Source organism: Alteromonas sp. ASW11-130 (assembly GCF_026183735.1).
Lineage (GTDB): Bacteria > Pseudomonadota > Gammaproteobacteria > Enterobacterales > Alteromonadaceae > Alteromonas.
This window is the reverse complement of the sequence record NZ_JAPFRE010000038.1, coordinates 1-84,852: the sequence shown is the minus strand read 5'-3', so window position 1 is coordinate 84,852 and position 84,852 is coordinate 1. Positions and strand designations below refer to the sequence as shown.

Annotated in this window: 61 protein-coding genes, 1 tRNA gene and 1 pseudogene; 30 read left to right on the top strand and 33 right to left on the bottom strand. The window is 44.2% G+C overall.

What is annotated here, in order from left to right:
* Nucleotides 1-339 precede the first annotated feature (339 nt).
* Together OPS28_RS13655 and OPS28_RS13650 are read left to right on the top strand one after the other, a co-directional pair.
* On the top strand, nucleotides 340-891 hold the full coding sequence (locus tag OPS28_RS13655; RefSeq protein ID WP_265610021.1) for a hypothetical protein: 552 nt from the start codon (nucleotides 340-342) through the stop codon (nucleotides 889-891).
* A gap of 579 nt (nucleotides 892-1,470) precedes the next feature.
* Nucleotides 1,471-7,701, top strand: coding sequence for a putative Ig domain-containing protein (locus OPS28_RS13650; RefSeq protein ID WP_265610020.1), 6,231 nt, complete (start codon nucleotides 1,471-1,473; stop codon nucleotides 7,699-7,701).
* Nucleotides 7,702-8,108: 407 nt separating this feature from the next.
* Here OPS28_RS13650 and OPS28_RS13645 read toward each other — a convergent pair whose 3' ends face one another.
* Entirely contained in the window at nucleotides 8,109-9,392 is a 1,284-nt protein-coding gene (locus OPS28_RS13645; RefSeq protein ID WP_265610019.1) for an APC family permease, read from the bottom strand.
* A gap of 328 nt (nucleotides 9,393-9,720) precedes the next feature.
* Nucleotides 9,721-9,894: pseudogene (locus OPS28_RS13640) on the bottom strand (IS3 family transposase); the annotation flags it as partial.
* Between the two features lie 204 nt (nucleotides 9,895-10,098).
* Here OPS28_RS13640 and OPS28_RS13635 point away from each other — a divergent pair.
* Nucleotides 10,099-11,565: an amidohydrolase family protein gene (locus tag OPS28_RS13635; protein WP_265610018.1), complete on the top strand. Its 1,467-nt coding sequence runs from the start codon at nucleotides 10,099-10,101 to the stop codon at nucleotides 11,563-11,565.
* Between the two features lie 89 nt (nucleotides 11,566-11,654).
* Here OPS28_RS13635 and OPS28_RS13630 read toward each other — a convergent pair whose 3' ends face one another.
* From OPS28_RS13630 to arcB, 6 genes are all read right to left on the bottom strand, one after another.
* Nucleotides 11,655-12,329 carry a 2OG-Fe(II) oxygenase gene (locus tag OPS28_RS13630; protein ID WP_265610017.1) on the bottom strand — a complete coding sequence of 225 codons (675 nt, stop codon included), beginning with the start codon at nucleotides 12,327-12,329 and terminating at the stop codon, nucleotides 11,655-11,657.
* 390 nt (nucleotides 12,330-12,719) lie between these two features.
* Nucleotides 12,720-14,258 carry an AbgT family transporter gene (locus OPS28_RS13625; RefSeq protein WP_265610016.1) on the bottom strand — a complete coding sequence of 513 codons (1,539 nt, stop codon included), beginning with the start codon at nucleotides 14,256-14,258 and terminating at the stop codon, nucleotides 12,720-12,722.
* 239 nt (nucleotides 14,259-14,497) lie between these two features.
* Entirely contained in the window at nucleotides 14,498-21,844 is a 7,347-nt protein-coding gene (locus OPS28_RS13620) for a S8 family serine peptidase (RefSeq protein ID WP_265610015.1), read from the bottom strand.
* Nucleotides 21,845-22,036: 192 nt separating this feature from the next.
* Nucleotides 22,037-22,441: a hypothetical protein gene (locus tag OPS28_RS13615; RefSeq protein ID WP_265610014.1), complete on the bottom strand. Its 405-nt coding sequence runs from the start codon at nucleotides 22,439-22,441 to the stop codon at nucleotides 22,037-22,039.
* 49 nt (nucleotides 22,442-22,490) lie between these two features.
* A complete protein-coding gene (locus tag OPS28_RS13610) occupies nucleotides 22,491-23,408 on the bottom strand; it encodes a zinc metalloprotease (protein WP_265610013.1) in 918 nt (305 codons plus the stop codon).
* A 782-nt stretch (nucleotides 23,409-24,190) separates the two neighbouring features.
* A complete protein-coding gene (arcB, locus tag OPS28_RS13605; protein ID WP_265610012.1) occupies nucleotides 24,191-26,545 on the bottom strand; it encodes an aerobic respiration two-component sensor histidine kinase ArcB in 2,355 nt (784 codons plus the stop codon).
* A gap of 599 nt (nucleotides 26,546-27,144) precedes the next feature.
* Here arcB and gltB point away from each other — a divergent pair.
* The 6 genes from gltB to galE all read left to right on the top strand — a co-directional run bounded on the left by gltB (nucleotide 27,145) and on the right by galE (nucleotide 37,002).
* Nucleotides 27,145-31,611: a glutamate synthase large subunit gene (gene gltB / locus OPS28_RS13600; protein WP_265610011.1), complete on the top strand. Its 4,467-nt coding sequence runs from the start codon at nucleotides 27,145-27,147 to the stop codon at nucleotides 31,609-31,611.
* 11 nt (nucleotides 31,612-31,622) lie between these two features.
* The gene (locus tag OPS28_RS13595) at nucleotides 31,623-33,038 is read left to right on the top strand and encodes an FAD-dependent oxidoreductase (RefSeq protein ID WP_265610010.1); all 1,416 of its coding nucleotides are present in this window, start codon (nucleotides 31,623-31,625) and stop codon (nucleotides 33,036-33,038) included.
* Between the two features lie 105 nt (nucleotides 33,039-33,143).
* The gene (locus OPS28_RS13590; RefSeq protein ID WP_265610009.1) at nucleotides 33,144-33,536 is read left to right on the top strand and encodes a hypothetical protein; all 393 of its coding nucleotides are present in this window, start codon (nucleotides 33,144-33,146) and stop codon (nucleotides 33,534-33,536) included.
* 540 nt (nucleotides 33,537-34,076) lie between these two features.
* Nucleotides 34,077-35,597, top strand: coding sequence for a peptide MFS transporter (locus OPS28_RS13585; RefSeq protein WP_265610008.1), 1,521 nt, complete (start codon nucleotides 34,077-34,079; stop codon nucleotides 35,595-35,597).
* 83 nt (nucleotides 35,598-35,680) lie between these two features.
* Complete coding sequence (locus OPS28_RS13580) at nucleotides 35,681-35,986, top strand: DUF6170 family protein (RefSeq protein WP_265610007.1); 306 nt, start codon at nucleotides 35,681-35,683, stop codon at nucleotides 35,984-35,986.
* Nucleotides 35,983-37,002, top strand: a complete 1,020-nt coding sequence (gene galE / locus OPS28_RS13575; RefSeq protein ID WP_265610006.1) for a UDP-glucose 4-epimerase GalE — start codon at nucleotides 35,983-35,985, stop codon at nucleotides 37,000-37,002. Before OPS28_RS13580 ends, galE begins: the two co-directional genes overlap by 4 nt.
* A gap of 280 nt (nucleotides 37,003-37,282) precedes the next feature.
* Here the strand turns inward: galE and OPS28_RS13570 are convergent, their stop codons facing one another.
* From OPS28_RS13570 to ccmA, 11 genes are all read right to left on the bottom strand, one after another.
* Nucleotides 37,283-39,616 (bottom strand): PKD domain-containing protein, encoded by a 2,334-nt coding sequence (locus OPS28_RS13570; protein WP_265610005.1) that lies wholly within the window; start codon nucleotides 39,614-39,616, stop codon nucleotides 37,283-37,285.
* Nucleotides 39,617-39,945: 329 nt separating this feature from the next.
* Entirely contained in the window at nucleotides 39,946-40,764 is an 819-nt protein-coding gene (locus OPS28_RS13565; RefSeq protein ID WP_265610004.1) for an MlaA family lipoprotein, read from the bottom strand.
* Nucleotides 40,761-42,002 carry a c-type cytochrome biogenesis protein CcmI gene (gene ccmI, locus OPS28_RS13560; protein WP_265610003.1) on the bottom strand — a complete coding sequence of 414 codons (1,242 nt, stop codon included), beginning with the start codon at nucleotides 42,000-42,002 and terminating at the stop codon, nucleotides 40,761-40,763. Before ccmI ends, OPS28_RS13565 begins: the two co-directional genes overlap by 4 nt.
* Nucleotides 41,999-42,457, bottom strand: a complete 459-nt coding sequence (locus tag OPS28_RS13555; protein ID WP_442863999.1) for a cytochrome c-type biogenesis protein — start codon at nucleotides 42,455-42,457, stop codon at nucleotides 41,999-42,001. The genes ccmI and OPS28_RS13555 overlap by 4 nt, the downstream gene beginning before the upstream one ends.
* Nucleotides 42,447-43,049 (bottom strand): redoxin family protein, encoded by a 603-nt coding sequence (locus OPS28_RS13550; RefSeq protein WP_265610002.1) that lies wholly within the window; start codon nucleotides 43,047-43,049, stop codon nucleotides 42,447-42,449. The genes OPS28_RS13555 and OPS28_RS13550 overlap by 11 nt, the downstream gene beginning before the upstream one ends.
* A complete protein-coding gene (locus OPS28_RS13545) occupies nucleotides 43,046-45,049 on the bottom strand; it encodes a heme lyase CcmF/NrfE family subunit (RefSeq protein WP_265610001.1) in 2,004 nt (667 codons plus the stop codon). Before OPS28_RS13545 ends, OPS28_RS13550 begins: the two co-directional genes overlap by 4 nt.
* Nucleotides 45,046-45,516, bottom strand: coding sequence for a cytochrome c maturation protein CcmE (gene ccmE / locus OPS28_RS13540; RefSeq protein ID WP_265610000.1), 471 nt, complete (start codon nucleotides 45,514-45,516; stop codon nucleotides 45,046-45,048). The genes OPS28_RS13545 and ccmE overlap by 4 nt, the downstream gene beginning before the upstream one ends.
* 12 nt (nucleotides 45,517-45,528) lie before the next feature.
* Entirely contained in the window at nucleotides 45,529-45,756 is a 228-nt protein-coding gene (ccmD, locus tag OPS28_RS13535) for a heme exporter protein CcmD (protein ID WP_265609999.1), read from the bottom strand.
* Nucleotides 45,746-46,516: a heme ABC transporter permease gene (locus tag OPS28_RS13530; protein ID WP_265609998.1), complete on the bottom strand. Its 771-nt coding sequence runs from the start codon at nucleotides 46,514-46,516 to the stop codon at nucleotides 45,746-45,748. Before OPS28_RS13530 ends, ccmD begins: the two co-directional genes overlap by 11 nt.
* A complete protein-coding gene (gene ccmB, locus OPS28_RS13525; RefSeq protein ID WP_265609997.1) occupies nucleotides 46,516-47,184 on the bottom strand; it encodes a heme exporter protein CcmB in 669 nt (222 codons plus the stop codon). The genes OPS28_RS13530 and ccmB overlap by 1 nt, the downstream gene beginning before the upstream one ends.
* Nucleotides 47,181-47,852, bottom strand: a complete 672-nt coding sequence (gene ccmA, locus OPS28_RS13520; RefSeq protein WP_265609996.1) for a cytochrome c biogenesis heme-transporting ATPase CcmA — start codon at nucleotides 47,850-47,852, stop codon at nucleotides 47,181-47,183. The genes ccmB and ccmA overlap by 4 nt, the downstream gene beginning before the upstream one ends.
* Nucleotides 47,853-47,973: 121 nt before the next feature.
* Here ccmA and fliK point away from each other — a divergent pair, with 121 nt between their 5' ends.
* Both fliK and OPS28_RS13510 read left to right on the top strand, forming a co-directional pair.
* Entirely contained in the window at nucleotides 47,974-49,923 is a 1,950-nt protein-coding gene (gene fliK / locus OPS28_RS13515) for a flagellar hook-length control protein FliK (RefSeq protein WP_265609995.1), read from the top strand.
* Nucleotides 49,920-50,231 (top strand): EscU/YscU/HrcU family type III secretion system export apparatus switch protein, encoded by a 312-nt coding sequence (locus tag OPS28_RS13510; RefSeq protein ID WP_265609994.1) that lies wholly within the window; start codon nucleotides 49,920-49,922, stop codon nucleotides 50,229-50,231. The genes fliK and OPS28_RS13510 overlap by 4 nt, the downstream gene beginning before the upstream one ends.
* A 99-nt stretch (nucleotides 50,232-50,330) precedes the next feature.
* Here OPS28_RS13510 and recA read toward each other — a convergent pair whose 3' ends face one another.
* Nucleotides 50,331-51,368, bottom strand: coding sequence for a recombinase RecA (recA, locus tag OPS28_RS13505; RefSeq protein ID WP_265609993.1), 1,038 nt, complete (start codon nucleotides 51,366-51,368; stop codon nucleotides 50,331-50,333).
* Between the two features lie 144 nt (nucleotides 51,369-51,512).
* Nucleotides 51,513-52,034 carry a CinA family protein gene (locus tag OPS28_RS13500; protein ID WP_265609992.1) on the bottom strand — a complete coding sequence of 174 codons (522 nt, stop codon included), beginning with the start codon at nucleotides 52,032-52,034 and terminating at the stop codon, nucleotides 51,513-51,515.
* Nucleotides 52,035-52,164: 130 nt separating this feature from the next.
* Here OPS28_RS13500 and mutS point away from each other — a divergent pair, with 130 nt between their 5' ends.
* The 9 genes from mutS (at nucleotide 52,165) to OPS28_RS13455 (ending at nucleotide 64,895) form a co-directional block, all read left to right on the top strand.
* Complete coding sequence (mutS, locus tag OPS28_RS13495) at nucleotides 52,165-54,711, top strand: DNA mismatch repair protein MutS (RefSeq protein ID WP_265610024.1); 2,547 nt, start codon at nucleotides 52,165-52,167, stop codon at nucleotides 54,709-54,711.
* A 147-nt stretch (nucleotides 54,712-54,858) separates the two neighbouring features.
* Nucleotides 54,859-56,490 carry a CTP synthase gene (locus OPS28_RS13490; RefSeq protein WP_265609991.1) on the top strand — a complete coding sequence of 544 codons (1,632 nt, stop codon included), beginning with the start codon at nucleotides 54,859-54,861 and terminating at the stop codon, nucleotides 56,488-56,490.
* Between the two features lie 65 nt (nucleotides 56,491-56,555).
* A complete protein-coding gene (gene eno, locus OPS28_RS13485; RefSeq protein ID WP_265609990.1) occupies nucleotides 56,556-57,848 on the top strand; it encodes a phosphopyruvate hydratase in 1,293 nt (430 codons plus the stop codon).
* A gap of 115 nt (nucleotides 57,849-57,963) precedes the next feature.
* Nucleotides 57,964-58,638 carry a hypothetical protein gene (locus tag OPS28_RS13480; RefSeq protein ID WP_265609989.1) on the top strand — a complete coding sequence of 225 codons (675 nt, stop codon included), beginning with the start codon at nucleotides 57,964-57,966 and terminating at the stop codon, nucleotides 58,636-58,638.
* A 273-nt stretch (nucleotides 58,639-58,911) separates the two neighbouring features.
* Nucleotides 58,912-60,480, top strand: coding sequence for a 2-isopropylmalate synthase (gene leuA / locus OPS28_RS13475; protein ID WP_265609988.1), 1,569 nt, complete (start codon nucleotides 58,912-58,914; stop codon nucleotides 60,478-60,480).
* On the top strand, nucleotides 60,481-61,605 hold the full coding sequence (gene leuB, locus OPS28_RS13470) for a 3-isopropylmalate dehydrogenase (RefSeq protein ID WP_265609987.1): 1,125 nt from the start codon (nucleotides 60,481-60,483) through the stop codon (nucleotides 61,603-61,605).
* Nucleotides 61,583-62,977, top strand: coding sequence for a 3-isopropylmalate dehydratase large subunit (leuC, locus tag OPS28_RS13465; protein WP_265609986.1), 1,395 nt, complete (start codon nucleotides 61,583-61,585; stop codon nucleotides 62,975-62,977). The genes leuB and leuC overlap by 23 nt, the downstream gene beginning before the upstream one ends.
* 3 nt (nucleotides 62,978-62,980) lie before the next feature.
* Entirely contained in the window at nucleotides 62,981-63,589 is a 609-nt protein-coding gene (gene leuD / locus OPS28_RS13460) for a 3-isopropylmalate dehydratase small subunit (RefSeq protein WP_265609985.1), read from the top strand.
* A gap of 124 nt (nucleotides 63,590-63,713) precedes the next feature.
* The gene (locus OPS28_RS13455) at nucleotides 63,714-64,895 is read left to right on the top strand and encodes an HD-GYP domain-containing protein (RefSeq protein WP_265609984.1); all 1,182 of its coding nucleotides are present in this window, start codon (nucleotides 63,714-63,716) and stop codon (nucleotides 64,893-64,895) included.
* Between the two features lie 434 nt (nucleotides 64,896-65,329).
* Here the strand turns inward: OPS28_RS13455 and OPS28_RS13450 are convergent, their stop codons facing one another.
* Both OPS28_RS13450 and OPS28_RS13445 read right to left on the bottom strand, forming a co-directional pair.
* A complete protein-coding gene (locus OPS28_RS13450) occupies nucleotides 65,330-66,418 on the bottom strand; it encodes a general secretion pathway protein GspB (RefSeq protein WP_265609983.1) in 1,089 nt (362 codons plus the stop codon).
* Nucleotides 66,411-67,322 carry an ExeA family protein gene (locus tag OPS28_RS13445; RefSeq protein WP_265609982.1) on the bottom strand — a complete coding sequence of 304 codons (912 nt, stop codon included), beginning with the start codon at nucleotides 67,320-67,322 and terminating at the stop codon, nucleotides 66,411-66,413. The genes OPS28_RS13450 and OPS28_RS13445 overlap by 8 nt, the downstream gene beginning before the upstream one ends.
* Nucleotides 67,323-67,713: 391 nt before the next feature.
* Between OPS28_RS13445 and OPS28_RS13440 the strand changes: the two genes are divergently transcribed.
* The 4 genes from OPS28_RS13440 to hemW are packed head-to-tail and all read left to right on the top strand — an operon-like array spanning nucleotide 67,714 to nucleotide 71,799.
* Complete coding sequence (locus OPS28_RS13440; RefSeq protein WP_265609981.1) at nucleotides 67,714-68,820, top strand: CCA tRNA nucleotidyltransferase; 1,107 nt, start codon at nucleotides 67,714-67,716, stop codon at nucleotides 68,818-68,820.
* Nucleotides 68,821-68,865: 45 nt separating this feature from the next.
* Complete coding sequence (srmB, locus tag OPS28_RS13435; protein WP_265609980.1) at nucleotides 68,866-70,065, top strand: ATP-dependent RNA helicase SrmB; 1,200 nt, start codon at nucleotides 68,866-68,868, stop codon at nucleotides 70,063-70,065.
* Nucleotides 70,065-70,667 carry an RdgB/HAM1 family non-canonical purine NTP pyrophosphatase gene (rdgB, locus tag OPS28_RS13430; protein ID WP_265610023.1) on the top strand — a complete coding sequence of 201 codons (603 nt, stop codon included), beginning with the start codon at nucleotides 70,065-70,067 and terminating at the stop codon, nucleotides 70,665-70,667. The genes srmB and rdgB overlap by 1 nt, the downstream gene beginning before the upstream one ends.
* Complete coding sequence (gene hemW / locus OPS28_RS13425) at nucleotides 70,660-71,799, top strand: radical SAM family heme chaperone HemW (protein ID WP_265609979.1); 1,140 nt, start codon at nucleotides 70,660-70,662, stop codon at nucleotides 71,797-71,799. The genes rdgB and hemW overlap by 8 nt, the downstream gene beginning before the upstream one ends.
* Before the next feature lie 133 nt (nucleotides 71,800-71,932).
* Here hemW and OPS28_RS13420 read toward each other — a convergent pair whose 3' ends face one another.
* The 10 genes from OPS28_RS13420 to OPS28_RS13375 form a co-directional block, all read right to left on the bottom strand.
* The gene (locus OPS28_RS13420; protein ID WP_265609978.1) at nucleotides 71,933-72,736 is read right to left on the bottom strand and encodes a YggN family protein; all 804 of its coding nucleotides are present in this window, start codon (nucleotides 72,734-72,736) and stop codon (nucleotides 71,933-71,935) included.
* Between the two features lie 114 nt (nucleotides 72,737-72,850).
* Complete coding sequence (locus tag OPS28_RS13415; protein WP_265610022.1) at nucleotides 72,851-73,300, bottom strand: PAS domain-containing protein; 450 nt, start codon at nucleotides 73,298-73,300, stop codon at nucleotides 72,851-72,853.
* Between the two features lie 41 nt (nucleotides 73,301-73,341).
* Nucleotides 73,342-74,334: a response regulator gene (locus OPS28_RS13410; protein ID WP_265609977.1), complete on the bottom strand. Its 993-nt coding sequence runs from the start codon at nucleotides 74,332-74,334 to the stop codon at nucleotides 73,342-73,344.
* A 147-nt stretch (nucleotides 74,335-74,481) separates the two neighbouring features.
* A complete protein-coding gene (locus tag OPS28_RS13405; protein ID WP_265609976.1) occupies nucleotides 74,482-75,213 on the bottom strand; it encodes an LrgB family protein in 732 nt (243 codons plus the stop codon).
* A complete protein-coding gene (locus OPS28_RS13400; protein WP_265609975.1) occupies nucleotides 75,210-75,542 on the bottom strand; it encodes a CidA/LrgA family protein in 333 nt (110 codons plus the stop codon). The genes OPS28_RS13405 and OPS28_RS13400 overlap by 4 nt, the downstream gene beginning before the upstream one ends.
* A gap of 121 nt (nucleotides 75,543-75,663) precedes the next feature.
* Nucleotides 75,664-76,449, bottom strand: coding sequence for a LytR/AlgR family response regulator transcription factor (locus tag OPS28_RS13395; RefSeq protein ID WP_265609974.1), 786 nt, complete (start codon nucleotides 76,447-76,449; stop codon nucleotides 75,664-75,666).
* A gap of 55 nt (nucleotides 76,450-76,504) precedes the next feature.
* Nucleotides 76,505-76,828, bottom strand: coding sequence for a DUF3718 domain-containing protein (locus tag OPS28_RS13390; protein WP_265609973.1), 324 nt, complete (start codon nucleotides 76,826-76,828; stop codon nucleotides 76,505-76,507).
* Between the two features lie 444 nt (nucleotides 76,829-77,272).
* Nucleotides 77,273-77,602: a hypothetical protein gene (locus OPS28_RS13385; RefSeq protein WP_265609972.1), complete on the bottom strand. Its 330-nt coding sequence runs from the start codon at nucleotides 77,600-77,602 to the stop codon at nucleotides 77,273-77,275.
* A gap of 104 nt (nucleotides 77,603-77,706) precedes the next feature.
* Nucleotides 77,707-78,816 (bottom strand): MbnH family di-heme enzyme, encoded by a 1,110-nt coding sequence (locus tag OPS28_RS13380; protein WP_265609971.1) that lies wholly within the window; start codon nucleotides 78,814-78,816, stop codon nucleotides 77,707-77,709.
* On the bottom strand, nucleotides 78,798-79,529 hold the full coding sequence (locus tag OPS28_RS13375; RefSeq protein ID WP_265609970.1) for an MbnP family copper-binding protein: 732 nt from the start codon (nucleotides 79,527-79,529) through the stop codon (nucleotides 78,798-78,800). The genes OPS28_RS13380 and OPS28_RS13375 overlap by 19 nt, the downstream gene beginning before the upstream one ends.
* A 136-nt stretch (nucleotides 79,530-79,665) precedes the next feature.
* Between OPS28_RS13375 and OPS28_RS13370 the strand changes: the two genes are divergently transcribed.
* The 6 genes from OPS28_RS13370 to OPS28_RS13350 all read left to right on the top strand — a co-directional run bounded on the left by OPS28_RS13370 (nucleotide 79,666) and on the right by OPS28_RS13350 (nucleotide 84,683).
* Nucleotides 79,666-82,470: a choice-of-anchor B family protein gene (locus OPS28_RS13370; protein ID WP_265609969.1), complete on the top strand. Its 2,805-nt coding sequence runs from the start codon at nucleotides 79,666-79,668 to the stop codon at nucleotides 82,468-82,470.
* A 146-nt stretch (nucleotides 82,471-82,616) separates the two neighbouring features.
* Nucleotides 82,617-82,693, top strand: a tRNA-Ile gene (locus OPS28_RS13365).
* Between the two features lie 529 nt (nucleotides 82,694-83,222).
* The gene (locus OPS28_RS13360) at nucleotides 83,223-83,696 is read left to right on the top strand and encodes a 4'-phosphopantetheinyl transferase family protein (RefSeq protein ID WP_265609968.1); all 474 of its coding nucleotides are present in this window, start codon (nucleotides 83,223-83,225) and stop codon (nucleotides 83,694-83,696) included.
* 9 nt (nucleotides 83,697-83,705) lie between these two features.
* Nucleotides 83,706-83,963, top strand: a complete 258-nt coding sequence (locus tag OPS28_RS17195; RefSeq protein WP_442864000.1) for a 4'-phosphopantetheinyl transferase superfamily protein — start codon at nucleotides 83,706-83,708, stop codon at nucleotides 83,961-83,963.
* A gap of 277 nt (nucleotides 83,964-84,240) precedes the next feature.
* Nucleotides 84,241-84,504, top strand: a complete 264-nt coding sequence (locus OPS28_RS13355; RefSeq protein ID WP_265609967.1) for a hypothetical protein — start codon at nucleotides 84,241-84,243, stop codon at nucleotides 84,502-84,504.
* A 44-nt stretch (nucleotides 84,505-84,548) separates the two neighbouring features.
* Nucleotides 84,549-84,683 (top strand): hypothetical protein, encoded by a 135-nt coding sequence (locus OPS28_RS13350; protein WP_265609966.1) that lies wholly within the window; start codon nucleotides 84,549-84,551, stop codon nucleotides 84,681-84,683.
* Nucleotides 84,684-84,852: the final 169 nt, after the last annotated feature.

Here is an 84,852-nt window from a genome sequence, read left to right as displayed (position 1 = left end):
GACAGGGCATTCATGGCGTTTAACCTTCACTTTTTTTTGGCGAAAGATCTGATCACCAAACGTCATGAATGTTCCCTCCTTTTTTATCTCACTGATTTACCGTAATTATTTGTGGGGATACCTCAGGGTCAGAGTCAGTTATCAAAATGACTCTGACCCCTTTTCCCTTTTCCCTTTTCCTCTTTCCACCATTTCAATCGAAATTAATTGTTGCCCTATCCATTCATTTTAGTAGACTAAAGTCTAACATCAGATAAGGATATCAGCCTGCTTGCATACAGGCCGACAATAAAGTGCAGACTGTAGTCTCTGCCGATAACAAACTGATGAGGTTTCTCTATGCAAACTATTATGATCGAAGATCCGTTTATTTCACGCGCCGCCTTATTCAGTGCCAGAAACTTTGCTCTCGCAGGTTGTTTTTCTCCCTACTCGGGTCATGCGTTTATCAACCACCCTAAAGCCGTAGCAACGAAGCTCGCGCAATTTTCTCATAGTAAAAATCTATTAGCCTGCGCGTGGTTACATGCACAGATGGCGTTTCAATTAACTGACGCACTCGAGCTTGAAGAAAAGTTCGGCCGGGACATCACGCGATTAATTACGCAACTGACCCAACTTCGAGTACCTTTTTCTGCAGATAATGAGGTGTTAATGCGTTTAAATTTAGCGGGTGTTCGGCGCGCTAGTGCGGAAATTCAGACACTGGTGCTAATAGAACTTTTGGTTTTAGGAGAAACGGTTAGTGTATTCCGACCGAGCCAGCTGAAACATTTTTCGGATTGGTTAACCCGCTCATTGGATGAGTTTTCGATGGCGGATCCTGAGTTATTCCGACAAGCCCAAATGCTAACCAGGGAATTCTCTACAAAAGGATTAAGAGTTCATTAGAGGGGCCAATGAGAAATTTATATAGAAACCTCATATCAGTTTTTCGATATAGAGCCAGAGTGTTTTACTACTAGACTAAAAATATACACTCTTAATCATAATTCTACAAAGCAGTAAATTAAATGTAACCTCTAATGGATTTCTCGCACGCTATCCACTTTCAAAAATGATTTTATTCCCCTCATTATAGACGCATAAATTAACTATCTTCCTCAAATAACGAAGCACTGTAATAGTGCACTTAATGCGATACGTGTTAACTAGATGTCAGCGCATTTTGAGAAATCTTCTGAAACTAACTTAAGCAATAATAAGGGCAGAAGAAAGCGCAAAGGGCCGGTCCCGAAGAAATTGCACGAAACCAAGCTGCGTCGAGCCGTCTAGCGCAAAAGTTGTGGCCCGATTTCATTGATAGCGTTAGCTTTGAGACATCCCATTTTATCATCCAATTGATACATGATTACGGGTGAGAATGAATCGAAAAATAGATCACTAAAATTGCATTAAGCATTATTAATGTTAGATCCAGTTTCGTGATCGATACTGTATATTTGATACCGAAAATTGAATGGGAATAATATGGGATTAAAACTTTTCCATGTAGCTAATTTATTCGCCCTCGCTTTTACCAGTCACTATGCTCTCTCTCACTCCTTTGAGGAACCCACTGTTTCAGAGCGTTCTTTAGTGGTAATAGACAGCGCCAGTCCAGAGTCTACCAAACTTTATGAACAAGCAGAGGCCCAAGGACACCATGTGATGGTGATTGACGCGAATTCCTCCGGTATCAGCCAGCTTCGCGAGTATTTAGCGTCACAACCGTATAAGATTAATGAGTTGCATTTAATCTCACACGGTGCAGATGGTCGCGTATTTTTAGGAACTGACACCCTTGACGCAAACAAACATTCCCTCTCTCAAGTCCAACAATTGGCTCCTTTTTTTACTGAAGGTGCAGACCTCAAAATATATGGTTGCGATGTAGCAAAAACAGAAATAGGAAAGAACTTCGTCACTAAACTAGCAGAGACGCTACAAGTAGATGTCGCCGCCTCTTCTGATTTAACCGGTGGCGATCAATTTTCTGCAAACTGGCAGCTTGAATTTACCGTGGGCAATATTGAGCAAGGTTTATTTGCCTCGCTTAAAGAACTATCTGACTATAACGGTTATTTGTCCCACTTTAGAGGCGGCGGTATCAAGTGGATTCCGGTTGATGCAGATAACGACGGCCAGGTCGATGATGTTCGTTTGTTCATGAATACTGCATGGCGGGTAGGCGCGTCAACTTTAAGTGGCCGAGCATCGTTAACCAGTACTCCAGCTTTTCCTATTACTGAAATTGAGAGTCAAGCAGTATTGCAAACGATAAACGATTCGGATCCAAACAGTACTTACGATTTATTTACTCAAGTATTTGAAATGTATGATGTAGATCCCTCGGTGACCTACAAAGTTAATTACGCCGGGGCCGCGCGTATAGCCGGACTGCAAAATAACTCAGAGGGTAATTGGAATATTCAAACACTGGTTTTCACCGGTGCTGGTAATAAACAGCCAGGGCTAGATCTACCTATTATTTTTGAGGTGCCACAACAGAATGGAGATGGCTCCACCTTAACCAATTGGACTTATCAAACTAATGTTGTTGATCCCAATGGGGACGAAATTAATTACCGTCTTGCCAACCTTGAAGAACTAGGGGGTGGAACCTCAACTAACGCACCAGGCGTGAGTATTGATAGCCAAGGTGTTATTACCTGGAGTGGATCTGGTACCCGAACTCCTGGGTTGTACTCAGCCGGATTTGTCGCCGAAGATTTAAACTCTTCAGGGGCGGTGAAGTCCAAGTCGCACTTCGATGTCATTCTCTATCTGATAAATGGTCCAGCTACTGAGAAGTTTGAATTTTCCAACGAAATTCCCGAGACCACCAAAACGGCAATTGTTTCGCCTGACACCCCTTTCATATTTTCTATTGATGAAGTTGATGGTTCAACAATTACAAGCACCAATTTGGGGAATGTAAGAGACGAAAATGGAAACCTTGCGCTTACTGTTTTAAATGCCACACAATATCAATTTGACTCACAAGCTCTAACGTCTGGCACCTATCCCATCACTTTTCAGATCGAAGAAAACGGAAAAGTTAAGGCGTACCAAACTATAAACTTCGTGGTTCCGGATCCATTAGGACCGCAACTCACTTACTACCCAGGTGACGGCGCTTATTCGCTGGATGGTGTAAAAGTGTTTGTTGATGTGGGTCAGGATGCTTTATTAAGTGACGCTGATTCGGTTGACCTGCAAGGAGGAAAGTTACGCATTGATTCTACGCGTATAGACGGCGTGGATGAAATTCTTTCGATCGAAAACACGGGTACAGGTCCAGGCCAAATTAGTTATAACAGCGGCACCGGTGCTGTTTCTTACGAAGGCATCCAATTTGCAGCTGTAAGCGCCTCACAAACCGGTGTGGGAGAAGCGCTGGTCATAGATTTTACCGCCCCTACCAGTATTGATGCAGCCCAGGCCCTGGTGCGAAACTTAACATACGAAAATACTGCGGTCTCTCCTACTGATGGAACGCGAACCTTATCATTGGTGATAAGTGACAACGACTTACGTAGCAATCTTTTTAATACTACGGCAACGGTGGGTTCTATCGCGAACGACGCACCGGTAGCTAATGGAACGCTTTCTAATCAAACCTTTTTGGAGAATGAGCCCTTCAACTTCGCCATTCCGGCAAATTTCTTTACTGACGCCGATGGCGATCCAATCACCTACTCGGCAAGCGGAATGCCAGCAGGCGTGACCTTTAACCCTGCCGACCAAACCTTTAGCGGCCCCACCAGCGTAGTGGGCCAACATACCATATTGGTCAGTGCAGAAGATGATAAAGGGGGGACAGCCACCGCTCAATTTACACTTTTTATTAATGCTAATACGGCCCCAAATATCGACAATACTATACCGAACACCAGTATTAATGAAGATGAAGTGATGTCGGCAATAGATCTGAATAATGTATTCAGTGATCCCGAAGGGCGGCCACTGACAGTCTCAGTCACAGGTTTACCCGCAGGCGTCAGCTTTAACAGTTCCAGTTTATTGATTACAGGTACACCCATAACGCCAGGAAATTACCCTGTGACCCTTACTGCTACCGATACCTCTGGTGAAAGTGCGTCAACTGGATTTACATTGACAGTGGTGAACACCAATGATGCCCCCGTAGCGAACGTAGCCATGGTAGATCAGGTGGTTGATATTGTAACCAGTCCAGATACGTACCAGTTCGCTGCGAATACGTTCACCGACGAAGACATTACTCAGGGACAGCCCGATTCACTCACTTACACTGCTGAATTAGCAGACGGTTCTCCCCTGCCAGATTTTATTTCACTTAATTCAGCTACGCGCACCTTTACTTACTTACAGGACTGGTATGATCGAGGCACATATACTATTCGTGTAATTGCCACCGATACTGCCGGCGAGAATGACTCGCAGGTGTATTCGCTTACTGTGACAGGCACTAATACCGATCCTTTTCGTCATCATTATGATGGTTTAGATGTTGCTGAAGGAGGCGCTGTATTCTTTACCCATGATGCTTTGCATTATCAGGATGCTGAACAAATTGCGAGTGACATAGTATTTACCATTACGCAATTACCCTCCGTAGGTGCAATCTATAAAAATAATCTATTACTCGGCGTGGGCGATACGTTTACGCAGCAAGAAGTGGACGATATGAATGTTGTAGAATATCGACATAATGGCTCCGAGACCTTCAGTGATTCTTTCGTATTTTCGGTAAACGATAGCTTTGGCGGTATAATTCCAGCCGTTAATGATTTCGCTATACGCGTAGCGCCGGTCAACGATGCTCCTCTCATCGACCAGGGTATCGCAGACCAAAACGCTGTTGAAAACGTTGCGTTTACTTTTACGGTTCCCAGTGACGCTTTCACAGATATAGAAGGTGATGCCTTAAGCTTCTCGGTTGCCTCTGCATTACCGCCGTGGCTAACCTTTAACGGAGCAACTTTCTCTGGCACACCGAGCAATAGCGATGTGGGCGGCGTTAGCGTGACCGTTCGCGCTACCGATACCGGCGGCGCCACCGCTGATGAGTCGTTTGCGTTATTTATACTACGAGACTCCGACGGCGACGGTGATCCCGACGACCGCGACCCGGATACAGATGGGGATGGTTTCGAAAACTCGCAGGATGTATTTCCTCTTGACCCAAATGAGTGGTTGGATACTGACTTAGATGGTATCGGCAACAACGCAGACCCAGACGATGATAATGACAACATTCCGGATATATCTGACGCTTTCCCACTGGATCCACTTGAATCGGTCGACACTGATGCTGACGGCATAGGAAACAATGCGGATGAAGATGATGATGGGGATGGAATGCCCGATGGTTATGAAATCGAACAAGGGTTTGATCCTCTTAATCCCACTGACGGAGCAGCTGATGCAGACGGAGACGGATTATCCAATAGTGAAGAGTACCTTGCTGGTAGCGACCCCTTTACAGATGAACGAGGTCCCGTTTTCGAAGGTGTGACAGCCGTCGTTTTAGACGCTACGGGTACCTTTACACGGGTAACACCTACCCTAATCGAACAAAATACGACTATTTCAGTTTCCAGTGCTTTGGATGACCAATGCTGTGAAATAGCGCTTACAGATCTCGAAGAAGAAGGGCGCCTTTTACGCCCTGGCAGACATACCTTTACCTGGCAAGCGACCGATGCAACCGGTAGTACCTCAGAGATTAAGCAAATTGTCGATATTTGGCCTACTGCCTCGCTTAGCCGCGATGTTAGAGCGAAAGAAGGAACTGAAGTTGAAATATCGCTTATTCTGAACGGTGATTTACCCCAGTACCCTGCTTCCTACGACATAAATGTGGAGGGTTCAGCAGATGACACAGACTATGATTTATCCTCTCAACGTTTCACCGTTACCGAGGGCACTATTGCTACCATTGTTGTAAATATCAGTGATGATGGCAGCGGCGAAGCAGATGAGACGCTCGTTTTACGCTTGGACGATCGCCATAATCTGGGCGTAAAACCCACTCATACACTAACGATTACTGAGGGTAATATTGCGCCCGATTTACAATTATCTGCGGTTGTTGATGGGAAGGCTTCCGCGATAGTCACACCAAAAGATGGAATACTTATTGTAGAACTAGATATTAAAGATCCGGGCGATAATCATACTATCGTGTGGGAAAGTGCTGACGATATCCCCTTTACCGAATTAGAAGGTGGAAGAAAAATAGGTGTGGAGGCTTTAAATTTACCCATAGGCCCTGTCGATTTAACTGTGACGGTAACCGATGACGGTTCTCCCTCGTTAGAAAATGTAGCAAATATTATTGTGCCGGTAGTCAGTGAACGTCCAACGCTTAGCGATACAGAGGACGCCGATGGTGATGGTATCAGTGATGCGCAGGAAGGCTTAGTTGATACTGATGATGATGGCGTTCCAGATTACCTAGATAACAACGAGGTCCCCTATTTATTGCCTGAACGGGGGATTGTAAGAGACGCGTATATTGTTGAAGGCGATGTGGGGTTAAAGATGAAATTAGGGCGAGTATCATCTTACAGTTCTTTCACCGGGGCGCAAGTTACTGAAAAGGATTTTGATAAGCTAGGCATCGAGGCCGATACAATTGAAAATGTAGGCGGATATTTCGACTTTATTGCGGAAGATTTACCGGATGATATAAATACTATAAATGTTGTTCTCCCACAGCGAGCTGCCATTCCGCCCGAAGCGGTATATAGGAAATATATACCCAATGCAGGCTGGCAAAATTTTATTGAAAATGGCAATAATATTTTATGGTCAGCACCGGGCGAACCCGGTTATTGCCCTGAGCCCGGCGCGCAGGAATATTCCACTGGACTAACTGAAGGCTATTGGTGCGTACAACTAACGATCGAAGATGGCGGACCTAACGATGCCGATGGCGAACAAAATGGAATTGTGCGCGATCCTGGAGGCGTGGGTAAACCACAAATATTTGAAAGTAAAGTGGTGGTAAAATCTGAGTCGGGCGGAAGCGTGAGCCTACTCTCTTTCTTGGGTGTAATGTTAATGCTGATGTTACGCAATGGAAGATGGTTAATTGCTGTAGCTACCTTATTTGCATCAAGCGGCCTCTATGCTGACGAAAAATATCAAGTATACGTCTCCGGGGGATACGGAAATTCAAACTTTTATTTTGACGAGAACGATATTCGAGAGCAAATTTCAACGTTATCAGACACGGCCGTTCTTCAAACTATCCGAGAAGATAGCAGTTCTTATTGGTACGATCTGGGCTATCAATTTTCACCTCATTGGTCGCTCGAGGTCGGCGGTATTGAATTAGGAGAAACGGAAATTGCGTTTACTGACACCCTTACCGAATTTGAAGTGGATGGTTACCTTGATGGGCTTAATTTCACTTTCCCTAGTGCGGCCTCAGGACACGGTATCGCTATTACGTATGGTAGAAAAATTAACGAAAAATTAAATTGGAAAATTCGGCTGGGGCATCTTTGGTACGAGGCTGATTATGACTATAGCTTCATTCTTAATGGTCAAGACGTTGCTTCCCAGAGAAGAGTGTCGTCGGAAAACGACTTCTATTTTGGGGGAAACATACAATGGCAAATTACTGAACAAATTTCAGTGGGTTTCTCTGCCCGTCGCTACGAAATCGCTGATAATTTCGTTCGCTTAATAGGCGTCAATGTACACTATCGGTTCATAGAAAAGTAACGCGCTTAAAATAAATCAAAAACATTGGGTTGAGAAAAGAGAGTAACCTAGGCGGACGCTATACATATTGGTTATACCTTGCAAAGCTCTGTCGGGTAAGGATGAGGTTAAGATTGTAATATTAATCTCATCCTCGCTTTTGCGATCTAATCTTGGGCGGCTTCAACCTTCAACTGCGTAAAGGGGTATTCAACCGCTACGCGAATACAGTGAATATACCAATGTCTTACATACTTTTGGAGGATTTTATTTTAGCTGTAGCCGCCACAATTGCAGGCTTCATAATACGGCCCTTCCAGCAATACTGAATGCTTTGTCAGCAAGAGAACTTTGCGATGGTTGAAACGCCATTTGCGGAAACGATAACTGGTTTTATAAACTACCTCTTCATACGCATAGCACGCCGCTTAATACGATGAGGAAACACTACCGTTTTTCCTTCCTGCAATAAAATAGAGAACAGTTCCTATTAAAACAAAGCCAAGAAGTGTCTGCCATTGCATTGCATTGGTGTGTGTCGTCGCCCAAATACTGAGTAGTATGGCAATTGGCCCAGCTAGAATGATCGGTACGTTGAGCGCAGGCTTACCGGCTTGAAGCCGTAGCACCGGCAGTGCCAAAATCGAAGCGATATAAGCCAACAGGCGCGCCAATGTACTCACTGCGGCAAGCGCTAGAAAATCATCCCATAACGAAAACATAATTGCTCCCCCCCCGAAAAAAACAATTGAATTAGCAGGCGTGCCCCATTTCGACACCTTACCAAACCACAACGGTAGCAGCCCATCTTCAGCTAACGCTGGGGGCATACGACTCGCTGAAGTATGACCTGCAGTCAGATTGGCAAGCACACTCATGACGATGGTCGCGGCAATTAACCATGCGCCAATATCGCCGCCATACTCCCCTGCTAAAGCAGTTAAGGGTGCCGAAGGACCTGTACCGGCAATCACGCTATGACTATAAGCCCACTGTAATCCAAAATAGAGCAGCGTCACTAGCGCAAGTCCCAGCATTAGTGCTCGTGGCATCGAGTGCTTTGGGTTCTTCGTTTCGCCCGCCGGAATAGTGGCATTTTCAAACCCAACAAAGGCGTAAAGCGCTGCCAAAGCAATACCTTCCACCGCGGTAAATTGCGGTAATGTTACTTCTCCCGAATCCAGCGCCGCGCCGATGCCTACCAACATGAGCACAACTAGCGGTAAAAGCTTAAACAGGGTCATAGCGCCTAGTACGGCCACCACCCGTTTTATGCCAACTACATTAATAATGGTCAGTCCCCCAAGTACGCTGGCAATCAAGACGACCTTAGCCGTACCCTCACCTACCGCGGGCCACAGGGCTGCCGCATAGGCTACCAGCACCAGCACATTCGCCCCTTGGCTGATCAGCCGCGCGGCAAAGAAAGTCCACCCCACCACAAACCCTGGGTAGGCACCAAATGCATCGCCCACAAAGCGTTGTGGTCCACCTGAACGTTCAGTTAACTTGGTCAATTCAGCAAAGCAAATGACAATCGTCATTACTAACAGTCCACCAATGAGCAATAGCCATGGCGCAAAAGTGCCGACAGCCGTATGAAGCGCTTCGGGGAGTCCAAAAATACCTGCACCAATTAGTCCGTTCACGACAATAAAAAGAACCCCCAGTGTTCCCATGTCACGGCGATATTTAAAGCTTTCGGTGGTCATTCAGCCTTCCTAAAGTGAGTATCTGAATAGTTAAATTCATAATTGCAGTGTAAGAGAATGGAACTTGGTAGCATTTTATTGAGTCAGGTTCAACTTCATCTGGTACTTTGCGTGCTAGGGTGCGACTAAAATTGGACGTCTGTACCATGCCATTTGCGGTCAAAAAGTTCCTCCGCAAAATCACTACGAAGCATAGTTATTGCGGCGGGCGCCGCAACCTCCCTAACAGGCTGATTAATTAAAACAGCACTTTTGCGCCGTAGAATAAACTTTAACACTACAGGAAAAAAGCTTTAATCCGGCTTCTCTTTTTGAACATTCCACCTGTCTATATCAATACTACTTTGCACAACGCAACGCTTTGGTAAGACCCCAACAATCTAGACCCCTTTAGCTGCTGATAGTACTGCCTTTCATATTTTACTGGAGACAATCCTCCATTTGTATCATGGTTTCTTCTAGGATTATAGAAGCCTTCAATGTAGTCGAAGAGCTCTGCGCGTGAATCGCCCCTGACTTCCCCGGCACCTCGTCGTTAGATACACTCACTAAACTTTATTGATGACCAGTTATCTTTCCCAATAGACTTCCCAGTTTTGTACTAGCTAACAAATATTTACTTACAATGTTTGCTTTTCATCCAATTTTTAACCCTCTACTATCTCGTATATCTTTAGCTATTAGTTTTTTTAACTGGAATGGAAGCATGTTCAAAATTATTGGTTCACTATTACTCTTTGCGCTTAGTTCATTTCATTTTGCCACCGCTAGTGAATTAATTATTGAAAATGTGACCGTCATTTCCTCCCATTTAGATAAACCACAAGAAAACCAATTTGTGCGTGTTGTCGATGGACGTATATCTGCGGTATCCGACAAAGAAATTTCACCTGTTTCTTCAGATGCGTTAAAAATTGATGGAAAAGGGAAATATTTAACTTATGGCTTGATGGATAGTCATGTCCATGTAAATAGTGTTCCTGGAATTGGGTTTATCAAATCTGATAAAGCTAAGCAGTACCCTCAGCTCATATCGGCTTACCTCCACCAACAACCTAAAAGCTTTTTATACTACGGTGTTACTCAGGTACTGAATTTGGGCGCTAACGATGGTGAAAAAATATTTACGAAAGGTGAAATTCATCCTGAATACTTTAGCTGTAAGCCTATACCTATTGTGGGCGGCTATCCTGATTTAGATGCAAAGCACACGCTAACTCATTCCGACTTTTTTATCGTTGAGCCTGGAATTACTAAGTCTATCCCTGCCTCCAAATCTCATAGTGAACAAACACCTGAAAAAGTCGTTGCGAGAATCGCTGAAACAGGAGCGCCTTGTATAAAACTTTATTTTGAAAATGGGTTTAGTGATGCGTCTGACTGGCCTATGTTACTCGATGAGACAGTGGCTAAAATTAGAACTGAAGCGACGAAACATGGCTTACAATTGGTAGCGCATGCGAATGCTATTGATATGTATCACCATGCGTTAGCGAATGATGTTGATATTTTTGCTCATGGCTTATGGAACTGGAATTGGCCGAAAGACAAAGGCGCGCCACCCGTCGCTGACACACTTGATCGATTAATGGCAGGCAACGTTGGTTATATGCCAACCATACACGTTATGCAGGCACTGAAAGATATGTTTGCAGATAAATTAGTATCAGATAAAGAGCGGAAACTCGTACTACCCAAATCGCTTTTAACATGGTTTGAAACGGATGAGGGCCAATGGTTTAGAAATGAGCTTAAAGGCGATTTTCCGCCCGATATGCAAGAAGCGCAAATTTATGAGATGTTTAATTACGGGTTTAAGCGCGCTTTGCAGTCGACCAAGTACCTGGCGGACCATGATTATCCGATGATACTCGCTTCTGACTTTCCTTCTAGCCCGTCATTTGCTGCCGCTCCTGGTCTTTCTACCTATCATGAACTGCTTAACATGCATGATGCGGGAGTGTCATTAAAGGCGATTTTGGATGCAGCAACCGTTAATGGTCCCATACAATTTGAAATCGCGACAGATTACGGCACAGTCGAACGAGGTAAAATCGCCAATATGCTGTTGCTTAATTCAGATCCCTTAATAAACATTCAGGCTTGGCAGGATATCGAAACCATTATTATCAGAGGAAATGTTGTCTCTCGGGATTCCCTGACGGTCAGGTAGGGCCTACTGAGGGTCGATGACATATTTGCCAGTGATTTTACTCCGACCCTTTTTACTTTTTACTCTTTTACTTTTTTACTTTTTATTTTTTACCGTGGTGGGTCTACTCTGTCTGCAACCGAAGCGTTTACCCTGAACCATCCTGCGACTGAGTAGCGATCACGGTGTGCCGGTAAAACTTCATGGGGGAATTCTTCGCTCAAGAAAATTGCCAGTGTACCCATTAATGGAACGACACGAATACCTTCTTGGTCGGTATTATCTTGATACAACACCAACTCTCCGCCGTCGGTGTTAGACCAATTAGAGTTGAGGTAAGTTACCAACGATATAATTCGATTGGTATTGCCTTTGAACGAATCTAGATGACGTTTGTAAAACGCTCCCGGCGGGTAAAGAGCGAAATGGCTCTCGAACGAAAACAGACCAAGAAACAACCGTTGATTGAGATAATTTTTTAGCTCATTTGCCCACTCAAGCCACAGTCTCCCTGCATCTGTGCTGCCTGTGATCCAGCAAATTGCATCTGTTCTGACAAAACTGTTATTAATACGCGCGTCACCCCGCCCGATACCTGCTCCTTGATACTTCGCATTATTCAAACGTAATTGCTGGTGAAGCAAAGCGTCAGCTATATGAGGAGGTAAGGCACCGGGACGAATACTGAACCCCTGCGTTTCTATATCCTTAGCAACCTGCTCAAACAATAGTAAGTTGTCGGATGGCGCAGTAAGGCTAGGAAAATCTGAGAGGACGTGTGCCAAGATATTTTTCCAAAAACAAATTAAGCATAATTTTGCTTTCAGAGGGAATCTTAGATCTACTCGGAAAACGGTGTATTCTATCTAAGTCCCTATAAAAAGCGAATAGTTTTTACGCAGCATTTATAATTTAATGACGCTTATTACGCCGTGAAAAATGTGCGAATTGCTATCCCTTAATACGAGAGAAAATTCTGTTAAAGGCTTATTTTTTTGACAATCTAAATACGTAACAAGCTGGCATGAAGCGACTATTTGCACAGAGAATTGTCGATGAACAATAACCACATTATCACTTGTTTCTAAGAGAGCTTTTATGGCGATAATACAGAAGGGTTATCGCATTATGAGTAGGTAAAAAAATGCCCGATTTTAAATCGGGCATTAGGTCATTTATGGCATGCTGTATTCATAGGATGCCTGGATACCCAGCGGTATACCTAAGGTCCAGTAAAGCATCAGGAAGATAGTCCATACCACCAGGAAGCTCACCGAGAACGGCAGCATAATAGAAGTAAGGGTGCCGATGCCTGTGTTGGTAACATACCGTTGGCAAAATACCACTACTAGGGGGAAATATGGCATCAATGGGGTAATGATGTTGGTACTGGAATCACCAATGCGGTAAGCGGCTTGCGCTAAATCAGGTGAAATACCTAATTGCATCAACATAGGGATAAAAATGGGGGCTAGTAGTGCCCACTTCGCTGACGCAGAACCTACAAACAAATTGATCAAGCCTGTCAGCAAAATAATTCCTGTAATAGTGATACCGGCTGGAAGTTGCATTGCCTGAAGAAAATCAGCACCTTTTACCGCTAAAAGAATTCCCAGGTTGGATTGTCCAAACGCATAAATAAACTGCGCAATACAGAACATGATAACCAGATAGTATCCCATACCTTGCATTGCTTTGGTCATGCCTTCAACAAATTGCTTTGAATTTCTTATTGAGCCAATAATCAGGCCATAGACCAAGCCGGGAATAAGGAATAAAAGAAAGATAAGCGGCACGATAGACTTCATCAAAGGAGCAGAGAAAGAAGTTAACGTGCCATCGTCACCACGCCAGGGTGATGTATCAAAAGAGGCACTTACTGCAAGTAAAATAATACCTAATACAACGGCAACTAAAGACCAGCGTAGTGCTGTACGTTCATCTTCTTTCAAGGGCTCCATGCTCGGTAAATCGGACATATCGCCGTCAACGGGATTATTTTTCAGCTTGGGCTCCACCAACTTGTCAGTAATAAACCAGCCCAGTAATGTAACGATAATCGCGGACGCAGCTGTAAAATAGTAATTGTTCAGCGGGTTGAGAATCACGCTCGGATCCAGTAGTTGCGCACCAGCTTGAGAGATACCTTGAAGCATAGGATCTAAAGCAGAGGGGACAAAGTTAGCCGAAAAGCCGCCCGATACACCCGCAAATGCCGCTGCAATACCTGCCAAGGGATGGCGCCCTGCCGCATAAAAAATTACCCCACCTAATGGAATAACCAACACGTACCCGGCGTCAACAGCAGAATGGCTCACAATGCCGATAAGAATGATCATCGGTGTCAATAACCATTTCGCAGTGACCGACAGTAAGGCGCGCAGGCCCGCATTAATAAAACCTGAATATTCAGCAATACCAATGCCGAGCATGGCCACCAGCACCACACCTACCGGATGAAAATGCGCAAAGTTAGTCACCATAGATGACATAAATTGTGTTAATGCATCACCGGAAAACTGGTTGCTGATGTACAATGGCTCGCCGTTACGCGGATCGACCACGTTAAAATCCACACCAGACAGCGCCCAAGACAGCGCCCACACAGTAGCTAACAGGATGATAAATAGCACCGCGGGGTCAGGTAGTTTATTTCCCCAAATTTCAACTTTATTAAGAATTCGCTGAACCAGCGACGAATTAGTTTGTTCCATAGAGAATGCTCATTATTATTTATAATTTTTTTAACACACTTCCAATCGGTTAAATCACGTTAAAGCTCACGTGTTTATGTATGCGTTAGTTAGAAACACGATGGAAAGGACTTTTTTCAGCAGCTAAATTACTCGAAATCAAACCAAATATACAGAACAATGTTTACTTTAAATTAACACGACGGTTAGCTTAGAGCCGTGCCCCCTATGAATCAATATTCAAAGGGGGGAGGCGTATCTTAAGTTCTACAGCTTCGATTTAACAACGCAGTTTTTCTATTTAATAGGGCTACAAGCATCAGTAGATACCACATATAACCTGCAGACCCGCCCCCTCCACTTGAAGAACCATTACCTGTGGGATTTTGATTATTAACGGGCGGATTATCTTCCGGCTGCTGGGTAACGGGATCGTCCTGCGTATTATCAGGAACATCTAGCAGCGAAACGCTTAACGTCGCTGTATGGCTGTAATACCCATCACTCACTGTCACCTTAAACTGCATCGATGAGTCGCTTGGCACGTCAGGGGCAGACAGTGTAATTACCGATGACGTTTGGCCACCAATCGATACATCTGGACCATCTAGCTGTTCCCAAGTAAAGCTTAACTCCTCGCCGTCTGGATCGTAGCTTCTACTCGCATCTAACTCGAAGCTAGTACCTTCATCAACGGCCTCCGGACCGGCTAAAACTGCGTTGGGTGAGGTACTCGCTACCGCCGCGACATACACGGGATCTTCAATTTGTCCGTTTTGTAACCCATCAGCATCATTCGGCCCGCCATCTTCGATTCGTAGCATCAAACATTCTGCCCCCACGGACAATCCGTCTACATATTGATATGAACCAATAGTCGGACAATTACCTTCATCATCCAGATTTGTCGACAATATTTCATTACGAGAATCTTCAACAAAATTGTACCAGCCTAATTCGGTGCTGAATTTACGCACCTCCATACTTGATGTAATTGGCTTATCCAGAGGAATGACAATTTGTGCAGATTCACCATTCTCCGCTAAACCGGAAACTTTGAAGTTAACTGGCTGTAATGCCGCACTCGCGTCAGTAGAACCATACGGTGGGATTGATGAATCGGCGTCAAAGGATAAATCCTCAATCTGGATTCCCCCGTTGGCCGCATTTATTCCATAGCTATTGAGAACCAAACTACCTAAAGACAAGCGTAGTCCGGGAGCGGCTACTATATCTCGCATTCCTGAAGCGGTAGGAAGCCGGTTGGGAACGTTGTTGATATCCAAATAATTTGGTATGCCATCTAAGTCATCGTCATACGCGCCCTCGTCGACATCTGAAATGCCGTCATTGTCGCTATCTGTATCACCGAGTAGCGGCAACGAAGCAATCACTGATAACTCAATAGTAGAAGTGACGGCATATTTTTCACTCGTATTTGTTTCGACAATACTAAACTCAGCTTTGAGGTTTTCTTGAAGATCAGAGGGGTCTAGGACAAACTTGGCAGAAGACGTGGTTACATCACCTTGACTCACTTCAGTATTGACGGAATGACTGTACACTTCAATTTGATCACTGCTATTTACATCTTTCCACGTAACTTCGAGTGTTACGTTTCCAGCTGATTTATCAATAACTGTTACAGCTCTACCATTCTGATAAGCCTGCAACTGTATCTGAGGAGGTCGATTATCTTCTATTATTTCTATCGTCATTTGGGATAAAGAGCTATCAATTCCTGCATTATTACCCCAGGAAAGGTAAAGCTTCATTTGGTCACCGGCAGACATCGTTTCAGGGATCCAAATTTTCGACTTAATAAGTTGTCCTTCTTCTATCGATTCATAGTAGTAACCACTATCTCCGTATATGCCAAACGAAAGCTCTACTGGATAAAAGGGAGGCGCCCCAGAAAGAGGAAATTCTACCTCAAGAAAGCTACCCGGCTCAGCATACATTTTTTTCGCCACTTGAATCGAAGGGTATATATAAACATTTACTGGTTGAGTAGCGATATTGCCGCTTGCATCTTCTGACGATACATCGACAGTGTGGAAGCCTGTTCTCAGCACTGATCCTGACGCGAAAAACAGTTCTCTTGCACCGTCAACATGATCATATGCGTATCCAGCTAAATCATCTGAGATATCCTTTGTAGAATGTACGGTGTAAAAAGAGTACTCGTTGCTTATGTCTATTTCAGGTGGCGTCGTGTCAACAACCCGGAATGTTTGCGTAGCGCTACTAGTATTGCCCACGAAATCCGTAGCTTCCCATGTAGCAATATATTCACCTAAAGCATATGTGCCGCTTACATCGGAACGAATGCTTACGTTAGGATCAACATCAAAGACTTCAGGCTGAGGCAATGTTACTCTTGTTAAAGTACCTGTTGCTTCAATTTCTATCGGTGACAATTCACCAAAAACAGGCGCTATACCTTCGCCTACCGATCCATCCAACGGCGCATCGTCTTCGCTATCTATAATACCGTCTGAATCAGTATCAGCAACTAAGCGATTTGTGCCTCGTACATATTCCCAATAATTATTTAGTCCATCACCATCTTCGTCACTTAATGAATCAGCGGCATAGCTATAATCCAGACCATTAGCTATTTCAAATTCGTCTGGAATTCCGTCCTGATCAGAATCATTAACTACTGCACCTGGTACTGAAATATGAAGCTGATAAATTGCCCCTGAGTCTATATAACTATCGGAATACCGCTCTACCGAAACATAGTAGGTATCTGCTGAGGCCAATGTATATTCTAGGTACGAGTCAAGATTACTTTCACTTCCTCTTTGGCCATCTTCGATATTGGAATCATCATTCATGGCTATTTGCTGTAAATTGCTATCGTACAGCCTGATGATAGTATCAAAGGTTGCATTATCGACATCTATAATAATTTCCTGGTTTGATTCATTGGAACTAAAGGAATAGTAATCGTAAGCATTACTACCAATGCCAACCACGCTTACATAAGGAGTTGATTCAGAGGTATTTTCTCGTCTATTGCCCACATTTGGAGAATATAGCTGAGTAAAGTTAGTATTTAAATTCCGTGCAGTTTCAAAGCTACTATTATCTTCAGTATGATCAATATTACTGAAATTAGCAGGTGTACCTAATTGGAATTCCAAATAATTATTCAGACCATCGTTATCGAAATCTTCTCGCGAATCGTATTCGAGTAAATTAAGCCCAAAGCGGTGCTCATATCCATCGGAAATACCATCAGAATCTGTATCAACAGTGAGAGGATCTGACTGTTCTAATATTTCAATGTTATCTTCTAGCCCATCCTCATCTGTATCCTTCATAGCAGGATTCGTAAGATAAGTATTCACTTCATCAGCATCCGACAACCCGTCATCATCGGTGTCTATAAGCAACGGCGAAGAACCTGCAAAATATTCTTCTAGGTTAGTCAGATGATCGTTATCAGCATCTAAATTAGCATCCGACAAGTCTTCAGGGTCGAGTCCATATTGAAGCTCCCACCAGTCGGACATGCCGTCTAAGTCAGTGTCTTGTACTCTTTGAATGCCTAGTGACTCAAAGCCATACGGAATAGATATGGAATCTAGCAACTCCCATGAGTTATTCTCTAGCCGATAGACTGTACCCTCCTCGTCCAACAACCAAAGATTTCCGAACTGATCTGCCGACAACCCTGTTTGAGCGCCAGATAAACTTAATGGCAGCTCAGATACATACGTGGCTGAAGCGTCGGTAATAGATATTTCGAACAAACTCATCGGCTGACCTAAAGCAGGAATGATATAGAGCTTTGAGTTTGTGTAAGCGATATTATCAACATAACCTAAACCGTGAGATCCTATTAATCTGCTTTCACCAGTTTCGATATCGACTTGATAGAGATCGGTATGATCAATGAGATATAAATTTCCTTCATCATCAAACGTCATCCCCTTTTCGCTTACATGGACGTTAAGATAACCAACAAATGATGCGGCGCCAGTATTAGGATCAATCTTGTACAATCCTTGATTCGAATTTTCAGCAGCATAAATACCGCCATCAGGGTGGATGGCTATTGCTTTGAAATCATACTCTACTCCCAACGACCCAATTACAGAATATGTGCCGACTGTTAAGTTGAATTGATATAAAGAACCATAATCATCTATTGAATACCCAATTATATCGATAGGATGTGAAGCTGGGTCAGTAGGATCGGTTCCGCCCAAAAACTCTTCTAAATTTGAGTATTCATCGCGATCATAATCGTCTTCAGCATCATTAATTAACGGATTTAAACCAAAGTCGATTTCCCAACCATCAGCCATCCCATCAGATTCGGTATCTTCCATAATTGGGTCAGTAGAGTAAATGTTGATTTCATTCGAATCTGATAAACCATCACCATCCGTATCACTGTTACTGGGGTTGGTGCCTAACTCAATTTCTTCCAGATTAGTGAGCGTATCATTATCACTATCCAAGGTATTGTGTGATTCGAATAATGACGGATTAAATCCGTATTCAGCTTCCGCTCCATCATTCATCCCATCAGCATCAGTGTCGCTCATGAGCGGATCGGATAAGTAAGCGTTAACTTCCTCTCCATCACTTAACCCATCATTGTCTGAATCGTCATTGAGTAAATCGGTAGCATAGAGGTTAACTTCATCACCATCGGCTAAGCCATCCGAATCTGTGTCGTTCGAAATAGGGTTCGAACGGTAAACGTTTAGTTCATCACCATCGGTTAGCCCATCAGAATCTGAATCCATTTCCAGAGGGTTGGTGTCTGCAATGAACTCTTCAAGGTTCGTCAAACCATCTCTGTCGTTGTCATTGGCTGCATCAGTCGGATTACCGGGATCTAAGCCAAAATGTTGCTCCCAAAAATCAGACATACCATCGCCATCTGCATCTATTAAAGCGCTCTCTAAGGACACATGCAACGTGTAATCTTTCCCCGCCACCACTGGGGACCGACTCCAAGTAGAAACGCGGATAATATAAACGCCAGCGGTGTCGAATTCATAAGTAAAGAAAGAATCCAAGCCACTTTCACTGCCACTTCCGCCGTAATCAGGATCGGCGTCGTCGGAATATACTACTTGAGCGCCGTCTTCTTGATACAGTGTTAGATCCGAATCCATTGCAGTTTGCGAGTTATGTTCAAAGCCATAATCGATGTCAAAAATCGCTTTTGAAGGGGCATTGGTAACAGTAAATTTGTAGTAGTCATAGCTATCGTCACCACGGCCAAGAATAGTAACATGGGGGATGGTTTCGGATGTATTTGAATATTCATCCCCTATGTCTGCTGAGTAGTTAACACTGAAGTAACCATCCACTGACTGTGCATTATCAACCGTATCGTTAGGCTCTGTATCTATCACTTCGGGTGTAAACGGATTCGTGCCGTCCAAATACTCCTGATAATTTGAACGCTGGTCGTAGTCAGGGTCATTATTTGCATCATTAAATAGAGGATCAAGGTTAAAGCGTACTTCATAACCATCGGGGATTTGATCGCTATCTGTATCGTGCATATTTGGATTAGTTGAATAATGTATGAGCTCATCATAGTCAGATAAATCATCGTCGTCTGAATCTACATTGTTTGGATCAGTCGCGTACACGTTGACTTCTTCTGCGTCATTCAACCCATCAGAATCAGTGTCTGACATCAAAGGATTGGAACCAGTTAAAAATTCATTCAGGTTACTCAGTCCATCCGAATCAGCATCTTCGTGTTGCTCTCCACTGTTGCTTAACGGATCAAATCCAAATTGAATTTCGAAACCATCCCCCAAGCCATCACTATCACTATCATCACTCGTAGGATCGGTACCGTAGCTATAGACCTCTCGACCGTCATTAAGACCATCTGAATCAGAGTCCCTTTTTAAAGGGTCAGTACTGTAAGTATTTACTTCTTCACCATCAGATAAGCCATCTTGATCAGAGTCAGCACTTGTGGGATTCGTTGAATAGCTGTTTACCTCCTCGCTATCGGTTAAGCCATCATTATCGGTATCGCTTTGGTCTGGGGAGGTGTGGTAGGTAAACTCTTCTAAGTTAGTTAAGCCATCGTTATCATTATCATCATTGGCATCGTTCGGGTCGTTGCTATTTAGCGCGTATTTCTCTTCCCACCAATCAGGCATACCATCTTCATCAGTATCAATACCGAAAAGGTCTAGTTTTGCTTGCTTGCCAGTAACTGTTTTACCGCTAAGAGAACTTAAATCTGCACTATTTGCGTATAACAATTCAATCAGTTCGGATGAACTAAGGTGAGGCCTATCCGCCGCCATTAATGCCAAGGTACCTGCAACATGGGGCGCAGCCATGGACGTACCGCTAAGTTGATCATAACCGTTATGTGGAATTGTACTTAAAATATTAACGCCTGGCGCACCAATATCTACTGTTGTTTCTCCATAATTACTAAAGTCAGCAAGCTCCCCAAACCTGTCTATGGCCGCTACAGAAACAATATTTTCTGTGCCATAACTTGAGGGGTAAGAAGGATATAAATCGTTATCGGATGCGTCATTGCCGGCCGCAGCTACAAAAATGATTCCTGCATCTCGATGCAATGCTATGGCTGCTTCCAAGGCTGGGGAAGCTCCGCCCCCTCCCCAGGAGTTATTACTGAGTATTATATTGATCCCATGATTGACTTTCAGATCGTACAAATAATCCAGGCATTCAATTGCGTCCGACGTGCTACCTGATCCGCCAGCACTTAAAAATTTACAGGCGATAATACTGGTTCGCCAATTAACACCTACAACGCCTATTCCATTATTTCCTTCTGCGCCGATGGTACCCGCCACATGTGTGCCATGATAATGATCATCCATAGGGTCAGAATCATCGTTGACCGTATCGATACCATAAATGTCGTCAATATACCCATTGTTGTCATCATCAATACCGTTACCCGCCACTTCATTGGGATTAATCCACATATTATTGACAAGGTCTTCATGGGTATAATCAACCCCCGTATCAATTACTGCAACAACGACCTCGCTCTCCCCCCTTAATCGGTCCCATGCTTCGAATGCATTCACATCAATATCCGCTACACCGCCGCTCTGACCGGTATTGTGTAATCCCCACAGTTCTGCATATTGAGGGTCGTTTGGCGTGGTTTGGGTATAATAAATCATGTCGCGTTCAACAGATTTTACGAATTTGCTAGCTTTAAGTGTGATCTGGGTATCTACTACTGATGACCCTTCTTGTAACTTGAGCAAATATATACCAGCAGACTCGGATATCTTTGAAATTGATTCGAACGCAACACCTTTTATAACGCTATCGATTTGCTCAGTAGTGACATCTTTAGAAAACGTTAATAGAACCTGATCCCGCACATACTCAATTGACGCTTTTTTAGCATCATTTTTTACTATTGTACTGGATTTAGCAGACTTAGAAGGATTAGCTTTGGGGGATAAATTTAAATTTAAATCATCCGATTTGTTATTTGCTAATGATTTGGAGACACCGCCACTCAGACCATCATTTTCATTCCATAGGATAAATAAACATATTGATATACAAAGGCCTATAACAGACCCTTTAAGTAAGTTCCTTTTCATTACTACTCCAACAACTGACAGCTATTACGACGACGCACATAGCAATACAAATGACTGATTTATATTTTACTTTGCGCGTATATTTTTTCAACACATTAATGCATTACGCACACTGACTTTAAATTTTAATTCCTGAAGAGGTCTAATGGCATAGATGAACCCTCTCCGTTTGCCAGGTATGGCTTTAGCGAATTAAGCAGAGGTAGGTACTTGCCAATCAACAATTATTTTATGACTTTGGTCCGAGCATAGCCACACTCGCGCTGTTACGTCGGCTTTAATTTGTTGAGGAGAATCTTCAAGCAAGCTCCAATTATGAGGAGTTAAAGCCTTACCATTCATATAGTAATGGCGTTCAAGCTCATTTATATCTTTGTAAGACAATGCTACGTTTTCGGTGGTTCCAGCAAAGGTTTTTATCGTAAACTTAGTCTTATTCTTACCGCGTAAATACGTCGTTACTTTACCGGTCAACGAGGTCAAATTATTACGCTCGCAAGGGACAAACTCGGGTACTCTAAGGCGTTCCTGTGCTGATATAACCGAAGACATACCTAGAAAAATCGCTAAGAGTAAGCTAATAATGGAGCTAATCATAGTATGCATACTGGTGTGTGGAGCGGCTACACCCCACATCTCATTTTAATCATAGATTACGATAAACAAAACTCTGTTCATCAGCTCTAACAGACTGCCCAAGGGTAAATTCATCCATACACGAATCATCGGTATAGTCCATAAAATTGAAAATAGGATCTAACCCATCCGCATTTTTACCTTTGGTACAGGAGTCCCGTCCTACTGGGCATCCATATGCAGGACTCTTTTCAGCTGGGGTATCGGCCACATAGTCACCACTGCCGTTACAACCGCCCTGAAATGTATGGTATAAACCCAGCCAGTGGCCGACTTCATGCGTGCCCGTATCTCCCTCGTTATAAGGAGCGGCGCTACCACCAGGAAACGACTCGTTAAGCATCACGACGCCATCGTCCAACGGGTCAGATGAGTAACTGCTCGGAAATGTTGCCCATCCTAATAACCCATCGCCTATGTTTGCTGCATAGATATTAAGATCTGACGCATCACCTTGTCTAAGCGCAGCTTTCATTTCACGCTCAGCTGCACTGTTATAACCCACGTTGTACCAGGCGTTATTCGCCACGTAATTCGTGTAAACTAGATTGAATTTAAACGGTGTATTGCGATAGGCATCGTTAAGAACCGATATTTGAGCGTTGATTTCGCCAGTGGATAACGCACCACTTCCATTAGTATCGGTTATTACATGCATGTAAACGTCTATGGTGACTGAACCATTTGGTCGAGGTTGATATTCATTGCCGCCGCCAGGTTTACCTTTTTTGCTCATGCGTAAGCTTTTAAAATGTTCTTCCCGCAACAAGGCTTCTTTTGCAGAGGGATGCGGCGTAGCGCAACGCAATATTTTTGCATTTGCGTTTGCGTTTTCTAAAGCTTTTTCGTTCACCGCATTTGCGGTGTTGGGCATAACTATCACCCCAACAGCTATGGGGGCGCATAGTTTAAGTGTACGCAGGTTCATATATTTTCCTTTCATTTTTACACGAACAGTAAAATACGAACCTTTCTTTTAAATTATCAATACTACATATAATCAACCACTTAAAGATTTTACTATGCGCGATTTTCGAGTTGAGAGTTATAAGTTGTATCGCATTTGAATACAAATTGAGCATAGATGTGAAATATAAATAGCGCAAAAAAAATAACTGAAATGTATTAAAAACGGTTACCAACTTAACGTTTTCTCTTTTAAAAGGTTTGCACTTTTTTGCTTACAATTCCAAACCTTTTTAAAAAAGAAAAGATAGGTGAAATGGGTTTGGGGATAATTTTATAGCTGTTCAAAAACGGTATGTGTGCACTGTTTTGGGGTCACGCATGGTTTCATACAGATTGTTTACCAGACCACAACAGAACATCGATCAACATGTAAACGAGAGGTGATTTGCGTAAGAACAAAGCGTTACGATGATAACGGGTCTGTGGTACGTATTATAGCTCGTTTTATCTTTACACGCCTAGCGGCTTGAAACCGTATAATTTCATTTCAAAAATCAGCGACAGCTATGCGATAGTAACGTGTAAGTAAATGGGGAGCGTTCTATACAGGTGAAGGCGCGTAGCTAACAGCTGTGAAGAGGGTTTGCTAAGTGCTTCGTTGATGCACGAACACAATTTGTTTCGTTCCGCGAAAGCTTATTAATGTCATTTATTTATTTTTAGGGTAATGAACGAGAGCAGTTTCCGAATTGCCCTCGTTCAGTACAAGCTTTACAGCTTTTTGCACAATGGTTTTACACTCTAATCATCCACCATCTGCTCATTTAACCATTCGTTGAGTGACTTCATATCGTGGGGTACAGCCATTTGTAACTCTTCCACCCAGTCATGCACGTTCTGCCACCAGGCCGGATGGTCGCCTTGCTGAATCTGGTTGGCAATGCGTTGTACGCGAGCCAAGCCGACAGAGCCAGCGGCGCCCTTAATTTTGTGCGCTTGCGCGCAAACCTCATCTTTTTCATCCGCACTTAAATTAGACTGCAATATGTCCATGTATTCAGGCATCTTGTCCTGAAATACTTTTACACTCGCGCGGATCATGTCCTCGCCGATGGTATCGACCAGCATTTGCAGTAAATCCATGTCGAGAATATTATTTAATGATTTCGCTGATTCGCGCTTGGACTCGTTACTATCACTGACTCTCAGTGTCATAGGGTCAGCGAATAAAGAATTGAATACTTCTATCACCCGACTTTTCTTTATTGGCTTTGCAATGATGTCATCCATACCATTTTGTAAATACTCTTCGCGCTTTTTGATTACATTCGCTGTGAGCGCAACGATCGGAGTTTGCATCACCAGATCTTCTTCATGAAGCGTACTGGCTACATCAAAGCCACTCATATCAGGTAGTTGGATATCCAGTAATATAAGGTCATATTGGCTTTTTCTGACCTTGTCGATTGCCTCGCCTCCGGTCATCGCAACATCTACCCGTTGACCTAATTTCTCCAGTAACGCTTTAGCTACCATTACGTTTAATTCAATATCTTCAACCAATAGAATGTTGAGGTCGGTCACTTGTAGCTTGGCTACTTGCATTGGCCGTTTCGAAATGTGTAACGGCAATTCGATTTCAAAACGTGTGCCTTTACCTACTTCGCTGGTCACTTTAATCTCTCCCTTCATCAGCTCAACCATTTGTTTACAAATAGCCAAACCAATTCCGGTACCTGTCGCAGATTGGTGATCAGGATGATCCACCTGGTAATACATAGCAAAAATTTTATCCAATTCCTCTTCGGGAATACCCACCCCTGTGTCTTCGATTACATAAGTCACTAGCGAAATATCGTTGACTGGTTTGGTGGCAGAAACCGTTAAATTTACCTGGCCTTTCTGGGTGAATTTCACAGCATTAAATAAAATGTTCCATAAGATTTGACGTAAACGTGTTCCATCTACCTCCACCAGTTGGGGCAACGGTTCATTAATCGTGGTGATCAGATTGAGCGACTTATCTGCCGCCAGTAATCGAATAATGCTACTAAGCTCTTCGGTAAAGTCCTTAAGTGACACTGTTTTGAGGCTTAACTCCAACTTGTCTCGATCCAACTTATCCAAATCTATGATGTCATTGAAGATATTACCTAAGGTAATAGCGCTGGCATAAATGGTACTAACCCAACTAAATTGTTCTTCATTTAAGTCGGTATCTCGTAACATCCGGCTTAGGCCGACAATCCCATTTAAAGGAGTACGTAACTCATGACTAATAGTGGCGATAAATCGCGTCTTATCCGTACTCGCTTTAGCAGCGGCATTTTCGGCAATTTTGCGTTCTGTCATATCGCGACCAAATGCCAACAACCCTAAACGTTTTCCATCGGCATCGAAAAAGGGAACTTTACGCATTTCAAAATAACGTCGTCGGCCGTCAGCAAAGCGTAGCCACAGTTCTTCGGTAATACTGGCATTGGTTTCTAAAACCTCGTGATCGCTTGTCACCACTTGACGGGCCAAGTCTTCCTCATAGACGTCATGGGGTGTCAGACCAAGCAACTCTTTTTCAGATTTGCCCGTCATCATTTCTGCCACACGATTACACCCCGCAAAACGCCCTTCTTCGTTACGGTAGTAAATCAAATCTGGCGAGGCATCAATGATTGAACGCAGTAAGGTGGACAAACGACGAGCCTGCTCTTCCTGTTCAGACTTATCTTGAATTTCCTTTTCTAAATCTTTAAACACTGCTTCACGCTCTTCTTGTGCTGAGCGCCGTTGTTCAATTTCATAGTTTAGCTGGCGAATATTGTTTTGTAGCTCACGGTTAAGAAATACATCTTCTTCACGCAATTTTTCCAGCTGCGCGACCACCTCTTTCAGATTGGTACGAGAGCTTTCCAATTGCTTAACCAGCTCACTAAAGAAAAACAAAACCCAAGGCGCGGAAAGCATGGTTAGAATCACCGCGCTGATAAAATCATCGGGGTCTACTTCGCTGCCTAGACCCACTCGGATCATATATGAGCCACCCAGAGTGACAACCAGCGTCAGTAAGACAAAAACAAAACTAAGTTTCAGCGTACCAAAGCGCTGCACAAACTGAGCAAAGCGAATTGCCCACGAATCTTTTGGTGAATCTTGATGCATCTAAAATCTATTAAGAAAACTCAGGTGGGCCTATCCTAGCAGGTGTTGAACGATTTCGTCTAAGATTGAAAGCATTTATCGAAATTAGAAACTTTCGAAGTATCCATCAAACGACCTGATGTTAAATTATTGTGAATAATTTATACATAATTATTCATAACTCACAAAGCAACAAGCTGGCGAAATTTAGGATATCCATCCTATTTAGAGGCTAAGCAACAACTGTCGGCCTGCAAAGTAAATTGAATTAACTACTTGATAAAAATATAATTATATAAAAATCAAGAAAAATCCACTGCTGCTATCCGTGTTATGGATTGATTTTATTTCCTAAAATAGCTATGTTGTACGGCCGCTGACAAAAAATGAATAATAATGCGGACAGGCGATTCATCCCTAACGATGACAACGACAAACGGCAGCAAGCGTGAGGAAGTAGTGTGTTGTTTTGATAGTGTCAGGACTATCAATAATAAAGAACCGCTTTTCACTTGGAACTACGCATAATAAAAACTGATTGCCGCCACCTTGCACCTCGTACTTTTTAACGATTCTGTGCAGCGTTGTACCCTACCCATGCATGGTTTAAGGAGCAGATAATGAGTTTATATAATCCCAACGACTCACGGGACAATTGTGGTTTCGGGTTAATCGCCCATATTAATGGCGAAGCCAGCCATGAACTGGTAACCACCGCAATTCACGGGCTTGATAGGATGCAACACCGTGGGGGCATCGCTGCTGACGGTAAAACTGGCGATGGTTGTGGCTTATTGTTACAAAAGCCGGATGCTTTTTTTCAGTCTATCGCGCAAGAAAATGGCTGGAAATTGAGTAAAAAATATGGCGTGGGGATGATTTTCCTTAGCCAGAATGCTGAAAAAGCGCAAGTAGCCCGAACCATCCTTAATGAAGAGTTGGAGAAAGAAACTCTTAGCGTTGTAGGGTGGCGAAAAGTGCCCGTTAATCACGATGTTTTAGGCGAATTAGCATTAACAGGCGTGCCGCAGATAGAGCAAGTATTTGTAAATGCTCCTCCAGGCTGGCGCAAGAAAGATTTGGAGCGGCGACTTTTCATGATCAGAAGGCGAGCCGAAAAACGGCTTGAAGCTGACGAAGATTTTTATGTCGCGTGTCTATCTGGTCTGGTGACAGTATACAAAGGCCTGATCATGCCTAAAGACCTGCCTGCATTCTATTCGGACTTAGCTGACGAACGCATGCAAAGCGCAATTTGTATTTTCCATCAACGTTTCTCCACCAACACGCTACCCCGCTGGCCTTTAGCCCAGCCGTTCAGATTTCTTGCCCACAACGGTGAAATCAACACCATCAAAGGCAATCGAGATTGGGCCAAGGCCCGTACAGGAAAATTTGCAACGCCATTGATTCCCGACTTAAAAGACGCCGCTCCGTTTGTAAACACGCACGGCTCTGATTCATCGTCACTGGATAATATGTTGGAGTTATTCCTGGCCGGTGGAATGGATTTATTCCGCGCGATGCGTTTATTGGTCCCCCCTGCGTACCAGAATAACCAAATCATGGACGCTGATTTACGCGCCTTTTATGAATTTAACTCCATGCATATGGAACCATGGGACGGGCCTGCGGGCATCGTCTTAACAAATGGTCGCCACGTTGCCTGTAATCTCGATCGTAATGGCTTGCGTCCTGCTCGCTATGTGGTTACCGATAATGGGTTTATTACGTTAGCCTCTGAGATAGGTATTTGGGATTACTCGCAACAGAATGTAGTCGAGAAAGGCCGTGTTGGCCCAGGCGAAATGTTGGCGGTAGATACTTACACGGGCAAAATCTGGCGATCTAATGAAATAGATGATGATTTAAAAGACCGCCACCCCTACGCAGAATGGTTGCAACAACATATCCGCCACCTAACACCTATTGAACAAATGGATGCCTCGGCAATTGGGCAACGTGTATTTAATGACGAGACGATGGCGGTATACCACAAACTATTTAACTATAGCTACGAAGAGATACAGCAAATTATCAAAGTATTGGCTAAGGACGGCCAGGAAGCTGTTGGTTCGATGGGTGATGACACGCCTATGGCTGTGTTGTCATCAAAACACCGCACGTTGTTTGATTATTTCCGCCAGCAGTTTGCTCAGGTGACCAACCCCCCCATTGATCCATTACGTGAAAACCATGTGATGTCTTTGGCTACCTGCATTGGACGTGAGCAGAATGTCTTCAACGAAACCTCAGGTTACGCCGACAGAGTGCTGTTTAATTCGCCTGTATTGATGTACACGGATTTAAAACAATTAAGAGAATTCAATCCTGAAAATTACTACTCGGAAAGGATCGATTTACAATTTACCGCGCAAGAAGGATTGAAAAAAGCTGTTGAGCGCGTCTGTGACGAAGTTGAATATTTGGTCAAGAAAAAGCGTGCGGCGTTCGTGGTATTGTCTGACCGTCACATTAAGAAAAATACGCTGCCTATCCCTCCCGCAATGGCGGTTGGCGCGGTTCAGCGCCGTTTGGTAGAGAAAGCGCTACGGTGTGATGCCAATATCGTAGTAGAAACGGCCGCTGCTCGCGATCCTCACCATTTTGCGGTGCTGATTGGTTTGGGTGCCACTGCTATTTATCCCTTCCTTGCTTATGAAACCATTGAGCAGTTATGTGAAAAAGGCGAATTAGATATACCTGTCATGCAGGCCACGCTGAATTATCGTCAGGGTATCAACAAAGGTCTCTACAAGATCATGTCGAAGATGGGTATCAGCACTGTCGCCAGTTATCGTAGTGCGAAATTGTTCGAAGCAGTTGGCATTAACCATGATGTAATGGATGTATGCTTTTCAGGTATCCCTTCGCGAATTCAGGGCGCGGGATTTGAAGATTTTGAACAGGATCAAGTCAACCTTGCTCGAATTGCCTGGCTAAAACGCAAAACCATTTCACATGGGGGACTGTTAAAGTACGTTCATGACGGTGAATATCACGCTTACAATCCAGATGTTGTAACCTCGTTACAAAAAGCAGTCGTAAGCGGTAACTATGATGATTACAAGGTATTCTCACAGCTGGTCAATGAACGCCCTCCTGCACATCTTAGGGATTTGCTGGAAATAGGTTCCGCCAATGACCCTATCGACATCAGTGAGGTCGAACCCGCTGAAAACCTATTCCCTCGCTTTGATACCGCGGCCATGTCGATTGGCGCGTTAAGCCCCGAAGCCCACGAGGCATTGGCTATTGCGATGAATCGGTTGGGCGGGCAGTCAAACTCGGGTGAAGGTGGCGAACACCCCTCACGCTTTGGTACCGAGAAGAACTCCAAAATTAAGCAGGTTGCATCTGGGCGTTTTGGTGTAACACCACATTATTTAATTAATGCAAATGTTATTCAGATTAAAGTGGCACAAGGCGCGAAGCCAGGTGAAGGTGGACAACTTCCCGGTGATAAAGTTAATAAGTATATCGCGCAGCTTCGTTTTTCTGTGCCCGGTGTAACATTAATCTCCCCCCCTCCTCACCATGACATCTATTCCATTGAAGATTTGGCGCAGCTGATTTTTGACTTAAAGCAGGTGAACCCCACCGCGTTAATTTCGGTAAAGTTAGTCTCAGAACCAGGTGTAGGAACTATCGCTACAGGTGTAGCTAAAGCTTATGCTGACCTTATTACAATCTCTGGGTACGACGGCGGTACCGGCGCAAGCCCCCTTACATCGGTCAAATATGCGGGCAGCCCTTTTGAACTGGGCCTCGCTGAGTCACAACAAGCGCTTATAGAAAACGGCCTTCGCCACAAAGTACGGGTGCAAACTGATGGCGGGCTCAAAACCGGATTAGATGTAATCAAGGCCGCTATGTTAGGCGCAGAAAGTTTTGGGTTTGGCACAGGGCCCATGGTGGCATTAGGCTGCAAATATCTGCGTATTTGCCATCTAAATAATTGTGCAACTGGCGTAGCGACACAAGATCAGAAGCTTCGCGATGAATATTTTATTGGCTTACCCGAAATGGTAATGAACTACTTCAAATTTGTCGCCCAAGAAGTAAGAGAAATAATGGCTGAGTTAGGCATTCGTCGTTTTGATGAATTGGTGGGCCGAACAGAGTTGCTCAAGAGTAAACAAGGCATTACCGCTAAGCAAAATAAACTCGATTTGGCGCCGTTACTTGTTACCCCTAAAGCGGGCGAACATACGCGTTTTTTCTCAGCTCAAACGACTAACCAACCTATGGATAAGGGAGAGTTAAACGCCAAGCTAATTGACGATGCGCGTAATGCGGTTGAAACCTCATCAGGCATGCAACTAACCTATCCTATTCGCAATACCGATCGTTCTGTAGGTGCCATGCTTTCGGGGTTTATAGCGCGCCACCACGGTAATGTTGGTATGGAAGATGCCCCCGTCTGTGTGCAATTTACGGGTACCGCTGGGCAAAGTTTCGGCGTATGGAATGCTGGCGGTCTCCATATGCGCCTCGAGGGTGATGCCAATGATTACGTAGGTAAAGGTATGACGGGCGGTAAACTGGTTATCTGCCCCCCCGCCAACGTCAAGTTCGACCCACATAACAGTGCAATAATGGGTAATACCTGTTTGTACGGGGCGACAGGGGGGAAACTTTTTGCAGCGGGTCGCGCTGGCGAACGCTTCGGGGTGCGCAACTCAGGGGCTATAGCGGTAGTCGAAGGTATGGGTGATAACGGCTGTGAATACATGACAGGTGGTATCGTCGCTGTACTTGGCAGTATAGGGGTGAACTTTGGTGCTGGCATGACCGGCGGCTTTGCCTATATATATGATGATAATGATGATTTAGATAATCGAGTCAATTATGCGCTTGTAGAAGTGTTATCAATTGAAGACAAAGTTATTTTGGCAGAACATCTGCGCGGTTTGATTAATCAACATTACGAAGAAACCGGTAGTGAATTTGCGTTATCTCTGCTTACCCATTTTGCGCAATCATTGAAAAAATTTAAGCTGGTAAAACCGAAAACCAGTGACGTGAAAAACCTGCTAGGCCACATTAGTCGCTCTAGTGCAGAACTAAGAGTTGAGGCGCAGTAACAGGAGGACTTATGGCTAAAAATGTTTATCAATTTGTGGACGTAGAACGAATCGATCCACCTAAAAAGCCAATTACGATTAGAAAGTCAGAATTTGGGGAGATCTATCAACCGCTTAGCCAGTCTCAAACTGAAGGTCAGGCGGACCGTTGCCTGGATTGTGGTAACCCTTATTGTGAATGGAAGTGTCCGGTGCACAATTATATTCCCCAATGGTTGCACCTGGCCAATGAGGGCCGAATTCTAGAAGCAGCAGAGCTGTCCCACAAAACGAATAGTCTTCCTGAGGTATGCGGCCGGGTTTGTCCCCAAGATAGGCTTTGCGAAGGTGCGTGCACCCTCAATGACGATTTTGGTGCCGTAACCATCGGAAGTATTGAAAAATATATTACCGATACCGCATTTAAAATGGGTTGGCGGCCTGATATGTCAGCCGTGGAATGGACCGATAAAAAGGTTGCGATTGTGGGGGCGGGTCCCGCTGGCCTGGCCTGCGCCGACATTTTGGTGCGTAATGGTGTTAAACCTGTTGTGTTTGACCGCTATGAAGAAATCGGCGGTCTACTTACGTTTGGTATCCCATCGTTCAAGCTTGAAAAAGAGGTAATCCAACTCCGTCGCGAAATATTCACGGAGATGGGAGTGGAATTTAGACTCAATACAGAAATTGGAAAAGATGTCCCCTTCCAAACTTTGATAGACCAATACGATGCCGTATTTCTGGGAATGGGAACCTATACTTCCATGCAGGGTGGATTTGCAAATGAAAATGCCAAAGGTGTGGTTGATGCCTTGCCCTTTTTAATCGCGAATACTAATCGCGTAATGGGTTTGGAAAAAGATTCGGCAGACTTCATTGATATGAAAGACAAAAACGTCGTTGTGCTAGGCGGCGGTGATACGACCATGGATTGTGTTCGCACCTCGATTCGACAAGGAGCAAAACGTGTTATCTGTGCTTATCGTCGTGATGAGGAGAGTATGCCGGGCTCCCGAAGAGAAGTGGTTAATGCGAAAGAAGAAGGGGTCGAATTTATGTTTAACCTGCAACCACTTGATATTGACACTAACGAACAAGGCGAAACGATAGGCGTCAGGCTAGTAAAAACAACTATGGGCCCCCCGGATGTGCAGGGTCGGCGCCGTCCTATCGAAGTAGCAAATTCGGAACATGTACTTAAAGCTGACGCAGTTATCATCGCCTTCGGCTTTCAGCCAAGTCCAGCAGGCTGGTTCGGAGATTACGGGATTATTCTAGATGAAAAGGGGCGCGTACGAGCACCTGCAAACGGAAAGTTTGCCTATCAAACCTCCAACCCGCAAATATTTGCGGGTGGCGACATGGTCAGAGGAAGTGACCTTGTAGTTACCGCTATTGACGAAGGGCGCAAAGCGGCAGACGGTATTTTAGAGTACCTGAACGTTTAGAATACCCACCCCTTGGTTTACATACCTAAAGGGGCGCTTCCTCAATTGCGCCTCTTCTCGCCAGGCATTATAGTAAAGAGAACAGTAGTATGTAGGTCTGCCAATATGAGTAAATTCTTTCGCCACAGCGTGGTAGCACTTGGTATAGTGTTTTCCCAAGCCGGTTATGCTGCCGACGATAGCGCTACGCAACCAGAAATACAAACCTGTCCCAGCTCATTTTTTTCAATTCACTTGCCGGCAAGTGCGAAACAATGTCAGCTGTTTGACGGAGATACTCCTGCGTCAATGATATTTTTCTCACCTGAGAATAAAGATGCATTGATAAAACATTTCCAATCCACCGTTCCCTCATTGAAAATTACCTCGACTTTCAATGGCTATACATTGTTGACCGGTGAACACGATACCCTACGCATTATTGTATCAACTGATGGCAAAGGCTCTCAGGTAGACGTTTTAGTCATTCCAAACAGTGAACTAGCAAAAAACCTTTAGCGTTTACTGCTTCCCAGGTCACTTATTGCGTTCCTATTCAACTATACAAGACCACATAAATACATAAGTAGCATTCAATAACGCGTGGTTGTGGGTACCAAATCGCAATAGCGTTTACTTACATGGGGGAAATTTTTCGCTTTGTGACTAACCGATTTGGAAAATTCCTTAAGACTGATTAAACCCCAGTGGGAACCATGTGAACGCAGTAAAAGCGTCGCTCGAACCGGAAAATAGGAATGCCTGGGCGCTATATTGCCTTGATCTGAAAGACTATGGCATTGTTTTTACCAATCATTCTTTCTATAACCCCCAAATATCGCGAACTGATATGACATAAATATTCATTAATAAAGTTAACGTGTTTGCTTGTAACAGCCCATATCCTCTAGTATAACGGGCTATCTTTGATAAAAGACGGCCCTTAACATCACGTTCGTCGGTGCTTTTCATACAGTAAAAGTGAATAAGCGAACAATTGTTGAGGGGACCGAAAACCAAATCACAACAATAATATTTCTACGGAACATGATGTAAACAATGAAAAATTCTAACGACACTAGCTTCTTTGGGCACCCTGGGGGGCTCCAAACGTTATTCTTTACCGAGATGTGGGAACGAATGAGTTACTACGGCATGCGTGCTCTTCTCGTGCTTTTCATGACGGCCAGTTTGCAAGAAGAAGGGCTGGCATTTACCGTGGCCACGGCTACTGCAATCTACGGATTATATACCGGGGCGGTATATTTTATGGGTTTACCTGGCGGCTGGATTGCTGACAGATTAATCGGTGGACAAAAAGCGGTATGGTATGGCGGCATCATTATAATGACCGGTCATATTGTTTTAGCAATTCCTTCTGAAAGCTCCTTTTTTATCGGCCTTATTTTAGTTGTACTTGGTACCGGTTTACTTAAACCCAATATTGGCGCCATCGTCGGACAGTTATACTCAGAAAGCGATACCCGCAGAGATAGTGGCTATACCATTTATTACATGGGTATCAATATCGGCTCCGTAATTGGTTATCTCGTGTGTGGCTGGTTACAGGTTAACCAAGGTTACCATTGGGCATTTGGTGCCGCAGCAGTCGGTATGGCTATTGGTTTAATTCAATACAAAATGACTCAGCACAAGCTTGAGGGAGAATCCAGTGAACCCACTGTTTCGATTTCTCCAACCGCCAGAAAATTAAGCTGGGCTGGTATCATTATTTTTCTCGCTGCATTGGCAATTACCACCTATCTTGTTTTTCAAGGTATGGTCACAATCAATCCTGTCACACTTGCTGAACAAGTAGCGGTTGTATTTACTGTAACGTTTCTGCTTTACTTTGGTGGTATTTTCTTTTTTGGCGAACTTAATTACGTCGAAAAAAGACGGATGGGAGCACTGTTTTTAATTTGTGTGGCCTCAGCTTGCTTCTGGGCTGGTTTCGAACAGGCTGGCTCCTCGTTAAACTTATTCGGTCGAGATTATACAGACAGAATGCTGGGCGACTTTGAAATTCCAGCGCCTTGGTTCCAGTCGGCGAATTCTTTTTTCATTATTCTACTTTCGCCTTTCTTTGCTGCGCTATGGATCAACTTAGGCAAACGTATGATCGACCCATCATACGGTGCTAAATGTGCAATCGGCTTAATCATTATGGCAACGGGTTTCATTGTCATGTTCTTTGCGGCCCAGTTAGCCGCCAGCGGTTTAAAGGTAGCTCCTTACTGGTTGGTAATGACCTATTTCTTGCACACCGTTGGTGAACTATGTTTAAGTCCAGTCGCGCTAAGTGCAGTCAGTAAACTTTCGCCCAAGCGATTTGCTGGTCAGATGATGGGTGTATTTGTTTTAACCTATTCAATTGGTAACGTGATTGCAGGTTTGTTAGCAGGTAACTTCAACCCAGAACGATTGGACCAAATGCCCAACCTATTTATTCAAATAAGTTTATTTAGCATTGCCATTGGTATCGTCGTACTGCTGCTAACACTAAAAACGCGGAAGTGGGAAAAGCTAGCTCAAAAAGATCATCTGGCAGAACCGCATCCTGTTGCTCAACAAGGCTAAGTTCTTTCGATCCAATTAGTTAGCTAAATCATATAAACCGCTGAGCATGAAGATGTCTCAGCGGTTTTTTTTAAGAGATATACATGGCATTTTACTTTACGACAAAGCATATCCCCGCCCTTCAAGGGTTGTCGCTATCAGAGCGTATGGCGAGACTCGAAGTAGCGGCAAAATCATTAACTGTTCCCGAAAAAACGCTGTTAAATGTTCTGAAATTGCTGGTCATCTGTCCGGCTTTTGCGTTGGTTTTGAGAACAGCACAGGATTGGACATCCTTGCTATGGGCAGCGGCAATTATTTTACTTTATCCTCTGTTGGTAAAGCCTATACAATATTCGTTAAGTGCAAAATACTTAATCACTAACCCCAGCACAAAGGAGTCACAATGAAGTCTGTACTAGTCACGGGGGGAGCAGGATATATTGGTAGCCATACTACCCTTCAATTATTAGAGCAGGACTACCCCGTTATTGTTTTAGATAATCTAGCCAATTCAAGTATAGAATCCCTGCGGCGGGTAGAGGAAATCACTGGTAAGTCACTGAAGTTTATTGAAGGCGACATCCGCGATGAAAAAAAATTGGAATCAGTTTTTGCTCAAAATGATATTGGTTCGGTTATTCATTTCGCTGGGTTGAAAGCCGTAGGTGAATCCGTAGAAAAGCCCATGCAGTACTATGAAAATAATGTCTATGGCACCCTTACGCTATGTAAAGCGATGCAGCGACATAACGTTAAGAACATGGTATTCAGTTCTTCTGCTACCGTCTACGGTGATCCTGTGTCACTGCCGTTAAGAGAGAATATGTCTACTGGTCACCCTACCAATCCTTATGGCATGTCCAAGCTAATGGTTGAGCACATCCTAACCGACCTGTACCACTCTGACAACGCGTGGAACATAGTCCTACTGCGCTATTTTAATCCAGTTGGTGCGCATCCCTCTGGACGTATCGGCGAAGATCCAAACGGTATTCCGAATAACCTGATGCCTTATATTTCACAGGTAGCCACGGGTAAATTAGAACAACTCAGTGTGTTCGGGGACGATTACGACACCAAAGATGGCACTGGTGTAAGAGACTACATCCACGTTGAAGATCTCGCGAATGGCCATTTAAAGGCTCTGGATCGTTTGGCTTTAAATATGGGATTAGATATTTACAACCTAGGCACAGGGCAAGGCTATTCAGTACTCGAAATGATTAAAGCCTTTGAAAAAGCGTCAGGAAAACAGATCCCTTATACCATAGCACCAAGAAGAAACGGTGATGTGGCCTCTTGTTACGCTGATCCAACTCTTGCCGCCAAAGAGCTTAATTGGCACGCTGAAAAAGATCTTGAAGCGATGTGTCAGGATATTTGGCGTTGGCAGTCTGACAACCCAAATGGATTTCAAAAATAAACCAGTTGGTTGATGGGCCCCTTGCTATTATTAGCGGGCTCGCGCTTTTTTTTTACCTACCAAATACTAATGCGTAATAAAATGTCCCGCCTTATCGAGCGGACTTTTAAGAGACTTTAAGAAGCCCATAACGGGAAGTTGATGCGGCTGATTGCGCGAAGTTAGGGTAATTTAAGATACAAAAGTCGCCCGAAGGAAAAAAAACCGATGCCAGTTAAGCATCGGTTTTGTCGAACGGTGGGCTGGCTAGCCGCCAACGCTAGCGTTTTGCTATTGCTGACTACTCAATTGACACAGGTGGAGCGTCAGATTTGGTTAATGTGGCCAATGAGTTCGTTTCAATATCAGGCTCTAATGGAGAACGATTTAACCAGTTAAAATAACGTTTATTGGTTACCATAATCTCATTGCCTTCCTCAGCAATTTTACGCCAGGTACGCACTTCATAAATTTTGCACCCTGTAGCCGGATCTTCAGCACGACAAGAAGGGTCTGTCGCTAAATTATCCAAGGTGAAGGTCGAAAATTTAAGTGAGCCATCGCTTTCAATATTCCAGGTGCCATACAAATGCGTGACTTCGGTAGACTTATTATTAGTCTCGACTAATTTTCCATCTTCGTTCCCATCTGTTGTGTAATAAACGTCAGCGTGGCCATTCTCCTTTAATTCAACAAAAAACGAATCTAACGGGCGACTACTAACCGCTCTAAAGTTACCGATATAATACCCCGGCGCATTTTCTGTCGTCCACGCACTTTCTGTGGCATTTAACACTGCGGCACCAGTTGCAATTGAGATTGGTTCTGATGCGCCTGCTTTCTTAACAGTCGCACTGGTCACTTGATGGGTCTTTCTTTGACTAACAACGTTATAAGTGATCGTATCTTCTGGAGAGTAGAAGTTCACATCGTTATCGTAGTAACTTAACCCTGAGATCGATAACGTATCGCCGTTTTTGCTCCAAGTAATATCCGCGCCGGTAAATATTGCGCTTCCGCTGCCATCTGCGTTCAGTTTAATCTCTTCATATTGAGTCGCCTTCCCGTACGCATTGGTATTTTCAAGAATATACTGCGAACTGAATTTTTCTCTGGGCAAGGGTACGTAAACGGTCTCACTTAACTTAGGCATAGTGGTTGTTTCTAAAGAGGCATTCAACAGGTTTACCTCAGAGCCTGTAACTGTAGGGGCACTTTCCCCAACGATTTGTTCACTTTCGGTGAAAGCAATAAAGTGAGCTCTACCTTCTACTGGTTGGTCAATTAAAATTAACTGCATTTTTGAAAGACCACTTAAGGTTTTCGTACCGGTATCGGCATCTGTGGTTACCAAGTGGCCCTCGTCATCAAACGCTATGTTGATAGCTGCGTTATTGACACCTTGCACTGGTGCAACTCCCCACTCAAGATTGTACTTATCAATTTTGCCTGTGCCATCGTCATTTAATATCAGACTATGGGTTAGGCCATTCATAGGAAATAACGAAAAGTTAAGGCCATCTTTAGGGTTAAAGTACAGCGTGAGAGGTACTGTAAGGCTTCCTAACGTGTTGTAGTATGCGCTGTTGAAAAACAACTCTGACTTGGCTGTTTTAAACTCTTCTGTATAAAACACATTTTCCAAATAAGTGGTAACCGCGTCTGAAGATTCGACTAACTCAAGGGTATTGTCGATATTCGCGGGCAGCGCTAATGTACCAGAAGTATCGCCATCGGCAACAGCAACCAGCACCGCAGACGCCCAGTTTTGCAAAGCGATGGTACCTAAAGAAGACATGCCTGTTTCTACAGCTGACATAGAGTGCACACTCGTTGCCCCGTTGTGCTGTTTTATCAGACCATACTTTGCAGTAGTTATGCTGGATAGGTTAACAGAAAAATTCTCATCACTAGTTAAAGTCTCATCACCTTCTTTGTTACCTTGGGCCTGCTCTATCAGGTCATTAACCTTACCCACAAGGGAAAGCATAGCCACGTGGGAACTGGCACCTTCACCCGAGCCCTTTATACTTAAATATCGTTCGCGCTCCGCCCCTTCTACTGTAATTGACGCCAAATACGTTGTTGAACTAAGCATTTCAACGTCAGCAGGGAATTCTTCACCGTTAAGTAGTACAGTGATTTCGGCAATATCAGCGCTGTCCAGCACTTTTCCTTGCAGACTAAGCGTAGCTTCGCTGGTTGGAGGGGGTGGCGTTCCCTTCGCGTAAACAATAACCGTCACATTACCCGAGGCTTTAGCACCGTCGTCATCAGTAACTGTAAGCTTTAGCGTCACCTCTTCGGTGTTATTTACATCGGGCGTTGTAAAAGTTACAGAGTCAGTATCTTCACCTGACAACGCAATAGTATGTGAACTGGTAACTTCCCAAAGGTATGCGTCAATTTGGCCATCGCTATCATTGGCAGTAGCTGTAATAGTAATTTCAGAGTTTCCAGCCACGATAAACTCAGATTCGACCGAGACGGTTGGGGCCACATTGGCTGGAGGGTTTCCACCGCCGCCGCCGCCATTGCCTCCTCCGGCTCCACCGCCGTCGCCACCGCCACCACCGCCGCACGCGGTCAAGAAGGATGACACCATAAGAATTGTAATGAGTTTGGCGTACTTCATGATATGTCCTTGCAACTTTAAGTATTATAATGACGCTGACATATCCCAAAAGCGGGTAAATCCAGCGTGTCAATAGGTCCATTAATCGGAGAACGTTCTGAGTTCACTTCTCGATTTCTATATCAAAATGGAAGACCTTTCTATCTATAAACACAGATATAGGTATATTTTTTTATATCAGTTAAATATTAAATTTATTTAACAATAAGAGGACCTGACTAAATTAAGCTATTTTTGTGCCAAGCGGTCGAAATTCATTTCGGCCGCTGACCTAGAATCTTTTTTAGACGGGTAATTAGAAAGTTACAATTATTAAATTTATTTCAGAATTAGAGCTCTGCGTCAATTTCATAATCTTCCAACAAAGATTCAAACTCTTCAAAGTCTTCCAAGTCCTCTTCGTCGAGATTATTTTCACCGCTTTTGCCGTCGGTGACCTTAAATTGCAAATTTTCGAAGTACGCATTTTTCACAAAGGCATAATCATCAACCGCCTGCCTTAATTGCTCTTCCTGTGGAATAAGAGACGCTCTCGCTTCAATCGCTTTTATTAAGAACCGAGCTATTGCCAGATTAGTATCCAAAATCGTGAGCGGATAGTACATTCCATCAACAATTGTTCCCGTCAAACTTCTTACATCGCTAGGACCTCTTGCCGGTATCATCAGATAGGGCCCCGTATCCAGCCCCCAGACACCAAGTACTTCACCAAAGTTTTCTTCCTGTCGCTTAACACCCATTTTTTCAGCGACATCAATGGTACCCAACAATCCCACTGTAGAATTAAGGATGAAACGTAATAAGCTATCCATTCCCGGGGCGAATTTCCCCTGAAGCATGTTATTAAAAAAGTTTCCGGGCTCTTCTAAGTTTTCTGCGGCATTGGAAAGACCGGTTCTGGCAAATTGGGGCATTACTTCTACATAGCCAACCGTAACTGGCCTGAGAACATATGCGTCCAACACCTCCCAGTTAAATTCCCAAATTTCTCTATTCACCGATTCGAAGGGATCTTTTGGGTCTGTATATTCTTGTGCCGCTTCATTTCCTTCCGCATTTCTGTTTTCGTTAGGTGCTGTCGCGCAACCAGACACACCGGATATAACTAAAAAAAGTAATGCTAAAAAAGACTTACCTTGAGGATTCACTGCAATTCCTTGTCGATTATAATTGAATGATTAACTACTGAACCCTTGGCGACGTGGGTTGTTACTTGGCCTTCAAGTTCTCCCGCTTTAGGCATGACATCTTCGTCTGTCGAAATACGTGCGACCAACTTTACGTTCTGCAAATGGCTTAACGTATAATCAGGCATCATAGCATTATCGTTAGTGAGGGCCAGTTGTCGAGGGAAATTTTGTAACGGTACTTTAATAACGGCAGCGGGTATCCTGTTATTGGAATCCGCATCTTGTGCGAAAACAATTAAATAGCCGTCAGCGGGGAGTTTTTCTTTCATATTCGAAGCAATATCAACTGTAATTTCAAAGCCCGTGTTAGTAGTGCTTTGCGGTTGATTACCGTTCGTTCGGTTTTTCTCCAACTCTCCGATACGCATAGATAGTTCATTATATATGTTACTTTCTGGCGACAATTTCGCTTTGACCTTTTCAAAATAACGTTTTGCTACGGACAAATCGCCAAGTTGTGCTGAAGCGACGGATAGTAGTAAAGCAAAATTGTCATTCTCAGGAAATTTTTCAATTAGTTGAAATAATATTCGTTGTGCTTTGCGAAGACTTACCGTTTCACCTGTGGCTGTTAACATCTGCGCTAATGTTACGCTTACCATTACATTCTCAGGCGCTATGCGACTGGCCTTTTCGAGGGAATCAATCGCTTGTTGTTGTTGGCCCGCTGCCATCCACAATCGACCTAAATATACCCAACCCTGGACGTCTGTAGGATCGATGCGAAGCCTTTGTCTGATGGCTAGCGTTAATGATGTCACATCACGGGGGGTAAAATCGCTGGCTGAGCCATCAGCTAATTTCTCACTCAAGCTAGGCAAAGCATTGATAGCATCAGTAGCAACCTTAACCTGAGACAACTGGTTGGCTGAAAGGTAAACCATACCACCAATCACCAGCGCAACGCTTGCGCCAATGCTTAATACTCCAAAGCTAGAAGACGATGTAGGGGGGTGTTGCTTTGTTTCGTCCACCAATGCAATTTTCAGTTCTTTTACAGCCTGTTCTTTATCTTCCTCAGAGATTAGCCCCTGCTCTACTTCCCCTTCAATTTCCGCCAAACGCTGTTTTACAATTTTTGTATTGACCGATTCAGTGCCTTTCACAACACTCGATCTCCACCATGGCAAGCTGATGAAAAAAATTAATAAAGCCACCAGCAACACACTCACTAGTGTAAAAGTCAGCCAGCTCATAATTTATCCTGTTCCAATATACGTTCCGCTTGGGCTAATTTCTCAGTACTATCGTTGATGCTTCGTTGTTTCTTTTGAAAAAACACGACCAGCAGTGCGATAATTGCAAAAGCAGCGGGGAGTAACCATAACCAAATAGTGCCGATAGTAACGGGAGGTTGGTAGTAAATAAAATCGCCATAACGCGCTTTCATAAAGGAAATAACTTCTTCCTCCGATTTACCCTCCTGCAACAGGCGGAAAACTTTTCGCCGCATGTCTTGTGCAATCATCGCATCTGAATCAGCAATGTTCTGGTTTTGGCACATTGGGCAGCGAAGCTCAGCTGTTAGTTTCAGAAACAGCTCTCTTTGCGAAGGGTCATCAAATTCGTACCTGTCTTTCGCAGCATACGCTTCAATGCAAGGTAGCAAAGTAAAGAGAATAAAAATCGCCGTAAGAAACCTATTGCTCACTTCCAAACCTCCTGTTGGGCTCTTGGAGTAACGTGCGATAAACTGGCGCAATTTTATTCTTCCAGACTCTTTCATTAATATCGCCAATATGATGCATACGCACCGTTCCACTTTTATCAATTAAAAAGTGTTCGGGCGCGCCGGTCACGCCGAGATCTAACGCCGTTTCTCTGGCTATATCAAAAATATTAAATTCATAGGGATTTCCATATTTGCCTAACATGGTTTTTACTTCCTGCTGAATCTGTGGAAGCGATTTTTCACCAAAATCAGGATCAAGGTCTTGGTCATAATACAATCCCACAAAACGAACGTTTTCAGACTGCTTTAGATGGGTTAAATAAGGAAGTTCAACTGCACAGGTAATGCACCATACCCCCCACACATTTAAAATAGTGACCTGATTTTTAAAGACTTCTGGCGTGTAGGTCACGTTACCATCTAATAAATCTGGCAGTGAAAACTCGGGCACCGGCCTATTACGAATTTGAGAGTCCAATGATCGGGGATCGGTAAATAAACCTTTATACAAAAAAACAATAAGTAAACAAAACCCTATGAGAGGAAGCGAAAGTAACATTACTTTTTTCAAGAGCCTTCTCCTACTGCTGAGTGACGTAGCTTATTGACCAACCTCTTCGTTGCGGCAACTTTAGCCACTCTGTAACGTTTATCAGTAATTGATACAAAACCACCAATAGCCATAATGAAAGCTCCAGCCCATATCCAGGCAACGAAGGGCTTTATATAAATTCTTACCGCCCAGGCATCGCCTTCTAACGGCTCACCCAATGCGATAAACACGTCGCCCGCTAAACTAGAATGAATAGCGGCTTCGGTCATCGGCATTTGATTTTTAAAGTAATGACGCTTTTCAGGCGCAAGGTGCACGACTTTTTCATCGGACAAAAAGACATCAAACGATCCCGCTTGTGCTTCATAGTTAGGACCAGTTATTGTTTTTACATTATTAAAACGAAAACTATACTTACCTAGTTCTACCTTATCCCCAGGCAACATTCGTATGTCTTTTTCCATGTCATAGTTGGATACCAGCGTAATGCCAATCAAAGCAACTGCAAATCCCAAGTGACCCAGCACCATTCCCCAATGACTGCGGGGTAACTTTATCAGCCTCGTGATTAAGGAGTGTTTATCATCCATGGATGAAGTACGTTGGAGGACTTCCTGTACACTGGTAATAAAGATCCAAAACGATAATACCAAACCAAATGCGGCAAAGTATGAGGGCGAATTATAGGCAACAGCATTAATTAGTACGGCCGCGGTGATACTTAAACCGATAGCAAACAGCATTTGGTTTCGAAGCGCATTCACTGGCTGCCGCTTCCAACGACTGATCGGCCCTAAGCCCAAAAACGCTACAAAAGGAACTATTAGCAGGGTAAACATTTGATTGAAAAAAGGTGCGCCGACCGATATGGAACCTAAGCCCATTTCTTTATGTACTAACGGTAAAAGGGTTCCCAGAAACACGACTAACGTTGCAGCTAAAAGAAAAATGTTGTTGCCCATCAGCAGCGTTTCTTTGGAAAACCATTCATACCGTCCTTGACTACTTAGCTGCGTAGATCGCAAAGCAAAAAGTACTAACGCCAGGCCGGACAAAATAATTAAGATGGTTAGAATGAACAACCCTCTCGCTGGATCGCTGGCAAATGAATGGACTGAAACAATCACTCCCGAGCGGACTAAAAACGTTCCGAGTAAACTTAAAGAAAAAGCGGCAATGGCCAATAACACAGTCCAGGATTTGAATACTTTGCGCTTTTCAGTTACCGCTAACGAATGCATTAATGCAGTACCGACTAACCATGGCATAAATGAGGCATTCTCTACCGGGTCCCAGAACCACCAGCCGCCCCAGCCTAATTCGTAATAAGCCCACCAACTGCCTAACGCCATACCGACAGTAAGAAAACACCAGGCGGAAATGACCCACGGGCGCGCCCAACGGGCCCAGGTTGAGTCCAGCTGACCCGAAATGAGTGCCGATACAGCGAATGCAAAAGCGACAGCAAACCCAACATATCCCATATATAGCATCGGCGGATGAATTATCATGCCGAAATCCTGTAGCAATGGATTAAGATCTTCACCATCAACAGGAAAGAAAGGCAGTAAACTATCGAAAGGGTTAGATGTCAGCAATATAAACAGATAGAAGCCGATACTAACCCACCCCAACACTGCGAGCACTCTGGCCACCATGGCAGGTGGAATACCTTTACTAAAGATAGAAACGGCTAATGTCCACGAAGCAAGCATTAATACCCAAAGTAGGAATGACCCTTCATGACCGCCCCAGACAGCAGTATATTTGTAATATATTGGTAACGCTGCACTCGAGTGGTTTGCGACATATGCCACGCTAAAGTCATCTGTTACAAATGAATAGGTTAATGCGATGTATGATAAAAACGTAAACAGAAACATTGCCGAGGCCAATGGGCGCGCCGTAGCTATCAACGCATCATGCTGTTTAAATGTTCCCCATAAGGGATAAATCGCCAGTAAAATAGATGATACTAACGCCAGTACCAGTGCGAAGTTACCTAACTCTGGGATCACAGGCTACCAGCTCCCTGTCCAGGCTTAACATGCTTAATACCTTTCATCTTCTCAGCCAATTCAGGCGGCATGTATTCTTCGTCGTGTTTTGCCAACACTTCTTCTGCCTCAATGATCGTATTGTCGATAAGTACACCTGTAGCGACTATCCCCTGCCCTTCTCTGAAAAGATCGGGCAAAATGCCATTATATTTGACTGTCACTTTAGGACCGGTGTCAACCAGATCAAACGAGACCATCAGCGAAGTGGCATCCCTTACCACAGAGCCAGGTACAACCAATCCACCTATGCGGAGTCGTTGGCCTATCTGAGGAGGCTGACCCGATTTCCCTTCTATCACTTCAGACGGGGTGTAAAATAAATCAATGCTATCGGTCAAAGCGTACAGCATCAAACCTATAGCACCTGCAATTAAGCCGCCTACGGCAGCCACCACTATTAAACGAGATTTTCTTCTTGGATTCATCTTTAACGTCTCTTATGAATCAGATTTCATATTTGAATATGCAGGCTTTTTCTGCCTTGCCAGTTTGATACGCTGGCGTCGCTGCTGCTCTTTTAGAACCTTCTGTAACAATACTTTGCTCTCTACCTTCGTTTGCAGCGCCAACACTCCCATGCTTAAAAAGGTGACCCCGAACGATAACCATACATACAGCGCATACCCCCCCATATTGAGAAAGGCATTGAGGGATTCAAACTGCATCGTTGTGCTCCAAATTTGCGTCTAATTTACTGCAAGCTAGTTGTTGTACCCACGGCCGATGTAGCTCACGGCGAACAATTTCATTTTGCAACCTAACTACCGTAACAGCACCGATGAACAAAGCAAAACCCAGTAAATTGATTAACAATGGCCACAGCATCTCTGGTGCAATTGAGGGTTTGTCGAATTTACTGATAGTGGCGCCCTGATGCAGCGTATTCCACCACTCGACTGAGTAATGAATAATGGGAATATTTACTACCCCAACCAGCGCCATCACGCCCGCGGCTTTTCCAGCTTGCTGCTTATCGTCAAACGCGCTGTAAAGCGCCATCACGCCAAAATAAAGAAATAACAAAATTAATTCTGAGGTCAAGCGAGCATCCCATACCCACCAGGCTCCCCACATAGGTTTTCCCCATGCAGCCCCAGTGAATAAGGCAATAAAAGTCATGAGCGCGCCCACTGGGGCCAGAGCAATCATCGACATGAAAGCTGTACGCCATTGCCAGACAATCCCCACAAGTGCAGCGACTGCCATCGCTACGTAAGTACTCATGGATAGAATAGCGGCAGGTACGTGAATATAAATAATCCGAAAAGAATCACCTTGTTGATAATCTGAAGGAGCAAAAGCTAATCCCCAGACCGTCCCAATAAGCAAACATATTATTGCCCCTGTCCAAAACCAGGGCGATAAGCTACTGCAAAGCTGATAGGCCTTTTCTGTTTTAGCGTAAGGATGTAACCATTTCCACATTAGTTCTGACTAACCTTTAAAGCATACGACACGGCGAAAGGTGATAACGCAAGCGCCAGCAACATGATAGCGGCTATGATAGCAATTTGTGGCCCATAAGGTAATTGCATAGCCGCAGATTCCACTGCTGAGGTGGCAAAAATAAGTAAGGGAATAAAGACTGGAATCAATAGTAGTGCTAGCAGCAGACTACCCCGTTGCAATCCGGTGGTTAATCCTACAGCAATAGCCCCAATTAATGAAATAATTGGCGTTCCCAGCAACAGCGTAACGATCAGCGCCAGATACATCGATAGCGTTAAATTTAGAAATAGTGCTAATAAAGGCGATAGCATTAGCAAAGGCATAAAACTGATCAGCCAATGGGTGACAATTTTGCATAACGCAATCTGATAAAGTGGTAAACCACTTAGTTGCATTTGTTCTAAAGAGCCATCAGCAAAATCGTCTCGAAACAACCGTTCCATTCCCAGCAAAGAAGACAATATTGCCGCAATCCAGATCACGCCCGGCCCGATACGCTGTAACGTATCGGGACCAGGCCCAATTCCTAATGGAAATAACGTAACCACAATTAATAGAAACATGAGGGGTTGCATCAACTCAGACTTTTGCCGAAATGCCAGTTTCAAATCTCGTTTGATAATGCCGTTATATAATTCGCTCACAACTGATAATCCAATTGTTCTGTACGGTAGGGGCCTGCGCGTCCAGATAGTGATTGATGGGAAGTAATTATCACTGCACCGTTATTACTAACGTGATTAGCAAGTGCTACTTCCATCATGGCTATACCGTCCGTGTCGAGTGAAGTAAAAGGCTCGTCTAATATCCAATAGGTAGCAGGTTTGAGCGATAGCCTGGCGAGTGCAACTCGTCGTTGTTGACCTGCTGATAAGTATTTTATGGGAACTGCTTCCAATCCAACTAAATTCATCATTTCGAGAGTATTATGAATTGTTTTACCGGTAACATTCAGACCGTGCTGGGCGCACCAATAAGTAAGATTTTCTTCAGCACTTAGTAAACCGTTTAAGCCCGCTTTGTGACCAATGAACAGTATATTTTTTGCAAAAGCAGGGTCTGTCGTATACATACCATCACACTTCACGTTTCCGCGATCTGGCGTAGATAATCCGACAAGAATTCTTATTAACGAGCTTTTCCCGGCACCATTTGGACCTGTCAAATGAACCAATTCTCCAGGCTGTAACCGGATGCTGAGGTTTTGAAATAAACATCTGTCCTGTTTGTAACAGGTTAAATTATTTCCGACCAGACCTGACAACCTTTGCTCCGTACCATGAGAATGAAAATTCGGCAGGCATTCTACCATATCAGAAGGTAATACCAATCTACATTGGCACTGTTGCGCCTAATTCGTGATCAGTTCAGAATTTTATGATTAACTGAATTACACTACATATGAGATGTTTATAAATTAGGTAAGCGCGTAAATGAATTTAAACATTCCCCTGGACGGCAGCAGCTTCCCCAAAGGCCCTGATACAGGTACGGCTAATAGCGTTACAAACAATGCTGCACAATTACAGGCGAAAGTTGCTTTGGCCCGCCTGCCCGACCAAGTAATGAGATTGCAACCTCAGTCAACCAACATTTCAGATGCATTTCATGTCAAGGTACCCTCATCATTTTCCTTTAAAGATGGGGCGCAACACCAGTTAGCACGAACATCTAGTTCGATTAACCCTAAACCAGTATTGATTGAACACACATCGTTGACCCATAGAGCGGCAGTTAGCCCTGAACAAGCAAATAAAATTGCCGAAGCGGTAAGTAGGGCTATCCCTGTGAACACATCTCTATCTACAGGAACCATTCAAGCAACAGTCGTTCATGCACCTGGTAGTCAAATTTCATTAAGACTAGCCTTACCCGGCAGTCCTATCGTCAACGTATCTCTTAGTCAATCAGTTAACTTAACCCAAGGCGACAAAATTCAACTCTCCCTGAGTCAACCTACCGCGAATGAACTCCGCGTTAGCATCAACTCACCCGCCCCTAAAAATACGCTAATCACGGAAATTAAATTAAGCCCAAATCATATTTTGGCGCAACAATTTACCAAAATGCAGCTGACAGGGGGGGTAAGTATCTCGCCGCAATTATTAAAAGGGATAGTAGATAAAGTAGGGTTAGCATCTATAAATTCATCCGGCTCATCACCGATCACGCTTACGTTAAAAAATAATCAAGTTGCTGTTACCACTTTTCATAGCCAGGCAATAGCCAAGCTGGCGCTCTCAAAAGAGGTTACGCGTACACTCCCCATACTATCGGGATCTGAGAATATTAAGTCATTACCACAACTCGTACCCTTTGACCCTCTTCCATCCAAACTCGGTGAAACAAATATAAGCAAATCCCAAGGAATTTCTGCACAGAGCATAGAGTCCATGACAAAGTCGCAAGTACATGACGCTATCGTGCAATTATCCCGGCGTTTGCTAAATGAGACTGGTTCCACCAGAGAAGCCCTTAATCAGCTAATTACAACTTTGAATTCACCAAATTCTAGTACATCTGCCAACACTATCGCTTTAATGAAAGGGTTGTCTCAGCAATTGACTCAAGGATTAGTGGCGGAGGAAAGTGGTGCGTTGAAAGTGAGTTCACCTTCAAACGCAGCAGACACACCCGCAAAACCGCCCTCGTTGCAATCACTGCAAGCACTGTTTTCAAGCCCTTCGTTACCGCTCTCCAACCAGGCTTTAATTTCACCAGTGACACAATCCAATTTTGTTAGCGGACTGGTAGCAGTTTTACAGATGACATTTGCCGGCCGGGCCATCCGTAACCAGCCCCAATTGGGCGCATTGGCAGATAAAGAGGGCTCGTTTTTGAGTAAAAGCTTAGCTCAGTTAGGAACAGCAGGCCCAGCGTCAAAAGTCAGTCAAGAGTTTTCAAGACTCGATGGCCAGCGACAAATGTTGGAAAATATCAAAACGCTGCTGGCGAATCATCGACAACATAAGCTAACAAATGTCGACCATCGATTACAGGGTCAGGAAAGTTTTTATTACGTCCTACCTGTCAATAGCCAAAATCAGGCGCCCCCAGAAGTATTGTTAAAGCGTGAAGATCACCATAACAATAATGAAAATAGCACTGATGTGGGGAGTAAAGTGTGGAATTTCACCATGAAACTTGACATAGACGAACTTGGAAAACTGCTAGTAAAAAGCAAAGTGTCATCTACCACCCTGAATTTACATTTATATACCTCATCTGACGCGCTCTTAAGTAAAATAAAAGAAACTCTGCCGATGCTGCTTAAACGTTTATCTGAGCTGGGACTGACAATCGAACATTCAAGTTATCAACGTGGAAAAATTCCTGAAACGCTAGGCGAAAGTCCCTACCAACTTTTTGAGACGCACGCATGAAAGACAAAAACAAGCGCGCGATTGGTTTAAAGTACGGTAACACCGGGGATAAGCAGGCGCCATTGGTGATAGCTAAAGGCTTTGGTGACCTGGCAGACGAAATCATTGCCCTTGCAGAAAAAAGTGGGGTCCTTATACATGAGGATCCTCACTTAAGCGAAGCATTGGCCACATTAGATTTAGGTCAGGAAATTCCTGAAGCACTTTATTTTGTTATTGCCGAACTCATTGCTTACTCGTACGTACTTCAGGGCAAAATGCCTAAAGGTTGGCAGGATACTAACCCTTCATTTAATCAGACTGTTTAGAAAGGATAAAAGCGCCTTATTTAAGTTAAATAGGCGCTTAGAGTAGTGGGTAAGAAGTATTACAAAATTAAACGTACAGGGATCATTTATCCCAGTATTTTATGAAACTTCGTCAGATTCGCCTACGGTCTCTTCAGCTTTTTCATTTTTAGCTAATAACAGCTCAGCGCGAATTTTCGTTTCGATTTCTGAAGCAATGTGAGGGTTTTCTTTTAAGAACTTCATCACATTAGCTTTACCCTGACCAATGCGATCACCCTTATAGCTATACCAGGCACCTGCTTTATCCACTAGCTTCTGTTTGACACCTAAATCGATTAACTCAGCTTCTTTGCTGATCCCTTCTCCATAACGGATCATAAACTCAGCTTGTTTAAAGGGAGGAGCTACTTTGTTTTTCACTACTTTAACGCGGGTTTCGTTCCCTACAACTTCGTCGCCTTCTTTCACGGCACCGATACGGCGAATATCTAAACGAACGGAAGAGTAGAACTTAAGTGCATTACCGCCCGTAGTCGTTTCCGGGTTACCAAACATCACACCAATCTTCATACGGATTTGGTTGATGAAAATACAAAGGGTATTAGAGCGTTTGATATTTGCGGTCAGCTTACGCAATGCCTGCGACATCAATCGTGCTTGTAAACCCACGTGAGAATCACCCATCTCACCTTCGATTTCCGCTTTTGGCGTTAAGGCTGCCACCGAGTCAACAATCACCACGTCAACCGCTCCAGAACGCACTAACATGTCGCAAATTTCTAATGCTTGCTCACCAGTATCCGGCTGAGAAACCAGTAGGTCATCAATGTTTACACCCAGCTTTTCTGCGTAAACAGGGTCAAGTGCGTGTTCAGCATCAACGAACGCACAGGTCTTACCGTTTTTCTGTGCTTCAGCTATTACCTGTAAGGTTAACGTCGTTTTACCCGATGATTCCGGACCATAAATTTCAACTACACGACCACAAGGTAAACCACCTATTCCTAATGCAATATCAATGGTAAGAGAGCCCGTAGAAATGGCTTCAATATCCATTGCCTGATTATCACCAAGACGCATGATCGCGCCTTTACCGAACTGCTTTTCAATCTGGCCAACAGCGGCGCTAAGTGCCTTTTGTTTATTGTCGTTCACGATAGCATCCTCATGAATGTATTCTATCCGGCTCAAGTTAACGGGTGGCCAGAAAAGGTATATAGGAAATTGCTGACAATACTATACTGTATAATTATACAGCTCAAGTATTATTTACATCTGAATGCAATAAATTGTAAAGCTTTAGTTTGGATGATCAACCAGCCATTGGTGCAGAAATTCGATACAAAATGCAATTGCCTGATTACGCACAGCATTTCGATCGCCATCAAAAACGTGGTGAGTTTGAAGTGTTTTTCCATCCAGCCAGAATCCAAACCAAACTGTACCAGTGGGTTTTTCTACGCTCCCCCCTCCTGGACCAGCGATTCCGCTAATGGAGATAGCAATATTAGCATTGGCATGTCGCGCACAACCCGCTGCCATTTCCTGCACGGTTTGCTCTGATACCGCGCCAAACTTTAGCAATGTGTCGGACTTGACGCCTAGTAGCGTCTGTTTAGCTTCATTAGAATACGTTACCCAACTTTGCTTGAACCAATCTGAACTTCCCGCTACAGAAGTTAAGTAATAAGCCACGCCCCCCCCGGTACAGGACTCTGCGCAACTCACCTGCCACGACCGCGATACCAGCATCTTACCAATGGCTAAAATTTTATCGGTACTGGACTCTTGCACAGAAAGGCTTGAAAATAGCTCGCTCATATTAATAATACGTTATTCGCCGACTTAAGCTGATTGTGACACTTTTCGTTTTTCAGTGCGAGCAGGTCGGTGGCAACATCTGATAAACCTTATTAAAGTATCGAGGCATTCTTTGGAATCACATACGCCGATGATGCGCCAATATTTAACTATTAAGGCGCAACACCCTAATATTCTGCTGTTTTATCGTATGGGCGATTTTTACGAACTTTTTTACGATGACGCAAAACGTGCAGCCCATTTGCTCGATATTTCATTAACCGCTAGGGGAAAGTCAGGCGGAGATCCCATTCCGATGGCTGGCGTACCTTATCACGCAGTTGAAGGTTATCTGGCCCGATTGGTCAAGCTGGGTGAGTCTGTAGCGATTTGCGAGCAAGTAGGCGACCCTGCAACCTCAAAGGGACCGGTGGAAAGACAAGTTCAGCGTATTGTTACTCCCGGCACAGTGACTGACGAGGCTCTTTTGGAAGAGAGGCGAGATAACGTTTTAGCCGCAATTTGCCATCATCAGGGGCGCTATGGGTTATCAACTTTAGACATCACCAGCGGTCGTTTTTTAGTTTGTGAATGCGCGAGCGATGAACAACTATTAGCTGAACTACAACGGGTCAATCCAGCTGAGTTACTCTATCCAGAAGGTTTCACTAGCTTACCCTTAATTGAACAGCGAAAAGGTTTACGTCGTCGGCCTGAATGGGAGTTTGACGTCGATACTGCTGTTACTCAGCTGAATGAGCAATTTCAAACTCGCGAACTAGGTGGATTTGGTGTTGAAGAATTAACGTTGGGGCTGGGTGCTGCAGGCTGTGTACTTCAGTATGTTAAAGATACCCAACGCACGGCTCTCCCTCACATTCGTAGCCTGCATAAGTTACAGCAAAACAGTTTGGTGCAGCTTGATGCTGCCACACGCCGCAACTTAGAGTTAACCCATAACTTGTCCGGCGGGCAAGATAATACCCTGTTTAGCGTGCTGGATACGACTGCGACGGCTATGGGTAGCCGTTTGCTACAACGTTTTATTCATGCGCCTATTACTTCCCGAGACGAACTCATAGCTCGCCAAGATGTGGTCCAGGCGTTTGTAGATAAGCCTCATCAAGAAATTCCGGAAAGCTTGAAAAACATTGGTGATATCGAGCGAATTATGGCTAGGCTTGCGCTGCGTTCTGCGCGCCCTCGCGATTTTGCGCGCTTACGCAATGCGTTTAATCTTTTACCGTTATTGCAACAAGAATTAGCTGTATTTTCATCGCCATTAATTTCACGAATCAAAGATCAAATCAATACATACCCTGAATTTCAGTCTCTCTTAAACAGCGCAATTGTCGATAACCCTCCCGTTGTTATCCGCGATGGTGGGGTAATTGCGCCGGGCTACAATGCCGAATTAGACGAATTACGTGATTTATCGCAAGGGGCAACCGATTACCTGAATCAAATGGAGCTGCGTGAACGGGAACGCACAGGTATTGCTACGTTGAAAGTAGGTTATAACAAAGTGCATGGCTTTTTTATTGAAACTAGTCGCGCTTCCAGCAATCAGGTGCCAGCTGACTATATACGTCGCCAGACGTTAAAGAACACTGAACGTTACATTACCCCTGAGCTAAAAGAGCATGAAGATAAAGTGCTGACTAGCCAGGGACGGGCGCTGGCATTGGAAAAACAACTTTACGATCAGTTATTTGACAAGCTGTTACCTCAGCTTTCAGAACTTATCGATACCGCTGCGGCTTTAGCCGAATTAGATGTTCTCTACTGTTTTGCAGAACGCGCCACCTCATTACAGTTACACCGCCCTGAGCTTACGGACGAAGATGTAGTGCAATATGAAGCCGGGCGACACTTAGTGGTTGAGCACGTCATGTCAGATCCCTTCATTGCTAATCCTTTGTCACTGGATGAAAAGCAGCGCATGATGGTCATAACTGGGCCAAATATGGGGGGTAAATCTACCTATATGCGCCAGACTGCGCTGATTGTGTTAATGGCCTATATTGGCTGCTTTGTACCTGCAGAGCAGGCTAAAATTGGCCCCATCGACCGTATTTTTACGCGAATAGGCGCGTCCGATGATTTAGCTTCCGGTCGCTCAACCTTTATGGTGGAAATGACCGAGACCGCTAATATTTTACACAACGCCACCGCGCATTCGCTGGTACTCATGGATGAAATTGGTCGAGGCACCAGCACATACGATGGCCTTTCTCTTGCTTGGGCCTGTGCAAGCTATCTCGCCAAGTCGCTTAATGCTTATACTCTATTTGCTACTCATTATTTCGAATTAACTCAATTGGCGGAGGTACACACCCAAGTCATTAATGTTCATCTAGACGCAATGGAACATGAGGATGTCATCCGGTTTATGCACAAAGTGGAAACCGGGGCCGCGAGCAAAAGTTACGGTTTGCAGGTAGCCCAATTAGCGGGCGTCCCTAAACCGGTTATTGCTGCGGCACGGCGTAAGTTACACGAATTAGAGAGCAGCCAACAGCAGCATACTTCCACGCCGGTAGCGACGCCTGTTGCTCAGTCGGCGCAGCTGGATTTTGATTTGCCCCAGCCTGATTCAGCGCTGCACAAGGCAGTGGCCGATATCAGCCCGGATGAGCTCAGTCCGCGTCAGGCACTGGATCTACTGTATACCCTAAAGCGCTTGAGTGAGGCATAAATTTATCGCAAAGCGAAAAATCAACTATCTCTTGCAGGCAAATGGATTGTTTGCCTGCTACTCTTTCGGTATACTATTGCGCCGTCTAAGTGCTAATTATTTCGCACAAATTAGTACGTTACCCAACTCCAACGCCTTAGGTTTTGCATGACAAATTATATTTTCGTCACAGGTGGTGTTGTTTCATCGCTTGGTAAAGGTATTGCTGCTGCTTCACTTGCAGCCATTTTGGAAGCACGGGGGCTAACTGTCACCATGCTCAAACTCGACCCTTATATCAACGTTGATCCAGGTACCATGAGTCCCATTCAACATGGTGAAGTATTTGTGACCGACGATGGCGCAGAAACTGACCTTGACTTAGGGCATTATGAGCGATTTATCCGCACCCACATGACGAAGCGTAACAACTTCACCACCGGACGGGTGTACGAAGAAGTATTAAAACGTGAACGTCGTGGTGATTATTTAGGCGCGACTATTCAGGTTATCCCCCATATCACCAATGAAATTAAGCGCCGCGTTATTGATGGTGCCCAAGGCCATGATATCGCTATTGTCGAGATAGGCGGCACGGTAGGTGACATCGAATCCCAGCCGTTTCTTGAAGCTATTCGTCAGTTAGGTACTGAGTTAGGTCGCGATAAAGCTATGTATATGCATTTAACATTAGTGCCTTACATGCCAGCGTCAGGTGAAGTGAAAACCAAACCCACCCAGCACTCGGTAAAAGAATTACGGTCAATCGGTATCCAACCTGATATTCTGGTTTGTCGCTCAGTAGGCTCGCTACCAGCAACCGAACGCTCAAAAATTGCTTTGTTTACCAATGTGGCAGAAAAAGCAGTTATCTCCTTAAAAGACGTAGACAGCATTTACCGTATCCCTGCGGCATTAAAAGCCCAGGGAATGGATGAATTAGTAGTTGACCGCTTTAGATTAGAGTGTCCTGAAGCCGATCTTACCGAATGGGAACAAGTCCTGTACGCAGAATCAAATCCTACCGGTGAGGTGAACATAGGTATGATTGGTAAGTACGTGGAGCTTCCTGATGCGTATAAATCGGTTAATGAAGCCCTAAAACATGCCGGATTAAAAAACCGACTGACAGTAAATATTCACCATATCGACTCGCAAGACGTGTTAAGCAAAGGCGAGCATATACTAGAAAAACTGGATGCTATTTTGGTGCCTGGTGGTTTTGGCGAACGCGGTATTGAAGGTAAAATAGCAGCCGTTAAATATGCTCGAGAAAACAATGTACCTTATTTAGGAATTTGTTTGGGAATGCAGGTAGCACTTATTGAATTTGCCCGAAACGTAGCGAGTATGGAAAACGCCAATAGTACTGAATTTAACCCCGACACTCCCTATCCGGTGGTAGGTTTGATAACAGAGTGGCTAGACGCAGATGGCAATACCGCTTTACGCGATGAATCATCCGATCTTGGCGGCACCATGCGATTAGGTAGCCAACTTTGTCATTTAATTCCTGGCACCAAAGTTCATGATATTTATGGCAATGCGGAAATCTACGAGCGCCATCGCCACCGCTACGAAGTAAACAACAATCTTCGTGACCAAATTGAAAAAGCGGGCTTAAAGGTGAGTGGTTTGTCCACCGACAAAAAACTTGTAGAAGTTATCGAATTGCCAGACCATCCATGGTTTGTGGCTGGTCAGTTCCACCCTGAATTTACATCGACGCCCCGAGATGGGCATCCTTTGTTTACTGGGTTCGTTGCCGCAGCTGGCAAATATCAAAAAGCGAATCATTAATCTGAATTGGGCTAAAGGTCGTCCTCCGGTCGACCTCCCCCATTATTTGTTGAGGAAAAAGTAGCATGGCGAAGATCACTCGTATCGTTGGACGCGAAATTATGGACTCACGTGGTAACCCCACCGTGGAAGCTGACGTGTATTTAGACACAGGTGCGATGGGACGTGCCGCTGCACCATCTGGCGCCTCTACGGGTTCACGAGAAGCGTTGGAATTACGCGACAAAGACACAACACGCTATTTGGGTAAGGGTGTACTTAAAGCGGTTCAAGCTATCAACGACATGATTGCTCCGGCCTTGATAGGAATGGACGCCAGCGCACAGGCTGAACTAGACGGCAAAATGATTAAGCTGGACGGTACCGAGAACAAAGAGACCTTGGGCGCCAATGCGATTTTGGCCGTTTCATTAGCGGCGGCTAAAGCAGCCGCAGCCGACAAAGGTGTAGCTTTATACGAGCACATCGCTGACCTAAATGGCACGCCTGGCCAATATTCCATGCCCGTTCCAATGATGAACATTATCAATGGCGGCGAACATGCTGACAACAATGTAGATATTCAAGAATTCATGGTTCAGCCAGTGGGCGCGAGCTCTTTCAGGGAAGCGCTACGTATGGGCGCTGAAATTTTTCATAGCCTGAAAAAAGTATTAAGCGCTAAAGGGCTAAGTACAGCGGTAGGAGATGAAGGCGGATTTGCGCCTAATTTAAGCTCAAACGAAGAAGCCCTGAGCGTTATTGTTGAAGCGGTTGAAAAAGCTGGCTATAAGATGAATGACGACATTACTTTAGCACTGGATTGCGCATCGTCAGAGTTCTACTCGGATAAAAAATACAATTTGTCTGGTGAAGGTAAAAGCTTCGACAACGAAGGTTTTGCTGACTACTTAGCCGAACTTACCACCCGCTACCCAATTGTTTCTATCGAAGATGGAATGGACGAAAGCGACTGGGAGGGATGGAGCAGTCTAACAAAGAAAATTGGCGACAAAGTTCAGCTCGTTGGTGATGATTTGTTCGTAACCAATACTAAAATCCTTAAACGCGGTATTGATGAGAATATTGGCAACTCGATACTCATCAAGTTCAACCAGATAGGTTCGTTAACTGAAACGTTAGAAGCCATTCAAATGGCTAAGAATGCTGGCTTTACCGCTGTAATCTCCCACCGTAGCGGTGAAACAGAAGACGCAACTATCGCTGATTTAGCAGTCGGTACTGCTGCCGGCCAGATTAAGACAGGTTCACTCTGCCGATCTGATCGTGTGGCCAAGTACAACCAACTACTTCGTATAGAAGAAGCGTTAGGTTCAAGTGCGGTGTACAAGGGTCGCTCCGAGATCAAAGGTCAATAATTGATTCTGATTAGTAAAAAGTAAAAAGTAAAAAGTAAAAAGTAAAAAGGGACTTGCCGATAGCGTTAGCTATCGGCATACTCTTCTTGTTTACATCCAATCACGCTGTTTGCCTATGTCGTCAGATCACGACCAGTCCACACCTCAATCTGATTTTTTTTCGCATAGTCGCGAACAACACTCTCTTCATCCCGAGTTCAATGAGATCTGTAATGCATTGTACGAGCGAGAGTTAGTCAACCTCGCCCATCGCGGACCCACCAATATTAGCTTATTGAAAAGGCGCTTAGGGGGTTTATCCCATCACGTTCGACGCGTAGCATACTACCTTTCAAATAATCAAACACCATTAGGTATAGACAGCCATAATGGTACCTGGCAGGCAAAACAAGCGGGTAAATGCCCAGGCCAAATCGTTGATGGCGAAAAATCTATCGCGTGGTTTTCTAAATTTGCATTGCATGGTCTTGTGGTTGGCGTACGCGTCGTTTCATTGAATAATCAACATATTGAATTAGATTCAGTCGATAAAGTGCAGCGTGAAAATAATACGCTTCATTTAAATAAGCATGGTTGGTTTACCTATGAGGGTGATCCTCTCGATCCTGTCAGCAAGAAAATAACTACCCTCCATATGCTTAAACCGACAAAACCTATCATGCAGGCAGCATGCTGCGGACATAGTTGGAATCACCGTGGAAAAATTTCACCACGCGTGCTGTCTTTACGAGAAATGTTGCTTTCTACAGAAATAAACTGGACAAATTTTCGTTTGCGGAAGAAGCCATAAAACACAACCAAAGCCTTACGTCAATATTTCTTGCTAACTTATACGTTCTAGCTATATGCCAACTTGTAAACAAAGGTTGACTTACTTCTTTTCACTGGTTACATTGAAGACGAGTCTAGTTAATATAAAATTGCATGAAAACACTAAACCTCCTCACTCTACTCATTACGGCAGCAAGACTGCACGGGTAGATTGCGACTAGCAACCAAGTTTCACAAAAACCCGTGCCTCGCACGGGTTTTTTTATATCTTAAAAAATAAAGGGTGGAGAAGATGACAACGAATAAGGATAAAGTACTGTTTTTTGATACCACCTTACGCGACGGTGAGCAGGCACTCCCTGCTAGTCTAAGTACGAAAGAAAAGTTGCAAATCGCCCTTGCGCTGGAAAGGCTAGGTGTGGATATCATAGAAGCAGGATTCCCTGTCTCCTCCCCCGGTGATTTTGCATCGGTTAGAAAAATAGCGCAGTCATTAAAATATGCAATCCCTTGTGGGTTAGCACGAGCCCTTCCTTCTGATATTGACGCGTGCGGTGAAGCGCTAAACGTCGCTTCGCACTTTCGAATTCACACCTTTATCGCCACTTCGGATATTCATGTGAACGCTAAATTACGTAAATCACAGGATGAAGTGGTACAAATGGCGGTAGCTGCAGTGAAGCATGCGCGACATTATACTGATGACGTAGAGTTTTCCTGCGAAGACGCTGGGCGAACCCCTATCGATTATTTATGCCGTATGGTTGAGGCCGCTATACAGGCTGGCGCAAGCACGGTAAACATTCCTGACACGGTGGGTTACACCACGCCAACAGAGTTTGGCGGAATCATTGAAACCCTATTCAATCGCGTACCAAATATAGACAAAGCCGTGATATCTGTGCACTGCCACAATGATTTGGGGCTCGCGGTAGCCAATTCGTTGGCTGCCATAGAAAAAGGAGCCAGACAGGTGGAATGCACTATCAATGGAATTGGGGAAAGAGCGGGTAATTCTGCCTTAGAAGAAATAGCCATGATCCTGAAAACCCGTCAGGCCCATTTTGACCTTGAAACCAACATCCGCTCTAACGAAATTTACCGTACCTCCAAACTCGTTAGTCAACTTTGCAATATGCCAGTGCAGGCTAACAAAGCTATAGTGGGAGCCAACGCATTTAGTCATTCTTCCGGTATTCACCAAGACGGTGTTTTAAAGTCACAAAACACGTATGAAATTATGACCCCGGAAAGCGTGGGGATTAATAAAAACTCGCTGAATCTTACTTCACGCTCGGGTCGCCACGTGATCAAACATCGTTTGACAGAGTTAGGTTATAAGAGCACTGAATATGACTTAGAGACGATATACCAAGCATTTTTGCACTTAGCAGACAAAAAGGGTCAAGTGTATGACTATGATCTGGAGGCATTACTTTTCTTTGACCAACAAAAACACGAACAGGCTTACTACCAGCTACTTTATTTACAAGCGAGTTCTGGCCGTGAAGTGGTACCAAGCGCCACTGTCACTCTTAGAATTGGTGAACAAGAAAAATCTGGCGCAGCGATAGGTAATGGCCCGGTTGATGCCGCCTTCAACGCCATTATTACCATGCTAGGCAATATTGAAGTAGAAGTGGTCGATTTTAAATTGGACTCCAAAGGACAAGGTGCCGATGCTCTCGCTCAGGTAAGTGTCATCCTATCCTATAAAGCCCGCCGTTTTCATGGTATTGGCTTGGCCACTGACATAGTCGAGGCTGGTGTTAAGGCGCTAATTTACGTACTGAACAATACTCATGTAGCGGACCAAATTGACCAGCATAAAATTCAACAAGAACGGGCAGCAGGAGTATAAATGCAGGACGCCAATATAGCAGTATTAGCAGGTGATGGGATTGGGCCGGAAGTAATGGATGAAGCAATTAAAGTGCTAAAAGCCGTTGCCGACTTGTTTCACGTTCGCTTCGAGATTAATCCGTATTTAGTTGGGGGCGTTGCCATTGATAAAACAGGTACTGCACTTCCAGAGGAAACGTTAACGGGGTGTGAACGTGCTGATGCAGTATTGTTCGGCTCGATAGGGGGGCCGAAATGGGATTCACTTCCGCCAGAACAACGTCCTGAGAGAGCTGCTTTACTTACTTTACGCCGTCACTTTGATTTGTTCAGTAACTTACGTCCCGCCAAAATCTATGCGGGATTAGAACGTTTATCTCCGCTAAGAAGCGATATCGCAGCCAGTGGTGTAGATCTGGTTGTGGTTCGGGAACTGACCAGCGGCATCTACTTTGGACAACCGAAAGGTGTTAGTGGTGAAGGCGAGGAGCAGTTTGCATTCGATACGATGCGCTATTCAAAACGTGAGATCCGGCGAATAGCCACTGCCGCTTTCGAAGCAGCCACCAAGCGAAATAAGAAAGTCACCTCGATAGACAAAGCTAATGTACTAACGACTAGTCGTCTGTGGCGCGAAGTCACTGAAGATGTCGCCAGGCATTATCCTGAGGTGACTCTCGAACACATGTACATTGACAATGCCACTATGCAAGTCATGAGTAATCCTGCGCAGTTCGACGTACTCCTTTGTTCAAACTTATTTGGTGACATTCTATCGGACGAATGCGCCATGATGACAGGATCTATGGGCCTACTGCCTTCCGCCAGTATGAACGAGGCAGGTTTTGGTCTTTATGAACCGGCGGGTGGATCGGCGCCAGATATTGCAGGAAAAGGCGTAGCCAATCCGATAGCACAAATTCTTTCTACCGCATTAATGCTACGTCATAGCTTAAACATGCAAGATGCGGCTCAGGCTATAGAAGACGCCGTGATTAATACCATGGCAGCCGGTGTGTTAACCCGGGAATTATGCCCAGCAGATACATGCCATACCGCTGCATCAACCTCTCAGGTGGGAGATACCATCGTAAAATATTTAGCAGAAGGACACCATTCTAATGGGCAAAACGCTATACGATAAGATCTGGGACGCACACTATATTTGTAATGTAGGGGAAGATGCACTGTTATATATCGACAGACACCTTATTCATGAAGTGACCTCTCCCCAAGCTTTTGCGGGACTAGACGAAAAAAAACGTACAGTACGTTGTCCCGATCGCACTATTGCGACTATGGATCACAGTATTTCCACCCGCTCTTTAGCATTGGATGCCTGCGGACCTGCCAATAAACGTCAATTAACGACATTGGCGGATAATTGTGCTAAACACGGCATCACTTTGTACTCAGTGGGACATCAAAATCAAGGCATTGTTCATGTGATGGCACCAGAGCAAGGATATATCTTGCCCGGGTTTACTGTTGTGTGTGGTGATTCGCATACTGCTACACATGGTGCATTCGGTGCTCTGGCATTTGGTATTGGGACATCTGAAGTTGAGCACGTACTGGCCACGCAATCATTAAAACAAAATCGTGCTAAAAACATGCGTATCACTGTCAATGGCACCCTTGGTACAGGCACTACTGCGAAAGATATTGTGCTAGCGATTATAGGCAAGATTGGCCATGCAGGCGCGACCGGATATGTCATAGAATACGCAGGCAGTGCCATTAGCGCTCTTTCAATGGAGGAGCGTATGACTATTTGTAACATGTCTATTGAAGCGGGTGCCAAGGCGGGGTTGATTGCGCCTGATGAGGTAACCTTCACCTATCTGAAAAATAGGCCCAACGCGCCCAGTGGAGATAATTGGGAACGTGCTATAGCCCAGTGGCAAAAACTTTATACGGATCCTGATGCCACATTTGATTCGGAAGTCGTGCTTGACGCCAACGATATTGCCCCCCAGGTTACCTGGGGAACCAATCCCGGTCAGGTAATACCTATCACCGCTTCTATTCCTGCATACTGTGATTTTGCTACTGAGGTAGAGCGGAACAGTGCGGAACAGGCATACAAATATATGGACCTCACTCCTGGTAGCAAATTAACCGATTTACACGTAAGCCATGTGTTTATTGGTTCGTGTACCAATAGTCGTATAGAAGACCTCCGGGCCGCAGCACAGGTGGCAGGCAAGGGTCGAGTCCATGACAAGGTCACAGCTATCGTTGTACCTGGTTCCGCAGCGGTTAAACGGCAGGCTGAGGCGGAAGGGCTGGATAAGGTTTTCATCAATGCTGGCTTTGAATGGCGGTTACCTGGTTGCTCTATGTGTCTAGGGATGAACGATGACATTCTTCAGTCCGGCGATCGGTGCGCATCTACGTCCAACAGAAATTTCGAAGGTCGACAGGGAAGAGGGGCTCGAACGCACTTAGTCAGTCCCGCAATGGCGGCTGGCGCTGCATTAGCCGGAAAATTTATCGACGTAAGGGAGATGTAATTGATGACAAATATAAATGGTTTTACCATACATTCTGGTAACGCATGTCCATTAGATAAAGCCAATGTGGATACAGACCAACTTATTCCGAAACAATTTTTAACTGGCGTAACACGAACTGGATATGGAAAACATCTGTTCCACGACTGGCGTTATATCAAAGGAAATCTCAGTCAGCCAAACCCTGATTTCATACTGAATAAACCTGAATATGCTGATGCCAGCATTCTACTGGCCCGCGAAAATTTTGGCTGCGGCTCAAGCCGGGAACATGCGCCATGGGCATTGGCAGATTACGGATTTAAAGTCATCATCGCCACTAGTTTTGCTGATATCTTTTATAACAACTGTATCAACAATCAGATTTTGCCTATCACGCTTACCCAAGACGCATTAGATAAACTATTTGAATGCGCTGCTACTAAGCCTGTTTCGCTCTTCACAATAGATTTGCCCGCTCAAACAATCACCTCTGAAACACTCACAATAGGGTTTGAAATACCCGTTCCGGCAAAAACGAGGCTATTGAAAGGGCTGGACGCGATAGGACAAACACTGGAACATACTTTAGAAATTTCGGAGTTTGAACGCCGCTTGCCCGCTTGGAGTTAATTCACCAGTAATCTTTAATTGGTATACACTGTATTTAAAAGAAAAGGATCTATTCCATTTGAACCAATCATTATTTTTAAAACTACTATACAAATAACAGCTGCAGCTTATAAAAGGACAATCAATGCAAGTAAACATCGATGATCTCAAACCCGGTATGTATGTAACCCAGGTTGTTAAACAGTCAGGGGCCATGGCAATTCGCTCTAGAGGACTGGTGAAGAGTGAAGCCATCATCGATCAGTTACGCACAAAAGGTATCGAAGTCGTCGAAATTGATGTTCGTAAAAGTAAAATTGAAACAGCGGTAACAGTTCTACCAGAAGAAGAAAAGTCTGAATCACCAAAAGCTAAGTCAATTAGCAGTGCATCCATCACCACTGCAAATGATTTATATGGTCAGGCGTTAACTATACATAGTCAGTTAATTAAAGCGTTGCAATCGGGTGCGCCGAAAGATTTTACCCCCGTTTCAGAGTTATCTACCAGCATCATCAATTCTGTGTTTGAAAATCAAAATGCGCTTTTGTGTCTCACAATGATTAAAGACGCTGATGAATACCTACTCGAACATTCTATCAATTGCAGTATTTTGATGGCGATGTTCGCCAGCCATTTAGGCATGAGCCAGGAGGAAATTGACCATGCTTGTATGGGTGCCATGTTGATGGATATAGGAATGGCGCAAATTCCGGAAGAGCTTCGAACCAGTAAAGGCGAACTGACAGAAGAACAATGGGAGGTAATACGCTCTCACGTCAAGCTAGGTAAGGATCTCGTTGAACAATTTGAAGGTATCCCTGAAAGTGTGTTGACCATTATTGAACAACATCATGAACGCAACGATGGCAGTGGTTATCCTAAAGGTCTTAAAGATGATGAAATTTCTCAGCTTGCTCGTATGGCTGCCATTATTGACTCGTATGATGCCATGATTTCTGACCGTCCTTTTCAGGAAGCGGTATCGCCTGCTGTGGCGCTAAAGCGCTTGAATCAACAAGATAATCTCGACAAGGATTTAATCAAAAAGTTTATCCAATGCGTAGGCGTGCATCCAGTAGGCTCACTTGTTAAATTAAAAAGCGGTAAGCTTGGTATAGTCGCGCAACTAGGTAAAAAGGATTTGATGAAGCCTGTAGTCATGACGTTCTATAATATTAATTCTGGACACTACAGCGAGATAAAACGGATGGATTTAAGCCAGGTACACGATGAGATAGTAAGTGGTGTTACACCGGGTGATGTTAATTTAAACCTCCCAAAATTTTTCCACGAGGTTTTTGTAGGTCAAATACCTGAACGATAATCTTATGATACTGACTGTTTTACCACAGCATTGTGGGCTGGAAGATAACTATCTATATTGTTGTAATTATTTGCACACCCACAATCGGCTAGCACGGGTGGGATAAGTAAGGTACCTGAGCTTCGACTGATAAAAGGTCAATTCAGTTAACTCCATCTGTAAGAGATTGATCTCTAGAATATTTATTGATATGAGAAAAAAGCGATGCTCATTTCAGAGAATGCAGCTTGATTAAAATACGCGTATTGACGATGGCATACTATAGCCGCTCACCTCAATGTAGCAAAAGGTAAATGTCTTCCGCTTCCGGGGGGTAAATATAATATATTACCTTTTAAAGACCTCTCATCTTGCTCGACTTCTTTGCTGGGCCGCTTCCCCCCTATGGTCTGTCAACGTTCAGCCACTGTCGCACTAAGTGTGTGGGTTTTATTCTACCAATCCGTCAACGCAGCCATGCTAAATAATTCATTTTCGAAGTTAAGTATAACTCGCTGCCCTTCAATATTAACTATTTGCACGCGATCAGATATCCAGTCTCCTTCACCTAACTGCTTACCATTTACTCTGACCCAACGGTCTTGCGAATTAGACGCATACATGTGAGCGCTGAATTTCATGCTTGGTAGTCGTGTTAAAATTCTAACCGGCAACTGATCAACCCGTTGCACATCGGAATGTACTTTCACATTAGACTTTGGCGCTTCTGTTTGATTTTCTTTTTCTAAGGCCAAGGACTCCACCGCTTCATTAAACTTCGCCATCAATTCAGGCGACACATCTACCTTATTTGTAACAGGCTCGTTCAATACTTTGCCTTCATAAGCAGGCTCAGATTTCGTTATCGGGATCATGGGCTCGGCTTCATTTTCTGCCACCTCTGCGGAGGGTGTTGGCACAGCGAGAGCTTCATCGGTTTTATCTTTCGTCGCTATTGAGTCGGACGGCTGAGTCGCATTATCACTCGTATTTTTTGCCACAGAGTCTTCTATAATATCAGCGCTCACGACTTCGGAGTTCATTGCCTCTTTATCTTTAGCTGCGGTGCTTACCGAGTCGGGTGTTGAAAATGAAGAAGCTAAATTTGGCCACCAGCGCTCGGCACTGCCAGCACTGAATCCAATCCCCAATCCGCTTAAAATAATAAGCAGAAACAAAGCTATTTCTTTCGCGTACACCTGCCACACCGATGGAATAGATTGTACAGTAGGTAAGAACAAACTACGGTTAAATTGATCCGACATAGCACTATCCATCGTAGCAACTGACCGTGCAGCCGTATCATGTTGTCCTCGGAGCAACGCTTGGGTTTGGGTCTGATGACTCACCACCTTGGGTGCAAGCTCGACAGTCAAATCGGGGTCAATCTCTACTTCTTGTACGCCCATTTCAGCCAACCCCTGAACCATAGAGTCGCTTGACACCAAACCAGACTTTTGAATAGCGACAGGCCCATTTTGTTGGGTCACACGAGTAATCACCATGCCCGGGTGAAGCTTTTCGATCAATACGCGTTCAGACATACCAGCCCCCCATGAAATAACCTATGATCAATGCGGATGTGAAAGCGAGGCCAAGCCATAAGGTATGCTCATGACGTAAACGCTGCCCAACGACGTCGTCACCTAATATCTGTTTTGCTGCCGCGAGAAAAATAGACTTTCTGACCACCGGTTTTTGTTTGGTATACGATAACATCAGAGCTCTATCACACAGTAAATTGATGACTCGCGGTATCCCTGCCGTTATCCGATGAATCGCTTTTAAGGTAGATTTACTGAACAAACTAATGTCACCTTGCGCTACGCCAAGGCGATGCTCTACGTAAGCACTCACTTCGCCTGAATTAAGCGGAAGTAGATGATACCGCGCGGTAATGCGTTGAGAAAGCTGACGTAGTTCTGGCCGCTTCAACAATTGTTGCAGTTCGGGTTGACCAATCAATACAACCTTGAGAAGTTTCTCGCGGTTGGTTTCCAAATTAGTTAACAGACGGAGTTGTTCTAATACTTCCGGTAACAAATGTTGCGCTTCGTCAATCATCAGCACGGTATTAATTCCGGCGTGATGATTATTGGCTAACTTAGCCAAAATGCGATCGGTAAAGTATTTCAGGCTGGCTTTATCAGATTCACACTCAATTCCCAACTCATCACACACTGTAGCGAGCAGTTCAATAGCTGATAAGGTGGGGTTGAGAATCATGGCAACTTGCGTATTATCCGGTAACTGCTGCAATAGCTTTCGCGATACGGTTGTTTTACCTGTCCCCACCTCACCGGTTAACATCACAAAGCCACCGCTTTCACGTAAACCAAAAGTTAAATGTGCCAACGCTTCTTTATGCCGTGGGCTCATGTAAAGATAATCTGGATTCGGTGCAATCGAAAACGGGTTATCGTTCAAGCCAAAATAATTAAGATACATATCTTGTAACAGTGCCTAAAATACATCGCGAACTAAACTAACCACAGCGTTTGCAGAAGTCAAAAGATAACGTGACTATTCTCACTTTTTTCACTCGCGCTGACTAGGGCGTGTTAATCTCTGCTATACGAAATTTGTGCATTCAGCGTATTTTAAGACCTGGTATTGAAGATAGCGAGTAAATTAAGGGTCCGCCGGGTAATATTCTCAGCATATGTAAGAAGCGAAGCTGCTTGCGTTTAGCGCACAATTGGGCTTCGTTATAAACTGTTTATCTGGCTTATTGAATATCGCGGTCAATGGCATGTAATGGTGTACAACCTTTCGCTGCAATATTGAATCGCAGCAGCCAACACGTACTTGCGCTGATAAAAACTAACGTAGGTGAGAAATGCAGATTTATCTGGTCGGGGGCGCAGTTCGCGATGAACTGTTAAACCGTAAAGTAACAGAAAAGGATTATGTGGTTGTAGGTGCCACCCCTCAACAAATGCTTGATAAGGGTTTTACTCAGGTAGGTAAAGACTTTCCTGTTTTCTTACATCCCAAAACCAAAGAAGAATACGCGCTTGCGCGAACCGAACGAAAATCGGGCAGGGGTTATACCGGGTTTGTGTGTGATGCCAGTGCAAGTGTTACCCTTAAAGAAGACCTGCTGCGACGGGATCTGACTATCAACGCTATGGCTAAAGATGCCGACGGCCATATTACCGACCCTTTTAATGGCCAGCAGGATCTAACAGACCGCTTATTACGGCATGTTTCAGATGCATTTGTGGAAGACCCCCTACGCGTATTTCGCGTGGCAAGGTTTGCCGCTCGTTATGCTCACTTGGGCTTTTCAGTCGCAGAGGAAACCATGCGGTTAATGCGAGAGGTCGCAAAGCAAGATGAACTTGCTCATCTGTCAGCAGAACGCGTGTGGAGCGAGACCCAGCGAAGTTTAATGGAAAGGGATCCGCAGGTGTACTTCGATACACTTCAGCAAGCTGATGCCCTCTTCCCATGGTTAAGCGAATTAGCTGCATTGAATACACCCACTTGGGCCGCGTTGAAGCTATCGGCAGAGCGATCGCTTAAAGGTGAAATACGTTTCGCTGTGTTAGCCTGTAGTTTGTCAACTGAGCAAGCTTCCTCACTGGGTACGCGACTAAAAGCGCCCAATTCTTTTTGTGAGCTAGCCGTGCTTGCCGCAAACTTTGCTTCTGAATTAACACAACCAGTGTCAGCCAATCGATTGCTCGATATATTCAATCAGGCGGATGGCTGGCGTAAAGCTGACCGTTTCCGCGATTTACTGGATGTTTCGGCTTGTATGGATAATTGCCCTGCCCTACAGCCATCCGTTATATTACACGCACTAAATGCGGCAAAAAGTGTTGATACTCAACCTATTATTCAAGCTGGCTTTAAAGGGGCGGCGATCAAAAGCCAGTTAAACAAACAGCGAATGCAAGTAATTACACAAATTCTTGCAGACAAAGGCGGCACAGCTTAATAACAATGTTACAATAACGCAATTTACCAGGCGACCTGCATTTATATGACTTTTGAAGATTTAGATCTGGATTCAGACTTGTGTCACGCGTTGGCAGATATGAAGTTTACCGGTCCCACCAGCATTCAGGAATTGGTTATCCCTCCCGCAATGGAAGGCAAAGATGTGTTAGCTTCTGCGCCTACTGGCACGGGGAAAACTGCTGCGTTTTTATTGCCTGCATGCCAGTATTTATTAGACTTTCCTCGTAAGGAGCCTGGGGCCACGCGCGTGTTAATCCTCACCCCTACCCGAGAATTAGCACTACAAGTGTATGAACAAGCAAAAGCCATAACCCAGTATACAGAACTGGTTTGCGGGGTCATTACGGGCGGCATTAATTACGGCACCGACAATGAAACGTTAAGCAAAAATTTGGATATTCTAGTGGCGACACCCGGCCGCCTGTTCGAGCATATCAACAACGAACACGCAGACTGTCGGAATATTGAGTGTCTTATCCTGGATGAAGCGGACCGTATGTTAGACATGGGGTTCGGCGGCATTGTCGGGCAAATAGCAGGAGAAGCACGCTGGCGCAAACAAAACATGTTATTTTCAGCTACGCTGGAAGGTGCTGGTGTTAAGCGTTTTGCCGCAGATATTTTAGATGAGCCAGTAGAGGTAACCGCCTACCCTTCTCGTAAAGAAAAAGCAAAAACTCATCAGTGGTACCATCTTGCTGATGATCTCGCTCATAAAGATGCGTTACTCGTCCATATTCTGTCGCACCAAATTGAAAACGCGATTGTGTTTGTTAAAACACGCGATCGCTTAGATATGTTAAAAAGTAAATTAATGTCTAACGGCTTGCATGTCAGTTGGCTACAAGGCGAGATGCCCCAAGATAAGCGCAACGCGGCATTAGCCTCATTTAAAGAAGGTAAAGTTAAAATTTTGCTGGCGACAGATGTAGCCGCCAGAGGAATTGACGTTCCGAATGTTAGCCACGTCATCAATTATGATATGCCGCGTACAGCTGACATTTATGTCCATCGCGTTGGTCGCACGGGCCGCGCTGGCGCTAAGGGTACCGCAATATCTTTAGTTGAAGCGCATGATTTTGAAATGGTAGGTAAGGTCGCTCGTTACACGAATGAACCATTCAAAGCCCGGGTAATAAACGAATTACGTCCAAAACATAAAGCGCCGTCCACCACGCGTAAAAAGAAGAAGTCAAAAACTAAAGCTAAGGGGAAAAAGTGATAGCCTTTCCCAAAAAAATTGTATTAGCCTCTGGTAACAAAGGTAAGCTTCGGGAATTTGAAAATTTATTCGCTGAACTGGGCGTAGAAATTGTTCCCCAAAGCGTTTTAGGCGTAAGTGATGTGCCAGAAACCGGTACAACGTTTGTCGAAAATGCCATTATCAAAGCCCGCCATGCAGCAAGAGAAACCGGCCTGCCGGCTATCGCTGATGATTCGGGTATTGTAGTTGAGGCATTAGGTGGCGCACCCGGAATCTACTCAGCGCGGTTTGCTGGTGAAAACGCTTCTGATCAAGACAATATCGATTTGCTATTGGAACGGCTAGAAGGCGAATCGAACCGTAATGCGTATTTCTTCTGTCTGTTGGTAATGATGCGTGATGGCGACGATCCCGTGCCTCTAATCAGCGAGGGAAAATGGCATGGCTCAATTACTCAACGCCAAGAGGGTGACGCAGGTTTTGGTTATGATCCGGTTTTTTATGTTGAACAACATACATGTACCGCTGCCCAGTTAGATAAAACCGAGAAAAATCACATTAGTCATCGCGGGCAAGCATTGAATGCACTGATGAAACAGATGAGGCAATTGTTTGCGTAATCCCCCCCTTAGCCTATATGTGCATATTCCATGGTGTGTACAAAAATGTCCCTATTGTGACTTTAATTCTCACGGGGTTAAGTCGGCTATTCCTGAAAAAGAATACATTCAGCACTTACTTGATGACTTAGCCCGTGATGCTGAACTAATTGGTAATCGGGTAATAGAAACTATTTTTATTGGTGGGGGTACCCCCAGCCTTTTCTCAGAACAAGGCATAGCCGACCTACTTCTCGGTATAAAGCAAAGAGTTGAAGTAAAGCCAGATGCAGAAATTACGATGGAAGCCAACCCCGGCACCATGGAATCAGCGCGCTTTGACGGATATGTGCAGGCAGGAATTAATCGATTATCAGTAGGCGTACAGAGTTTTCAGTCACACCATCTAAGCGTGCTTGGTCGTATCCACGATGCAGAACAAGCAAAACGAGCGATAAAAATTACCCAAGGGTCACAACTTAACAGTTTTAACTTAGACTTGATGCATGGTTTACCCGAACAATCTATCGAAAATGCATTATCCGATTTGCACACAGCTATTCAGTTAGCACCGCCTCATTTGTCGTGGTACCAGCTGACGATAGAGCCTAACACTCCTTTCTATTCAAAGCCGCCCGAATTACCTGACGATGATGTGTTGTGGGACATTCAGGCTAAGGGTCATGACTTATTAAAGCAGCATGGTTTTCAGCAATACGAAATCTCCGCCTATAGCCTACCGGGAAGGCAATGCCAACATAATTTGAATTACTGGCGCTTTGGCGATTATTTGGGTATTGGGTGCGGCGCACATGGCAAAATAACCCATGCTGAACAACGGAAAATTCAGCGTACGGTAAAAGTAAAGCACCCTAGAGGCTACATGGACCTAGCGCGCCCCTATCTGGATCAAACGATTGACGTTAAACAAGATGACCTTGCGTTTGAGTTTTTTATGAACCGTTTTCGCTTAGTGGAACCCTGTCCCGTTGAAGATTTTGAAGCGCTAACCGGCACCCAGCTCAGTGCAGGGCAGACGGCTGAACTAAACAAGGCACAAGAAGATGGGTTGATCGAGATTACGGATAGTCACTGGAAGGTGACGCCTAAGGGACACCGATACTTAAATTCTCTGCTTAGTGCATTAGTTTGATTAAGTAAAAATTATAAAAAAATCCCGGTTGCTTAGACGGGATTTTAGTTTGCGAAACATCAAAAAGCTTACTGCCACTTCCAATACGAGGCAAAAAAAGGGCGTAATACCAAATATAAAACCTTTGCGGCGATTAGTCTTTTCGCTTGTCGGCGGTAATTACGTCAATGGGTTTGAGGGCTGGAATCTGTCGTCTAAGTTTTTCTTCAACTTTATTTAAATCTGTCAACGTATCACAAAACCACTTCGCCTTGTTCTTGAGCTTCGAAGCGCGAGGGCCGACATCTTTTTCTATCTGCTCGCCCATTTCCTCTAACTGGCGAGAAATTTGTTCAACCTTATCACTAGATAACTCTGGATCGGTTGTGTTGATGCCCCCAATGGCCGATAAGATTCCGCCGATTGACGTGGAAATCGCCTCTTCCAATTGTGCTTCAATTTCACTATCTACAAACTCATCCACACTTTCTAACGAGCCAGGGCCGATGGTGTAATACGGGCCGGTTTGGCGAAATTTGTCTTTAACTTTCTGCTGTACACGCTCCATTGCCCGTCGTATTTTTTCGTAGCTTTCATGATCACTTCCCACCAAACCCAGATAGACATGGTCAATTGTTTCGATTGCTAGTTCTACCCCTTCGGTAGCCAGAATAATCATTTTAGGAATGACGTAATGTAAGCCTGACGCATACTCGTGAAGCAGTTTCGTATTTTCTTTTTCTAGCTGGATCCAACGTCCACCGACAAATAACTGCGACTGGTGGTTGATTTGCATAATGGTGCGTGTTTCGTCCATCACACGTAATTGGTCTTCTGAAACCAGGATTCCGTAAGCGAAATCGATATCACAGGTAAATTCGGCACGCACCGGCTTTATCAGCTCTACCAAGCACAGCGATGCAAGCAGAATAAATGTGAGGTGGGTTTTGATCATCATGAAATAATAATGCATTCCGCTTTCTGAAATGAAAAGAAGGTTGAGGTTAATTCGCTAATATTCAAGTCGAAAACAGCATTGAGCCAGCTTCCACTTATTGCTTGCCCTATCGCGCTAACGTCGGGCTGTCCGTTCAGCGGCTTCGCTTTCACTCACCTGCAAGGCTTCAAGCTGTTTTTTGCCACTGGCGATATCGGTCATGTCGTAAATCATCATACTAATAAAATCCACTGTTCCAGTTGTGGACGTTAACGGTGACAACGCAATATTCTGATACATGAAAGGTTCACTACCCGTAATAGGTCGGTAATTAGGAAACTTAAACAAGTAAGGCCGTTGTTCCCAGGTCATGAATGCCCGGGTTTTTAGTTCAAAAACAGGCTTGGCTTTTTGGGCGAACCATTCTCCATCAATATGGTTGAATAAATCGAATAAGCATTTTTGTTGCACTTCACTTGGCAGCAAACCGCTATGGCTTTCCATAAAGCCATTCCATACTTGTACTTTAAACTGTTTATCTAATACTACAATTCCCACATCCACCGAATGCAGCATATCTGCCATCCAGTGAAATTCTCTTAACTCATCTAACGCATCATTGGCCACTACTCATCCTCCAACAGATGTGAAAGCTTTTTATTCATAGTAATCATGGAATCTTCTGTAAACAATAATATGAGATCACACTGAACATTATAACCCTCAAGGCCATAACTCAACTCAATCGCGAGCGTGCGTCGCCAGTTAACCCTATTCATACTGATGATGTCTGTTATAACGCGGTGTTGCCCTAACACTACGGGATGACCTTGACTAAAATTTACATCCATTTGCTCGGCCAGCCCAGCTAGACAGGTCCCGATGAGTAAGCTGGCAGCGTCCATCAATAGCTCTAACTGGATTTGATCATCGACCTCCTGCTTTATATCAAGAATTTTGGCTACGTCTTCAAAACTTGAATCGCTTAGAATGCACAAAGCCTCGCCACGAATGCCAGGCCCTAAAAAGCCCTGACAAACCGCGGTTACCTGTTCATGCTGTTCAATATCAGACAACATCATATGTAACTCAGAGACCTCTATCAGGTTTACATTCGGGATCGGTAAGCGCACAAATACGTTCATTATGCGGGCCAAATGATCACCAGCCTGTCCCATGGCGATATTCGTGATTTCCTGATAACAGTCCCGCACTTCGGGATCAAGCGAGCCTTCACTATCAGCTAATTCGTCATTAGCTAAAATATTGTGTTTGATTAAGACTTCTCGCAGCTTATCTGCTTTTACCGGTTTTTGGATAAAATCTATCGCGCCTAATTTGGTCACACGCTCGTGCGCTTCGGGCTGAATATCACCCGATATCACTACCACTTTAGTCGATATATTGAGCTGCTGAATTGACTCAAGCGTTTGATAGCCATCTTTAACTGGCATATTGAGATCGAGCAACAACAACTGCCCTTTCCCTTGTTGCAGGGCTTCAATAGCCTCTCCACCATGCTTTGCAAAGTGGACTGCCACTTCCCAATCCTGCGGCAAGCATTTTGCGGCCTGTTTACGGGCCACTAACGAATCATCACAAACTAAAACTGAAAACATTGAGATTTACTACCATCCTTAACGATGAAGGTTACTGTCTGGTATTACTTTTTGGGTGGTACGGGTCAATGTGGGAGGCGTTACAATATGATAACTCTCACACTAAGTTACTGTACTAACAAATAGCATTTATCGGCAAAAAGTCCATTATTCTAAAGTCGAAATTAATATTGGAATAATAAAAGCTGTCATAATGCCGTTCAACGACAACGAAATAGCGGCAACTGCCCCAGTCACTTCTGAATATTGTAACGCCTTGGCGGTTCCGATTGCGTGAGCCACCGTACCTAATGCTACACCTTGTGCTTCTGCACTATCATCTCCCAACAAACGGAATATCCAGGAGCAAACCATCGCCCCTACTACGCCAGTGGTGATAACAAAGACTGCTGCGATGGCGGGTATACCGCCAGTTATTGCAGTTGTTTCCATAGCTAAAGGCGTAGTAATTGATTTAACTAACATGGTTAATGATAGCGCGACAGGCGCATCCATTACGTAAAGTATTCCCCACGCAAGTGTCGGGGCAAACACGCCACTGATAACTATAGCCAGCCAAAGACGCCATCCCAGCTTCGCTATGCGTTGGTATTGGTAATATAGCGGCACCGCCAATGCCACTGTTACAGGCCCCAATAACCAATGGATTAAACTGGTCGCTTCTTGATAGTCACGTACCTTCACGTCAGTCAAGGCGAGAACGCCCCCTACTACTAACGCTGTAATCACCATTGGCAACGTAAAAGGATGGCGATTGCTCAGTACGTGTAAGCCGGTTGACAAAACATAAACAATAAACGTGAGCACAATCCAGCTTATAGCGGTAAAAGAAGCAGTATTCGTCAATACAACGATTAACTGACCTACAATCTCGTTCATGTTTCTTCTAAGACTGTTCTAGACGACAGTAACTTCTTACTTATCCAATAACTCACGCCCAAACTCAGTATCGTTGACCCCACTATGGCTATGGTGATAGAAACAATATTGTCCTGCAGAGTCGACCAATAGATAGCGATACCCATTACCGCTGGAATAAAGAAAAATGCCATATTGCCCAGCAACGGCTTCGCCGCGACACTAATGCTGTTTGTCAGCGAAGAGGAAAACACCATTAGACCAAACAATAGTGCCAATCCTATTAATGCACCCGGCAAGGGTATAGAAAAACGCAAAACTAAGTACTCGCCACAAAGATAGCTAAGCACTATACATATCCCGCCAACAACGTAGTGATTGATAGCTGTTCACAACCTAAACTAGTGAATGATAATCCCATGATATCGCAAAGTTACTTGCTGTGAATAGCGATTACCTAGATATTCCTTATCAATGCAGCCTATTCCGATATTGCTTAAACCACTTGGCCGAAAATTTTGCGACTGAGTTGTCTTTAAACATGACATAGTGGTTCATTTGGTTATCGCTAAATACCTTTTCCACATGTATCAAATTCACCGCTATCGAACGGCTAATTCTAATCAAATGAGCGTTATTAAGCTTTTTCAGCAGTGCAGCCAAAGAACTTCTGATAACTAATTGCTCGTTGGCGGTTGTTACTTCCATGTAGTCTCCTTCAGCTTCGATCTTTACGATATTTTGCCACGCTAAAAATACGGTATCAGTGAGTGTTTTTAGCACCAGAGTATTCTCATCATCATTGTCGCGAAAACGCAGTATACGCGCCGAAACCGCAGTTTCTGAAATGCCAAGCTGCTGACTTAAGCCGTGTTGAATAGTTCGCCAATGGGAAACAATTTCGTCATTGTATTGATGCTGCTTTAAGCGCACACATACATTTTCTAATTGTTCATCAACCAGGGGGGTAGTCAAAAAACTAAACGCGTTATAGGCAAAAGCCTGCAAGGCGTCATGATTGTTTGTTCCGAGTAAAACTAAACGTTCGATACGCTGAGGTAGAACGGAGGTTTGTTGCCAGGTAAACATATCGCAGAAAAGCGTGAGGTGCCCTTCTTCGAAGACGGGCATAGTTGACGCTAACACTAAACAAACTTCGTCAAAAACACGCAGTCGTTCAAGGCGTTGCCGTAATTGAACACCCACCGGTTGTGACTGCACTGCGATTAAGCAAATTTGAGAGATACCGTTTACCATAGTGGCTTAGTCTCGGCTGCCTCTGAGGGCAGATTCAGAGGCAGTATCGAAGTACTCATCGTTTTGCGGTTAATGTCCGTTTTTTAGCGCCCGTCCTACGCTCAACTAAGGCGTACATGGATGGCGAATTATAATTTCCTGCAAAGCTTAGCATATCCTGTCCATTGCACAGCAGCCCCCTGTTCAACGCTCTGATACTAATTCGACTATCCTTAACCGCCCGATTAAATTTAAATTTTTTCCCTGATGCGATGGCATAACATATCTGTTTCAATTCAGCTTCATAAGGAATACTTTTGGCACTAACCGAGGCGCTCGACAATGTGAGTCCCCCAGCTGCAAATAATGTAGTGATAAAGGCAATATGTTGTTTTTTCATGACGCTTTCCTTTCTTCATTCCTTTTCCATTGGCGAAAAAGGTAATTCAAAAAATAGGAAATCTTAGTGACAAACGCCTATGAAAAACGTTTAACTGCAATTCGTTGCGATGTTGCGATTAATGGGCAATTGGCGGGGACTAACTATCGGCCTGGAAGGTAATTCGACGTATGCTAAACACACTTTGTTACCATGTCGATAGGCTTCAACCGTTAAAAAAGAATTTAATGGGTCGCTGAAAAGTTGAATGTATGCGTTACTATTGGGGGAATTATCTGAGGGTAAAGTGATTCCCCTTTTTATTTACCGAAGGGCAATACCTCGGCTAAAATTAACGAGTAAAGGGGACCGTGTTTTTGCTAAAACCGACACCTAGGTACAATGGGAATGAGGGGCAAATAGTAATTTACGTTGCCCCGCTAACCGCCAGTTTTTCAAGTTTAATTAAAACGTACTGTCCTGATGGATTTTGATAAACATACTGGTATCCGATTTGCTGTAATCGATTTTATATTCTTTACCATTAAGTGTTTGAATAAAAAGTAATGTTTTTTCATCGCCAAATACGTCACTAGCAGTAACATCTACTAATTCCAAATCCATCATTTTAGCGTCACGTTTATTGTCAGGAATCTTACCTTCGTAACGTTTGATCCCTTTGTATGTCACTATAATAGGAGGATCGTCTTCACCATTTACAACCAAAAGATCAAGCTTTCTCACTTTGTGAATTATGGTGTTGCGACCACTTGTTATAAAGGGTCTTTCTGTCATTCTTATCTCCGTACTGGCTTGGAATATCTGTTAGCAGGCAAAAAGATATCAAAGAAATTTAAATAATGCACTTACTACATGCGGGATTACGTTAACATTTTCGTCTACATAGTTTGATTTAAGAGTGGCCCATGCTTAGGATTTGTCAAAAAGGCATGGTCTGTCAAACTTTCTAAAAATGCCTTCAACGCTGCTTTTTCATCTTCATTTATATTGAAACCTTTTACAAAAGGACTTTTGTAAGGGTTAGACTTCCCCTTTCCGCGCCCCCCTTGGGCATAAAATTCGATAACTTCCTCAAGGGTCGCAATACTGCCATCATGCATGTAAGGGGCACTCGCCGCGATATTTCGCAACGTGGGGGCTCTGAACTTTCCCATATCCTTTTGGTTGAAGGTTATCCGCAACAACCCCTGGTCACGCTCAGGATAAGCTCCTTTGCCATCTTCATTGTACAAGCCTGTATTATGAAACGGCTGCAATACCAGACTTTGCGCGGCATGGGTGCTGGACTGACTAAAGTTCACGCCGCCGTGACAATGAAAACATTCGGTGCGTTCAGAAAAGAAAAGATTCATTCCCTCAATTTGTCGCTTGGTTAGAGCAGTATCATCTCCCTCATAAGCGTATTGGTCAAAAGGACTGTTAAATGAGGTAAGAGATCGTACAAAACTCGCCAATGCCTTGACGATTAAATCAAAACTGGGTTGTTCGGTGGCAAAAGCTGACTTGAACAATGCCTGATACTCAGCTGATGTGAACCTTTTCAGTATTTCCTTTTCATTGCCAGTAACCCCCAGTTCTACCGGAGACTCATTGAAAAGTGGGATCAATAATTGTTCTTCAATATGAGTAAACCCATTGTGCGCCCAGGTAAACGCACTGTTATAGCCTACATTAACCAAAGCCATCGAATTACGAGGCACCACCTCCCCCGTTGCGCCAGTAGCATGTTGAGTTGGCTCAGCGAAAGCGAATTGTTGCTGATGACAAGTTGCACATGATTGCGAGCGATTGACGCTTAACCCGGTGTCATAAAATAACATACGCCCCAGGGTAACCTTCTCTAACGTAATAGGGTTTTCTGCTGGCACCGCAGGCGGGGGGATAGTGTCGGGTAAAGCAAAGACATAGGGGGTACTTTGTGGCTGACAAGCTGCAACCAGCCAGCTACCAAAAAAAAGTAACGCGTATCTTAATCCCAACTTATCCATGGGCGACTCTGCAAGTTTTTCATTAGGCGACCACATACACCGGAATCAGGTGACTCAAATTTGCAGCCATTTGACTCGACCAGGTCGGTTTGCATAATGAGATGTGGCAATGACACCTCTAGCGCCAGATCATAATCTAACTGTGTCATGCGTAATATCACATTGACCCGATTTGAAAACGTACATGCCTTTTCTGGGGGACGTACTGCCGAATCAGATACACACCCTATACTGCCTAAATGATACGAAAAAGTATGATCTAGGTTTTGCTTTTGGCGCAAATCCATACGCAAAAATTTATGTCCATCCTGCCATGACCAGAACATAGAACTATCATTCAAAGGAGAGGGCTGGGTAAGCGGATTGGCGTGATTTTCAGCAAAGGGCAATCCAAGGGTAAACCGAAAAGCCGTAGACAATTTCATTAATTGTTTAGAAGCGTCAAGTCGTAAACGTGTATTTGTTACATTTGGCCCCTGACAGTTAGCATGAAATTTAACCAATGCCGTGTCAGGTGTTTGCCATTCCGATTCTTTAAATTTTAAGCGTTGCCACTTACCATCAATTCGAACTTCAGGATCACTTACGTAAAACCCAAGATACTCAATTTGCCAACGTTCACCGGCAAGCTGAATTTCGTAAGGGCATTGTTCCTTATTAATCCCTTTTATGGAAATTGGTATTTCGCCCGCCTCTTGCTTAAAAAAAGGCATGTCCTCACAACCTGCCAGCAGCAGACTTGAGAGAACAAAAAAAAGGTGAAAACATGTTTGTTTCAAAAACTGCACAATTAGTAACCGCTCTGCTAAGTTTTAATAGGTAGATGTCAATGAAATAAGGGAGAAGTATTTGAACACTCTCAAAATGAAACCTTACCTTTGTTGTTTAATTGTGGTGCTAAGTATCACGTTCAGTCAAGAAATTAACGCACACAGCGAAGGTGAGACGGTTCGCTTTGTAGCCCCCAATGGTAGCGACACGGGAAACTGTAACAACCGGTTTCGCCCCTGCAAAACAATTAGCTATGCTGCCTCTTATGCTAACAAAGGGGATAGTATCCGCGTTTCCAAGGGGTACTACGCTATTGAAGACGAACAAACATTGTTTCATTTAGTAGGTGAATTGGTTCCTGTACTGGGAGGGTTTAACCAGGCTGACCACTACCAAATTCAAAATCCTTCAGCCTACGATACGGTTCTTGCAGGTGTTCCTGTTGAATTTGCCAAACAATTATCAAACCAAGGGTTTAATGTGATTGCAGATGGCAAAAATAGTATCGCTTCGTCCGTATCGAAACAGATAACGCAAACCATTACCCAACTTGCCACCCGTCATGGTGCCGCCGATTGTATCGACGGTTTAGCGGCTAATTTTTCGTGTCGAAACGTCGCGCTCATCGCTCATGTACCGATATCAGAACTGCACGCAGATTCTAGTTCTGCGAATGACATCTGGGGCCATGTCGACCTTAATACCATGCGCGAATATGCCATTATGGGCTTACGCAATGGCGTGGTAGTGGTGGATGTGAGCACGCCGGATTCGCCCCAAGTTGTTGGTTCAATAAGCGGAGCGCCGACCACCTGGCGCGATATTAAGGTCTATCAATATTTCAATCGCGCTACCCATAGCTGGCAAGCATACGCTTATGTGAGTGCTGACAATGCAGATGAAGGATTACGGATTATCAATTTAAATCAACTCCCGGATAGCATAAGTGAAATAGCGCCGTTACAGGATGACGTTAGAGCGCACAATATTTATATTTCGCACACCGATCCGGGCTTAAATATTTCGCTTCCCGGCAGCTCTTCACAATTACACGTCGCCGGTTCAGAAAATTTTAACGGCGCGTGGCGCAGCTTTATGTTGACGTCGCCCGACAAACCCAGCGTAGCCTATAACCCTGAAACAGCTACTAGAACAGATTATTCGCATGACATTGCGGGCTTTTTTGTTACTGATGGCCGCGCTCAGGAAGATTGTAAAGGCGACAGTTCCATTTCCTGTAGTGTTATCTTAGATTTTAATGAACAAAGCGTGCGATTGTGGGATACCAGTAATCCTAAAGTTCCATGGGAAGTTAGCGAAATAACCTACCCTAATATTACCTATACCCATAGCGGCTGGACGAGCGAAGATAATCGGTATTTGTTCGTGCACGATGAGGGCGATGAATCTTCGTTAAGCGTGAATACTGCGGTAAATGTTTTTGATATAAGTGATTTAACTATGCCCACCTTAGTCACCACCTGGGAAGGTAGCACGCGCGCTATCGATCACAACGGGTTTGCCAAAGGTAATCGCTACTATATGTCAAATTATGAAAGGGGCTTAACCATTTTAGACATCAGCGATCCCACAGCCCCTGAAGAAATTGGCTATTTCGATACGTTCCCCTCTTCTAACAACGCGTCGTTTAACGGAGCATGGGGTGTATACCCCTTTCTACCTAGCGGTATTATTTTGGTGAGTGATATTCAAGGTGGACTTTATATTCTTCGCGATGACACCACCGCCAGCAGCGACACTCAAGTACGCTTCACTGCACCAACCCTTACCGTGCAGCCAGGCGAATCGGCGCGTATTCCTGTACAGAGAGAAGGCTCTAGCAATATAGATGTGGAATATCGCATTATTTATGGGTCGGCGGATAACACCGACATCACTGCCAGTAATGGGATTTTGACTTGGAACGCCCCAGAAGATCCGGACCAGATCATTGATATCAGTATTAACCAAAATGACGACACTGAATTTACTGAAAGCTTCTTTATTAAATTAGTTAATCCCTCCACTGGAAATGTAGATCACACCGCAGGACTATTAGCTGTGCACATTGACAGTGCCCGCGGCAACCAAGGGGTCGCTAACTTCACCCATGAAAGGTTCGAAGTGGCTGAAAATATTAGCTTGTATAATATAAACGTATCACGTGTAGGCGGCACGCAAGGCACGCTGCGCGTGGCTTTTGAAGTGAGTGCAGGTACCGCCGGCGCTGAAGATTTTGAGCCTCAAACCGGAGAACTTGTGTGGGAAAACGGTGATAATCAGGACAAGGCAATTTCGATAACTCTATACGACGATGAAATAGACGAACAAGCTGAAACCGTTATCATTACCTTGATTGGCACAGACGAAAATGGAGTCGGCGACATGTCCTCCAGTATCCTTACCATAAAAGACGACGAAACCAACCAGCCTCCACAGGTTAATGCGGGCCCAGATCAGACGGTTAGCGTTGGCGCTCGCGTACAGTTAAACGCCAGTGCCAGTGACCCGGAAAAAGATAACCTGACTTACGCCTGGCAACAAACTGAAGGCGCAGCGGTAACGCTCTCGAGTTCCAATAGCCTGAACGCGTCTTTTACCGCCCCCCAATCAGCAACCACTATTACTATGAGCCTTACCGCCACCGATGAATTGGGCGTCAGCGCCACCGACAGTGTGCGCATTACGGTTAACGACAGTAATGATACGGGAGGGGACAATGATGATAGCGGCAGCGACGAAGGCACTGATACTGATTCAGGCTCTAGTGGAGGTGGTGGTTCGTTGGGGGCAGCACTACTACTGTTGCTACTAAGTCAACTGCTGATAAAACACTATGCTGCCCACTATCAATGCCAGGATAACCCAAAAGAGAACGAATAAGCAAAATCAAACTGGTTCACTTTTTAACCAAACAGACAAATCAAGCCATAAAACTCCCCTTAGGTGGGGTGACAAGCGCAAAAAAAGTGCTTATACTTCGCCCCGCTTCGAAGATCTGTGTAGGTAATTCGAGCACGTCAAACATGGCCCCCTTAGCTCAGTTGGTTAGAGCACCCGACTCATAATCGGTAGGTCCCCTGTTCAAGTCAGGGAGGGGGCACCATTCCACTAAACACGTGAAATTGGTGCTAAGCATTCACAGCTCTACCCCATAAACGTTTTATCAGCAACCAGCATCCCCTATAGTTTTGTAAGAAGATAAGAGTTGGGAGGCGAAAAATGGATATCCGGGGAGCGTGACCAACGAATTTGTATAGCAATATGAAAATTTCAATGCTAACTAAAGCAGTAACTTTAAAACGTTTCGTTATTCTCTTCTGTGCTATGTATAGCAGTGCCTTACTCGTCACAAAACAACACAAATTCCATACGCAACTTCGAGAGTGAAAAAGGTGCTGACGCATTTTATTGTGAAATCATTGATAAATGTGAAGATAAACAAAATAAACCTAATAATAATCTAAATATCTTTCGAAATATCAATGTGACCCGTGGTCATATAAATATTTTCTTCTGTGAGATTATCAATAAGTGTGAAACAGAGAAGCCAAATGGTGGCAAACACTTTTCAGAAGGCAGAAACCATTCTGCAAATTTCGCCGCGTTTTCACTTAGCTAAAAGGAAGCTGGCTATGATAAACAAAAGCTTCTTACCTACCCACTCAAAAAGCGCGCAGCGGTTTCTGCCATCACAAACACAAATAGAAATTGCAGCGCTGGAAGGTATTGTTGTTAAAAAATGCAATTATGCTATTGAGCATTTTGACAATGATTTCTTTCCCGAGATGCGAATTGACTTTCCCGAGCAACTATACAATGCCGAAAACAAACGTAAAGCTGAATTTCTTGCTGGTCGCTATATTGCACATAATACACTGGCGGAGCTTAATGTAAGTGCACGGAAAATTCCTATTGGCAGTGATAGGCAATCGTTATGGCCTGCAGGAGTTTTAGCAACAATTTCATATTCCGATTCAATTGCGATATGTGCTGCGTCTACCAATGAGCATTATGACTATTTAGGGATAGATGTTGAAAACTGGATAGCACATGATACAGCGCATGAAATTGCTTCAACAGTTATCAATGAAAGTGAAGATACGTAGTTAAAATCACTGAAATACCCCTTTTATAGACTTGTTACCCTCGTCTTTTCGGCAAAAGAGAGCCTATATAAAGCAATTCACAAATACATAGGGGCTTTATTTGGATTTGAGGCTGCAGAAGTGACACATATCGACTTGGAGAAAGGGTTTCTGGAACTGGCTTTGACTCAAACCCTCTGCGCAAGTGCTCAAAAGGGTATGACTTTCGATTGTTGCTTTGATTTACAAGAGTCTTATCCATTCACATTGCTCGCTGGGCACTTGTAGCTAAAGCAGCTGTGTGGACACAATCAAAGGTGCATGTTCGCAATCCACGAAATGCATGAATTAGGCTCTCACACATAGATGTCCGATATATATTTAAGAATAATTTTTAGGGGGAGAACATTTGGCCAAACCTATTTTACTTAATGAGTTTATTGCAGCAATTAATAATAAAAGCACAGAAGCTGCGCTGTAGGACGAGCAAATATCCTATAGGGTGATGTTCGCTAACAACATCATTCCAGATGATACTAACGCTAGGTACTTGACTGAAAAGACAATGACCGATCGAGATGCGGAACTGTTCGTTAATCGAAAAGTATCGAGGGTACAACTTGCCCGGAAATACCAAGCCGAAAACTATATTTTAGTTGGTAAGTCTTATGTTTTAAACTGTTTAAAGTTTGATTCAGACGAATGTAAACTTGCCAACAAAAACATTGAGTCGCTCATGGAACTTTCGGAAAATATTAAAATGTCCGAAGTAATACAAGCTCCAACCATTTACCCCATCCAAAAGGGGAAGGCGGTACAGAAGCTTTAAAACGACAAGAAACGCCTAACCTACGGCACAAAAACTGTGTGGATATGGCTATCGAGAAAGCAGTAGTTCAGTTCTCCATTGAGCATCCACTCGTCGGACAACAGAAAGTTGCGATGAAGCTTACAGAAGCACTCGGTGTTGATATCAGCGCTGACGAAGTACGCAGCAAGTGGCTATGAAATGATTTGAATACACCAGTATTGAGAGTGGAAAGATCTCAGGCATTGAAAGAGTCGGCATGAATTATAGCCAGTTTAACAACTGGCTGATAGGTAGTGTTTAGAAATCTGTGTCATTTCATTAATATATCCAAAACGGAAATGATACAAGACCAAAGACTTCAATATA

What these genes read in the sequence shown, in the direction of transcription:
- OPS28_RS13655 (WP_265610021.1), top strand. Translation starts at nt 340, where the DNA reads ATGCAAACTATTATGATCGAAGATCCGTTTATTTCACGCGCCGCCTTA.
- OPS28_RS13650 (WP_265610020.1), top strand. Translation starts at nt 1,471, where the DNA reads ATGGGATTAAAACTTTTCCATGTAGCTAATTTATTCGCCCTCGCTTTT.
- OPS28_RS13645 (WP_265610019.1), bottom strand. Translation starts at nt 9,392, where the DNA reads ATGACCACCGAAAGCTTTAAATATCGCCGTGACATGGGAACACTGGGG.
- OPS28_RS13635 (WP_265610018.1), top strand. Translation starts at nt 10,099, where the DNA reads ATGTTCAAAATTATTGGTTCACTATTACTCTTTGCGCTTAGTTCATTT.
- OPS28_RS13625 (WP_265610016.1), bottom strand. Translation starts at nt 14,258, where the DNA reads ATGGAACAAACTAATTCGTCGCTGGTTCAGCGAATTCTTAATAAAGTT.
- OPS28_RS13620 (WP_265610015.1), bottom strand. Translation starts at nt 21,844, where the DNA reads ATGAAAAGGAACTTACTTAAAGGGTCTGTTATAGGCCTTTGTATATCA.
- OPS28_RS13615 (WP_265610014.1), bottom strand. Translation starts at nt 22,441, where the DNA reads ATGATTAGCTCCATTATTAGCTTACTCTTAGCGATTTTTCTAGGTATG.
- OPS28_RS13610 (WP_265610013.1), bottom strand. Translation starts at nt 23,408, where the DNA reads ATGAACCTGCGTACACTTAAACTATGCGCCCCCATAGCTGTTGGGGTG.
- arcB (WP_265610012.1), bottom strand. Translation starts at nt 26,545, where the DNA reads ATGCATCAAGATTCACCAAAAGATTCGTGGGCAATTCGCTTTGCTCAG.
- gltB (WP_265610011.1), top strand. Translation starts at nt 27,145, where the DNA reads ATGAGTTTATATAATCCCAACGACTCACGGGACAATTGTGGTTTCGGG.
- OPS28_RS13595 (WP_265610010.1), top strand. Translation starts at nt 31,623, where the DNA reads ATGGCTAAAAATGTTTATCAATTTGTGGACGTAGAACGAATCGATCCA.
- OPS28_RS13590 (WP_265610009.1), top strand. Translation starts at nt 33,144, where the DNA reads ATGAGTAAATTCTTTCGCCACAGCGTGGTAGCACTTGGTATAGTGTTT.
- OPS28_RS13585 (WP_265610008.1), top strand. Translation starts at nt 34,077, where the DNA reads ATGAAAAATTCTAACGACACTAGCTTCTTTGGGCACCCTGGGGGGCTC.
- OPS28_RS13580 (WP_265610007.1), top strand. Translation starts at nt 35,681, where the DNA reads ATGGCATTTTACTTTACGACAAAGCATATCCCCGCCCTTCAAGGGTTG.
- galE (WP_265610006.1), top strand. Translation starts at nt 35,983, where the DNA reads ATGAAGTCTGTACTAGTCACGGGGGGAGCAGGATATATTGGTAGCCAT.
- OPS28_RS13570 (WP_265610005.1), bottom strand. Translation starts at nt 39,616, where the DNA reads ATGAAGTACGCCAAACTCATTACAATTCTTATGGTGTCATCCTTCTTG.
- ccmI (WP_265610003.1), bottom strand. Translation starts at nt 42,002, where the DNA reads ATGAGCTGGCTGACTTTTACACTAGTGAGTGTGTTGCTGGTGGCTTTA.
- ccmE (WP_265610000.1), bottom strand. Translation starts at nt 45,516, where the DNA reads ATGAATCCAAGAAGAAAATCTCGTTTAATAGTGGTGGCTGCCGTAGGC.
- ccmD (WP_265609999.1), bottom strand. Translation starts at nt 45,756, where the DNA reads ATGCAGTTTGAATCCCTCAATGCCTTTCTCAATATGGGGGGGTATGCG.
- OPS28_RS13530 (WP_265609998.1), bottom strand. Translation starts at nt 46,516, where the DNA reads ATGTGGAAATGGTTACATCCTTACGCTAAAACAGAAAAGGCCTATCAG.
- ccmA (WP_265609996.1), bottom strand. Translation starts at nt 47,852, where the DNA reads ATGGTAGAATGCCTGCCGAATTTTCATTCTCATGGTACGGAGCAAAGG.
- fliK (WP_265609995.1), top strand. Translation starts at nt 47,974, where the DNA reads ATGAATTTAAACATTCCCCTGGACGGCAGCAGCTTCCCCAAAGGCCCT.
- OPS28_RS13510 (WP_265609994.1), top strand. Translation starts at nt 49,920, where the DNA reads ATGAAAGACAAAAACAAGCGCGCGATTGGTTTAAAGTACGGTAACACC.
- OPS28_RS13500 (WP_265609992.1), bottom strand. Translation starts at nt 52,034, where the DNA reads ATGAGCGAGCTATTTTCAAGCCTTTCTGTGCAAGAGTCCAGTACCGAT.
- mutS (WP_265610024.1), top strand. Translation starts at nt 52,165, where the DNA reads ATGATGCGCCAATATTTAACTATTAAGGCGCAACACCCTAATATTCTG.
- OPS28_RS13490 (WP_265609991.1), top strand. Translation starts at nt 54,859, where the DNA reads ATGACAAATTATATTTTCGTCACAGGTGGTGTTGTTTCATCGCTTGGT.
- eno (WP_265609990.1), top strand. Translation starts at nt 56,556, where the DNA reads ATGGCGAAGATCACTCGTATCGTTGGACGCGAAATTATGGACTCACGT.
- OPS28_RS13480 (WP_265609989.1), top strand. Translation starts at nt 57,964, where the DNA reads ATGTCGTCAGATCACGACCAGTCCACACCTCAATCTGATTTTTTTTCG.
- leuA (WP_265609988.1), top strand. Translation starts at nt 58,912, where the DNA reads ATGACAACGAATAAGGATAAAGTACTGTTTTTTGATACCACCTTACGC.
- leuB (WP_265609987.1), top strand. Translation starts at nt 60,481, where the DNA reads ATGCAGGACGCCAATATAGCAGTATTAGCAGGTGATGGGATTGGGCCG.
- leuC (WP_265609986.1), top strand. Translation starts at nt 61,583, where the DNA reads ATGGGCAAAACGCTATACGATAAGATCTGGGACGCACACTATATTTGT.
- leuD (WP_265609985.1), top strand. Translation starts at nt 62,981, where the DNA reads ATGACAAATATAAATGGTTTTACCATACATTCTGGTAACGCATGTCCA.
- OPS28_RS13455 (WP_265609984.1), top strand. Translation starts at nt 63,714, where the DNA reads ATGCAAGTAAACATCGATGATCTCAAACCCGGTATGTATGTAACCCAG.
- OPS28_RS13450 (WP_265609983.1), bottom strand. Translation starts at nt 66,418, where the DNA reads ATGTCTGAACGCGTATTGATCGAAAAGCTTCACCCGGGCATGGTGATT.
- OPS28_RS13445 (WP_265609982.1), bottom strand. Translation starts at nt 67,322, where the DNA reads ATGTATCTTAATTATTTTGGCTTGAACGATAACCCGTTTTCGATTGCA.
- OPS28_RS13440 (WP_265609981.1), top strand. Translation starts at nt 67,714, where the DNA reads ATGCAGATTTATCTGGTCGGGGGCGCAGTTCGCGATGAACTGTTAAAC.
- srmB (WP_265609980.1), top strand. Translation starts at nt 68,866, where the DNA reads ATGACTTTTGAAGATTTAGATCTGGATTCAGACTTGTGTCACGCGTTG.
- OPS28_RS13420 (WP_265609978.1), bottom strand. Translation starts at nt 72,736, where the DNA reads ATGATGATCAAAACCCACCTCACATTTATTCTGCTTGCATCGCTGTGC.
- OPS28_RS13415 (WP_265610022.1), bottom strand. Translation starts at nt 73,300, where the DNA reads ATGGCAGATATGCTGCATTCGGTGGATGTGGGAATTGTAGTATTAGAT.
- OPS28_RS13410 (WP_265609977.1), bottom strand. Translation starts at nt 74,334, where the DNA reads ATGTTTTCAGTTTTAGTTTGTGATGATTCGTTAGTGGCCCGTAAACAG.
- OPS28_RS13405 (WP_265609976.1), bottom strand. Translation starts at nt 75,213, where the DNA reads ATGAACGAGATTGTAGGTCAGTTAATCGTTGTATTGACGAATACTGCT.
- OPS28_RS13395 (WP_265609974.1), bottom strand. Translation starts at nt 76,449, where the DNA reads ATGGTAAACGGTATCTCTCAAATTTGCTTAATCGCAGTGCAGTCACAA.
- OPS28_RS13390 (WP_265609973.1), bottom strand. Translation starts at nt 76,828, where the DNA reads ATGAAAAAACAACATATTGCCTTTATCACTACATTATTTGCAGCTGGG.
- OPS28_RS13385 (WP_265609972.1), bottom strand. Translation starts at nt 77,602, where the DNA reads ATGACAGAAAGACCCTTTATAACAAGTGGTCGCAACACCATAATTCAC.
- OPS28_RS13380 (WP_265609971.1), bottom strand. Translation starts at nt 78,816, where the DNA reads ATGGATAAGTTGGGATTAAGATACGCGTTACTTTTTTTTGGTAGCTGG.
- OPS28_RS13375 (WP_265609970.1), bottom strand. Translation starts at nt 79,529, where the DNA reads ATGCCTTTTTTTAAGCAAGAGGCGGGCGAAATACCAATTTCCATAAAA.
- OPS28_RS13360 (WP_265609968.1), top strand. Translation starts at nt 83,223, where the DNA reads ATGATAAACAAAAGCTTCTTACCTACCCACTCAAAAAGCGCGCAGCGG.
- OPS28_RS13355 (WP_265609967.1), top strand. Translation starts at nt 84,241, where the DNA reads ATGACCGATCGAGATGCGGAACTGTTCGTTAATCGAAAAGTATCGAGG.
- OPS28_RS13350 (WP_265609966.1), top strand. Translation starts at nt 84,549, where the DNA reads ATGGCTATCGAGAAAGCAGTAGTTCAGTTCTCCATTGAGCATCCACTC.